General features: G+C 72.1%; 85 protein-coding genes, 3 rRNA genes, 1 pseudogene and 1 riboswitch (1 of these 90 only partly in view). Of the genes and pseudogenes, 49 read left to right on the plus strand and 40 right to left on the minus strand.

The genetic code is table 11. From position 1 onward, the window contains the following. Positions 1–282 precede the first annotated feature (282 nt). From PZB77_RS27130 to PZB77_RS27140, 3 genes are all read right to left on the minus strand, one after another. The gene (locus PZB77_RS27130) at positions 283–2685 is read right to left on the minus strand and encodes a glycoside hydrolase family 6 protein (RefSeq protein WP_275495251.1); all 2403 of its coding nucleotides are present in this window, start codon (positions 2683–2685) and stop codon (positions 283–285) included. Positions 2686–2986: 301 nt separating this feature from the next. Next, complete coding sequence (locus PZB77_RS27135; protein WP_275496238.1) at positions 2987–5743, minus strand: glycoside hydrolase family 48 protein; 2757 nt, start codon at positions 5741–5743, stop codon at positions 2987–2989. Between the two features lie 163 nt (positions 5744–5906). Then, complete coding sequence (locus PZB77_RS27140) at positions 5907–7439, minus strand: endo-1,4-beta-xylanase (RefSeq protein ID WP_275495252.1); 1533 nt, start codon at positions 7437–7439, stop codon at positions 5907–5909. Between the two features lie 1228 nt (positions 7440–8667). Between PZB77_RS27140 and PZB77_RS27145 the strand changes: the two genes are divergently transcribed. From PZB77_RS27145 to PZB77_RS27160, 4 genes are all read left to right on the plus strand, one after another. Further along, positions 8668–9498, plus strand: coding sequence for a DUF429 domain-containing protein (locus PZB77_RS27145; RefSeq protein ID WP_275495253.1), 831 nt, complete (start codon positions 8668–8670; stop codon positions 9496–9498). A 296-nt stretch (positions 9499–9794) separates the two neighbouring features. After that, positions 9795–10115, plus strand: a complete 321-nt coding sequence (locus PZB77_RS27150; RefSeq protein WP_275495255.1) for a hypothetical protein — start codon at positions 9795–9797, stop codon at positions 10113–10115. A gap of 83 nt (positions 10116–10198) precedes the next feature. Then, positions 10199–10825, plus strand: coding sequence for a hypothetical protein (locus PZB77_RS27155; RefSeq protein ID WP_275495257.1), 627 nt, complete (start codon positions 10199–10201; stop codon positions 10823–10825). Positions 10826–10992: 167 nt separating this feature from the next. Beyond that, the gene (locus PZB77_RS27160) at positions 10993–12309 is read left to right on the plus strand and encodes a damage-control phosphatase ARMT1 family protein (protein WP_275496239.1); all 1317 of its coding nucleotides are present in this window, start codon (positions 10993–10995) and stop codon (positions 12307–12309) included. Positions 12310–12695: 386 nt separating this feature from the next. Here PZB77_RS27160 and PZB77_RS27165 read toward each other — a convergent pair whose 3' ends face one another. Continuing rightward, a complete protein-coding gene (locus tag PZB77_RS27165; RefSeq protein WP_275496240.1) occupies positions 12696–14804 on the minus strand; it encodes a beta-galactosidase in 2109 nt (702 codons plus the stop codon). 756 nt (positions 14805–15560) lie between these two features. Here PZB77_RS27165 and PZB77_RS27170 point away from each other — a divergent pair. After that, the gene (locus PZB77_RS27170; RefSeq protein WP_275495258.1) at positions 15561–15983 is read left to right on the plus strand and encodes a hypothetical protein; all 423 of its coding nucleotides are present in this window, start codon (positions 15561–15563) and stop codon (positions 15981–15983) included. Positions 15984–16286: 303 nt separating this feature from the next. On the opposite strand, the gene PZB77_RS27175 is transcribed toward PZB77_RS27170, so the two are convergent. Beyond that, positions 16287–17165 (minus strand): SGNH/GDSL hydrolase family protein, encoded by an 879-nt coding sequence (locus tag PZB77_RS27175; RefSeq protein WP_275495259.1) that lies wholly within the window; start codon positions 17163–17165, stop codon positions 16287–16289. A gap of 393 nt (positions 17166–17558) precedes the next feature. On the opposite strand from PZB77_RS27175, the gene PZB77_RS27180 reads away from it, so the two are divergent. The 4 genes from PZB77_RS27180 to PZB77_RS27195 all read left to right on the plus strand — a co-directional run bounded on the left by PZB77_RS27180 (position 17559) and on the right by PZB77_RS27195 (position 22095). Continuing rightward, positions 17559–19586, plus strand: a complete 2028-nt coding sequence (locus PZB77_RS27180) for an NAD-binding lipoprotein (protein ID WP_275495260.1) — start codon at positions 17559–17561, stop codon at positions 19584–19586. 9 nt (positions 19587–19595) lie between these two features. Then, positions 19596–20291 (plus strand): TetR family transcriptional regulator, encoded by a 696-nt coding sequence (locus PZB77_RS27185; protein ID WP_275495261.1) that lies wholly within the window; start codon positions 19596–19598, stop codon positions 20289–20291. A gap of 201 nt (positions 20292–20492) precedes the next feature. After that, entirely contained in the window at positions 20493–20666 is a 174-nt protein-coding gene (locus tag PZB77_RS27190; RefSeq protein ID WP_275495262.1) for an SCO1431 family membrane protein, read from the plus strand. 256 nt (positions 20667–20922) lie between these two features. Next, on the plus strand, positions 20923–22095 hold the full coding sequence (locus tag PZB77_RS27195) for an acyl-CoA dehydrogenase family protein (protein ID WP_275495263.1): 1173 nt from the start codon (positions 20923–20925) through the stop codon (positions 22093–22095). Positions 22096–22608: 513 nt separating this feature from the next. Here PZB77_RS27195 and PZB77_RS27200 read toward each other — a convergent pair. Beyond that, the gene (locus PZB77_RS27200; RefSeq protein ID WP_275495264.1) at positions 22609–23004 is read right to left on the minus strand and encodes a hypothetical protein; all 396 of its coding nucleotides are present in this window, start codon (positions 23002–23004) and stop codon (positions 22609–22611) included. Between the two features lie 201 nt (positions 23005–23205). On the opposite strand from PZB77_RS27200, the gene PZB77_RS27205 reads away from it, so the two are divergent. The 4 genes from PZB77_RS27205 (at position 23206) to fxsA (ending at position 27587) form a co-directional block, all read left to right on the plus strand. Beyond that, positions 23206–23646 carry an Lrp/AsnC family transcriptional regulator gene (locus tag PZB77_RS27205; RefSeq protein ID WP_018490165.1) on the plus strand — a complete coding sequence of 147 codons (441 nt, stop codon included), beginning with the start codon at positions 23206–23208 and terminating at the stop codon, positions 23644–23646. Positions 23647–23726: 80 nt separating this feature from the next. Next, positions 23727–25373 carry an amidohydrolase gene (locus PZB77_RS27210; protein ID WP_275495266.1) on the plus strand — a complete coding sequence of 549 codons (1647 nt, stop codon included), beginning with the start codon at positions 23727–23729 and terminating at the stop codon, positions 25371–25373. Between the two features lie 603 nt (positions 25374–25976). Then, a complete protein-coding gene (locus tag PZB77_RS27215) occupies positions 25977–26906 on the plus strand; it encodes a polyprenol monophosphomannose synthase (protein WP_275495267.1) in 930 nt (309 codons plus the stop codon). 81 nt (positions 26907–26987) lie between these two features. After that, positions 26988–27587 carry an FxsA family membrane protein gene (fxsA, locus tag PZB77_RS27220; RefSeq protein WP_275495268.1) on the plus strand — a complete coding sequence of 200 codons (600 nt, stop codon included), beginning with the start codon at positions 26988–26990 and terminating at the stop codon, positions 27585–27587. A gap of 173 nt (positions 27588–27760) precedes the next feature. On the opposite strand, the gene PZB77_RS27225 is transcribed toward fxsA, so the two are convergent. The 4 genes from PZB77_RS27225 to PZB77_RS27240 form a co-directional block, all read right to left on the minus strand. Continuing rightward, positions 27761–28135 carry an RNA polymerase-binding protein RbpA gene (locus tag PZB77_RS27225; protein WP_007262928.1) on the minus strand — a complete coding sequence of 125 codons (375 nt, stop codon included), beginning with the start codon at positions 28133–28135 and terminating at the stop codon, positions 27761–27763. 266 nt (positions 28136–28401) lie between these two features. Further along, on the minus strand, positions 28402–29775 hold the full coding sequence (locus tag PZB77_RS27230) for an MFS transporter (RefSeq protein WP_275495271.1): 1374 nt from the start codon (positions 29773–29775) through the stop codon (positions 28402–28404). Positions 29776–29824: 49 nt separating this feature from the next. Then, entirely contained in the window at positions 29825–30589 is a 765-nt protein-coding gene (locus PZB77_RS27235; protein ID WP_275495272.1) for a glycerophosphodiester phosphodiesterase family protein, read from the minus strand. Further along, positions 30586–31254 carry a hypothetical protein gene (locus PZB77_RS27240; RefSeq protein WP_275495273.1) on the minus strand — a complete coding sequence of 223 codons (669 nt, stop codon included), beginning with the start codon at positions 31252–31254 and terminating at the stop codon, positions 30586–30588. Before PZB77_RS27240 ends, PZB77_RS27235 begins: the two co-directional genes overlap by 4 nt. Before the next feature lie 101 nt (positions 31255–31355). Here PZB77_RS27240 and PZB77_RS27245 point away from each other — a divergent pair, with 101 nt between their 5' ends. Continuing rightward, positions 31356–32855, plus strand: coding sequence for a PLP-dependent aminotransferase family protein (locus tag PZB77_RS27245; RefSeq protein WP_275495274.1), 1500 nt, complete (start codon positions 31356–31358; stop codon positions 32853–32855). Between the two features lie 96 nt (positions 32856–32951). On the opposite strand, the gene PZB77_RS27250 is transcribed toward PZB77_RS27245, so the two are convergent. Then, positions 32952–34547 carry a hypothetical protein gene (locus tag PZB77_RS27250; protein ID WP_275495275.1) on the minus strand — a complete coding sequence of 532 codons (1596 nt, stop codon included), beginning with the start codon at positions 34545–34547 and terminating at the stop codon, positions 32952–32954. Positions 34548–34588: 41 nt separating this feature from the next. Beyond that, positions 34589–34783 (minus strand): hypothetical protein, encoded by a 195-nt coding sequence (locus PZB77_RS27255; protein ID WP_275495276.1) that lies wholly within the window; start codon positions 34781–34783, stop codon positions 34589–34591. 436 nt (positions 34784–35219) lie between these two features. Between PZB77_RS27255 and PZB77_RS27260 the strand changes: the two genes are divergently transcribed. The 5 genes from PZB77_RS27260 (at position 35220) to PZB77_RS27280 (ending at position 45172) form a co-directional block, all read left to right on the plus strand. Next, positions 35220–35612, plus strand: coding sequence for an ankyrin repeat domain-containing protein (locus tag PZB77_RS27260; protein ID WP_275495277.1), 393 nt, complete (start codon positions 35220–35222; stop codon positions 35610–35612). 379 nt (positions 35613–35991) lie between these two features. Next, entirely contained in the window at positions 35992–37425 is a 1434-nt protein-coding gene (locus PZB77_RS27265; RefSeq protein WP_275495278.1) for a HEAT repeat domain-containing protein, read from the plus strand. 422 nt (positions 37426–37847) lie between these two features. Next, the gene (locus PZB77_RS27270) at positions 37848–39377 is read left to right on the plus strand and encodes a hypothetical protein (protein WP_275495279.1); all 1530 of its coding nucleotides are present in this window, start codon (positions 37848–37850) and stop codon (positions 39375–39377) included. Between the two features lie 70 nt (positions 39378–39447). Further along, a complete protein-coding gene (locus PZB77_RS27275) occupies positions 39448–40359 on the plus strand; it encodes a hypothetical protein (protein ID WP_275495280.1) in 912 nt (303 codons plus the stop codon). A 76-nt stretch (positions 40360–40435) separates the two neighbouring features. Then, positions 40436–45172 (plus strand): hypothetical protein, encoded by a 4737-nt coding sequence (locus PZB77_RS27280; RefSeq protein ID WP_275495281.1) that lies wholly within the window; start codon positions 40436–40438, stop codon positions 45170–45172. A gap of 134 nt (positions 45173–45306) precedes the next feature. On the opposite strand, the gene PZB77_RS27285 is transcribed toward PZB77_RS27280, so the two are convergent. Beyond that, on the minus strand, positions 45307–45765 hold the full coding sequence (locus tag PZB77_RS27285; RefSeq protein ID WP_275495282.1) for a hypothetical protein: 459 nt from the start codon (positions 45763–45765) through the stop codon (positions 45307–45309). 478 nt (positions 45766–46243) lie between these two features. Between PZB77_RS27285 and PZB77_RS27290 the strand changes: the two genes are divergently transcribed. Genes PZB77_RS27290 through PZB77_RS27305 form a run of 4 tightly spaced genes read left to right on the plus strand, consistent with a single transcriptional unit; the run spans position 46244 to position 50491 of the window. Further along, on the plus strand, positions 46244–49018 hold the full coding sequence (locus PZB77_RS27290) for a nitrate- and nitrite sensing domain-containing protein (protein ID WP_275495283.1): 2775 nt from the start codon (positions 46244–46246) through the stop codon (positions 49016–49018). Beyond that, positions 49015–49458, plus strand: coding sequence for a roadblock/LC7 domain-containing protein (locus tag PZB77_RS27295; RefSeq protein ID WP_275495284.1), 444 nt, complete (start codon positions 49015–49017; stop codon positions 49456–49458). The genes PZB77_RS27290 and PZB77_RS27295 overlap by 4 nt, the downstream gene beginning before the upstream one ends. A 9-nt stretch (positions 49459–49467) precedes the next feature. After that, positions 49468–49905, plus strand: a complete 438-nt coding sequence (locus PZB77_RS27300; RefSeq protein ID WP_275495285.1) for a DUF742 domain-containing protein — start codon at positions 49468–49470, stop codon at positions 49903–49905. Continuing rightward, positions 49886–50491 (plus strand): ATP/GTP-binding protein, encoded by a 606-nt coding sequence (locus PZB77_RS27305; protein ID WP_275495286.1) that lies wholly within the window; start codon positions 49886–49888, stop codon positions 50489–50491. Before PZB77_RS27300 ends, PZB77_RS27305 begins: the two co-directional genes overlap by 20 nt. A 100-nt stretch (positions 50492–50591) precedes the next feature. On the opposite strand, the gene PZB77_RS27310 is transcribed toward PZB77_RS27305, so the two are convergent. Beyond that, positions 50592–50957, minus strand: a complete 366-nt coding sequence (locus PZB77_RS27310; protein ID WP_275495287.1) for a DUF962 domain-containing protein — start codon at positions 50955–50957, stop codon at positions 50592–50594. Positions 50958–51045: 88 nt separating this feature from the next. Then, positions 51046–51861, minus strand: coding sequence for a M15 family metallopeptidase (locus PZB77_RS27315; RefSeq protein WP_275495288.1), 816 nt, complete (start codon positions 51859–51861; stop codon positions 51046–51048). A 60-nt stretch (positions 51862–51921) separates the two neighbouring features. Between PZB77_RS27315 and PZB77_RS27320 the strand changes: the two genes are divergently transcribed. Then, on the plus strand, positions 51922–52473 hold the full coding sequence (locus PZB77_RS27320) for an NUDIX domain-containing protein (protein WP_275495289.1): 552 nt from the start codon (positions 51922–51924) through the stop codon (positions 52471–52473). An 84-nt stretch (positions 52474–52557) separates the two neighbouring features. Here PZB77_RS27320 and PZB77_RS27325 read toward each other — a convergent pair whose 3' ends face one another. Continuing rightward, positions 52558–54642 (minus strand): TIM-barrel domain-containing protein, encoded by a 2085-nt coding sequence (locus tag PZB77_RS27325; protein ID WP_275495290.1) that lies wholly within the window; start codon positions 54640–54642, stop codon positions 52558–52560. 263 nt (positions 54643–54905) lie between these two features. Between PZB77_RS27325 and PZB77_RS27330 the strand changes: the two genes are divergently transcribed. Together PZB77_RS27330 and PZB77_RS27335 are read left to right on the plus strand one after the other, a co-directional pair. After that, positions 54906–56882 carry an acetoacetate--CoA ligase gene (locus tag PZB77_RS27330; RefSeq protein WP_275495291.1) on the plus strand — a complete coding sequence of 659 codons (1977 nt, stop codon included), beginning with the start codon at positions 54906–54908 and terminating at the stop codon, positions 56880–56882. Between the two features lie 74 nt (positions 56883–56956). After that, complete coding sequence (locus PZB77_RS27335; RefSeq protein WP_275495292.1) at positions 56957–57919, plus strand: hypothetical protein; 963 nt, start codon at positions 56957–56959, stop codon at positions 57917–57919. Positions 57920–58030: 111 nt separating this feature from the next. Here PZB77_RS27335 and ptsP read toward each other — a convergent pair whose 3' ends face one another. Continuing rightward, a complete protein-coding gene (ptsP, locus tag PZB77_RS27340; RefSeq protein WP_275495293.1) occupies positions 58031–59701 on the minus strand; it encodes a phosphoenolpyruvate--protein phosphotransferase in 1671 nt (556 codons plus the stop codon). A 71-nt stretch (positions 59702–59772) separates the two neighbouring features. After that, positions 59773–60222, minus strand: a complete 450-nt coding sequence (locus PZB77_RS27345; RefSeq protein ID WP_275495294.1) for a PTS glucose transporter subunit IIA — start codon at positions 60220–60222, stop codon at positions 59773–59775. Positions 60223–60928: 706 nt separating this feature from the next. Between PZB77_RS27345 and PZB77_RS27350 the strand changes: the two genes are divergently transcribed. The 13 genes from PZB77_RS27350 to PZB77_RS27410 all read left to right on the plus strand — a co-directional run bounded on the left by PZB77_RS27350 (position 60929) and on the right by PZB77_RS27410 (position 76314). Then, a 16S ribosomal RNA gene (locus tag PZB77_RS27350) occupies positions 60929–62454 on the plus strand. Positions 62455–62748: 294 nt separating this feature from the next. Continuing rightward, positions 62749–65874, plus strand: a 23S ribosomal RNA gene (locus PZB77_RS27355). 74 nt (positions 65875–65948) lie between these two features. Beyond that, positions 65949–66065: ribosomal RNA gene (gene rrf / locus PZB77_RS27360) — 5S ribosomal RNA — on the plus strand. Together the 16S, 23S and 5S rRNA genes form the textbook arrangement of a ribosomal RNA operon. A gap of 148 nt (positions 66066–66213) precedes the next feature. Continuing rightward, positions 66214–66822: a CDP-alcohol phosphatidyltransferase family protein gene (locus PZB77_RS27365; protein WP_275495295.1), complete on the plus strand. Its 609-nt coding sequence runs from the start codon at positions 66214–66216 to the stop codon at positions 66820–66822. A gap of 110 nt (positions 66823–66932) precedes the next feature. After that, positions 66933–69428 carry a mannose-1-phosphate guanyltransferase gene (locus PZB77_RS27370; RefSeq protein WP_275495296.1) on the plus strand — a complete coding sequence of 832 codons (2496 nt, stop codon included), beginning with the start codon at positions 66933–66935 and terminating at the stop codon, positions 69426–69428. 110 nt (positions 69429–69538) lie between these two features. Then, complete coding sequence (locus tag PZB77_RS27375) at positions 69539–70459, plus strand: DUF881 domain-containing protein (protein WP_275495297.1); 921 nt, start codon at positions 69539–69541, stop codon at positions 70457–70459. Further along, the gene (locus tag PZB77_RS27380) at positions 70456–70788 is read left to right on the plus strand and encodes a small basic family protein (protein ID WP_031069011.1); all 333 of its coding nucleotides are present in this window, start codon (positions 70456–70458) and stop codon (positions 70786–70788) included. The genes PZB77_RS27375 and PZB77_RS27380 overlap by 4 nt, the downstream gene beginning before the upstream one ends. Before the next feature lie 5 nt (positions 70789–70793). Beyond that, on the plus strand, positions 70794–71597 hold the full coding sequence (locus PZB77_RS27385) for a DUF881 domain-containing protein (protein WP_275495299.1): 804 nt from the start codon (positions 70794–70796) through the stop codon (positions 71595–71597). A gap of 202 nt (positions 71598–71799) precedes the next feature. Continuing rightward, positions 71800–72564: an FHA domain-containing protein gene (locus tag PZB77_RS27390; protein WP_275495300.1), complete on the plus strand. Its 765-nt coding sequence runs from the start codon at positions 71800–71802 to the stop codon at positions 72562–72564. Positions 72565–72605: 41 nt separating this feature from the next. Then, positions 72606–73346: a MerR family transcriptional regulator gene (locus tag PZB77_RS27395; RefSeq protein ID WP_275495301.1), complete on the plus strand. Its 741-nt coding sequence runs from the start codon at positions 72606–72608 to the stop codon at positions 73344–73346. 53 nt (positions 73347–73399) lie between these two features. Further along, a complete protein-coding gene (locus tag PZB77_RS27400; protein WP_266702124.1) occupies positions 73400–73873 on the plus strand; it encodes a bifunctional nuclease family protein in 474 nt (157 codons plus the stop codon). A 169-nt stretch (positions 73874–74042) separates the two neighbouring features. Further along, positions 74043–74660 (plus strand): MerR family transcriptional regulator, encoded by a 618-nt coding sequence (locus PZB77_RS27405; RefSeq protein ID WP_275495302.1) that lies wholly within the window; start codon positions 74043–74045, stop codon positions 74658–74660. Positions 74661–74775: 115 nt separating this feature from the next. Beyond that, positions 74776–76314 carry a DNA polymerase IV gene (locus PZB77_RS27410; protein WP_275495303.1) on the plus strand — a complete coding sequence of 513 codons (1539 nt, stop codon included), beginning with the start codon at positions 74776–74778 and terminating at the stop codon, positions 76312–76314. Here the strand turns inward: PZB77_RS27410 and PZB77_RS27415 are convergent. Further along, complete coding sequence (locus PZB77_RS27415) at positions 76236–76607, minus strand: PRC-barrel domain-containing protein (RefSeq protein ID WP_275495304.1); 372 nt, start codon at positions 76605–76607, stop codon at positions 76236–76238. The two genes, PZB77_RS27410 and PZB77_RS27415, sit on opposite strands and share 79 nt — an antisense overlap. 133 nt (positions 76608–76740) lie before the next feature. Further along, positions 76741–76837: riboswitch (glycine riboswitch) on the plus strand. A 190-nt stretch (positions 76838–77027) separates the two neighbouring features. Here PZB77_RS27415 and gcvP point away from each other — a divergent pair. Then, positions 77028–79913, plus strand: a complete 2886-nt coding sequence (gene gcvP / locus PZB77_RS27420) for an aminomethyl-transferring glycine dehydrogenase (RefSeq protein ID WP_275495305.1) — start codon at positions 77028–77030, stop codon at positions 79911–79913. Between the two features lie 115 nt (positions 79914–80028). Here gcvP and PZB77_RS27425 read toward each other — a convergent pair whose 3' ends face one another. Together PZB77_RS27425 and PZB77_RS27430 are read right to left on the minus strand one after the other, a co-directional pair. After that, entirely contained in the window at positions 80029–80235 is a 207-nt protein-coding gene (locus PZB77_RS27425) for a DUF5999 family protein (RefSeq protein WP_275495306.1), read from the minus strand. 438 nt (positions 80236–80673) lie between these two features. Then, a complete protein-coding gene (locus PZB77_RS27430; protein ID WP_275495307.1) occupies positions 80674–81264 on the minus strand; it encodes a hypothetical protein in 591 nt (196 codons plus the stop codon). Positions 81265–81760: 496 nt separating this feature from the next. On the opposite strand from PZB77_RS27430, the gene PZB77_RS27435 reads away from it, so the two are divergent. Continuing rightward, positions 81761–83266 (plus strand): glutamate--cysteine ligase, encoded by a 1506-nt coding sequence (locus tag PZB77_RS27435; RefSeq protein ID WP_275495308.1) that lies wholly within the window; start codon positions 81761–81763, stop codon positions 83264–83266. Between the two features lie 248 nt (positions 83267–83514). Here the strand turns inward: PZB77_RS27435 and PZB77_RS27440 are convergent, their stop codons facing one another. Then, complete coding sequence (locus tag PZB77_RS27440; protein WP_275495309.1) at positions 83515–85308, minus strand: VWA domain-containing protein; 1794 nt, start codon at positions 85306–85308, stop codon at positions 83515–83517. A 185-nt stretch (positions 85309–85493) separates the two neighbouring features. Between PZB77_RS27440 and PZB77_RS27445 the strand changes: the two genes are divergently transcribed. Further along, entirely contained in the window at positions 85494–86273 is a 780-nt protein-coding gene (locus PZB77_RS27445; protein WP_275495310.1) for a CPBP family intramembrane glutamic endopeptidase, read from the plus strand. A gap of 200 nt (positions 86274–86473) precedes the next feature. Here the strand turns inward: PZB77_RS27445 and PZB77_RS27450 are convergent, their stop codons facing one another. Both PZB77_RS27450 and PZB77_RS31300 read right to left on the minus strand, forming a co-directional pair. Further along, on the minus strand, positions 86474–87295 hold the full coding sequence (locus tag PZB77_RS27450; protein ID WP_275495311.1) for a PhzF family phenazine biosynthesis protein: 822 nt from the start codon (positions 87293–87295) through the stop codon (positions 86474–86476). Between the two features lie 25 nt (positions 87296–87320). Continuing rightward, positions 87321–87572: a hypothetical protein gene (locus PZB77_RS31300; RefSeq protein WP_343299883.1), complete on the minus strand. Its 252-nt coding sequence runs from the start codon at positions 87570–87572 to the stop codon at positions 87321–87323. 955 nt (positions 87573–88527) lie between these two features. Here PZB77_RS31300 and PZB77_RS27460 point away from each other — a divergent pair. Continuing rightward, on the plus strand, positions 88528–89181 hold the full coding sequence (locus PZB77_RS27460; RefSeq protein WP_275495312.1) for a PadR family transcriptional regulator: 654 nt from the start codon (positions 88528–88530) through the stop codon (positions 89179–89181). Between the two features lie 150 nt (positions 89182–89331). On the opposite strand, the pseudogene PZB77_RS27465 reads toward PZB77_RS27460, so the two are convergent. Continuing rightward, positions 89332–90323 (minus strand): annotated as a pseudogene (locus PZB77_RS27465) (helix-turn-helix domain-containing protein). A 52-nt stretch (positions 90324–90375) separates the two neighbouring features. Here PZB77_RS27465 and PZB77_RS27470 point away from each other — a divergent pair. Beyond that, positions 90376–90771, plus strand: a complete 396-nt coding sequence (locus tag PZB77_RS27470; protein ID WP_275495313.1) for a cupin domain-containing protein — start codon at positions 90376–90378, stop codon at positions 90769–90771. An 83-nt stretch (positions 90772–90854) separates the two neighbouring features. Then, positions 90855–91847 (plus strand): EamA family transporter, encoded by a 993-nt coding sequence (locus tag PZB77_RS27475; RefSeq protein ID WP_275495314.1) that lies wholly within the window; start codon positions 90855–90857, stop codon positions 91845–91847. Here the strand turns inward: PZB77_RS27475 and PZB77_RS27480 are convergent. The 3 genes from PZB77_RS27480 to PZB77_RS27490 all read right to left on the minus strand — a co-directional run bounded on the left by PZB77_RS27480 (position 91829) and on the right by PZB77_RS27490 (position 93783). Beyond that, on the minus strand, positions 91829–92542 hold the full coding sequence (locus PZB77_RS27480) for a pyridoxamine 5'-phosphate oxidase family protein (protein ID WP_275495315.1): 714 nt from the start codon (positions 92540–92542) through the stop codon (positions 91829–91831). The two genes, PZB77_RS27475 and PZB77_RS27480, sit on opposite strands and share 19 nt — an antisense overlap. Before the next feature lie 139 nt (positions 92543–92681). After that, on the minus strand, positions 92682–93152 hold the full coding sequence (locus PZB77_RS27485) for a pyridoxamine 5'-phosphate oxidase family protein (RefSeq protein WP_275495316.1): 471 nt from the start codon (positions 93150–93152) through the stop codon (positions 92682–92684). A 145-nt stretch (positions 93153–93297) separates the two neighbouring features. Further along, on the minus strand, positions 93298–93783 hold the full coding sequence (locus PZB77_RS27490) for a Rieske (2Fe-2S) protein (RefSeq protein ID WP_275495317.1): 486 nt from the start codon (positions 93781–93783) through the stop codon (positions 93298–93300). Between the two features lie 192 nt (positions 93784–93975). Here PZB77_RS27490 and PZB77_RS27495 point away from each other — a divergent pair, with 192 nt between their 5' ends. Beyond that, the gene (locus PZB77_RS27495) at positions 93976–95601 is read left to right on the plus strand and encodes an FAD-dependent monooxygenase (RefSeq protein ID WP_275495318.1); all 1626 of its coding nucleotides are present in this window, start codon (positions 93976–93978) and stop codon (positions 95599–95601) included. A gap of 47 nt (positions 95602–95648) precedes the next feature. On the opposite strand, the gene PZB77_RS27500 is transcribed toward PZB77_RS27495, so the two are convergent. Beyond that, the gene (locus PZB77_RS27500; protein WP_275495319.1) at positions 95649–96446 is read right to left on the minus strand and encodes a hypothetical protein; all 798 of its coding nucleotides are present in this window, start codon (positions 96444–96446) and stop codon (positions 95649–95651) included. 688 nt (positions 96447–97134) lie between these two features. Between PZB77_RS27500 and PZB77_RS27505 the strand changes: the two genes are divergently transcribed. Both PZB77_RS27505 and PZB77_RS27510 read left to right on the plus strand, forming a co-directional pair. Further along, the gene (locus PZB77_RS27505) at positions 97135–99606 is read left to right on the plus strand and encodes a glycoside hydrolase family 3 C-terminal domain-containing protein (RefSeq protein ID WP_275495320.1); all 2472 of its coding nucleotides are present in this window, start codon (positions 97135–97137) and stop codon (positions 99604–99606) included. 23 nt (positions 99607–99629) lie between these two features. Beyond that, positions 99630–100670 (plus strand): LacI family DNA-binding transcriptional regulator, encoded by a 1041-nt coding sequence (locus PZB77_RS27510; RefSeq protein WP_275495321.1) that lies wholly within the window; start codon positions 99630–99632, stop codon positions 100668–100670. Between the two features lie 197 nt (positions 100671–100867). On the opposite strand, the gene PZB77_RS27515 is transcribed toward PZB77_RS27510, so the two are convergent. Next, entirely contained in the window at positions 100868–101983 is a 1116-nt protein-coding gene (locus tag PZB77_RS27515; RefSeq protein ID WP_275495322.1) for a DUF1996 domain-containing protein, read from the minus strand. Positions 101984–102072: 89 nt separating this feature from the next. Beyond that, positions 102073–104292 carry a discoidin domain-containing protein gene (locus tag PZB77_RS27520; protein ID WP_275495323.1) on the minus strand — a complete coding sequence of 740 codons (2220 nt, stop codon included), beginning with the start codon at positions 104290–104292 and terminating at the stop codon, positions 102073–102075. Positions 104293–105109: 817 nt separating this feature from the next. On the opposite strand from PZB77_RS27520, the gene PZB77_RS27525 reads away from it, so the two are divergent. Further along, the gene (locus tag PZB77_RS27525) at positions 105110–105955 is read left to right on the plus strand and encodes a prephenate dehydratase (protein ID WP_275495324.1); all 846 of its coding nucleotides are present in this window, start codon (positions 105110–105112) and stop codon (positions 105953–105955) included. Between the two features lie 54 nt (positions 105956–106009). Here the strand turns inward: PZB77_RS27525 and PZB77_RS27530 are convergent, their stop codons facing one another. From PZB77_RS27530 to PZB77_RS27570, 9 genes are all read right to left on the minus strand, one after another. Further along, a complete protein-coding gene (locus tag PZB77_RS27530) occupies positions 106010–107962 on the minus strand; it encodes an FHA domain-containing protein (RefSeq protein ID WP_275495325.1) in 1953 nt (650 codons plus the stop codon). 290 nt (positions 107963–108252) lie between these two features. Next, complete coding sequence (thpR, locus tag PZB77_RS27535) at positions 108253–108897, minus strand: RNA 2',3'-cyclic phosphodiesterase (protein ID WP_275495326.1); 645 nt, start codon at positions 108895–108897, stop codon at positions 108253–108255. Between the two features lie 56 nt (positions 108898–108953). Then, positions 108954–109604, minus strand: coding sequence for a CoA transferase subunit B (locus PZB77_RS27540; protein ID WP_275496241.1), 651 nt, complete (start codon positions 109602–109604; stop codon positions 108954–108956). A 5-nt stretch (positions 109605–109609) separates the two neighbouring features. After that, positions 109610–110365 carry a CoA transferase subunit A gene (locus PZB77_RS27545; RefSeq protein WP_275495327.1) on the minus strand — a complete coding sequence of 252 codons (756 nt, stop codon included), beginning with the start codon at positions 110363–110365 and terminating at the stop codon, positions 109610–109612. Next, complete coding sequence (locus tag PZB77_RS27550) at positions 110362–111183, minus strand: SDR family oxidoreductase (protein WP_275495328.1); 822 nt, start codon at positions 111181–111183, stop codon at positions 110362–110364. The genes PZB77_RS27545 and PZB77_RS27550 overlap by 4 nt, the downstream gene beginning before the upstream one ends. Beyond that, positions 111180–112151, minus strand: coding sequence for a fumarylacetoacetate hydrolase family protein (locus PZB77_RS27555; RefSeq protein WP_275495329.1), 972 nt, complete (start codon positions 112149–112151; stop codon positions 111180–111182). Before PZB77_RS27555 ends, PZB77_RS27550 begins: the two co-directional genes overlap by 4 nt. A gap of 207 nt (positions 112152–112358) precedes the next feature. After that, positions 112359–113297, minus strand: a complete 939-nt coding sequence (locus PZB77_RS27560; RefSeq protein WP_275495330.1) for a VOC family protein — start codon at positions 113295–113297, stop codon at positions 112359–112361. A 21-nt stretch (positions 113298–113318) separates the two neighbouring features. After that, entirely contained in the window at positions 113319–114317 is a 999-nt protein-coding gene (locus PZB77_RS27565) for an amidohydrolase family protein (protein ID WP_275495331.1), read from the minus strand. Then, on the minus strand, positions 114314–115343 hold the 3' portion of the coding sequence (locus PZB77_RS27570) for an FAD-dependent oxidoreductase (RefSeq protein WP_275495332.1). It continues 101 nt past the right edge of the window; the window shows 1030 of its 1131 coding nt (coding positions 102–1131); its start codon lies beyond the right edge, outside the window; its stop codon occupies positions 114314–114316. Before PZB77_RS27570 ends, PZB77_RS27565 begins: the two co-directional genes overlap by 4 nt.

Raw genomic sequence — 115343 nt, forward strand, 5'->3', positions numbered from 1 at the left:
ACGGGCCCCCGGCGGGGGCCACCAGGGCAATGGTCTGCCCAGTCTCCCACTCTCCGGGCAGTGACCGCGGTCCCTCCTCGGGGAGCCGTGGACCCTCGCACCCCTGGTGACCTGCTCGCCCGCGTCGGCCCATGGCCACCCCGTCGTCACCCGTGTGGGGAACACGACACCGCCCCCTGCCGGTCGTCCGGCAGGGGGCGGTGTCACAGGGAACCTCGGTCCGGATCCGTCACCGCGTCACGGTGGCGGGGGAGCGGGGGAGCGGGGGAGTGGGTGGCGGGATCAGGGGGCGGTGCCCCAGGAGAGCGTGCCGGCCACGTAGGCGCCGACCTTCGCCGCGTCGGCGAAGGAGGTGTTGGTCGAGCGGCTGTAGTCGTCCGCCTCGCTGAAGTTGGACCAGTCGCTCTTGTTCAGACGGAGCTGGATCTCACCGGTGGAGGCACCGGCCGCCAGGGTGCCGCTGCCGAAGCCGACCTCCAGGTAGTGGCTGGCGCCGGCCGCCGAACCGCCGGCCGTGACACCGAGGTTCACGGAGCCGCAGCCGATGACCGCGTAGTCGCACGCGGTGCCGAAGGTGGAGGCACCCGCCTCGGGGGTGAACCAGTAGCGCAGCTTCACCGTGGACAGGTTCACCGCGGTGGTGCCGGTGTTGACCAGCTGGAGCGACATCCGGATCTGGTTGTCGGTGGCGGAGGAGTCCGTGTTCTTGTACTGGACCTTGAGCGACCCCGTCCCGGTGCCGCCGCCCGCGGAGGTGGTGACGGAGAGGGCGCTGGAGGCGGCCGAGACGTTACCGGCGGCGTCCTTGGCCTTGACCGTGTAGCTGTAGGCGGTCGAGGCGGTCAGGCCCGTGTCGCTGTAGGAGGTGGTGGTGGAGGAGCCGACCTTGACGCCGCCGCGGAAGATGTCGTAGCCGGTCACGGCGGTGTTGTCGGTCGACGCGGTCCAGGAGAGCGAGACGCTGCTGCTGGTCTTCGCCGTGGACGTCAGGGCCGTCGGAGCGGTCGGCGCCTGGGTGTCGGTGGTGCCGCCGCCCGCGGAGGTGGTGACGGAGAGGGCGCTGGAGGCGGCCGAGACGTTACCGGCGGCGTCCTTGGCCTTGACCGTGTAGCTGTAGGCGGTCGAGGCGGTCAGGCCCGTGTCGCTGTAGGAGGTGGTGGTGGAGGAGCCGACCTTGACGCCGCCGCGGAAGATGTCGTAGCCGGTCACGGCGGTGTTGTCGGTCGACGCGGTCCAGGAGAGCGAGACGCTGCTGCTGGTCTTCGCCGTGGACGTCAGGGCCGTCGGAGCGGTCGGCGCCTGCGTGTCGGTGGTGCCACCGCCGGTGATCGGCGGGTAGGCGTTGCGCACGAGCTCCTGGAACTGCGCGGAGAACCAGTGGCCCGCGAGCGGGGAGTTCGGCAGGGCGCCGGTCATGCTGTTGCCGTTGCGGCCGTTACCGGTGTACGTCGGGTCGCACATCCGGTCGAAGCCCTTGCCCTCGTCGTTCGCGACGGGGGCGCTGTTGCCGTCCGACTCGCCCGGGGGCTTGGCCCAGACGTACGCGTCGATGCCCGGCTCCGGGGCGGCGGTGGGACGCTCGCCGATGCCGGCGCCGCTCTGGTTGCACCAGTTGCCCGCGTGGATGCGCCGGTCGACCCGGCCGCCGTCCACATAGGCGTCCACACTGGTCAGCGGACCGGGGGCGGTGGGACGCGCGGTGCCGCCCCAGCCGTTGCGGGCCGTGTCGATCAGCATGCCGATGTTGGAGTTGAAGCCCTGGCCCACCAGCTGGGTGCGCAGCGCCTGGGCGAACGACAGCTCGTCGACGTAGTAGTTCCAGTCGACCCACTTGGACTGGCGCACCGTGGTGCCGTTCACCGAGTCGGTGACCTTGATGTTCGGCTCCTTGAGAGCCGAGTAGTTGGCCGTGTTGACGATGAAGCCCGAGACGTCGTTGACCGTGGCGCCCTCGGACGTGGCGGCCTTCTTGAACTCCGTCACGGCCGGGCCCATGTTGCTGTCCCAACCCAGCCAGCCGTGGTGCGCGGCGTCGATGTAGTTGTAGACGTTGGGAATGGCGCCCAGGGTGTGCAGCGCGTAGCCGACGCCCTTCTCGTAGTTGCCGTTCGCCTTCATCGTCGCGCAGGCGTCGGTCGAACCCGCCGTGCCGCCCGCGTTGGTGACGATGTTGGGCAGCGAGTCGGGCTCGATGATCGTGACGATGCGCAGGCTCGCGTAGGCCGGGTCGGCGAGGATGTCCGAGATCGGGTCGATGTACTCGTTCTTGTAGCGGTCGAGCTCGGTGGGACCGAGTTCACCGTTGGAGGCCAGCGCGGCGCAGTCCCGTCCCGGCAGGTCGTAGATGACGACCTGGAACAGGTTCGCGCCCTGGGCCAGCGCCGTGTCGAGGTGCCCCCGCAGGCTCCTCGCCGTGGCGGAGCCCTCGATGGCCGCGATGCGGTCCATCCAGACGAAGGCCGGCGTGTTGGCGATGGCGGCGCCGCCCGGTTCGGCCGCCGCCTTGGCGGACCAGTCCGGGTTCACGTACGCGGTCGCACCCACGTAGGGGTTGTCGACCCGTGCCGCCGCCGCGGCCGATGCGGGGGCGGGGACGGCGACGGCCAGCGCCGCGCCCATGGCCAGGGCGGAGACTGCGGCCAGTCTCCGGCGCAGCCCGTGCTTGGTGGTGCCTCTGCTACTCATTGCGGCTCCGTGTTCCTTTCGTACGCCTGCGGGTGCGCCCCGCGGACGGGTTCGGGGGTGTCGATCGGGAGCGGCCCGCCTGGTCGGGGCCGACTGCTCCCGTCGGGCCGCCGTCGGTGAGGACGGGGCCTGCGGTGGGTCGTGGTGCTGGGGGACGGTGGTGCTACCCGATGGCGGGTACCGCGGGGCGGTGGGTGACCCGCCATCGGGAGTGGGTGGGTGGCCGGCGGCTCAGTGGCCGGTCACGGTGCGGGGGCGCGGTGGCGGTGTTCCGCCGCGCGGTCGGCCCCCGGGCGGTGGATCACGGGGCGGTCCCCCAGGCGAGGGCGCCGGCGACGTAGGCGCCGACCTTGGACGAGTCCGCGTACCCGGTGTTGGTACCGCGGCTGTAGTGGTTGCTCTCGTTGAAGTTGGACCAGTCGCTCTTGTTGATCCGCAGCTGGATCTCGCCCGTCGACGCGCCGGCGGCCAGGGTGCCCGCACCGCCGGTGAAACCGACTTCCAGGTAGCGGTCGGCGCCCGTCTTCGCAGGGGAGAGGGCCACCACCGCGTGGGTGATGGTGGACGAGCCGAGCGCGGCGTAGTCGCAGTACGTGCCGAAGGTGCTCGCACCGCCGTCGGAGGAGAACCAGTACCGCAGCTTCACCGTCGACAGGTCGATCGGAGCGCTGCCCGTGTTGACCACCTGGAGGGCCAGCCTGATCTGGTTGTCGGTGGCGGAGGAGTCGGTGTTCTTGTACTGGACCTTGACCGCCCCGGTGCCGGTCGAGCCGCCCGTCTTCGTGGTGGCGGTGACCGCCGCCGACAGGGGCGAGGTGTTGCCGCGCGCGTCCCGGGCGGCGACCGTGTAGCTGTACACGGTCGCAGCGGCGAGACCCGGGTCCGTGAACGCCGTGGTGGTCGCGTTCCCCGCGAGGACCCCGTTGCGGTAGACGTCGTAGCCGGTCACGGCGACGTTGTCGGTGGCCGCGGTCCAGGAGAGCGAGACGCTGTTGGCGGTCGTCGCCGTCACGGTGAGCCCGGCCGGGATCGTCGGCGCCTGGGTGTCCCCACTGGGCACGCTGCCGCCCTCCACCAGCAGCTCCGCGTAGATCGCGAAGGCCAGGGCGAGCGCCGCCTGCGCCCAGAAGCGGTGGTAGGTGAACGTGGGCGCGGCGCCGCCGTCCAGGTAGGCCTGCACCTTCGGCCAGTCCGGGTCGTTCTTGTACCAGCTGCGGATGCTGATGAAGGTCGAACCCGGCTTGACGGGGTCGCCGTTCGGCATCTTGCCCGACCAGCCGGCGGGGATGTACACCTCGTCGTCGAACCGGTTGTAGTCGCGCCGGGTCTCCGGCACCGAGATGCCCTTGGAGGTGGCGTTCAGCGCCATCGCGTCCAGCAGCGCCTTGGCGAGTGCCGCCGCGTTCTTGTCGCCGGACTTGGCGGCGTAGTAGGTGAGGGTCTTGACGTACGCGGCGCCCACACCGACGTCGTTGGCGTAGTCCAGCACCGTGACGTGCAGACCCGCGTTGGCTCCGGGGGACGCCGCGTTCCAGGTGTCCGGCTGGCCCGACCAGTTGAGCGTGGAGGGGAAGCGGAAGCTGCCGTCGGCGCCCACCGTCGTCTCGGACGAGGCCCATGCGACCCACTTGGAGAGCACGGCCTTCGCGGACGCGTTGCCGGTCTCGTGGTAGTACGCCGCGAGGCGCTCCATGCCCCACGCCTGGAAGCCGAACCAGTTGTTGCTCGCCGGGTCGTGGTAGACCGGCTGCCAGTCGTACGCCATGCCGTAGAAGGTCGGCGTACCGGCCGGCGGCTTGCCGTAACTCCCCTCCCAGCTGTTGGTGCAGCCGCCCGCGAAGGCTCCCTCGCTCGACTGCAGCCAGGTCAGGAACTCCAGCTGCCGGGTCAGGCTCTTGGACCAGTCGCCCCTGGCCGTGGCCGACTTGGGAGTCAGCGCGGGGACGTTGGAGAGCGCCCAGGCCGCCAGCGGGTTCTGATAGCCCTGGTGGGAAGCGCTGTCGCCGATGCGCCAGGCCCATCCGCCGCCGCTGCCGGCCGCGGCACCTCCCCACGCGTAGTACCAGGACAACAGGTAGTGCTGCGAGTCACGGCCGGAGGCGGCCGGGCAGGAGACCGGGTCGGTGCAGTCGCCGACCCGCTTGAAGTACTTGTCGAACATGGCGTACCGGAGGTAGTCGCCCATCTTGGCAGCCTTCGCGAGCGAACCCGCGACCTCGCTCGCCTTGCCCTGGGCCGTGGCCCAGCGGTACGCCCAGTAGGCGGCCTGCACCGCGCGGGCGTCGGCGTCCGGCGCGTTGGTGTACTTCCACTGCTTGGCGTAGCTGGAGTCGCCGACGAAGAGATCGAGGTATCCGTTGGGGCCGCCGTACTTGAACAGGTCCGTCGTGGGCTGCGGGACCGTCTCCCACACCGACTCCTGCGCACCGCGCTGGTAGGTGTTGATGAAGGAAGCCCCGGCGCCCGGCCCGGACTCGCCACCGGTGCCCGGCTTGTTGCCGTAACCGTAGACGTTGTCCAGGTCCATCAGCCAGTGCATGCCGTAGACGTCCATCGTCCCGTAGGACGAGGCGAGTTCGGTGGCGAGAGGGTCCGCGCCGGACTTGACCGTGCCGTTCAGGGCAGAGGGGTAGCCGCTGGGCAGCGGGTGCTCCGGGGCGTAGGTCGCGGGAGCCGACGGGTTGTAGGAGTCGGCGGTCGACTGGTCCGCGTGCTGGGGGATGATGGTCTTCTCCGCCACGGCCCAGGCCGCGTTGAAGGGAGCCCAGTTCCCGGTCACCCTGCCGTACGCGGCCTCCAGCCACATCCAGAAGCTGACCGCTTCCGACGTGGTCTGGTGACCGTGGTCGGGGGCTTCGACCATCAGGGTCTCGACCGAGTGGTAGGGCAGTCCGCCCGGGCTGAAGTAACCGTTGGCCGCAGCCTTGATCTTGCCGTACTGGGTCAGGAAGGCCTGGGTGTACGGGTCGTCGGCCGCAGCCGCACCGGCAGTGGTGCCGGCCGTCTGCGAGGCGGGCTTGGCGACGGCGATGCCCTGTGCCATACCGGCGGCGAGCAGGCTGCCGCCCAGGGCACTACTGAACGTTCTCCGTGAAATCGACACAAATCCTCCGCCGGCGGGCGTCGTTGGGGGGAAGGTGGGCGCAGAAGGGGAAGGCAGGGGAGAAGGAGGTGGAGCGGGGAAGCGGGGTGAGCGAGCGGGCGGCCGGGGCGGCCGGGGGTCAGGGGGCGAGACCCCAGACCTGCTCGCCGCCCACGTAGACGGCGACCTTCGGGGCGTCCGCGTACGAGGTGCCGGTGCCGTGGCTGTAGTCGTCCGACTCGTCGAAGGCGGACCAGTCCGTCTTGTTCAGCCGCAGCTGGATCTCGCCCGTCGTGGCGCCCGGGGCGAGGCTGCCGCTGCCGAAACCCACCTCCAGGTAGTGGTCGGCGCCGGCCTTCGGGGTACCCATGGCGACCACCCGGTGCGTCACGGTGGAGCAGCCGATCGGCGACCAGTCGCACCATGTGTGGTAGGTGGAGGCGCCGTTGCCGGAGGTGAACCAGTACCGGAGCGTCACGTCCGAGAGGCTGACCGGCGTCGTGCCGGAGTTCACCAGCTGGAGTCCGGGTTTCACCTGGTTGTCGCCGACCGACCGGTCGTTGTTCCGGTACTGCGCGGTGAGCGTCCCGGGCTCGCCGTCGCCGCCGCCGTCTTCGCCGCCCAGAGCGGTGCGTACGGCGGCGTAGGCGGCCTTCGGCAGCAGGTTCTCGTCGTACAGATTGGCCGCACCCTGGCCGGGGAAGGTGCTCGGGACCCAGGAGTACTTGTCCGTGTAGTCCCAGATCGTGACGCCGACACAGCGCTCCACCGCCAGGCAGGCCTCGACCACTTGCCGGTAGTACGTGGACTGCGTGGCGGCCTTCGCCGCATCGGCGGGAAGTTGCATACGGACGTCGAGCTCCGTGACGGCCACGTCGAGTCCGAGGTCGGCGAACCGCTTCATGTTCGCCTGCATCTGGTACGGGAAGCCGTACTGCACGGCCAGGTGCGCCTGCATCCCGACCCCGTCGAGCGGCACGCCCTCGTCGAGCAGGTCGCGGACCAGGGCGTACATGGCGTCGCTCTTCGCGCCGAGTCCCTCGATGTTGTAGTCGTTGAGGTACAACTTGGCGTCCGGGTCGGCGGCGTGGGCGGCGCGCAGAGCGGTGGCGATGTAGCCGGTGCCCAAGGCGTCGTAGAAGGGACTGCTGCGGAAGGTCCCGTCCTCGTTGAACGGCTCGTTCACGACGTCCCAGGCGGTGACCGCGCCGCGGTAGTGCGAGGCCTCCTCGGTGATGTGACGGGTCATCGCCGCTTCGACCTGGGTCGCCGGCAGGGCGCTGACCCAGTTCGGCAACTGGCTGTGCCAGACGAGGGTGTGGCCGCGCACGGTCTGGTCGTGCCGCGCCGCGAAATCGGTGATCACATCGCCCTTGGCGAAGTCGAACTGGCCCTGGACGGGCTCGGTGGTGTCCCACTTCATGGAGTTGCCGGGGGTGATCTGTCCGAACTCGGACCCGAGGGTGGCCGCGTAGGCGGCATCGGCCAGCTCGGAGTTGTCCGTCGCGGAGCCGAAGTACCTGCCCTTCGCGGTGGCGAGTTCGTGGAGCGTGCCCGGCTGGGCAGCGGTCGCCGGTCCGCCCGCCAGGGCGAGGGCGAGGGTCATGGCTCCGACCAGGAGGGCCGGTAGTCCTCCGGAGCGGCTGTGTCTGCAGCGCGTCACCGAGCTCATGGCAAACGCCTTCCTCTGCCGGGCAGCATGGAGCGTGGCCGGGCGCTTCCGCGCCGTGCCACGCCCTCTTCTCCACCCGGTGGGGTGGGGAAGAGGGGGGTGAGGTGGACTGTGCAGGTACTGGGTGTGGGAGCGCTCCCAAGGTGGCGCGGTGATGCGCACCTGTCAAGACTTAAATCACAACTGGCTTTCCAGCGCGTTAACGCGACCACACGTTGAACGGGCGCTCCCACAGGTGCTGTTGGCGGGCGGCGAGGGGGGCGCCGAACGCGTCGGCGGCGGCAGAACCTGCCGGTGGGAGGCTTTTTGGCCCACGGGAAGAGCGCCTGGGGGGAGATGTGGCCGTCGCCCTGTGGCCGGCTGCGTTCGTGTGCCGGAACGAGGCGCCGCGCTGCCCCGCGCTTCCGCCCGCGCTGTCTCTCGCCTCCGCCCGCGATGGGCGGAGGCGCGACCTCCGATTGGCGGGGTGGGGGATCGGCCCCGGGGGCGGGACGAGAGCGGGTGAGTGTTCGCTGTTGCGCATCGAGAGGCGTGCACGGCCGGTCGAACGGGTGGCCGGGCGGCGGAGGTGCGCGCGACGCCGGAGTCGTACCCATCGACTCCTCCCCGAGTGCGGACATGGGGATGCGCGGTGGGTGTCCGGTCCTCCCGCGGATGGACGGCGGCCGCTTCGTGGGGGGAGGAAGGGCGAGGTGATGGGTACCGTACGGGCGGGAGGTGCTCTGGCGCTGCGGGCGGCCGGGGGTGCGGGCTGCCACGTGCATGCGTGCCGGGCGGCAACGGCCTCGGCCGCGGTCTCGACCGTGGGTTCGGCCATGGATTCGACGTCGTCCGGCGGAACGCCGACCCGCTCCGTCGCGATGGCGGAAGGTGATGTGAGAGTTTGCGGCGACAAAGCCGATGCCTGTGGAACCACGGTGCCGCTGCTGATCCCGAACGCGTCGAGTGTTCGCCGTGTGAGCGGCGGCGGACCCCGTAGGCTGTGTCACCGCGTCATGCCGTACCACGTTCCGGAGGCCTGCCGTACCACCTCCCGGATGCCTGCCGGCCCGGCCGGCGAATGGCCCGACTCGAGTGAGAGTTGAGAACGGCCGCTGCCAACACCTGTTGCCCGCAAGGGCGTTGAGGGTCGATAGCAGGCGGAGCCGGTGTATCGGACCCTGGGCCCGTGTCCGGGGTGGGACGGTGGGGGCCGTGGGAACCGATGTCCGGAGGGAGGGAGCGGTAGATGGCTGCGAGCGGCCGGACCAGGACCGTGGCGGACCCGCCCATGGTGACGGTCGGCATCGACCTGGCCGGCTACACCGGTACGACCGGGGTCTGCCGCATCACCTGGGCGGAACGGCCGGTCGTCGACATCCTCGACGCCCGGAGCGACGACGATCTGCTGGCGGCGGTCCGGACCGCGGACAAGACAGGTCTGGACTCGCCGATCGGCTGGCCGGTCGCCTTCACGTCCCTGCTCGCCGCCCATCGGGCCGGCACGGAGTTGCCGGTGCGGAGCCGGTACGCACCGCATTCGGACGGTCGTGAAGGGCTGGGGCGGTTCACCCACCGTCTGACCGACGACGTGGCATGGAAGCGCACCGGGGCGGGGAGACGGCGCCCTCTCTCGGTCGCCGCCGACAAGCTGGGCATCGTCGCCATGCGCGCGGTGGATCTGCTGGACCGCCTGGCGGAGGAGGGCCCCGCCATTCCGCGGGACGGCTCCGGCTCCGTCGTGGAGGTCTACCCGGCGTTCGCCCTGATCCAGTGGGGCCTGGCGAGCGAGGACAGCTACAAGAACTCGAAGCCCGCCGCCCTCCTCGCGCGCGCCGCCATCCTCGCCGGCCTCGTCGACGGTCTGGGCATCGACATCCGCGAGCGGGAGCGCGACCGGTGCACGCGCAGCGACCACGATCTGGACGCCCTGATCTCCGCGGTCGTCGCGCGGGCCGCGGCGTGCGGGATGACCCATCCGCCCGCCACCGCCGAGGAGCGTGAGCTGGCGGCCGTGGAGGGGTGGATGCACCTGCCCGTACGGGGCCTGCCGCTCGCCGCCGTGCGGAACGGTTTCTGATACGGCGGCGGGGGCGCCGCTGTCGGAAGCGGCCAGAGAACGCCGCGGTCGCGCGGGAGGGCGGACCGTACCGCTGGTCCGGTCGGCCCTTGTCACCCGCCGAAGCAGCGGAGGTCACCGTCACCGACGGGGAGGAGCTGCCGCACTTCCGTACGGCCGTCACGGTCTGCCCGTCATGCCGGACGTCCTCGTCGACGTGGCGCACTCCCTGTCCGCGCGATGCGGAGGCTTCACTGACCGTCCACGGGCCGCCCGCCCGGAGGAAGGCGTTTCGGGAGGCCATAGACTCGCGCGCCATGGAAGAGATGTTCGAACTGGGGACCATCAATTGCCCGTCCGGAACTCTCGTGATCATCGACGGTGGTTACCTGGGTCTGTGGAGCGGAGAACGGTCGCCGGCGGACGTCGATCCGGCCGCCTTGAGTATCGAAGACTCCGCACGGGCCGCCGACGTCACGGGCGCCCTAGACTTCGAGGTCACCGGGCCGGACGCCGCCGAAGCGGTCCGGACCTTCGACAGGCAGCCAGGCTCCATGACATCCCGTCCTCGAAAGCCGCCGCGTTCGAGGAGAATTTCGCTGATCACTGCCGATCCGCCGGCCTGGACGCGCGACTGAAGGCCCTGCCACTCCGGGAAACCCATGCCCACCGAGCCCGTCGGACAGCCGAGGAGGGCGGAGGCGGCTTTTTGATGTTCGGGGTGCCCGTCGTCGCCGTGGGCGGCGTCCCCAGAAGCCGGCACCTGCCCGTGCGGGCCACCCGGTCCGACTACGGCGACGGTGTCGGCGCTCGCTGGTCCGAGATCTCGATCCGGATGCGTGAGGGAGAGGCCGCGTCGTCGCTTTCCCTGGGTGACGTAGGAGTGGACTGGGCACGTGTGCTTTTCGGTGATGTCGACGCCCTGAGCGCGTGGCAGCACGAGGATTCGATGGACGGCCTGGCCGACGTGGCGTTCTGGGGGGCCGCGGCGGAGGAAGCCGCCACGATGTTCTCCCCACCCGAATGGCGGGAGCCCGGTGAGGAGAGCGTTCGCGGGTGGACTGCCCTGCCGGTCCCGAAGGCGGTGGAAAGAGCACGTGCGCTCTCCCGATGGAAGGACGAGACCGGACGACGCATGGCGGTGGACTTCCGACCCCACTCCCATCACTGGCAGATCATGCGCCAGGTACGGGCTTCGCACGTCGAAGCCGGATCCGTGGAACTCGGTGATGCCCGAGTGCTGTGCGCGATGACGAGCTGGGGCGACGGCTTCTTCCCAGTGACCGCCGATCTGGACGCGTCGGGGGACCTCCTTGCCGTGCGAGTGCGCTTCTCATCCGCTCCCTGAACAACCGCCCCTCAGCTTCCTGAGTCCGAGCCTCGTGTCCCTCCTCCGAGCGAACTCGCCGACTTCGCCCCCTGTCCCCTCCCGGAGCCGACGAGCCGAACCGGCGACGGCGGTTCCCCTGCGATCATGGTCACGTGACCGACCGAGACGCGAAGGGCCCGCACCCCATGGACGAGAACACCCCCCGCGCCTCGGGCGAAGCACCTTTCGACGGTACCGGCACAGGCCCTGGCCCTGGCCCCGGCTCCGGATCCATGGGTGGGCCCGACCCTGCCCCGGTCGTCCGGAGCAACGTGCCCGGCTCGTTCCCCTGGGGCGTACTGGCCGACCGCCACCCCGCCCTCATCCGGCAGGTACGGGACGCCTTCCCGTACGGCCGTCGCCAGCACGAGGCCCTCGACATCCTGCTGAGAGAGATCACCGACGACGTCGTCGGCCCGCTCACCCCCGCCGACTCGGACCACGACCAGGAGAGCTGGGCGGCCTGGGGGCGGGAGTACTTCGGGGGCTCGTGGTACGACGCCCCGTTCCTGTGGGCCGAGAACTACTTCTACCGGAGGCTCCTCGGCGCCGTCGGATACTTCGGTACCGGACCGTGGCGCGGAGTCGACCCCTTCGCGCCGTTCAAGCGGGCCGAACTGAGGGGTGAGGCGGTCGGGGAGGAGTTGCGGGCCCTGGACGCGCTCGCCGACGCTCCGGCCGGTCAGCGGGGCACCGCCCTCCTGCACGCCTCGCTCTGGGGCAACCGCGCGGACCTCGGCTTCCGCATCTCGGCGGCCGGGCCGATGGCGGGCGAAGCCGTCGCCCCAGGGCTGGTCGCCGACGACAGCGCCGCGCTGTGGCGGCTGCTGCCCGTCACGACGTCGGCCACCGTGGCCGTGGTGGCCGACAACGCCGGACGCGAGCTGATTCCCGATCTCGTCCTCATCGACCACCTCCTCACACACGGCCACGCCGAGCGGGTCCTGCTCCACGTCAAGCCCGCCCCGTACTTCGTCTCCGACGCGATGACCGCCGACGTGGTCGACTGCTTCCGCCGCCTCGTCGAGGCCCCCGGCGAAGCCGGCCGCATCGGCCGTCGCCTCTGGACGGCCATGGCCGGGGGAGCGGTGGAGGTCCGCACCCACCCGTTCTTCTGCGCCCCGTTGCCGTACGAGGAGATGCCCGATGACCTGCGGCAGGAGTTCGCGGGAGCCGCGCTCACCCTTGTGAAGGGGGACCTCAACTACCGCCGCCTGGTGGGCGACCGGCGGTGGAACGCGACGGAGCCCTTCGCCCGCCTGACCGCCTACTTCCCGGGAGCCGTCGCAGCGCTCCGGACCCTGAAGTCCGACGTCGTCGTGGGCCTGGAGCAGGAAACGCTGGACACCCTCGAAGCGTCCGGGGCCGCGTGGCGTACGAGCGGCACGCACGCGCTGATCCAGTGTGCGCACGGACACGGACCCGCGTCGTCCGGGACGAGCGCGGCGGCGCGGATGCGCTGACCCCGGACACGGCCGGTAGCGCTGGACGCCGCCCCGTCGTCGCGTGCCGCGTGCCGCGTCGACGACCGCCGGCCGACGTGCCGCGAGGCGATCCGCACGCCGGCCCTGCCGCGGCTCGTCCACGAACCCACGTGGTCCCGTGCTCCGAGTCCCGCGGCTACGGGGCCGTCCAGGCGAAGGCCACCAACGACCCGATCTCGTGGTGCGGCGGGTCACGATGGACACGAGGGCGGTGAACACGCGATCCCTGCCGCGAGGGAGAAGGCGGGTCCCACGTTCCTCCAGGCCTGCACGGACGACTGACCGGAGGCCGTCCCGGGATCCGAGCACGGCGGAGTCGAGTACGGCCCCACTCGGACCGCCGGGGGCGGCGCCGGTAGCCCCGGTCAGTCGAACTCCTCGATGTACTCCTGCGGAGGTCCGAGCTCTGGTCGATCCCGAAACTCCACCTCCTCGCCCAGCCGTTCCAGTTCGAGCACCGTGACGGTGTTGTCGCCGGACCGCAGCAGCGGGGCCGGACAGTAGAGGGTGACCTGGGGCCCGGCCTCCCGGTAGCGACCGAGCATGAAGCCGTTGACCCAGACGAACCCTCGTCGAGAACCCGGCAGGGCGAGGAAGGTGTCGGCAGGAGTGCCGACGTGGAGCCGGGCGACCGCGAACCCGGCGGTCGCGGTGCCGGGCGTGGTCGACGTGGTCACGGCGGTCGCCTCCGCCGGCGCCGCGTACGTCGTCGCGATGCCGGACCCGCTCACGGCCTCCGACCCGCTCACGGTCCCGGGCCCGCTCACGGTCCCGGGCCCGCTCACGGCCTCCGACCCGCTCACGGTCCCGGGCCCGCTCACGGTCCCGGGCCCGCTCACGGCCTCCGACCCGCTCACGGTCCCGGGCCCGCTCACGGTCCCGGGCCCGCTCACGGCCTCCGACCCGCTCACGGTCCCGGGCCCGCTCCCGTCTCCCGACCCGCTCACGGCCTCCGACGCGCTCACGATCCCGGCGTCCGCGCGTGATTCCGCCCGTTCCGCCTCTGCGGCGAGCGCCTGCGACAGCTCCGCGTCCGACCACTCCTGGAGGGCGACCGGCGCGCTCTCCCAGCCCTGCACCGTGCGCCGGTCGACGAGGACCGGGCCGAGCAGGCCCTTCTTCCCGCCCACCGCGGGCCCGTAGTTGATCCGGCCGAGGTTCTCGACCAGGACCTCCACCGTCACGACCTCGCCCGCCCCCTCCACCGGCAGTTCCCGTGAGTCGGCGTCGGCGACACCGAGGAAGGTGCCGTCGACGAAGACCAGGGCGCGGTCCCGCACATCGGTGAGGGTGAGCCGGTGCGTGCCCGCCGGGATGCGCGGGCGCGCGGTGTAGAGGACCATGCCCGCGTCGAGCGCCAGCCGCTCGAAGGTGGCGGGGCGCGGAGCGGTCACGGTGGTCAGGGGCGTCACGGCGCGCAGCCCGGCGAGGAGACCGGCCCGGCGGGTGAGCGGGACGCGGGCGGGCGGGAGCACCGGCATCCGCAGGGGCGACCGGAGGGGGCCCTCGGCGCCGAGCGCCTCGCGCATGGCGAAGAACTTGGGGGTGAGGGTGCCGTCCTCGGCGATCGGCGCGTCGGAGTCGTAGCTGGTCACCACCGGCTCCAGCCGTCCGTCCGTCTCGTTGGCGCCCGCCCAGAGACCGAAGTTGGTGCCGCCGTGCGCCATGTAGATGCTCACACTGCCCCCGTCCGCGACGATGCCGCGCAGGGTGCGCACGGCGCTCTCCACCCCGCGCACGTGGTGGCGCTCGCCCCAGTGGTCGAACCAGCCGCTCCAGAACTCGGCGACCAGGAAGGGCTCTTCGGGTCGCCGGGACGCGAGCAGCTGTCGGGCGGCCTCCGGCTTGGAGCCCAGGGTGGCGGCCATGAGGGTGCCCGGCAGACTGCCGCCGTCCAGCATGAGTTCGGTGGGACCGTCCGCCGTGAACAGCAGTTCCCGGATGCCCCGCCCGGTCAGGGCCTCGCGGCTCCAGCGCATGTAGGCATGATCGTCACCGTAACTGCCGAACTCGTTCTCCACCTGCACCGCGACGACCGGGCCGCCCTCGGACGCCTGGAGCGCCGCGACACGGGGGACGAGCTCGTCGAACCACGTGCCGACCGCCGAGGTGAACGCCGGGTCCGAACTCCGCGGGGCGAGGTCACGGCCGGTGAGCCAGGCGGGCAGCCCGCCGTTGGACCACTCCGCGCAGATGTAGGGACCGGGCCGGACGACGACGTCGAGGCCCTCCTCTCCCACCGTGCGGATGAACCCTTCGAGGTCCCGCCGGCCCGCGAAGTCCGGCGTGCGGTCCTCGCGGGGCTGGTGGAAGTTCCAGGCCACATACGTGTCCACGGTGTTGAGCCCGAGATCGGCGATCCGCCGGATGCGGTCCCGCCAGAGATCCGGATGCACCCGGAAGTAGTGCAGCGCTCCCGACAGAATGCGGTGCGGAACGCCGTTGCGGTACATGCGGCCTTCGCGCCACGACAGGGCGGCGGTGGCGCGGGCCTCCGCCGCCTCGCCCGTGGGGTCCGCGGAGGGGATGGGTGGAGAGAGCGGCTCAGTCACGGCGGGAGCGTATGTTATCGATGACATCGCCGACAAGGCCGGTGGGGTCCGGCAGCCCGTCCCGGAAGCGGCAGCGTGGTGAGCGACGTGGACAGGGTGAGGCCGAGAAGGCCGGTGCAGCCGACCACGGACGGAGGCGGCCGGTCGGCGCCCGACGACGTGTCCCCCGGTGAGCGTGGACGACATCACGCCGGCCGCCTGCTGCGCACCGCCTCCTTCCGAGGGCCGCCTGCCTGGAGTTCCACGGCTGCGGTGCGGCGGCCGTCGGGTTGCCGCTCCGGGGGGAGAGCGACGTGGAGGGGCCGCCCGTCGCCGTCCCCCTCTGGGCGCGCGGCTCCACCGCACAGCCGCGCGGCCTCCGCCGCACACCGCCGGGCGGGGCGTGCGGCGGGCGCGCCTTCGCGCTCCGCGCGCCGGCGCTACCGGTCATGCCGCTCGTGCGGCTCATGTTATCGATAGCATGACGTCATGTCGGACTCGGATCGATGAGGAGCCGCCTCGTCATCGCGCTCGCCCTCGACATCCGTCCGCGTACCCCACTCCGGTGCTCGGCTCGGATCGATGCGGGAGCCGCTCCTCCACCGATCGCCTCAGTCCGAATACGACCGCCCGGCCGGGTGCTCTCGCGGTGGTCCGGGTATCAGGCCTTGAGCGACCGGCGAGCTGGGGGGACTTCGCATGGGGACAGCGGACGAGCGGGACCTCGCGGACGGGGAAGGCTGGCTGACGAAGGCCGAAGTCCAGGAGATCTGGCCGCAGATCGGACCGAACAGCATCAGGGCCGTGGCGCGGGCCAACAGCGTACGTACGTCGGCTCCGCCCTCCCCGGACCTCACCCGCGAGCCGTCGTACCACGAGGCCGACGTGCACCGCGTGGCCGCGCGGATCGCCCGGGGGGAGGCCGAGGTCGCCCCCTGGCAGCGCGCCGACTCCGACACCGCACGTGGCGACGCCACGCCCGGCCCACCGGTTCGGCAGTCCCTCGGTTGGGGAGCCGAGAACGTGCCAGGGCTCATCCTGCTGGTCATCGTCGTGGCGCTGATCCTCTGGGGCCTGACCTCTTCCGACAACCACGGCACGGTGACGGACTTCGTGCGCTGAGTACGCGGAGAGCGCCGAGCAGTGCTCGCTCCACCGGTCTTGGTCCTCGTGTGTTCGAGTCCACCGGTTCGGTCGGGCGATCTCGTGACCGGAAGGCCACGGAAGTGGGGCTCCGGGCAGGCAGTCGCACTTCCTCCTGGTGCGGGTCGGTGCGGTGCGGGTCGGGTACGGCCCGTGGTGACCCGTACCCGGCTCGATCGCGGTCCGAGAGCGCAGGGCCGGGGACTCGAAGTCCACGAAGGCGCCCGGCCGACGGCTGGGCCACACGCCCGCTGCGACGACTCCGGCCCGGCCGGCGACGGCTCAGCCCAGAGCGCCGAGGACCGCGTCGGCCATCGCCCGCTCGCCCGCCGCGTTCGGGTGGAAGGGGGCGGCGGCGGTGGTCAGCAGCGGCTCCGTCCACCGGGTCGAGGCCGGCTTGCAGAGGTCGTGGCCGACGGACTTGGCGTACGTGTCCACGTACACGGCTCCGTGCGCGGCGGCCTGGGTGGCGATCATGGTGTTGAGGCGCTTCTGCGTGTCGCGCAGCCAGGGGGCGTCGCCCTTCGCGATCGACACGACGCCGGGGCAGTTCGACCCGTCGTCGGGGAGGATCGCCGGATACCCGGTGATCAGGATCCTGGCCTGCGGGGAGCGTTGGCGGATGCCGTCGAGGGTCGCGGCGATCTTCGGGGCGGTGGCGTCGATGGTCTCCGCCAGCCGGTCGGTCCCCGTCCAGGTGTAGCTCGTCCGGCACGGCGAACCGGACGGAGCGAAGAGACCGAGGGTGACGCAGCGGACGATGATGTCGGCGAAGCCGATGTCGTTGCCGCCGACGGTGAGCGTGACCAGGCCGGTGTCGGCGGTCAGCGCCTGGAACTGCGGCGGAGCGGAGGAGTTCTGGGAGGTCGTCATGTGCACGGTCGTGGCACCGCCGCAGGTGACGTCGGTCGTGGCGGTCGGCGCCAGCGCCGCCTTGACCAGCGTGGGGTAGTTCCGGTCGGAGCGGGTACAGGCGCTGTCGGTCTGGGTGGGGACCCCGGCGGCGGAGGCGTAGGAGTCCCCGAGGGCGACGTAGCGGCCGACGGACGGGGCCGCGGACGCGGGGGCTCCGCCCAGCGTGGCGACGGCGGTCAGCGCCGCCGTCGCGGCGGTGACACTGAGGACGTGACGGGTCGTGCGGCTCTTTCCGGCTGATCGCATGGCCGTGCCTCTCACGAGAAGGAGAAGGATCCACCGGCGGCTCCGGGTGGAGCCGGCCGGTGCGCGGCCGCGCCGGACCGGCGGTCCCGACCGCCCGTCGACGCTCCCGCGAGGCGCTGCAGGGGTCACTGGTTACTGACCGGTTGACCCAAAAGCAATATGACGACGGGGTGACGAGGCGTCAAGGCATCCGGCAGCTTTCCGGGGGCGCCGGGGCCGGGTGCGTCCCGCCGGTGACGGTCGTCGGCGGGGCACACCCGCCCGAAAGGATGAACCGGACCTCGAACACGGCGTGTTCCGCCTCCGCAGGCACCACGGTGCCTACGGGACGGGTGGGGCCGTCCCACCGTGGAACGCGCGGGCGGCGCGGGAACGGGCACGAGGGGAGAGACCGTGGAACCAGTCGAGGGGCGCCCGCCGGCATCGCTGCGGGAGCGGGCGCGCTACCGGTTCGACCGGACACTGGCGCGTTCCACCGGCACGCTGATGGGCTGGCTCGTCCTCACCTGCCTGGCCGTCGTGATCCCGGTGAGCGCGGTACTGGTGTGGACCGACCCGGGCTCACCCCGGTCGCTGGCCGACCGTCTGACGGCGGTCTGGCGGACCAGCGCGGAGACGCTCCGCCTGGGCTCGGCCACCGGCGCCCCGCTGCGCCTGGTGCTCTCGGCGATGCTCGGACTGGTGGCCCTGCTCGGCGTGTCGACCCTCGTCGGCGTCGTCACCACCGGTCTCGCCGACCGGATGACGGAGCTGAGCCGGGGGCGCTCGACCGTCCTGGAACAGGGGCACGTCGTCGTGCTCGGCTGGTCGGACCAGGTGACCACGGTGGTGAGCGAGCTGGTGGCCGCCCAGGCGCCGGGCCGGCCGCGTGCCGTCGTCCTCCTCGCCGACCGGGACAAGGCAGAGATGGAACGCACACTCGCCGCCCACCTCCCGCCGGCCGCCCGGGGGCGGATCATCTGCCGCAGCGGCCCCGCGAGCGATCCCGACGTGCTCGCCCTCGTCGGCCCGCACACCGCGAGCACCGTACTGGTGCTGCCCTCGGGGGGACCGGCGGCCGACGCGGAGGTGCTGCGGGTCCTGCTGGCGCTGCGCGCGGTGCTCGGCGACGGGCCGGACGGACCGCCGGTCCTCGCCGCGGTGCGGGACGACCGCTACCGCGCCCCGGCCCGGCTCGCCGCCGGCCCGCGCGGCACGGTGCTGGAGACCGACACCGTCAGCGCCCGGCTGATCGCGCAGTGCGTGGGCGGGCCGGGCCTCTCCCTCGTCCTCCGCGACCTCCTCGACTTCGCGGGCGACGAGTTCCACCTCGTCGACGCCACCGCCTTCCACGGCGAGACCTTCGGCACGGCCCTCCTGGGACACCCGAACTCCTGTGCGGTCGGACTGCTCACGCCGGAGGGCCGTACGCTGCTCAACCCGCCGGCCGGGACCCCGGTCGAGCCCGGCAGCCGCCTGATCGTGCTCGCCCTCGACGACGACAGCACCAGGACCGAGGAGTGCCGGCACCTCGTCGATCCCGCCGTGATCGCCACGGACGGACCCCCGCCCGACGACCCGACCCGCCTCCTGGTCCTCGGCTGGAACCGGCGCGCGCCGCTCGTCGTCGGTCAGCTGCGGGACACCGCCCGCCCCGGATCCCTCCTGGACGTGATCACCGAGACCGCCGTCCCCGAGCCGAGGGATCCGCGGAGCGGTACGCCGACCCCGCACGGGCCCGCGGACGGGACGCCCGCGGGCGCCGCCGTCCGGTTCCGGTCCGCCGCGCTGTCCCGGCCCGACGCCCTGCTCGGGCTCGACCTCACCCCGTACGACGGAGTGGTCGTCCTCGGACCGGACCCGGGCGACGGGCCGGACCACCCCGACGACTGGACGCTCGTCACCCTGCTGGCCCTGCGGCTGCTGGAGGAACGCGCCGGGCGGGAACTGCGCGTCGTCACCGAGCTCACCGACGACCGCAACCGGCCGCTGGCCCCCGTCAACCGCGGCTCCGACGTCATCGTCAGCGGGAAGCTGACCGGTCTGCTGATGGCCCAGATCACCCAGAACCGGCATCTGGCCCCGGTGTTCGACGAACTCTTCTCCGGCGACGGCGCGAACGTCCTCCTGCGCCCCGCCGGTACGTACGTCCGCCCGGGCGCCGAGGCCACCTTCGCCACCGTCGTCGCCGCCGCGCGCGACCGGGGCGACTGCGCGATCGGCTACCGCTGCCGGGACCGGACGGAGGCCGGTACGGACCACGGAGTGCGGCTCAACCCGCCCAAGGGCGAGCGGCGCGTATGGGGCGCCGGGGACCAGGTGGTCGTGGTGGGGACGCCCCGGAGAAACCCGGCCGCACCGCCCGCCCCGCCGCGCAGGGACGCCCACCGGGCCGATCCGCCGGCCGGGCCACTCGACCCTGCCGGTAAGGGGCGCCTCTAGACTTGGCGCGTGGACCGGTCGATGGGGTTGCGAGAGCGCAAGAAGCTGCGGACGCGGGAGACCATTTCCGAGGTCGCGATCGCGCTCTTCCTGGAACACGGCTTCGACCAGGTTTCCGTCGCCGACATCGCCGCGGCCGCCGAGGTCTCCAAGCCGACGCTCTTCCGGTACTTCCCCACCAAGGAGGACCTGGTCGTCCAGCGCTTCGCCGACCACCAGGACGAGAGCGCCGGGGTGGTACGGAACCGGCCGTCCGGAGTGGGGCCGGTCGACGCGCTCCACCAGCACTTCCTGGCCGGGCTCGAAGCGGGCGACCCCATCACGGGACTCAACGACCACGAGGGCGTCCTCGCCTTCCACCGCCTCCTCCACTCCACCCCCGGCCTGGTGGCGCGCTCCGCCCAGTACCTCGCCCGGGCCGAGGAGGAACTGGCCCGCGCCCTCGCCGGCACCCTCGGCGAGGGGGCCCGGGAGGTCACCTCCCGGGTCCTGGCCGGGCAACTGGTCGCCACCCTGCGCATCCTGTCCCTGACCAACTGGCAGCGCATCGTGGACGGCAGGACCACTGCCGAGGTCCGGCCCGAGGCCGTCGCCGACGCGGACCACGCCTTCGCCCTGCTGCGCCGCGGACTCGTCGCCCTCGAAGCGCCGTACGGAGCCCAGCCCGACGCGCCGTCCGGCCCGGACGGTTCACCCGGCGCCTGAGGCTCCCGCCGCCTGTGGTGTCGGGCACACCGGCGGACACCACCCCGGGCTCCGTCCCTTGCGGTGGCTGGCGTCTCCCTCGCCCGGAGGCCCCGCGCGAGGAGCCCGGTGACGGAGATCTCCTCCACCGAAGGCCCTTTCTCGGGCACGGTGGTGCGGTCGGGGGGGACGTCCGACCGCCGTACGACCGAGCGAGATGCCATGACCGCGACCGCCGCAGCCGCCCAGAAGCTCCACCTCTCCCGCCGCGCGCCCCGTGCCCGTACCGGCGGCCCCCACGACGACGACGAGGGCCCCAAGATCCTGGAACACGTCCTGGGCTGGACCCTCGTCGTGGTCCTCGCCCTCTTCGTCACCGGCGCCGGCCTGATGTGAGGTGCGCGGCGGGGCGCGGCGGCCCGACGGTCCTTCCGGGCCGGATGATCAAAGGCCTCCGCGCCCCGTGACGGGGGCGCCCCGATCGGGCATACTCGGTGCGCCACAGCCGCTGACCGGCACCTTCCGCGATCCGGAGGGGCAGGATCGGTTGGGCACGCACAGCCTGTGCCGGGCCCCGCCCGGACCACTCGGCGGCGCGGCCCTCACCCCGGGCGCGCTCGCCGTCACGCCCGACAGGGAGGAGAGCGCCGTCATGCCCGACCGAGCCCCGCAACCGGTGGAACGCCGACTGCCCACCGAGGAGTCCCGACAACTGCTCGCGCTGGTCCGTGACATCGTCGCGAACGAGATCGCGCCGAAGGCGGCCGACGAGGAGGAGGCGGGCCACTTCCCGCGCGAACTCTTCACCCTCCTGTCCGAGTCCGGCCTGCTGGGCCTGGCGTACGACTCCGACTTCGGCGGCGGCGACCAGCCGTACGAGGTCTACCTGCAGGTCCTGGAGGAGCTGGCCGCCGCCCGGCTCACCGTGGGGCTGGGCGTCAGCGTGCACACGCTCTCCTGCCACGCGCTCGCCGGCTTCGGCACCCAGGAGCAGAAGAAGGCGCACCTGCCCGGCATGCTCTCCGGGGGGCTGCTGGGCGCCTACTGCCTCTCCGAGCCCGCCTCCGGCTCCGACGCGGCCTCGCTGCACACCCGGGCGGTGCGGGACGGTGACGGCTGGGTACTCACCGGCACCAAGGCGTGGATCACCCACGGCGGCATCGCCGACTTCTGCACCGTGCTGGCCCGCACCGGGGCCGACGGTCCCCGGGGCATCACCGCCTTCCTGGTCCCCGGCGACGCCGAAGGGCTGAACGCGGCGGCCCCCGAGCGGAAGATGGGCATGAACGGCTCGCCCACCGCCCAGCTCCACTTCGACGGCGTACGGATCCCGGACGACCGACGCATCGGGGAGGAGGGACAGGGGTTCGCCATCGCGCTCTCCGCGCTCGACTCCGGCCGCCTGGGCATCGCCGCCTGCGCGATCGGCGTCGCCCAGGCCGCGCTGGACGAGGCCCTCGGATACGCCACGGACCGGCGGCAGTTCGGCCGTCCGATCGCGGACTTCCAGGGGCTGCGCTTCCTCCTCGCCGACATGGCCACCCAGATCGAGGCCGGCCGGGCCCTCTACCTGGAGGCGGCCCGGCTCCGCGACGCCGGACAGCCCTTCTCCCGGCAGGCCGCCATGGCGAAGCTGTTCTGCACGGACGCGGCCATGCGGGTCACCGTCGACGCCGTGCAGGTACTGGGCGGTTACGGCTACACGCGGGACTTCCCCGTCGAACGCCTGATGCGGGAGGCGAAGGTGCTCCAGATCGTGGAAGGCACCAACCAGATCCAGCGGATGGTCATCGCCCGCCACCTCGCCGGCCCCGAGTCGCACTGATCCGCTGCGGCAGCCGCGCCCACACCGGCGCCGCCACGATCCTGTTCCACTCCTGGTCGTGGCGGCCCGGCACGGTGCGTCCGGAGCCCTCCCAGTGGCGCAGCAGCGCGACGTAGATGGGCGGATCGGCGGGCTCCGCCGCGGGCGGGGACGAAACGGAGGGCCGCCCGGTCGCGCCGGGCGTCCCCACCGGGGAAGTGGGCGCACCGGGGCCTGCCGCCCCGGCGAAGCGGTCCTGCGCCGGGAGCGGTGGGGCCGCGGGGCGGGGGAGCGGTTGCGCGGAGGGCGGGGCGACCAGACGGCGACGACCTGAGCCCGCCGCGGTGTCCGCGTTGGTCGTGGGGGTCATACCGGACCAACGCCGCGAGGCGTTGCCGGGTCACCGTACGAGTGATTCGTGTGCGCGTTCGGTCGGGTCCGGGCCCTGCGGGGCCCGGGCTCTCACCGGTACCCGCACCTCGCCGGCGGCGCCGTCGGGTGCGTGGGTACGTACTTCCGTGGCGGTGGCGGCGCTCAGGCCGCGCGGCGCATCTGCGGTACGCGCATCGGGTGCGAGCCGGCGCCTCCGGCGTGCGAGAAGGGCTGCATGCGCCAGTCGAGTCCCTGAGGGAGCGTCAGCAGCAGCCCGGTCTCCTGCTCCTGCGCCTCGAGCGTCTCGTCGGCGGGCTCGGCTTCGGCGGCGTCGCGGCCGGTGCCCGCGCAGACGGTGAGCACGAACGGGTTCCAGGGGGTGGGGCAGAGCGCGTGCTCGGGGAGCACGTACTCGTCGGCGAGCAGCGCGATCGGCTGCTCGCAGTCCGGGCAGACGACCCGGTACATCTCGAAGGTGTCGTACGCGTCGGACACGCTGTCCTCGTCCGTATCGACGGGCTCCGGTTCGCTGTGACCGGTGAGCTTCAGGCTCTGCATGGGAAAGTCCCCCCTCAGTGGGCCGACAAGGCGCGATGGCCTCGACCACAGCAAGCACTTCCCCCCACCGCTCCGTCGTAACCGCTACGCGGGTAGCCAACAGGGAGTAAACATGTGGCCTTGGTCACATGGTGCCCGCCGGGGCCCTTCCGGAGGCCCCCGGACTGTGCCCGGAGGTACCCGGGGCAATAGGTTGACCGCATGGAGGAGCTGGACCGTCAGATCGTGGAGTTGCTCGTCAAGGACGGGCGGATGAGCTACACCGACCTGGGCAAGGCCACGGGCCTGTCCACGTCGGCCGTTCATCAGCGCGTCCGCAGGCTGGAGCAGCGCGGGGTGATCAGGGGCTACGCCGCCGTGGTCGACCCCGAGGCCGTGGGCCTGCCGCTGACCGCGTTCATCTCGGTGAAACCGTTCGACCCCAGCGCCCCGGACGACATCGCCGAGCGGCTCGCCGGCGTGCCCGAACTGGAGGCCTGCCACAGCGTCGCCGGGGACGAGAACTACATCCTCAAGGTGCGGGTGGCCACCCCGCTGGAGCTGGAGCACCTGCTCACCCGCATCCGCTCGCTGGCCGGGGTCTCCACCCGGACCACCGTGGTCCTGTCGACCCCGTACGAAGCCCGGCCCCCGCGCGTCTGAGAGGGCCGCCCGGGCCGCGCCCACGCCCTTTCGGGAGGGGCGCGGAACGCCCGTGCCGGGGCACGCGGGAGACTGGTCCCATGACCGAGAGCACCGCCCGCCAGAGCGACCCCGACCACCGCACCGTGCTGCTGCGCGGTGGGGACGTCCACAGCCCCGCCGACCCCTTCGCCACCGCGATGGTGGTCGAACGCGGGCACGTCGCCTGGGTGGGCTCCGAGGGGGCCGCGGACGCCTTCGCGAGCGGCGTCGACGAGGTCGTCGACCTCGAAGGCGCCCTGGTCACCCCCGCCTTCACCGACGCCCATGTGCACACCACCTCCACAGGTCTCGCCCTCACCGGGCTCGACCTCTCCGGCGCCCGCGACCTCGCCGAGGCACTCGAACGGGTCCGTGCCTTCGCGGACGGCCGGCCCACCGACGCGGTGCTGCTCGGCCACGGCTGGGACGCCGCACGGTGGCCCGGCCTGCGGCCCCCTTCGCGCCGGGAGCTGGACGGGGCGGCGGGCGGCAGGGCGCTCTACCTGACCCGTGTCGACGTGCATTCGGCGGTCGTCACCACCGCCCTGCTGGACCGTGTCCCCGGCGTCACCGCGATGTCCGGCTACCGCGCCGACGGCCCGCTGACCGGCGACGCCCACCACGCGGTCCGGGCGGCCGCCCACGCGTCCGTCACCACGCGGCAGCGGGCCGACGCCCAGCGCGCGGCCCTGCGCCACGCGGCCTCGCTCGGCATCGGTACCGTCCACGAGTGCGGCGGCCCCGAGATCTCCGGCGAGGACGACTTCACCTCGCTGCTCGCCCTGGCCGGCGAGGAGATGGGCCCCCGGGTCCTCGGGCTCTGGGCCGAACACGTCGAGGACGACAAGGGTGCCGCGCGCATCCGGCGACTCGGCGCCCTCGGCGCCGCGGGGGACCTCTTCGCCGACGGCTCGCTGGGCTCGCACACCGCCTGCCTCCACGAGCCGTACGCCGACGCCCCGCACACCGGCTCCGCCCACCTGGACGCCGCCCGGATCGCCACCCACGTGGCGGCCTGCACCGAGGCGGGCCTCCAGGCGGGGTTCCATGCCATCGGCGACGCCGCCCTCACCGCCGTCGTCGACGGCTTCCGCGCCGCGGCCGGGCGGGTCGGCCTGGCCCGCGTCCGCGCGGCCCGCCACCGCGTCGAACACGCGGAGATGCTCACCCCCGTGACGATCGCCGCCTTCGCCGAACTGGGGCTCACCGCTTCCGTGCAGCCCGCCTTCGACGCGGCCTGGGGCGGCGAGGACGGCATGTACGCCCAGCGACTGGGCGCCGAGCGGGCCGCGACGCTCAACCCCTACGCCGCGCTGCTGCGCGCCGGGGTGCCGCTCGCCTTCGGCTCGGACAGCCCGGTCACCCCGCTCGACCCGTGGGGCACCGTGCGGGCCGCGGCCCACCACCGCACCCCGGAGCACCGGATCTCGGTGCGCGCCGGATTCACCGCCCACACCCGGGGCGGCTGGCGCGCCGCGGGCCGCGACGACGCCGGAACCCTGGTGCCCGGTGCCCCGGCCGACTACGCGATCTGGCGTACCTCCGAACTGCTCGTCCAGGCCCCCGACGACCGGGTCGCCCGGTGGTCCACCGACCCCCGGTCCGGCACCCCTGGCCTGCCCGATCTCTCTCCGGAGGCCGACCTTCCGGTCTGCCTGCGGACCGTCGTGGGCGGGCAGAGCGTCTACGTACGACCGAACGAGTGACGAGTCGGCGTTCCATACCGCCGATCGATGGGGGGAACGGTCGGGCAAGACCCGCCGATCTCCCGCACTGACCAGGCACGATGAGGCGAATCCGCAGGTCGGGGCGGTGTTGACAGAAAGTGGTCGGGGGCCGGTAGGTTCGGCCGGGTCCACCACAGGACGTCCGACCGGTCGAACCTCCACGCAGTCGTCGAACGCCGCTGGGTCACGGGGTGGTGAACCGCACCGGTTCACCACCACTGACAGCCAGGTTCAGCGCCCGCGCCTCGGGGGCGAGGGAAGGTTTCACCGGCCGGCGGGTGCGACCCGGGTGGGGCCCGGACGTTCAGTAGACAACGGCTTTCGGTCGACCCGCAGCCAGCGGGCGCCAGGTCGGCCCGAAGGGCGCCGGGCCCCGATCCGCAGACCCGCCCCCGCGCGGACTCGGCCGGTGCGCGGGGTTCGCCGGGTGTTCACGCGAAGGCCACCTCGCCCGCCGCTGATCTGTCCGTACTTTTGAGGTTCTGTCCCGCGCTCCGGACACCGCCGCACGCCCGGGGCGCCCGGCGGGTGCCGCGCGCTCGATATGGTGTCCCTCTGCGTACGGACCTTAAGGGGCAGTTAGTGAACGACGGCGGTCAGCGGCGGTACGACCCGCTCGGCAGAGTCCTGGTGATCATCCCGACCTACAACGAGGCCGAGAACATCAAGCCGATCGTCGACCGGGTACGTGTCGCCGTCCCGGAGGCCGACATCCTGGTCGCCGACGACAACAGCCCCGACGGCACCGGCAAGATCGTCGACGAGATCGCGGCCGAGGACTCCCAGGTGCACGTGCTGCACCGCAAGGGCAAGGAAGGGCTGGGCGCCGCCTACCTGGCCGGCTTCGGCTGGGGAGCCGAGCACGGTTACGGCGTCCTCGTCGAGATGGACGCGGACGGCTCCCACCAGCCCGAGGAACTGCCCCGCCTGCTCACCGCCCTCAAGGGCGCCGACCTCGTCCTCGGCTCGCGCTGGGTGCCCGGCGGCCGGGTGGTGAACTGGCCCAGGAGCCGCGAGATCATCTCCCGGGGCGGCAGCCTCTACTCCCGGCTCGCCCTCGGCCTCGACGTCCGCGACGTGACCGGCGGCTACCGGGCGTTCCGCACCGGCACCCTCGAAGGACTCGGTCTGGAGGAGGTCGCCTCGCAGGGGTACTGCTTCCAGGTCGACCTGGCCCGCCGCGCGGTGGAGGCCGGATTTCACGTGGTGGAGGTGCCGATCACCTTCGTGGACCGCGAGATCGGCGACTCCAAGATGAGCCGCGACATCCTCGTCGAGGCCCTGTTCCGGGTCACCGGGTGGGGCATCACCGCCCGGACGAACAAGGTCACCGACAAGGTGCTGGGCCGCAGGCCCGCCCCGGTCGCCGGCCCTGCCGCCGCTTCCGGTCCCGACGCAACCGGCGCTCCGGACGACGGGCCGCACGCCCCGCTCCGGCCCGTTCCCGACGACGGGGGCGGCCACGCTCAGGCGTCCGCCGCCCAGACCCCGCCGGACGCCGACCCCTCCTGAGGCGCACCCCGCCCGGCGCCCCCGGACCGTCCGCTCGCCCCGCCCGTCCCGCTCGCCCCGCCGTACGGGCACACTGGTGACATGACGACCGGCACCCCGCCCCCGAACCGTCCCCGGCGCTCGCGCGTCCGCGGATTCCTCCCGCTCGGCTTCGCCGCCTGGCTGGTGGTGGAGGTCTGGCTGCTGATCCTGGTGGCGCGCGCGGCCGGGGGCCTCACCGTCCTGCTGCTCCTGGCGGCGGGCTTCGTCTTCGGCGCGGCGGTGGTCAAGAAGGCCGGTCGCCGCGCCTTCTCCCACCTCACCGAGACCCTCCGGCAGGCGCCCGGTCAGCCCGGCGGCACGAGCGAGCCGCCGGAGCCGCAGCCGACGGCCCGGGGCAACGGCTTCCTGATGCTGGGCGGAATCCTCCTGATGATTCCCGGCATGCTCTCCGACCTCGCCGGCCTGCTGCTCCTGGTGCCGCCCGTCCGTACGGCGCTCAGCCGGTCCACCGAGCGGTCCCTGGAACGCCGGATGCGCGCCGCCGCCGCAGGAAGCCTCGCCGGAACCTTCCAGCAGGCCCGCATGCACCACCCGGACGGGAAGGTCGTCCAGGGCGAGGTCATCCGCGAGGACGGCTCGCGGCCGCCCACGGGCGGCGACGACGGGCCGCGAGGCCCCCGGCCGCCGCTGACCCCCTGAACCTCGCGCCCCGGCAGTGCCCGCCGGACACCCGGTGGGCGCCCGGGCGCCGCCCGCCGCCACGTGCGGCGGCGCCACGCGGAAAGCCGCGGGCCGTGACACAGGGAATGTGTCACGGCCCGCGGCTGTCGTGGCCGCATGCGGTGCGGCCGTCCGTTCGGTGCTCGCGCGGATCAGGCGGACTTCCTGCTGTCCCGCGGATGCACGGCGATGTTCATGGCTCCGGAGCGCAGAACCGCCAGCCTCTCGGCCAGCACCTCCTCCAGCTCCTCGCGGGTGCGCCGCTCCATGAGCATGTCCCAGTGCGTACGCGCAGGCTTGCCCTTCTTCTCCTCGGGGCCATCCCCGTCCACCAGGAGTGCCATGGCGCCACACGCCTTGCACTCCCACTCCGGCGGAATTTCCGCCTCTACCGAGAACGGCATCTCAAATCGATGTCCGTTCTGGCATGCGTACTCCACCGCCTGGCGCGGGGCCAGATCGATGCCGCGGTCCGTCTCGTAGCTGGTAACCACGAGTCGCGTGCCGCGGAGAGCTCGCTCACTCATGAATCGTGCCTCCCGGGCTTGTCGCCCACAGGACAGGTGTCGCTGTCGTCGTCATCCGGTCAACGTCCGCTCAGCGGTAAAGATTCCCGTTGCCGGCCATGCGTCGCCCGTCGTGCCGCTGCTGTGTCAGGGTTGAATACCCACCGCTGCCCGGACTGTCACCCTTTGAACGGATTCGTCACTCAACAATCTGATGTCATCCACTCGCAGTAACGGTCTTTCCGGGCAGGCCAAAGGCGTACACTACCGGCCTTTTACTTCAACGTCTAAATCCGCTCCGGCACGGGGTTGCCCGCGGCGGCCACAGCGGCCCGCAACGGCACCCTGGCGAGCAGCACCGAGCCGACGACGAAGAACACCACCAGCGAGATGATCGCCTGCCGATAACTGCCGGTCAGCTGGTACGCCAGGCCGAAGACCAGGGGCCCCAGCCAGCTGAGTCCGCGGTCGCTCATCTCGTACGCGGAAAAATACTCGGCTTCCTTGCCGCGCGGGACCAGATGCGAGAAAAGGGAACGGGAGAGTGCCTGGCTGCCCCCGAGGACGAGACCGATCGCCGCCGCCAGGACGTAGAAGAAGGCGGGCGCGTCGGCCGGCAGGAAGTAGGCGGCCACCAGGATCAGCGTCCAGACCACGAGGGACGCCAGGATCGTGCGCTGCGCGCCGTAGGTCCGGGCGAGCCGCCCCATCCCGAGCGCGCCCGCCACCGCCAGGATCTGCACCAGCAGGACCGCGGTGATCAGCGTCGTCTGATCGAGGCCCAGCTCCTCGGAGCCGTACACGGAGGCCTGCGAGATGACGGTCTGCACCCCGTCGTTGTAGACGAGGTACGCCAGCAGGAACGCGAGCGTCAGCGGATGGCGCCGCATGTCGCGCAGGGTGGCGATCAGCTGCCGCCACCCCGAGCCGACGGCGCCCTCCCCCTCCGGTGCCACCCGGCGGTCGCGCAGCCGCCGCAGCGGCACGACGGTGAAGGCGCCCCACCACAGACCGGCGGAGGCCAGGCAGATGCGCACGGCGTCCGACTCGGAGAGGCCGAACGAGTCGTGCCCCGTGTAGACGATCAGGTCGAGCACGAGGACGAGCGCGCCCGAGGTGTAGCCGAACGCCCAGCCCCGGGAGGAGACCGCGTCCCGCTCCTCGGGCCCGGCGATCTGCGGGAGGTAGGAGTTGTAGAGCACCATCGACACCGAGATCGCCGCGTTGGCCACGATCAGCAGGAGGGCGCCGAGCAGATAGCGGTGGCCGTCCAGGAAGAACATCCCGGTCGTGGCCGCCGCCCCCGTGTACGCCGCCGCGGCCAGCAGCGGCTTCTTGCGGCCGGAACGGTCCGCCGCCGCGCCCACCAGCGGCATGAGCACCACCGCGAGGAGCACCGACACGGAGACCGCGTACGCGAAGAGCGATCCGGCCCGCACCGGCACGCCGAGCGGATGCACGAACCCCTCGGAATCGGCGGCCGCCTTCGCCACCGAGGTCAGATAGGGCCCGAGGAAGACGGTGAGCACGCTCGTGGAGTAGACCGAGCACGCGAAGTCGTAGAAGTACCAGCCCCGTTGCTCCCGTCTGCGCGCGAGGGCCCCCGCCGCGTCCGCCGGCCGTTCTGGCGGTGTCGCCTTCCCCGTGGTCTCCGTGCTCAACCCGCGCCCCCTGCCCGGTCCGTCCCGCTCGTGCCCGGCCGAAGCGGCGTCAGGACCAGGCCCCGCGCTCGCTCAGCACCGTACGCAGCGTTGCGATGTGATCGGTCATGATGCCATCCACCCCGAGGTCGAGGAGCTCGGTCATCTGTGCCGCCTCGTCGACCGTCCAGACGTGCACCTGGAGGCCGAGGGCGTGCGCCGTACGGACGAAGCGCCGGTCTACGACCCGGACACCGTTCTGGCTCACCGGTACCTGCGCGCACACCGCCCCGGCGCGCAGCGGCGCCGGGATCCCGAGCGAGCGCAGTCGCAGGGCCAGCACGCCCCGCACCCCGTACGAGGTGGCGAGGCGGGGGCCACCGAGCCGCTGGGCCCGGGCCACCCTGGCCTCCGAGAACGAGCCCACGCACACCCGGTCCCAGGCATCCGTCCGGCGGATCAGGGCGAGGAGGGGTCCGAGCGAGGACTCCGCCTTCACGTCGACGTTCCAACGGGCCTGCGGGAACTCGGTCAGCAGGTCCTCGAAGAGGGGCAGGGGCTCCCTGCCGTCCACAAGGGCACGCCGGACCTCGCTCCACGGCAGCTCCGCTATCCGCCCCCCGGCGTCGGTGACCCGGTCCAGCGTCGGATCGTGGAAGGCGACCAGCCGGCCGTCCGCCGTGGCGTGCACGTCGGTCTCGAAGTAGCGGTACCCCTGTGCCGCCGCCCGGCGGAAGGCGGCAGCGGTGTTCTCCAGCCCGTCGGCCGCGCCGCCGCGATGGGCGAACGGGATCGTCGACGGATGGTCCAGATACGGGTGGCGTCCTGAGTTCACCGCCGCAGTATGGCCGCCCCCGACGACCGTCCGGCGACGACCCCGGTCGCTCCCGGCGACGCGGGGGAGGCGAACAGGCGCAGGAAGAGCTGGGCGAGCGGCCCGATCGCCAGCGCGTACACCACGGTCCCGATGCCGAGCGATCCGCCGAGCGCGAACCCTGCCGCCACCACGGCCACCTCGATCGCCGTCCGCGCCAGGCGCACCGACCGGCCGGTCACCCGGTGCAGACCGGTCATCAGACCGTCTCGCGGCCCCGGCCCGAAGCGGGCGGTGATGTAGAGGCCGGTCGCCGCCCCGTTCAGTACGACCCCCAGCGCCATCACCGCGATCCTGGCCGGCCACCCGTGCGCCTCGGGCACCCACGCGAGGGTGGCGTCGATCGCCAGGCCCACCACGAAGACGTTGGAGACGGTGCCCAGCCCCGGGCGCTGCCGCAGCGGGATCCACAGCAGCAGCACGAGCGCCCCGATCCCGATCGACACGGTCCCGATGGCGACGCCGGTGAGCTCCGAGATCCCCTGGTGCAGCACGCCCCATGGTTCCAGCCCGAGCCCAGCGACGACGAGGAGCGCCGAACTCACGCCGTACAGCACCAGGCCGGCGTAGAGCCGCACCAGTCGGCGGACGAGAGAAGCGTGGTGCGGGACGGCGGTGGCGGACATACGAGAACCCCTGCTGTGGTGGTGGTGGACCGGCTCATGTCACTCTGGGGCGGGGGATTGGCCGTCAGCCATGGCCAATCCGAGGAAGGTGGACTGATTTCATGGCTCAGTGGACTTCGACGGTCGGGGCGGCGCAGCTCGCGCGCCAGCTCCAGGCCCCGCTCTCCCGGCCGGTGCTCCCCGGCATCCGGAAACCGCCCGCCTACCGTGCGCTCGCGGACGGGGTCCGGCTCCTGGTGCTGGAAGGGCGGGTACCCGTCGCCGCCCGCCTTCCCGCGGAGCGCGAGCTCGCCCTGGCCCTCGCCGTCAGCCGCACCACCGTCGCCGCCGCCTACGAGGCGCTGCGCACCGAGGGCTTCCTGGAGTCCCGGCGAGGTGCGGGCAGCTGGACCGCCGTCCCGGCGGGGAACCCGCTGCCGGCCAGGGGCCTGGAACCGCTGCCGCCCGAGGCGCTCGGCTCGATGATCGACCTGGGCTGTGCCTCGCTGCCGGCCCCGGAACCCTGGCTCACCCGGGCCGTCCAGGGAGCGCTGGAGGAACTGCCGCCCTACGCCCACACGCACGGCGACTACCCCGCCGGACTGCCCGCCCTGCGCCGGATGATCGCCGACCGCTACACCGAGCACGGCGTCCCCACCATGCCGGAGCAGATCATGGTGACCACCGGGGCGATGGGCGCCATCGACGCCATCTGCCACCTCTTCGCCGGGCGCGGCGAACGCATCGCCGTCGAGTCGCCGAGCTACGCCAACATCCTCCAGCTGATGCGGGAGGCGGGCGCCCGGCTGGTGCCCGTCGCCATGAGGGACGGGCTGGGCGGCTGGGACGTGAACCGCTGGCGCCAGGTCCTGCGCGACTCGGCCCCCCGTCTCGCCTACGTCGTCGCCGACTTCCACAACCCCACCGGCGCGCTCGCCGACGAACAGCAGCGGCGCGCCCTGGTGGAGGCGGCACGCTCGGCAGGCACGGTCCTGGTCGTCGACGAGACGATGCACGAGCTCGCCCTCGACGAGGACGTGGAGATGCCCCGCAGGGTCTGCGCCTTCGACCCCGCGGGCAGCACCGTGATCACCGTGGGGTCGGCCAGCAAGGCGTTCTGGGCCGGGATGCGGATCGGCTGGGTCCGGGCGGCGCCCGACACCATCCGCAGCCTGGTGTCCGCCCGCGCCTACGCGGACATGGGGACGCCCGTCCTGGAGCAGCTCGCCATCAACTGGCTGCTGCGGACGGGCGGCTGGTCCGAGGCGGTCGGGCTCCGGCGCGAGCAGGCCCGGGGCAACCGCGACGCACTGGTCGAGGCGGTGCGCCGGGAGCTGCCCGACTGGGAGTTCCAGGTGCCGCGCGGTGGTCTGACGCTCTGGGTGCGTACCGGCGGACTCTCCGGTTCGCGTCTGGCGGTGGCGGGCGAGCGGGTGGGCGTCCGGGTGCCGTCCGGGCCCCGTTTCGGCGTGGACGGGGCGTTCGAGGGATACGTCCGGCTGCCGTTCACGGTGAGCGGTCCGGTGGCGGACGAGGCGGCGGCACGGCTGGCCGCCGCAGCGGCCCTGGTCCGGGCCGGCGCCGGGGCGGGAACCGACGCGCCGAGGACCTTCGTGGCCTGAGACCGCCTTTGTGAGCCGGAGGCGGGGCCGTGCGGGCCCGCACGGCCCCGGCGGAACGAGCCGCGCGCCCCTGCCCGTCGGGGCGCGACGCGCCGGTCAGCCCTCCGCGACCGCCGGCTGCGGTGCGCGGAGCGCCTCCCGCTCGTCGAGGGACCGGTCCGCGGCCGCCTCGGGGTCAGTCCCCCCGGCGGTCCGCTCCGGCAGCAGCGCGAGCACCGCCTGCCGGTCCGCGTCCGCCGCGGACTCGTCGTACGGGTCGGGGGTGGCCGGTACCTGGAGCCGCAGCACCTCCCCGGCACCCAGCCGGGCGTAGCCGCGTCCAGCGGGCACCCCGGCGACCGGTGTGGTGTGCGGCTCGGCGCCGAGGACGGCCGCGACCTGCTCCCGGTCGGCCCCGCCGAGTACGGCTCGGGCCCGGGTGTGGGCCAGTACGGCCTCAGAGACGCCCTCCACGGTGTCGAACTGGTCGACGAGGACCACGGTGACCCCGGCTGCCCGGCCGTGCCGCAGCGGCACCTGGAGGAGCTCCTGCGGGTCCGGCCGGCCGGCCGCCGCCGCGAGGTGTCCGAGGACCGACGGGCGGTCCAGCAGGATCCAGAGCGGGCGTTCGCCCCTCTCGGCGACGGGGCGCCCCGCCTGGCGTTCCCGGTTGGCGTCGATGAGCCGCCGCTCGGTCTCGTGCGCCGCCCATTCCAGGGTCGCCAGCGCCCCGGCGAGCCCGCACTCGACGGCGAGGACACCCGCGCGCCCGCTCAGGAAGCCGTACTCGCCGCTGCCCCCGCCGTCGACGATCAGCACGTCGCCGTCGCGGAGGGCCTGCAGCGCGAGGGAGCGCAGAAGGGTCGTCGTACCGCTGCCGGGGGTTCCGACGGCGAGCAGATGGGGCTCCGGGGAGCGGGGGCCCGTCCGCCAGACGACGGGGGAGGCGTCACGGGTCGCGTCGCCGTCCCGTACCGGGACGGTGCGCCGGACCGCGCCCGGGTCGGTGAAGCCGAGGACGGTCTCGCCGGGACCGGTGACGAATCGCTGGGCGGCGATCGTGGCCGGGAGCGGGTCGAGCACGGTCATGGAGAACTGGTTGGCCTCCTCGTCCCACGCGAAGTGGTACTCGCGCCCCCGGCCGGACTTGGCGTGCACGACCTGTTCGATCCGGTCCCGCGCCACGCCCTCGCCGTCGGTGAACCAGGCCGGGTAGCTCACCCGGAGGCGGGTGAGGCGGCCGTCGCCGTCGAAGGCGTACCCGCTGAAGGAACTCTCCCAGTCGCCGCCGTGGGCGAAGAGCGGTGCGGGGTCGTCGGCCACGGAGAAGTACGGGACCAGCGCCTCGTACAGGGTGCGCAGCCGGGCGGCTCCGGCCTCGTCCGGGCCGGTCTTCGCGGGGCTCCTGCCGCGGCCCTTCCACGCGGCAGCGCCCATCACCGCGATCAGGGCCAGGACCGGCCCGTGCGGGATGAGCGCCACCACCGTCACACAGGCCGCGACGAGGAACAGCCTGGGACCGCGCCGGTCCTTGGGCGTCGCGGCCCATCTCTGCCGTCCTGCGACGGCCAGCAGCCCCAGACCACGGGTGATCGTGATCAGCGGGTGGAGGACGTCGGCGGCGCTGTCGGCGGCCGTGCGCGCGAACTCGCGGCCGCGAGTGATCGAAGCGCCGCCGCTGGTCAGAATGCGGGGGAGAGGTCGCCGGGCCACGTCTGTCTCCTGGAGGGGGTGGGGGGATCGGGTGCGCAGGCTCAGAACTTGATCCCGCCCAGCAGACCGGCGAGGCTCGCCCCGCCCGCCGTGATGCTGGGAGCGATGGCGGTGCCGGCCAGGTAGAAGCCGAACAGGGCGCAGATCAGGCCGTGGGAGGCCTTCATCCCGTCCTTCTTGAAGAAGAGGAAGGCGATGATGCCGAGCAGTACCACGCCGGAGATGGAGAGGATCATGAGCGTTTCTCCTGGTTGAGGGGGACGGTCACCATGAGTCCTTCCAGGCTCACCCGATGTATCTATACGATAAAAGGTGCATTGGAGTGAGAACCGGGCGATTTCACCCGACCGGACCAGGAAAGGTGGCCGCCCGGCCGTCCGTCGGGTGCTAGGCCGTCGCCGGCACTTCCCGCCGACACCGGGGCGGGGGATTCGGGCGGACACGGCCCGAGGCTCCCCGGTCCCGATGTGAGGAAGAACGCACCCGCGGGTGCGTCGGAGAGCGCCGGACTCCCGCCCGCCCACCCCGGCCCCTACCTCCCGGTGTCCCCGCCCCGCCCGGCGGCAGGGCGGTATCCTGTCGGTTTACCCGTACGGCCCCACGAGCCGTACCCCGGCACGCCTGCGACGACGGCCAGGGCAACGACAGCGGTCAAGGAAGGCGGCCCGTTCCATGAGCGAAACCCCCGACCCCGAGGTGGTCGAGCTGGCCACCAAGGTCTTCGACCTGGCCCGCCGCGGCGAGACGGACGCCCTCGCCGCCCACGTGGACGCGGGAGTGCCCGCCAACCTCACCAACGACCGGGGCGACTCCCTGCTGATGCTCGCCGCCTACCACGGCCACGCGTCGGCGGTCACCGCCCTCGCCGCCCGGGGCGCGGACCCCGACCGCGCCAACGACCGGGGGCAGACGCCGCTCGCCGGCGCCGTCTTCAAGGGCGAGACCCCGGTCGTCGAGGCGCTGCTCGCCGCGGGCGCCGACCCGGCCGGAGGGACGCCCTCCGCCGTGGAGACCGCGCGCATGTTCGGCAAGGCCGACCTGCTGGAACTCTTCGGTGCGCGCTGAGACGACCGCCCGCGCGGGCGGCAGGGCCCGGGAAGACCGGTCCGTCGGAAATGTGGTCGCGGTGGCGAAATGGCTGGGTCATCATGACGTCGCGGGTCCGCTCAGGACCACCGACGAGAGGCAGAGGAAGATGCTCGGCACCAGGCACAGGACGGCGGTCGGCCGATCATGTCGCTGCGCGGCATAGTGCTCCGGCACTAGGCCGTGTCAGACCCAGACACGGCCCAGGTGGTCACCTGCGGACCAGCCTCCGGGACGAGGACGCCACGGCGCCTCACGGGGTGCCGGGCCCGCGCCTTCCCCGGCCTTGACCGGCCGGAAACCACCCAGGAACTGCACAGTCCCGGTTGCGTCGACAGCTTGATGTGAGGCTTTTTCCATGTTCGATCCATTCATAGCGCCGAGCGGCACCCTGCTCGGCCTGCTGCAGAGGGGCCGCGGCGACGGCACGCTCCACGCGCTCGCCGCGCCCCGGACCGAGGCGCTCGCGGCACTCAACCACTGTGTTCTGAGCGATCCCCGCCACGACTGGCAGGTCGAGAACCGCTCCCTCTACTACGCCCGGCTCTACCTCGACCTCGACGGCGGGCTTGAGGAGATCGAGCGCCACCTCGCCGATCCCGACGACCACCTCGACACCGACGACTCCCGCACCGGCCTCGCGCTGGCCGTTCTCGGCCACCTCGCCTCGTACGGACGGACCGACGCCCTCGCGCTGCTGCGGCGGTACGCGGCCACCGGCGCCAACTGGGCCTGGGCCCTCGACGAGCTGGCCCTGCGCGACGACGACGCCGGCCTGCGCTCCCTCGCGCTGCCCGTCCTCGCCCGCTTCGCCGAAACCCCCGAGGGCGCCGCCGAGCTCGCCGCCGCCGTGCGCGACGCCTTCGAGCCGCGACCGTGGCGACTGTGGGCGGACGACCCGCGCGCGGCCGTCGGCGCCCGTATCCGGACCGCCACCGAGCGCGGCTCCTTCGACCGCTGGCAACGCCAGATGGCACCCGGCGGGCCCCGCCCCGGCTGGAGCGTCCGGGCGGTCCTGGACTGGGCCCAGCAGGCGTGGGAACGCGGCAAGGTGCTGCACGTCCCCGCAGCCCGCTGCCTCGCCGCCGTCGCCGGCGCCGAGGACCGGCCGGACATCGTGGCGGCCGCCGCCGCCGGACCCGAGGGCGCCCGCTGCGCCGCCCTGCACTACCTCGCCGAGGCCGAGGACCCCGCGGCCCTCGACCTGATCGACGCCGCGGCCGCCGACCCGTCCCGCACCGTCGCCGAAGCCGCCGTCGCCGCCTTCGAGCGGATGCCCGGCCGAGCCGCCGTCGAGCGGGCCCGGCGCTGGGCGCACCGGCCCGACGCGCTGGGCGCCTCGGCAGCGGGCACCCTCGCCCGCCGGGGCGGTCCCGCCGACGCCCCCCTCGTCCTCGGCGCGCTGCGCGAGGCCGTGCGCGCGGGCCGGTCCGACGCCCACGGGCCCGACCCCCTGCGCCTGGGACCGCTGGTGGACGGAGCGGGCCGCCTCGGCATCGCCTGCGCCGCCCCCGTCCTGCGCCACGTCTACCGGGAGACGACCTCCTCGCACCTGCGCGGCCGCGCCGCCCGCGCGCTCGCCGCCACCGACCCCTCCTTCGCCACCGGCTTCGCCGTCGAATGCCTGTGGGACTGCGAGGAGACCACCCGCGAGATCGCCGCGCTGCACGCCGAGACCGGTGACATCCGCGTCGCCGAACGCCTGCGCCGGCTCGCCGCCGACCCGGCCGAGGAGGCCGAGGTGCAGACGGCGGTGCGCAGCCGCATCGAGCCCGAGGCGACCGGCGTCTGACCCGGCCGGTACGCGCGGCGGCGCCCCGGGGACCGTGAGAACCCGGGGCCCGCGCCGGCCCGGGCGGCCCGCCGCGTGAACGGGCTCAGGATCGCCGACTTCGGCACCCCCGCTTCCGGCGGACCGCGCACCGCCCGCCCTCGACCAACTCGGGCGCGGCCACCGCGAAGCCGGACACGACCCCGGCCGCCGCCGGTGGACCGGCCCCCGGGGCGCTCACCGTGCGTGCGCGGACCGGCGCTCGGGGGCGATCGGGTGCCGGACGCGGCGCGACGACCCGCGACCGACGGGACAGCCCCCCGGGGAGGGCGACCACCGCGCGGGCCGGGAACCCTTCCGGAGCGGGCCGCGGAGTCCTGGGCGAGGCGGTCGGATCTGCGCCGTTTCGACCGTTGTCGGGGTGAGGACCTAATCTGTGCAGCGTGACTTCGCCTGCCGACACGGACAACGCCGCGCCCCAGCTCAGCGCGGGGCGGCGACCCGCCCCCGGGCCGGCCGCCGACGAAGGGCTGGCGCGGCGGCTCCGCGCGCTCGCCTGCACCGCGCCGCTGCACGATCTCGACGTGCGCAAGGCCAACCTCGCCGGTGAGTACACGGTCTACGCGATGGCCGAGGTCGCCCTCGCCGCGATCGACGCGGTCACCCTGCACATGGACTTCGACACCGGGGCCGACCACGAACAGATAGTGACCAAGCTGCTGCCCCGGGTCCACGCCCAGGCTCCCGACCGGCCCGCCGCCGAACACGAGCGGGTCGCCCGCTGGGTGCTGGACAACCTCATCAACGTCGGCAGCGTGGACCGCGGATTCCGCGCGGTCTACGGCACGTTCGGATCCGACGGCGTGTACGTGCGCAGGGACTACGACTTCAAGCTCGTCGAGGAGGTCCCCGGCCACGGCGGCACCGTCTTCCTCCGGGCCACCGACGAGGCCGTCAACGTGCTCGTCGGCGCCCTCGACACCGACGTCACCAGCGCGCAGATCGCCGCCGAGGTGAAGCTGGAGGTCCTGGTCAGCCGGGGCCGCCTCGCCGACGCCCAACTCGCCGCCGAACAGGCCCGCTACCGCACCGTGCAGTACGCCGAGACACTCCGCCGCACGCTGGAGGCGACCCGCCGCAACGTCCGTGCCGTCGACTGGCTCAACGCCGTCCCCGACATGATCGCCGAAGCCCTCGACCACGTCGCGGACCGCTACCGCCACGAGAACGCGATCCTCACCAACATCCGCAAGGCGCGCGACGAGGCCGAGGAACCCGAGAACAAGCGCCGCGCCGCCGAACTCGTCGACATCGTCAAGGACTGCATCCGCCGCCACACCCAACTGCAGTCCCGGCTCCTCGAAGCGGGCCCCCTCTTCCGCGCCGAACAGGACCGGCAGGCCTTCGCCACTCCGGCCTCGCGCACCGGACTCGACCTCTACGGCCAGCTCCTCGCCCCGCTGCTCGAACTCCCCGTCGAGCACTCCATCCGGGCCACCGACGCGTTCTTCGCCCGGGGCACCGGAGTGCGCACCCCCACCTCCGTAAGGGTCGGGGACCTCGTCGACCTGCTGCTCGCCCCGCCCGTGGAACGCGAGCACCTCGGCGCCCTGATGCCCGAACCCGACGTGATCGCCACCCCCGACGACAGCCGGTTCAGCGAGGACCAGCTCGCCGTCGCGACGGCGCTCCTCGATCTGGAGTACGACGCTCCGCGCCGGCTCTCCGGACTGCTGGCCGAGGCCCGTGCCACCGGCGATCCGGAACTGCCCTACCTCGTCGCCCTGCTGGCGGTCCACGCGGCCAGCCCTCCGGTCGGCACCGCCTACCGCCAGGGGGAGCGGCGCCTGCTCTTCGCGGTGGACGACGGCACCGAGCTGACGGACCCCGAGTTCGGCGGCGCCGACCTCGTCGTCGGCACGGCCCTGCTCGACGCCGCCGGCATGGCCGCCGACCGCAAGGAGGCGTCGTGAGCGGCGCCCGGTCCGACGCCCCCGCACCCGTATCCGTACCGAAGCAACTCCGCACCGAGGAGCCCCAGCCGTGAGCGACCAGCGCGCCGAGCACACCGACGCGTGGGACGAACCCGCCGTCATCCCCGCCGTGGAGCCCGCTCCCGCCGCCGGGCCGGTCTCCGTCACCCCGGCCGACGCCGCCGACGCCGCCCGACTGGTCTCCTTCGGTCTCCAGCCCAAGCTGGTGCCCGCCCGGGACGCGGAATACGCCGGCCTGCTGCGCCGCTACCGCGAGGAACCCGCCTTCGGACGGCTCGCGGACGCCGTCGCCACCGGCCTCGGCCTGGTCGTCCTGGAGGTCTCCACCCGCGCCGGCATGGCCGTCACCGCCGACGAGGACTCGGTGTTCGCGGTGCGGATGGGCGACTACGCCCGCCGCGCCTCCTCCGACGCCGCCGACCGGTTCCTGCACGGCCTCGCCCACCTCGCCGTCGCCGCCATGGCGTTCCCCCGGCCCGAAGACCTCGTCGACGACGCCTACATCGGACGCATCACCGTCAACGGCGTCGACGCGTTCGTCCGCCAGGCGTGCCTGCGGCTGGAGGAACGCGCGGCCGAGCAGGGCGAGAACACCGACCCCACGAGCGACGCCCCCGGTCTCGAAGCCGGCTGGCGGGTCTACGCCCGTCGCAGCGCGACCGGCGCCACCAAGGACGCCCGCCGCCTCGCCGGCTCGACCACCGGCATCATCGGAAAGGCCGTCGCCTTCCTCACCGACTCCGGTTTCCTCCAGCGCACCGGCGACGACGCGGGCGGCGCCTACCGCACCACCGCGCGCTACCAGCTCCAGGTCCGCGACCTGGCGGGCAGTGCCGCCATGGCCGAACTGCTGGAGCTCGGGGTCGTCCCGGTCACCGACGGCAGCGCCACCCTGCTGCCACCCCGGGACACCGACGACCTGGAGCTCGCGGCCGACGCCGGTCTGCCCTTCCACGGGTGACGCACCGACCACCGCGCATCCGCCCGTTCCGCCTGTTCTGCCCGTTCCGCTTCACGAACGACGAGAGTCCGCCGCCATGTACGAGTTGTCCCGGGTCCGCCTCTACTCCATCGGACCGGCCGGTGCGCGCTACGCCGACACCGTTCTCGATCTGCGCGGCGTCGGCGCGCCGGTGCCCGAACCCGCCCCGGCGCAGGCGGAGTTCTTCGAGGACGAACCGGTCGGGCCGCCGCGCCGGCCCGCGCCCGCCGGCGTCCTCTTCCTGGAGAACGGCGGTGGCAAGTCGGTCCTGCTGAAGCTGATCTTCTCGGTGATGCTCCCCGGCCACCGCAACACCCTCGGCGGCGCCAGCTCCGGAGTGCTCCGCAAGTTCCTGCTCGCCGACGACTGCGGGCACGTCGCCCTGGAGTGGCAGCACACCCTCACGGGCGAGTGCGTCGTCGTCGGGAAGGTCAGCGAGTGGCGCGGCCACCAGGTCTCCAACGACCCACGCCGGTTCGCCGAGGCGTGGTACTCCTTCCGCCCGGGACCCGGGCTCAGCCTCGACAACCTCCCCGTCGCCGAGGCCACCGCCGTCGGCCGTCCCGCCGAGGGCACCTCCGGTGCCCGGGGACGCCGCCGCACCATGAAGGGGTTCCGCGACGCCCTTACGGACGCCGGCAAGTACTACCAGCACCTCGACGTGCACTGGGAGGAGATCCACGACCGGTGGAACGAACACCTCGGTGAACTCGGCCTCGACCCCGAACTCTTCCGTTACCAGCGTGAGATGAACGCCGACGAGGGCGAGGCCGCCGGACTCTTCGCGGTCAAGAAGGACTCCGACTTCACCGACCTGCTGCTGCGGGCCGTGACCGACACCCGTGACACGGACGGCCTCGCCGACCTCGTCAGCGGCTTCGGGAACAAGCTCGGCCGCCGCGCCGAACTCACCGCCGAACGCGACTTCACCGCCGGCTCCGCCGACCTCCTCGGACGCATCGTCGAGGCGACCGCCGCCCGCGCCCGCTGCCGGGACGTCCACGCCGGTGCCGAACGCCGCACCCGCACCCTCGCCCGCCGCCTCTCCGCCCGCGCCACCGAGGAGCGCGGCCGCACCGCCGAGCTGGCCCAGCGCGTCACCGCCGCCGCCCACACCGTCACCGAGGCCGAACGCGCCCGGGGCCACCGCGCCCTCGTCGCGGCCGAACTCGCCTACCGCAACGCCTCCCTCGCGCTCGCCGCCGCGGAGAAGGCCGCCGCCGCCCAGCGCCGCGAACTGGGTGACGCCCGTACGCTGCACTCCGCCTGGCAGGCCGCCGAGGCGGTGCTGCGCCACCGGGCCGCCGCCGACCGCTCGGCGCGCGTCGCCGCCGCCATCCGCGAGGCCGAACGCGATGCCGCCCCGGCGCTCGCCGCCCGCGCCACCGCCGCCGCCGACCTGGTACGCGCCCTGCACACGGCCGCCGAGGACGGCGAGCGGGTGGCCAACGAGGAGGAGGAGCGCTCCGACACCCTCCAGGCGGAGGGAGAGCGCGCCCACCGCGATGCCACCACCGCCGCCACCGAGGCCCAGCGCGCCCGCAGCGAGGCGGGCCACCTCCGCCAGCGCCTCGCCGAGGTCGAGCAGGAGACCGCCGAGGCCGTCCGGGCCGGCTGGCTCGACGACACCGCCCCCGACGCCGACCCGGCCCGCGCCGCCCTCGCCGCGAACGACGCCGAACAGGCAGCCGTCGCCGCCTGGGACACCGCCCGCGACGCGGCCCGCGACGCCGCCGACCACGCCCGTGAGGCCGCCGCCGCCGAGAGCCGTGCCGAACTCGCCGCCGCCCGCGCCGCCGACGCCGCCCGGGCCGCCCAGGAGTCCTACGAGGACGAGCGCGCGGCCGCCGAGTCCCTCGCCTCCGAGAGCCGCCTCGCCGACCTGCTCGGCCTGCCCTCCGGCGCCGGCGTCCCCCAGCCCCGCAGCGGCACCGGCCCCGACGAACCGCACGGCGCCGCACCCCATGACGCCGCACCCCACGGCGCCGTCACCCCCGCGGACGGCGGGTCCGCCGGGACGGACACGGACCGCCGGACCGCCGTGGCCGACCGGCGCACCGCCACGGTCCGGCCCCTGACGACCGAGGACTTCGACCGCGGCGCCGACGAACTGCGCGATCTGCTCGACCAGGGCATCGCGACCGCCGAACGCCGCCTCTTCGACCTGCGTACGGCCGCCGCCGACGACTCCCGCATCCTCGGCGCCCTCGGCGACGGCGGACTGCTGCCGCCCGGCCCGGACGTCCTGGCCACCGTCGAGTACCTCGGAGAGCACGGCATCCCCGCCCTCCCCGGCTGGCGCTACCTCGCCCAGGCCGTCGACCCGGCCGACCACGCCGCCGTTCTCGCAGCCCGCCCCGAACTGGTCGACGGTGTCGTCATCACCGACCCCGGCGCCCACACCCGGGCCCGCGAGGTGCTCGGCGGCGCTGCCCTGCTGCCCCGTTCGACCGTGGCGGTCGGCACCGCGGCCGCCCTGCTCGCCCCGGTGCCCGACGCGGGCACCGGCAGCGACGACGTGTTCCTCGTCCCGCCGAACCCGGCCATGCACGACGAACTCGCGGCCGACGAGGAGCGGCAGGCGCTGCGCGCCCGGACCGCGGACCGGGACGAGGACATCCGCGTCCTCGCCACCCGGCTGGCGGGCGACCGCGCCCTCGCCGCCCGCATCGGCGCCTGGCGCGCCGACTGCCCGCCCGGCACCCTCGCCGAGCTCGCCACCGCGGCCGCCACCGCGCGTACGGCCGCCGAGACCGCCGAAGCGGCGCTCGCCGAGGCCCGTACCGTCCGCGCCGAGGCGGACGAGGCGGCGGCCGACACCGCCCGGGTCCGTGAGGAGCGCCAGGAGGCCGCCCAGCGCGCCCGCCGCGTCGCCGACGCCCTGGCCGGTCTCGCCCACCGGCTCCGCGAGCGCGCCGGCTGGCAGATCCGGCTCCGCGAACTCCTCGACGAGGGCGCCGAGTCGGAAGCCCGCGCCCAGACGTACCTGGACCGCGCCCGCGCCGCCGACGAGGACCGCCGGGCCGCCCAGCGCGCCGCCGACGACGCCCGCCGCACCGCCCGCGCCCTGCGCGCCGAGCGCGCCGAGATCGCGGGCGCGCCGGAGACCCTGCCCGAGCCCGACGAACGCACCGCCCGACAGGCGCTGCCCACCCTCCGCGAGGCCTACCGAGCGGCCTCCCAGCTGTACGAGAAGGTCGGCGTCGGCGCCGACCTCCGCGCCGAACAGGCACGGGCCGAGAGCGACGAGAGCGCCGCCCTCTCCGAACTCGACCGCCTCAGCAACAAGGTCCGCACCCGCGCCGCCCAGCTCCTCGAAGGCACCGACGGCGCCGACGGCCCCTCCCGGCAGGCGGCGGCCACCCGCGCCGAATCGCTCGTCCAGCTCCTGGAGACCCGCGCCTCCACCGCCAGCGAGCAGCTGGGCCGGCTGCGCGGCGAGGCCGAACGCCTCGCGCCCGAGGACCACGCCCCGCACCACACCGAACTGCCCGAGGAACTCGTCCCGGCCGACGCGGAGCGGGCCCAGGCCCTGCTGCGCACCGCCACCGGCGAACTCTCCGCCGCCACCGCGGCCCTGGACACCGCCCGCGCCGCCCACGCCGAGCTGCTGCGCGCCCACCGCACCGCCGAGGACTCCGCCGGCGGCTTCGACGAGACCGCCGCCCTCCTGCGCGATCTCCTGCGCGACCACGGGACGGAGGACGAGGAGGACGCACCCGAGCCCCACCCCGGCACCCTGGACGAGGCCCGGACCTCCGCAGCCGAGGCGCGCCGCTCACTGCGCGGCTGCGCGGCCGACCTCTCCGCCGCCGAGAGCGCGGTCCGGGAGGCGAGCGACATCCTCGTACGGCACGCCAACTCCACCCGCTACGAGCAGGTCCGCACCCCCGCCCGCCAGCAGATCCGCGAACTCCCGGCCTCGGCCCTGCCCGACCACGCGCAGAAGTGGGCGGACGCCTTCGCCCCCCGGCTCCGCGTCCTGACCGACGAACTCGCCCAGCTGGAACGCAACCGGGACTCCATCGTCGACCGGCTGCGCGGTCTGGTGGAGTCCTCCCTCGCCACCCTGCGCTCCGCACAGCGGCTCTCCCGCCTCCCCGAGGGACTGGGGGAGTGGTCCGGGCAGGAGTTCCTGCGCATCCGCTTCGAGGAACCCGACCAGGCGACCCTGAGCGAGCGGCTCGGAGAGGTCATCGACGAGGCGACGCACTCCGCGCTCAAGAAGAACGCCGACCTGCGCCGCGACGGCATGTCCCTGCTGCTGCGCGGGGTGGAGGCGGCGCTCCGGCCCAAGGGCATCGCCGTGGAGATCCTCAAGCCGGACGCCGTGCTCCGCGCCGAGCGCGTACCCGTGGGGCAGATGGGGGACGTGTTCTCCGGTGGCCAGCTGCTCACCGCGGCCATCGCGCTGTACTGCACCATGGCGGCGCTCCGCAGCAACGACCGGGGCCGCGACCGGCACCGGCACGCCGGCACGCTCTTCCTCGACAACCCCATCGGCCGCGCCAACGCCACCTACCTGCTGGAGCTCCAGCGCGCGGTGTCGGACGCGCTCGGCGTCCAACTCCTCTACACGACCGGCCTGTTCGACACGACGGCGCTCGCCGAGTTCCCGCTGGTGATCAGGCTCCGCAACGACGCCGACCTGCGCGCCGGGCTCAAGTACATCAGTGTGGAGGAGCACCTGCGGCCGGGACTGCCGCAGCAGGACCCCGGGGGGGAGACCGTGCACGGGGAGATCACCGCCACCCGGATGTTCAGGCGGAGCACGGAGCCGGGGCCGGCCTGACGGGCGGGCCGCTCACGCGCGCAGGCTCCACGGGACGTGCCCGTGGAGCCTTCCGGCCGGGTGACTCCCGGCCGGATCCCGTCCGCGCGCCATCCGGGCCCGGGGCACCGGTGGCGCGCGGACGGGATCCCGGTTCAGACCCGGGAGAGCCGGCCCGCCCCGCTGTGCCGGCGTATGCCCGCGGCGCCCTCGCGGAGCGCCCGGCGCTCCGCGCGCCGGGCCCGTCGGCGCTCGCGCCGCATCCGGCGCGCGGTGCTGCTCGGTACCGACACCACGCCGTGCCGTTGGTTCCACACCTGACGGGTCACCCAGACGTCCAGCACCGACCACGTCGCCCCGACCGTGCCGGCCACCGCGCCGAGCGCCATGGGGAAGGCGAGCCAGGACCCCGCCATGGTGCACAGAAAGGCCACCATCGCCTGGATGAGCGTCAGCGAGACGATGATCACGGCGCGGACCGCCGCCGTGCGGACCGGATCGGGCATCCGTCTGCGGTCCGCCTCCTCCTCCACCCACAGTTGGCGTGGCACGCGCGCCTCGCGTACGGGTGCGGCGTCCGACGACGCGGCGCCCCGGCGTTCCCGAGTGCTCAAAGGACCTTCAACTCCCCACCGCTGAACGACTTGAGGGTGACTGCCCGGCTTCCCGCGCTTCTACGCCGACCGGCCGGGCCGTCCGTGGCGGCGGCGACTGCCGTTCTGCCGCACCGGCCTCCGGCGTGACTCCTGCCCCGTACGGAAGGACGAATGCGCGGGCGCGGAGATTCCCCGAGTGGGCAACGAATCACCCGTTCAAGGGTCACGAAACACAGGGTTCCGGCCAACTGTCCGGTACCGGATTTCCCGCTGCGGAGTCCCGGCTTTCCCGTTCACGTGGACTTCCGCGCATTTCCGGTGCCGGGTTCCGCGTCGGGAAATGGGGAGCGATTCGCGTCAACTCCCCACCAGAAGGCCGAAAATCGCCCGGACGGTCCTTCGAGTTGTCAGAGTGTCGGTAGTAGGCTCGCGCCGTTTGCAGACGCGGGACCGACGGACACGCCCCCGGGGTGCGGGGGTCGAGCTGGGGGAGGCCATGCGCTTTCGCGGGAAGTCCATCCGCAGGAAGATCGCGGCACTGCTTCTCGTGCCCCTCGTCTCCCTCACCGCGCTCTGGGCGTTCGCCACCTACGTGACCGGGCGCCAGGCCAACCAGTTGATGAACGCGAGCGCCATCGTCGAGAAGGTGGGCCACCCCCTGGAGGAGGCGGTCCGCTCCCTCCAGGACGAACGCCGCCAGACACTCGTCTTCCTCGCGGACCCCCGGGCCTCCGACGCGCTGCCGCTGCTGCGCCGTCAGCACGCGGTCACCGACCGGACGGTGGCCGAGATCCGCGACGGTGCCGGCCGCGACGACATCCGCGAAGAGCTGAGCAGCGACGCCCAGGGCCGCCTCGACGCCGTACTCAGCGCGGCCGACGGTCTCCCCGCGCTCCGCCGGTCGGTGGAGAACCGGGGCATAACCCGACTGCGCGCCCTGGACTTCTACGACCGTCTCGTCGACCCCGCCTACCGCTTCCTCACCGGTCTGCGCACCATGGAACACGTCTCCCTGGACAAGCAGGTCCGCGCGCTGGTCGGGGTCTCCCGGGCCCGCGAACTCCTCTCCCGCGAAGACGCGTTGGTCGCCTCCGGCCTCCTCACCTCACGGCTCACCGACGCCGATCTGCGCCAGGTGGCCGCCCTCGTCGCCCAGCGCGAACTGCTCTACCAGGTCAACCTGGACATGCTCCCCGCCGCCGAGCGCCTGCGCGTCGAACGGTTCTGGGCCTCTCCCGACACCGAGCCCCTGCGCACCGCCGAGAACGCCCTCGTCGCGGGCGGCGAGGCCCGGGACCGCGCGGGCATCGACCCGGCACGCTGGCAGCGCGCCGCGCCCCCGGTCCTGGACCGGCTGGCCAACGACTACACCGAGATGACCAACCGCTTCCAGGACCGGGCCCAACCCGCCGGCTACCGGGTGCTCGCCCTCGCCGGAGTGGCCGGGGTCCTCGGCTTCCTGGCCCTGCTCGTCTCGGTCTTCGTCTCGGTACGGATCGGGCGCGAGCTGGTCCGCGACCTCTCCCGGCTCCGCAAGGAGGCCCACGAGGCGTCGGGGGTACGCCTGCCGGGCGTCATGCGCCGGCTCGCGGCGGGGGAGCAGATCGACGTGGAGACCGAGGCACCGCACCTGAGTTACGAACCCGACGAGATCGGGCAGGTCGGCCAGGCGCTCAACACCCTCCAGCGGGCCGCCGTCGAAGCCGCCGTCAAGCAGGCCGACATGCGGCGCGGGGTCTCCGAGGTCTTCGTCAACCTCGCCCGCCGCAACCAGGTGCTGCTGCACCGGCAACTGACCCTGCTCGACGCGATGGAGCGGCGTACCGAGAGCGACGAGGAGCTCGCCGACCTCTTCCGCCTCGACCACCTCACCACCCGCATGCGCCGGCACGCCGAGGGCCTGGTGATCCTCTCCGGCGCCGCTCCGTCCCGCCAGTGGCGCAAGCCGGTCCAGCTGATGGACGTGGTGCGAGCAGCCGTCGCGGAGGTCGAGGACTACGAGCGGATCGAGGTGCGCAGGCTCCCGCGCATCGGCGTCGGCGGACCGGCCGTCACCGACCTGACCCACCTCATCGCCGAACTGCTGGAGAATGCCACGGCGTTCTCCCCGCCCCACACCGGCGTGCAGGTGCACGGCGAACGCGTCTCCAACGGCTTCACGCTCGAGATCCACGACCGCGGACTCGGCATGACCCCCGAGATCCTGCTGGACGCGAATCTGCGGCTCGCCGAGACCCCCGATTTCGAACTCTCCGACACCGACCGGCTCGGCCTCTTCGTCGTCAGTCGGCTGGCCCAGCGCCAGAAGGTGCGCGTCTCGCTGCAGAAGTCCCCGTACGGCGGCACCACGGCGGTCGTCTTCATCCCCGCGGCGCTGCTCACCGAGGCACCGGAGACGCACGGCACCGGCTTCCGGCTCGACCGCAGGACCGAGCGCGCCCTGCCCGGGCCGCGCCGCGAGCAGCGGACCCCCGGCTCACCGTCCCCGCTCTCCCCGGCTCCGGGGGGGAACGTGCCGATCGACGGGCCGGTCGAGCTGGAGGCGCCGGTGGGGCCGCGCGAACGCGCGTCGGCCGCCCGCGACCGGGACCGGGCGCTCGACCCTGCCCTCTCCCCGGTCCTCGACGGCCTCGGCGATCTGGAGGACAGCGAGAGCGAGCGCGGCGGCCTCTTCCGCGCCCGGTCCCCGCGCCGCAGCGGTGCCCCGCGCCGGGGAGACGAACCGGAGCAGCACCAGCAGGCGGGCGACGAGCGCGAGGGCCCCGCGCCGGCCGTCCGCCCGATGCGGTTCGACGGTCCCGCGCCGCTGCCCCGCCGCACGCCGCCCTCCCTCGTCGCCGAGCACGGCCGCCGCATCGGCGCCCCCCGGCCCGGCGGGCCCACCCGCTCGGTCCCCCGGGAAGCCGACGCGGCCCCGGCCGTGCCCCCGGCCCCCTCCCTGACCCCGGCCCCCGCTCCGGCGCCCCCGCCGTCGTGGCCGGACGCCGAGCCCGTGTCGGTCCGGGCCACCCACGACACCGTCGGTGGCCTGCCCCGGCGCATCCGCCAGGCGAGCCTCGTGCCGCAGCTCCGCGAGGAGGCGGAGGACCGCACCGCGCAGGAGGCCCCCGCCACCGAACGCGACGACGTCCAGCGCGAGGCCGAACACGTACGCGACCGCATGGCCTCGCTCCAGCGCGGCTGGCAGCGAGGACGCCGGCAGAACGCAGGCGAGACGACCGACACGGGCGACTCAGACCCAGGACCACCACCGGGAGGGGACGGTCGATGACCGCACCGCACGCCGCCGCACACGACTCCGAACGCAGGGGGTCGGGCGAACTCAACTGGCTGCTCGACGAACTCGTCGACCGGGTGTCCAGCATCCGCCAGGCGCTGGTCCTGTCGCGGGACGGACTCGCCACCGGCACATCCCGGGACCTGAGCCGGGAGGACAGCGAACACCTCGCCGCCGTCGCCTCCGGTTTCCACAGCCTGGCCAAGGGGGTCGGCCGTCACTTCGACGCGGGCCAGGTGCGCCAGACGGTCGTCGAGCTCGACGAGGCGTTCCTCTTCGTCACCGCGGCCGGCGACGGAAGCTGCCTCGCCGTGCTGGCCGACGCGGACTCCGACGTGGGCCAGGTGGCGTACGAGATGACGCTCATGGTCAAGCGCGTGGGGGCCCACCTGGTCAACGCACCCCGAACCTCCGGTACGTCCTCCGGAGGGTGAGGGGATGGCATGAGCGCAGACCCGGCCGGGGACACCGTCCCCGGATCGCCGGCCGCCGCCTCCGGCGTCCGCTCCCTGCCCTGGTTCGACGCGGACGCGGGGCCGGTGGTGCGCCCGTACGCGATGACCCGGGGACGCACCGGCGGCGCCGTCCGCCTGAGACTCGATCTGATAGCGGTCGTCGTCCCCGAGCCCGCCGCCGACGACCCGGACCGCGACGCGACCCTCTCCCCGGAGCACGTGGAGATCGTCGAACTCTGCTGCGCCGTGCCCCAGTCGATCGCCGAACTGGCCGCCGGTCTGGACCTCCCCGTCGGGGTGGTGCGGGTCCTGGTGGCCGATCTCGTCGACGAGGCGCTGGTGCAGGTGACCCGACCCGTTCCGCCGGCCGAGCTGCCGGACGTGAACCTTCTGCGCGAGGTGATCAATGGCCTTCGGGCGCTCTGACCGCCGCAGGCGGACCGCCGCGCCCGTCACCCTGAAGATCCTGGTGGCGGGCGGCTTCGGCGTGGGCAAGACGACGCTGGTGGGCGCGGTCAGCGAGATCAGACCGCTGCGCACGGAGGAGCACCTCACCGAGGCCGGGCGGCCCGTCGACGACATCACCGGGGTGGAGACCAAGCGGACCACCACCGTGGCGATGGACTTCGGGCGCATCACCCTCCGCGAGGAGCTGGTGCTCTACCTCTTCGGCACCCCGGGGCAGGAACGTTTCTGGTTCCTCTGGGACGAGTTGGCGCAGGGCTCGCTGGGCGCAGTCGTCCTCGCGGACACCCGCCGCCTGGAGGAGTGCTTCTCGGCCGTCGACTACTTCGAACGCCGGTCGATCCCGTTCGCGGTGGCCGTCAACTGCTTCGAAGGGGCGGAGACCTTCCCCACCGGCATCGTGCGGGCCGCGCTCGACCTCGGGCGGGACGTCCCGGTCCTGCTCTGCGACGCCCGTGACCGGTCCTCGGTCCGCGACGTCCTGGTGGAGCTGGTCGAGCACGCGCTCGCCCGGGCCGCGCGTCCCCGGGAACCCGCCGACGCCTGAGACAGCCGCCGCCGGCGGGAAAGCGCCCCGGACACGGTGGATGTTCCTCCGCACCGGTCCCACCGCTCTGCCCGGGCGGCGGGCGCCGCGACCGGTGGGGTCATCCGGCGGCGTTCCGGCCGGTGTTCTCCGCGAGCCACTTCGCGGCGGTCTCCGCCAGCTCGGCGTCGCGCCCGGCGAGCATCGTCGCGATCATCCGCGCGTCTCCGCGCAACGACCAGGCCGGGTGGCCGAAGGTTGCCGGATTGTTCCCCTCGATCAGGAAATGGGCGGGCCACGCCGTCCCGTAACCGATGAGCGGCAGGGCGGCCGCGTACCGCTTCCGGCCGCGCGCCAGCCCGTAGACCGTGAGCGCGAGCCCGGTCAGCGTTCCGGTCAGATGGACCCACCGCGTCGCCGCCTTCGAGTGCATCGCGACGTAGTAGGGCCAGAACTCATCGTACGAATCGAACGTCTGCTGCGTCATAGGGGCAAGGTAACGGCTCCGGCCGTCGGGGGACACCGTCCGGCGGCCGGCCCCGCGAGGGCGGTGCCGGCCGCACGGGCCGCCTCCCTCAGCGGCCCGACAGTGAGCGCCGGGCGACCGGGAAGTCGAAGTAGGTGTCCGGGAAGAGTTCCGGCTTGAAGGTGTAGTGCCACCACTCCTCGGCCAGGTTGACGAAGCCGAGGCCGGTGAGGGTCCCCTTCAGTACCTGCCGGTTCTCCCGCTGGATCCCCTGGACGCGCGGGTCGTCGGTGTGCGAGAGCGTGTCGAAGCAGTCGTAACCCGTGCCCATGTCCACCGAATTGTCGGGGAACCGCTCCGCGCGGGGCCCGAAGCAGGGGGACAGCGGTTCGCCCGGCCGGTACGCCCCGGTCGGTGCGGCCGGCAGCCGCACCAGCGTCAGGTCGACCGTACTGCCCCTGCTGTGCCCGGACTTCTCCGCGATGTAACCGTCCTCGAACAGCCGTGACTTGTCCACGCGGGGGTAGAACTCGTCCTTCATGGCCTGGTCGTCGAGGTCCTTCGCCCAGCGCACGAAGTGGTCCACCGCCCGCTGCGGCCGGTAGCAGTCGTACACCTTCAACGAGTAGCCCTCCCGCCGCAGCGCGGTCTGCGCCCGGTGCAGGGCTTCGGCGGCCGGGCGCGTCAGGACGCACATCGGCTGCCGGTACCCGTCCACCGCGACACCCAGAAAGGTGTGCGGCGTGGCGTACCGGATCTCCTCGATGATCGTCGGGTCCACGGAACGCAGCGCGACGAAGCCGTCCGGCGCCTTCGGTTCGGGGCGCGCACGCGCCGCCGGCGTGGCGACGGTCGCGGCGAGCAGGGCGCAGGCGGCGACGGTGAGGGCGCGGAGCGCGGTACCGAAGGAGGTGAGGGTTGTCATGCGCACATCGCTATCAGGTTCCGGCCCGCCGGGGAAGCGCGATCGGATACAGTCCGGCCCGTGTCCGAGTCCACCCCGCCCGCCACCCCGCCCGTACGCGACTCCCACTGCGCCGCCTGCGGAGCCCCGTACGACGCCGCCGTCCTCCGCGCCGGCGCCTGGCCCCGACCCTGCGCCGCCTGCGGCACGACCGCCTACCGCAACCCGCTCCCCGTCGCCGTCGCCCTGCTCCCCGTCACCGACGCCGCGGACGGAACTCAGGGACTGGTCGTCATCACCCGCACCATCCCCCCGCACCGCGGCCGACTCGCCCTCCCCGGCGGATTCGTCGACCACGGCGAGGACTGGCGGCACGCCGTCGTCCGCGAACTCCGCGAGGAGACCGGCATCGAGGCCGGCGCCGACGAAGTGACCCTCGCCGACGCGCTCAGCTCGCCGGACGGCCATCTGCTCCTCTTCGGCCTCCTCCCGGCCCGCCCGGTCCACCTGCTCCCGCCGTCCGCGCCCACCGACGAGACGGCCGGGTACGACGTGCTGCGCACGGCCGGGGAGCTGGCCTTCCCGCTGCACACCGAAGCCGTCCGCGCCTGGTTCGCCGGCCGCTACGCCTGATCCTCCGGCCGACCGCTGCACCCGATCCGGACGCAAGACCCGGGTGCCACCGGGAGGTGACCCCCGCGATCCGCCGGACACGCCTCAGTCGCCCCGCACCCGCACCGGGTACGGCACCGACCCGTCATGGCCCTCCCGCTCCACCACCACCCGCCCGTCCTCCCACCGGGTGCGGAAACGCTCGAGCAGCGGCTTCCCCGGCGCCGTCACGGCGCTCCGCACCAGCACCCCGCCACCGCGGCGCCCCCGGCGCGGCGCCCAGACCTCCATCTCAGGCCCGCCGTCCGCCCCCCGTACCGGGATCACCGCCCCCGCGCGGGCCAGCACGGCGATCCGCGACAGCGGCGCCTCGACCGTCACCCGCCCCGGGCCTTCGTACGACCGGCCCGTCGCCGTGTCGTACCACCGCCCGCGCGGCAGGCGGACCGTCCGGCGCACGGTTCCCGGCTCCCAGACCGGCGCCACCAGCAGCCCGTCGCCCAGCAGGAACGCGTCCTCGCACTCCCGCAGCGCCCGGTCGCCGGGAGCCTCCCACCAGACCGGCCGGACGTACGGCGCACCCGTCAGCCGGGCCATGTGCGCCAGAGTCACGAAGTACGGGCCCAGACGCTCCCGCTCCGCCAGTGCCGCCAGGGCGTGGGCCCGCACCTCCTCCCCGAGCCCGCACCCCCCGCCGCCCCGGGCGCGGCCCCCGGCCCGGATCCGGAACAGCGGCAGATACGCACCCAGTTGCAGCCGCCGCAGATACAGCTCCGGCGACTCCGACTCCTCGAACGCGTCGATGTCCGGCGCCGCGTACGGCACCCCGCACAGGCCCAGCCCGATGACCGTGGCCAGCGCGGCACGCAGCCCCGGCCAGCCCTCCGCCGCCCCGTCGGACCGGGCGCCGCCGTACCTCCGCGCCCCCGCCCGGACCGGCGTGCGGAGGTGAAAGGGCCGTTCGCGCGGACCGGGAACCGAGGACACCGTCTCCGCCGGGGCGCGCCCCACCAGCGACCGCCCCGCCACCGGGCCGGGGTCCGCCCCGGCAGCCGCGTGCCCCTCCCCGGACGGTGACGGTGGCGGCGCCGACCCGGACACGAGGAGCCGCACCCCCTGAGCCCGCAACTCCGAGGCGAGCGAGACCAGTTCCACGCCATCCGGAGGCCCCGGCACCATGCCACCCAGGCCGCCCCGCTCACCGACCAGATGCAGGGCGCTCAGCGGCATCCCGCGGTCGCGGTGACCGGCGACGATCCGCCGTACCTCCCGCGCGTCCACCGGGCCCGCCACCGCGAGCTGGGGTCCCAGCGCCCACGCCGGCGGCAGCGCCGGAGCCCCCGTGAGCGCCGTCCAGCCGCGCAGCACCCGCGCCGGTGTGCCCGCCACCGCCCAGCACCGCAACGGACCACCATCCATCCGGACCTCGCTCCCGCCCGGCCGGTCGTGCCCCGAACCCGCACCCTCCTCGCCCTCACGGACGGTCATCCGTCCCGATCCGGTGCAGTCGTAGAACACCAGGTGCGTCCCCGCGTCCGAGACGACGAACTGCACCGGCATCGGCGCACCCCCCGCCCCGTCCCGCCGACCGGGTGTGCCCTCGCCCTCCCGATCCGCCTCACCCAGCGGGTACGTACCGTCGCGCGGCCGCGGCCCCGACACCGGGCCGCCCACCCCGAAGAACCGTGCGTCCGCGGGCAGCCGGGACCGCTGCACCCACCGAGCGGGACCTCCCCCGGCCGCCTCCCACCAGCGCGGCGGCTCCTCCCGACGCAACGGGACACCGCCCGGCGTCCGCAACTCCACCGCCCCCTCCCGCGACACCGACACCGTCAGACGCTCCGACACCACCTGCCAGCCGCCGTCCGTACCGGGTTCCAGCTGCGCCCTAGGATCGGGCGCCGGCTCCGTCCCCGGCAGCCCGTACGACGGAAGCCCTCCGGCCCCGTCCCAGGCCCAGAACACCGCCCCGCCGACCGCCACCCGGATGCGCAGCGCCGAACGGGCGAACCGCACCACCCCGCCCCCCGGCCCGGGCTCCGCCCCCACGACCTGCCCGGGCACCCTGGCCAGTTCCGGATGCCGCAGCGCCGGCGCCCAGGAGTCCCCGCGCCACGACCGCCAGGCCGCCCGCACCCCACCGACCGAACCCATCGACTTCACCGAGCGCACCAGGTCATGACCGTCCATGGCGCTCACCTTGCCACCAGCCGAACCCGGCGGGCGTTCCGTTCAACTCCCGTTCACCCGGAGCCCGGCGGGAGTACACACCAGGTCCGGTCCGGCCGCCCCCACGGCTCGCGGCGCCGCCCGCCGCGCGCCACGGTCCGGACCCGGCCGACCGGCTCTGGTGCTGGGGACGCTCCCATGGCATCGTCCCCCGTGCGGTGATCGCGTCCCCGCCCGTACGCGCGGACACCCACCCCGCGCACCCGTCAGCCAGGAGCAGCCCGATGACCTCAGCAGCCGACGAAGCCCCCCTCTGGCAGCCCGGCCCCGAACGGGTCGCCGCCGCGGCCGTCACCCGGTTCCAGAGCTGGGCGGCCGAACACCACGGTGCCCCCGCCGAGGGGGGATACGCGGCACTCCACCGCTGGTCCGTCGAGCACCTCGACACCTTCTGGGGCGCCGTGGCCGCATGGTTCGACATCCGCTTCTCCACCCCGTACGAGACGGTCCTCGCGAACCGTGCCATGCCCGGCGCGGAGTGGTTCCCCGGCGCCACCCTCAACTACGCCGAACACGCGCTGCGCACCGCCGAGGACCCCCTCCGCGCCGACGCCCCCGCCCTCTTCCACGTCGACGAGACGCAGGCCCAGGCCGTCATGAGCTGGTCCGAACTCCGGCGTCAGGTCGGCTCCCTCGCCGCGGAGCTGCGCGCCCTCGGCGTCAACCCGGGTGACCGGGTCAGCGGCTACCTCCCGAACATCCCGCAGGCCGTCGTCGCGTTCCTCGCCACCGCCACCGTCGGTGGCGTCTGGACCTCCTGCGCCCCGGACTTCGGCGCCCGCAGCGTCCTCGACCGCTTCCAGCAGGTGGAACCCGTCGTCCTGTTCACCGTCGACGGCTACCGCTACGGGGGCAAGGAGCACGACCGGACCGCCACCGTCACCGAGCTCCGCCGCGAACTGCCCACCCTGCGCGCCGTCGTCCACGTCCCGCTGCTCGGCACCCCCGCCCCGGACGGCGCCCTCGCCTGGTCCGACCTCACCGGGGGCGACAGGGAACCCGTCTTCGAGCAGGTCCCCTTCGCCCACCCGCTCTGGGTCCTCTACTCCTCCGGCACCACCGGCCTCCCCAAGGCGATCGTGCAGTCCCAGGGGGGCATCCTGCTGGAGCACTACAAGCAGCTCGGACTCCACTGCGACCTCGGCCCCGAGGACCGCTTCTTCTGGTACACCTCCACCGGCTGGATGATGTGGAACTTCCTCGTCTCCGGCCTGCTCACCGGCACCACCGTCGTGCTCTACGACGGAAGCCCCGGCCATCCCGACACCAGCGCCCAGTGGCGGGTCGCCGAACAGACCGGCACCACCTTCTTCGGCACCTCGGCCGCCTACGTGATGGCCTGCCGCAAGGCCGGCGTCCACCCCGGCCGCGACCTGGACCTCAGCCGCGTGCAGTGCGTGGCCACCACCGGCTCGCCGCTTCCCCCCGACGGGTTCCGCTGGCTCCACGGAGAGATCACCGAAGACCTGTGGATCGCCTCCGTCAGCGGAGGCACCGACGTCTGCAGCTGCTTCGCCGGTGCGGTCGCCACCCTCCCCGTCCACATCGGCGAACTCCAGGCCGCCTGCCTGGGCACCGACCTCCAGTCCTGGGACGCCCAGGGTGAGCCGCACCTCGGGGAGGTCGGCGAACTCGTCGTCGCCGCCCCCATGCCCTCCATGCCGCTGCGCTTCTGGAACGACCCGGACGGCAGCCGCTACCACGACAGCTACTTCGACATGTACCCCGGCGTCTGGCGCCACGGCGACTGGATCACCCTCACCGAACGCGGCTCCGTGATCATCCACGGCCGCTCCGACTCCACCCTCAACCGCCAGGGCGTACGGATGGGCTCCGCCGACATCTACGAGGCCGTGGAGCGGCTGCCCCAGATCCGCGAGTCCCTCGTGGTGGGCATCGAACAACCCGACGGCGGCTACTGGATGCCCCTCTTCGTCCACCTCGCCGACGGCGCCGCCCTCGACGACGACCTGCGCACCGCGATCGCCCGGACGCTCCGCGAGAACCTCTCGCCCCGACACGTACCCGACGAGATCATCGAGGTCCCCGGCATCCCGCACACCCTCACCGGCAAGCGCATCGAGGTCCCGGTCAAGCGCCTTCTCCAGGGAACCCCCCTGGAGAAGGCGGTCAGCGCGGGCTCCGTCGACGACGTCGGGCTCCTCCGCTTCTACGCCGACCTGGCCCGCACCCGCCCCTGACACGACCGCGTTGTCACACCCCCTGGTTACGCTGAGTGAGCACAGTTCGACCGTACCCAGGGGGAGCACCGCTCATGAACCGCACCGCACGCACCGACCGTGACGACCGCCCGGCCGATCCGCCCCGCCGACCCGGGCGCACCGGCGCCCCGCCGAACCGGCGGCCCCGGTCCGCCCGCCGCGCCCTGCGCCGCGAAGTACCCCGCACGGTCGGTGTCCTGGTCGACCCGCAGGACTTCGCGGCCATGTGCACCTACCGCACCTTCCCGTTCGACGACCACACCGCCTACCTCCGCGAGATCGAGGGCCTGCTGAGGGAATTCGACGCCCGGGGCCTCCGCACCAGCCTCGCCCTCTTCGACCCGGCGGAGTTCGGGGAGTTCTGCGCGGAGCGGAAGCTGGACCCGGACAGCGCGGAGGCCCGCACCCACTTCACCGCCGAGATCGCGGCCGCGGGCGCCACGGTCCCCTACACCGGGCAGCCGCTGGAGCGGCTCCTCCCCCTCCTCGTCTCCCGCGTCGTACGCCGCGCCACCTGGGAGTACGCCACCGTGCTCCTGGCGGATCTCGGCGCGTGCGCGGAGTGCGGCCAGGACATCGGCGGGAGCGCCTTCGACCGGGCCTCGCACCTGCTGCTCCGGCTCCTGGAGGCCGCCGGCCCCGGCACCCACCACATCGTCTGCTCCATCCGCTCCACCGACGACCGGCTCCTCGCCGTCCTGCACACCCGGCAGGACGGTGGTCCCCCGCCCGTCCTCTCTCCCGCCGAAGGCACGGAGCTCGCGACCGTGCTCGCCGTCGGGATCGCGCTGGAGGCCCCCGGCGGAATCGTCCTGCGCACCAGCAGCCCCGACACACCGGACCGGGTCCACGGCTGGCGGCTCGACCGGGGCAGCCTCCTCCCGCTGACGGCGGGGGAGGTCTTCGCCGCCTACTGCACCGACGCCGGGACCGGTGAGCCGGTCGGCCCCGAACCGGGCGTCGACTACCGCGCGGGATTCGACATCGGGGCAGAGGCGCCCCGGCCCCACCACTGACCAACCCCCTGTCCCCTGTCCCCTGCGCAGGGGACAGGGGACAGGCGACAAGGAGCGAGGGCTCCCCGCCACTGCGGCGGGAAGCCCTCGCTACCAGGTCCTCGATCGCTCCTACGCGCCCTCCAGCACCGCCCGCGCCGCGCTCCGCGCGTCCTCGGCGGAGTCCGCGGCGCGGGCCGCCGCCGCGGCCCGTTCGCACTGCGCCAGCGTGTACCGCGCGAGCGTCGCCCGTACGTGGGGGAGCGAGGCCGCACCCATCGAGAGGGAGGTGACCCCCAGCCCGGTCAGCACACAGGCGAGCAGCGGATCGGCCGCGGCCTCTCCGCATACGCCGCAGGTCTTGCCCTCGGCCCGCGCGCCGTCCGCCGACATGGCCACCAGATCCAGCAGCGCCGGCTGCCACGGGTCCTGCAGCCGGGACACCGCACCCACCTGCCGGTCGGCCGCGAAGGTGTACTGCGCCAGGTCGTTGGTGCCCAGCGAGAGGAACTCCACCTCCTGCAGCACCGATCGGGCCCGCAACGCGGCGGACGGGATCTCCACCATCGCCCCGATCTTCGCCCGCAGCCCCGCCTCGCGGCAGGCGTCGGCGAAGTTCTTCGCGTCCGTCCGGTCGGCGACCATCGGTGCCATCACCTCCAACTGGACCGACAGCCCCTGGGCGGCCCTGGCCAGCGAGGTCAGCTGACCGCGCAGGACCTCGGGGTGGTCCAGCAGACTCCGCAGCCCCCGCACCCCGAGCGCCGGGTTCGGCTCGTCGGCGGGGGTGAGGAAGGCCAGCGGCTTGTCCGCCCCGGCGTCCAGCACCCGGACGACGACCCGTCCCTGCGGAAACGCCTCCAGCACAGTGCGGTACGCCGCCACCTGCTTCTCCTCGGAGGGAGCCCGCGCGCTGTCGTCCAGGAAGAGGAACTCCGTACGGAAGAGCCCGATGCCCTCCGCGCCCGCCCGCATCGCCGCCGGCAGGTCACCGGGACCGCCGATGTTGGCCAGCAGCGGCATCGGGTGCCCGTCCGCCGTGGCACCCGGTCCGGTCGAGGCGGCGAGCGCCGCCTCGCGCGCGGCGGCGGACTCCTCCATCGCGGCGCGCTTCTCCGCGCTGGGATCGACGAACACCTCACCGGTCCCGCCGTCGACCGCCACCACCACGCCCTCGGCCAGCTCACCGGCCCCGGGCAGCGCGACGACGGCGGGCACCCCGAGCGCCCGCGCGAGGATCGCGCTGTGGCTGGTCGGGCCGCCCTCCTCGGTGACGAAACCGAGGACCAGGGCCGGATCGAGGAGCGCGGTGTCCGCCGGCGCGAGATCCCGCGCGATGAGCACGTACGGCCTGTCACTGTCCGGCACACCCGGCATCGGAACTCCGAGCAGCCGGGCCACGATCCGGTTCCGTACGTCGTCGAGGTCGGCGACGCGTCCCGCGAGGTACTCCCCGGCGTTCGCGAGGAGCGCGCGGTACGCGGCGAAGGCGTCGTAGAGACCGCGCTCGGCGGTGCTCCCCTCCGCGATGCGGCGCTCCACGTCGGTCATCAGCTCGGGGTCCCGCGCCATCATGGCCTGGGCTTCCAGCACCCCTTGCGCCTCGCCGCCGGCAAGGTTCCCGCGTGCGACCAGGTCGGCCGCGACGGCTTCCACGGCCTGGCGGGCACGCCCCTGCTCCCGGTCCGTCTCCTCCGGCGGAATCTGCCGGACCGGCGGTTCCAGAACCGCCGTGCCCATGTGCCGTACTTCGCCGATGGCCACCCCGTGACTCACACCGACGCCTCGCAGCGTTGTCTCCATGTCACCCGTCTCCGGTTGTGCGGTGGGGGAACCCCCGCGGTCGATCTCCGAGTGGCCCGCCGTGCAACGGGTCACCTCCAGTCGAAGAGGGCGCCTCCCGCTTCCACCGGCGCCGACTCCTGGACGTCCGAGAGCGCCTCGGCCGTCGCCTCCAGAGCCACGACGGGACAGATGGGCGACTTCCCCTTCGCCTCGACGTCGGCCGGGTTCCACCGCACGATGGCCTGCCCGCGCTCGACGGAGTCCCCCTTGTTGATGAGGAGCTCGAACCCCTCGCCGTTGAGCTGGACGGTGTCGATCCCCAGGTGCGTCAGTACACCGTGTCCCTCGCCGTCGACCACCACGAACGCGTGCGGATGCAGGGAGACCACCACGCCGGCGACCGGCGAGAGGGCCTCGCCCGGCACCCGGTCGGGATCGATGGCCGTACCGGGCCCCACCATCGCGCCGGAGAAGACCGGGTCGGGGACCGCCGCCAGGCCGATGGCCTGGCCACTGAGGGGGGACGTCACATGGGTCATGGGTGCCTCCGGAAGGTGGAACTGGGGCATGCCTGCTCGATGGCCACCCCCGCGTGTGGGCGTGGGGAGACGCACTTCTCAGCAGCGTAAGTCATGTTAAGTACCGATTCAGTCCAAGATGTCGCGTTCAGCCGAGGTTCGGCGGACCGGAGGGCCCCGGGGCGATTTGCCTCGTCTCCTGGCGAGCCTGTACTGTCGTAGATCTGCCTGGCCCCACCGCGACGTCACGTCCCGGGGCCGGCGGCGACTCTCTCCAGCGAGACCCTGCCCGGATCGGGCTTCCGCATGTCTGCGGGGGCCGGGTCGGAGGAAAAGGAATTGACTGATAGAGTCGGACTCGCCGGAAAGGGAAACGCGAAAGCGAAGAACTGGAAAGCGAGAATGTTCCTCCCGCTTCGACCGGGAAACAGACACGAAAGCGTCTGATAGAGTCGGAAACGCAAGAACGAAGGGAAGCGCCCGGAGGGCCCCGGTGAAACGGGACCGAAGGAAGCGTCCGTTCCTTGAGAACTCAACAGCGTGCCAAAAGTCAACGCCAGATATGTTGATACCCCGGCCTGCTTCGGCAGGTTGGTGGTTCCTTTGAAAAGTCCTGCCGGCACTTAACGGTCCGGTGGGCAACAACAGCGAGGACGCTGTGAACGACCGGTCATATTCCGACCTGGTCGTTCCGCTCTCGTGTTGTGGTCCCGATTACGGGAAAACATTCACGGAGAGTTTGATCCTGGCTCAGGACGAACGCTGGCGGCGTGCTTAACACATGCAAGTCGAACGATGAAGCCTTTCGGGGTGGATTAGTGGCGAACGGGTGAGTAACACGTGGGCAATCTGCCCTTCACTCTGGGACAAGCCCTGGAAACGGGGTCTAATACCGGATAACACTCTGTCCCGCATGGGACGGGGTTAAAAGCTCCGGCGGTGAAGGATGAGCCCGCGGCCTATCAGCTTGTTGGTGGGGTAATGGCCTACCAAGGCGACGACGGGTAGCCGGCCTGAGAGGGCGACCGGCCACACTGGGACTGAGACACGGCCCAGACTCCTACGGGAGGCAGCAGTGGGGAATATTGCACAATGGGCGAAAGCCTGATGCAGCGACGCCGCGTGAGGGATGACGGCCTTCGGGTTGTAAACCTCTTTCAGCAGGGAAGAAGCGAAAGTGACGGTACCTGCAGAAGAAGCGCCGGCTAACTACGTGCCAGCAGCCGCGGTAATACGTAGGGCGCAAGCGTTGTCCGGAATTATTGGGCGTAAAGAGCTCGTAGGCGGCTTGTCACGTCGGATGTGAAAGCCCGGGGCTTAACCCCGGGTCTGCATTCGATACGGGCTAGCTAGAGTGTGGTAGGGGAGATCGGAATTCCTGGTGTAGCGGTGAAATGCGCAGATATCAGGAGGAACACCGGTGGCGAAGGCGGATCTCTGGGCCATTACTGACGCTGAGGAGCGAAAGCGTGGGGAGCGAACAGGATTAGATACCCTGGTAGTCCACGCCGTAAACGTTGGGAACTAGGTGTTGGCGACATTCCACGTCGTCGGTGCCGCAGCTAACGCATTAAGTTCCCCGCCTGGGGAGTACGGCCGCAAGGCTAAAACTCAAAGGAATTGACGGGGGCCCGCACAAGCAGCGGAGCATGTGGCTTAATTCGACGCAACGCGAAGAACCTTACCAAGGCTTGACATATACCGGAAAGCATCAGAGATGGTGCCCCCCTTGTGGTCGGTATACAGGTGGTGCATGGCTGTCGTCAGCTCGTGTCGTGAGATGTTGGGTTAAGTCCCGCAACGAGCGCAACCCTTGTTCTGTGTTGCCAGCATGCCCTTCGGGGTGATGGGGACTCACAGGAGACTGCCGGGGTCAACTCGGAGGAAGGTGGGGACGACGTCAAGTCATCATGCCCCTTATGTCTTGGGCTGCACACGTGCTACAATGGCCGGTACAATGAGCTGCGATGCCGCGAGGCGGAGCGAATCTCAAAAAGCCGGTCTCAGTTCGGATTGGGGTCTGCAACTCGACCCCATGAAGTCGGAGTTGCTAGTAATCGCAGATCAGCATTGCTGCGGTGAATACGTTCCCGGGCCTTGTACACACCGCCCGTCACGTCACGAAAGTCGGTAACACCCGAAGCCGGTGGCCCAACCCCTTGTGGGAGGGAGCTGTCGAAGGTGGGACTGGCGATTGGGACGAAGTCGTAACAAGGTAGCCGTACCGGAAGGTGCGGCTGGATCACCTCCTTTCTAAGGAGCATCTAGACCCTGCGAGGGGTCCAGAGCCACTACGCCGGCAAATGTTCGGCGGTGGTTAGCTCATGGGTGGAACGTTGACTATTCGGCACGGTTGGTTGGTTGTTGCGAGTACTGCTTCGGCGTGGAAAGTAATGATGGATCGATTGTGTCGGGCACGTTGTTGGGTATCTGAGGGTACGGCCGTAAGGCTGCCTTCAGTCCGGTCCCAGTGAACTCGGCCTTCGGGTCGGGGTGATGGGTGGCTGGTTGTTGTTTGAGAACTGCACAGTGGACGCGAGCATCTGTGGCCAAGTTTTTAAGGGCGCACGGTGGATGCCTTGGCACCAGGAACCGATGAAGGACGTGGGAGGCCACGATAGTCCCCGGGGAGCTGTCAACCTAGCTTTGATCCGGGGGTTTCCGAATGGGGAAACCCGGCAGTCGTCATGGGCTGTCACCCACTGCTGAACACATAGGCAGTGTGGAGGGAACGAGGGGAAGTGAAACATCTCAGTACCCTCAGGAAGAGAAAACAACCGTGATTCCGGGAGTAGTGGCGAGCGAAACTGGAACAGGCCAAACCGTATGTGTGTGATACCCGGCAGGGGTTGCGCATGCGGGGTTGTGGGATCTCTCTTTCATAGTCTGCCGACTGTGAGACGAGTCAGAAACCGTTGATGTAGGCGAAGGACATGCGAAAGGTCCGGCGTAGAGGGTAAGACCCCCGTAGCTGAAACATCAACGGCTCGTTTGAGAGACACCCAAGTAGCACGGGGCCCGAGAAATCCCGTGTGAATCTGGCGGGACCACCCGCTAAGCCTAAATATTCCCTGGTGACCGATAGCGGATAGTACCGTGAGGGAATGGTGAAAAGTACCGCGGGAGCGGAGTGAAATAGTACCTGAAACCGTGTGCCTACAAGCCGTGGGAGCGTCGCTGTATGTGCTTGCACATGCAGTCGTGACTGCGTGCCTTTTGAAGAATGAGCCTGCGAGTTAGCGGTGTGTAGCGAGGTTAACCCGTGTGGGGAAGCCGTAGCGAAAGCGAGTCCGAACAGGGCGATTGAGTTGCACGCTCTAGACCCGAAGCGGAGTGATCTAGCCATGGGCAGGTTGAAGCGGAGGTAAGACTTCGTGGAGGACCGAACCCACCAGGGTTGAAAACCTGGGGGATGACCTGTGGTTAGGGGTGAAAGGCCAATCAAACTCCGTGATAGCTGGTTCTCCCCGAAATGCATTTAGGTGCAGCGTCGTGTGTTTCTTGCCGGAGGTAGAGCACTGGATAGGCGATGGGCCCCAACGGGTTACTGACCTTAGCCAAACTCCGAATGCCGGTAAGTGAGAGCGCGGCAGTGAGACTGTGGGGGATAAGCTCCATGGTCGAGAGGGAAACAGCCCAGAGCATCGACTAAGGCCCCTAAGCGTACGCTAAGTGGGAAAGGATGTGGAGTCGCAGAGACAACCAGGAGGTTGGCTTAGAAGCAGCCACCCTTGAAAGAGTGCGTAATAGCTCACTGGTCAAGTGATTCCGCGCCGACAATGTAGCGGGGCTCAAGCGTACCGCCGAAGTCGTGTCATTCCAGCACATACCCCCAACGGGGGCTGGGATGGGTAGGGGAGCGTCGTGTGCCGGGTGAAGCAGCCGCGGAAGCGAGTTGTGGACGGTTCACGAGTGAGAATGCAGGCATGAGTAGCGATACACACGTGAGAAACGTGTGCGCCGATTGACTAAGGGTTCCTGGGTCAAGCTGATCTGCCCAGGGTAAGTCGGGACCTAAGGCGAGGCCGACAGGCGTAGTCGATGGACAACCGGTTGATATTCCGGTACCCGCTTTGAAACGCCCAGTACTGAATCAGGCGATGCTAAGTCCGTGAAGCCGGCCCGATCTCTTCGGAGTTGAGGGTAGTGGTGGAGCCGATGAACCAGACTTGTAGTAGGTAAGCGATGGGGTGACGCAGGAAGGTAGTCCAGCCCGGGCGGTGGTTGTCCCGGGGTAAGGGTGTAGGCCGTGTGGTAGGCAAATCCGTCACACATTAAGGCTGAGACCTGATGCCGAGCCGATTGTGGCGAAGTGGATGATCCTATGCTGTCGAGAAAAGCCTCTAGCGAGTTTCATGGCGGCCCGTACCCTAAACCGACTCAGGTGGTCAGGTAGAGAATACCGAGGCGTTCGGGTGAACTATGGTTAAGGAACTCGGCAAAATGCCCCCGTAACTTCGGGAGAAGGGGGGCCATCACTGGTGATTGGATTTACTCCATGAGCTGGGGGTGGCCGCAGAGACCAGCGAGAAGCGACTGTTTACTAAAAACACAGGTCCGTGCGAAGCCGTAAGGCGATGTATACGGACTGACGCCTGCCCGGTGCTGGAACGTTAAGGGGACCGGTTAGCTGACTTTCGGGTCGGCGAAGCTGAGAACTTAAGCGCCAGTAAACGGCGGTGGTAACTATAACCATCCTAAGGTAGCGAAATTCCTTGTCGGGTAAGTTCCGACCTGCACGAATGGCGTAACGACTTCTCGACTGTCTCAACCATAGGCCCGGTGAAATTGCACTACGAGTAAAGATGCTCGTTTCGCGCAGCAGGACGGAAAGACCCCGGGACCTTTACTACAGTTTGATATTGGTGTTCGGTTCGGCTTGTGTAGGATAGGTGGGAGACTTTGAAGCGGCCACGCCAGTGGTTGTGGAGTCGCCGTTGAAATACCACTCTGGTCGTGCTGGATGTCTAACCTCGGTCCGTGATCCGGATCAGGGACAGTGTCTGATGGGTAGTTTAACTGGGGCGGTTGCCTCCTAAAGAGTAACGGAGGCGCCCAAAGGTTCCCTCAGCCTGGTTGGTAATCAGGTGTTGAGTGTAAGTGCACAAGGGAGCTTGACTGTGAGACCGACGGGTCGAGCAGGGACGAAAGTCGGGACTAGTGATCCGGCAGTGGCTTGTGGAAGCGCTGTCGCTCAACGGATAAAAGGTACCCCGGGGATAACAGGCTGATCTTCCCCAAGAGTCCATATCGACGGGATGGTTTGGCACCTCGATGTCGGCTCGTCGCATCCTGGGGCTGGAGTCGGTCCCAAGGGTTGGGCTGTTCGCCCATTAAAGCGGTACGCGAGCTGGGTTTAGAACGTCGTGAGACAGTTCGGTCCCTATCCGCTGTGCGCGTAGGAATATTGAGAAGGGCTGTCCCTAGTACGAGAGGACCGGGACGGACGAACCTCTGGTGTGCCAGTTGTCCTGCCAAGGGCATGGCTGGTTGGCTACGTTCGGAAAGGATAACCGCTGAAAGCATCTAAGCGGGAAGCCTGCTTCGAGATGAGTATTCCCACCCCCTTTGAGGGGTTAAGGCTCCCAGTAGACGACTGGGTTGATAGGCCAGATGTGGAAGCCCGGTAACGGGTGGAGCTGACTGGTACTAATAGGCCGAGGGCTTGTCCTCAGTTGCTCGCGTCCACTGTGTTGTTCTGAAATAACAATCCGCTGTGTTTTTCCGGTTGGTTGATTTCATAGTGTTTCGGTGGTCATTGCGTTAGGGAAACGCCCGGTTACATTCCGAACCCGGAAGCTAAGCCTTTCAGCGCCGATGGTACTGCAGGGGGGACCCTGTGGGAGAGTAGGACGCCGCCGAACAATTTTTCCGGGAGACCCCCGTGCCTTGTGGCACGGGGGTCTTCTGCGTTCCAGGGTGTTTCCCCGACCCCTGCCGCACTCGTACACGGTGGCTGACGGTAGGGTCAGGGGGCATCATCGGCACATTCTTCACACAGGAGGCCCCCGGGTGGAGGTCCAGGAGACTCGGGTTCAGACGGACCGGGTCCTCACCATCCCCAACATCCTCAGCATGGCTCGCCTCGTGGGGGTACCGCTTTTCCTGTGGCTGATCCTCCGCCCGGAGTTCGGCGGCCCGAAGAGCGACGGCTGGGCGTTTCTGGTGCTCGCGTTGAGCGGAATCAGCGACTACCTCGACGGGAAGCTCGCCCGCCGGTGGAATCAGATCAGCAGCCTGGGGCGGCTCCTGGACCCGGCCGCCGACCGGCTCTATATCCTCTCCACCCTCGTCGGGCTCACCTGGCGGGAGATCCTGCCGCTCTGGCTCACCCTGGCGCTCGTGGCCCGGGAGTTGATGCTCCTGGTGATGGTCGGCGTCCTGCGCCGGCACGGCTATCCGCCGCCCCAGGTCAACTTCCTCGGGAAAGCTGCAACGTTCAACCTGATGTACGCCTTCCCCTTGTTGCTGCTCAGCGACGGAAGTGGTTGGCTTGAAACGTTGGCCACAGTTTTCGGATGGGCGTTCGCCGGATGGGGTACAACTCTGTATTGGTGGGCAGGACTCCTCTATGTGGTTCAAGTCCGCCGGATCATCAAGGCGGACGCAGCAACCGATTGAGCTCGTTGAAGCGGTGCCGTGCAGTGTGGCCGGACCGCGGCAGTTGTCATTCGATGCCGCCCGACGGGCTTAGTCGGCTTAACCGTCGTCTCTAGGAGGACGTTTCCGACATGAAGGCCGTTGTGATGGCTGGCGGCGAGGGCACACGCCTTCGCCCGATGACCTCGAGCATGCCCAAGCCGCTTCTTCCTGTGGCCAACCGGCCGATCATGGAGCACGTGCTCCGACTGCTGAAACGGCACGGGCTCAACGAGACCGTGGTGACCGTCCAGTTCCTGGCCTCACTCGTCAAGAACTACTTCGGGGACGGGGAAGAGCTCGGAATGGAGCTCACCTACGCCAATGAGGAGAAGCCACTCGGCACCGCGGGCAGTGTGAAGAACGCCGAGGAAGCGCTGAAGGACGACACCTTCCTCGTCATTTCCGGTGACGCGCTGACCGACTTCGACCTCACCGACCTGATCGCCTTCCACAAGGAGAAGGGCGGACTCGTCACCGTCTGCTTGACCCGCGTTCCCAATCCCCTGGAATTCGGGATCACGATCGTGGACGAGGAGGGTCAGGTCGAGCGCTTCCTGGAGAAGCCCACCTGGGGCCAGGTCTTCTCGGACACCGTCAACACGGGCATCTACGTCATGGAGCCCGAGGTCTTCGACTACGTCCAGGCCGACACCTCCGTGGACTGGTCCGGTGACGTCTTCCCCCAGCTCATGAAGGAGGGCAAGCCGATCTACGGCTATGTCGCCGAGGGCTACTGGGAGGACGTGGGCACCCACGAGAGCTACGTGAAGGCCCAGGCGGACGTCCTGGAGCGCAAGGTCGACGTCGAACTCGACGGCTTCGAGATCGCCCCTGGCGTGTGGGTGGCGGAAGGCGCCGAGGTGCACCCCGACGCGATCCTGCGGGGCCCGCTCTACATCGGTGACTACGCCAAGATCGAGGCGGACGCCGAAATCCGCGAGCACACCGTCGTCGGATCGAACGTCGTCGTCAAATCGGGCGCCTTCCTGCACCGGGCCGTGGTCCACGACAACGTGTTCATCGGCTCCCACAGCAACCTGCGCGGCTGCGTGATCGGCAAGAACACCGATGTCATGCGCGCCGCCCGGATCGAGGACGGCGCCGTCATCGGCGACGAATGCCTCGTCGGGGAAGAATCGATCATCCAGGGGAACGTACGGGTCTACCCCTTCAAGACCATCGAGGCCGGTGCCTTCGTCAACACCTCGGTGATCTGGGAGTCGCGCGGACAGGCCCATCTCTTCGGAGCCCGCGGCGTCTCCGGAATCCTGAACGTCGAGATCACCCCGGAGCTCGCGGTCCGTCTCGCCGGCGCCTATGCGACGACCCTGAAGAAGGGGTCGACCGTGACGACCGCGCGCGACCACTCGCGCGGTGCGCGGGCACTGAAGCGCGCCGTCATCTCCGCGCTCCAGGCCAGCGCGATCGACGTCCGTGACCTGGAGAACGTCCCGCTCCCGGTGGCCCGTCAGCAGACGGCCCGGGGAAGCGCCGGCGGCATCATGATCAGGACGTCTCCGGGTGTCCCCGACTCCGTCGACATCATGTTCTTCGACGAGCGGGGCGCCGACCTCTCGCAGGCACAGCAGCGGAAGCTGGACCGGGTCTACGCCCGCCAGGAGTACCGCAGGGCCTTCCCCGGCGAGATCGGGGACCTGCACTTCCCGTCGAGCGTCTTCGACTCGTACACGGGCTCGCTGCTGCGCAACGTCGACACGACCGGTATCGCCGAGTCGGGTCTCAAGGTCGTCGTGGACGCCTCCAACGGGAGCGCGGGCCTCGTCCTGCCCAGCCTGCTCGGACGGCTCGGCGTGGACTCGCTCACCATCAACCCGGGACTCGACGAGTCGCGGCCGACCGAGTCCGCCGAGACCCGGAGGGCCGGACTGGTCCGGCTCGGCGAGATCGTCTCCTCGGCGCGCGCCGCGTTCGGCGTGCGCTTCGACCCGGTCGGTGAGCGGCTCTCGCTCGTCGACGAGCGCGGCAGGATCATCGAGGACGACCGTGCGCTGCTGGTCATGCTCGATCTGGTCGCCGCCGAGCGGCGCAGCGGACGGGTGGCGCTGCCGGTGACGACCACGCGCGTCGCCGAACAGGTGGCCGCGTACCACGGCACCCAGGTGGAGTGGACGACGACCTCGCCCGACGACCTGACACGGGTCGGCCGTGAGGAGAACACGATCTTCGGCGGCGACGGACGCGGCGGATTCATCATCCCCGAGTTCAGCAGCGTCTTCGACGGATCGGCCGCCTTCGTCCGGCTGATCGGACTGATCGCCCGTACCCAGCTCACCCTCAGCCAGATCGACGACCGCATCCCGCGCGCCCATGTGCTCCGTCGCGACCTGGCGACGCCCTGGGCCGTCAAGGGGCTCGTGATGCGCCGGGTCGTCGAGGCCGCCGGCGACCGGGACGTGGACACCACCGACGGCGTCCGCGTCGTCGAGGCGGACGGCCGCTGGGTGATGGTCCTGCCGGACCCGGCCGAGGCCGTCACCCACCTGTGGGCCGAGGGACCCGACGACGCCTCCGCGCAGCTGCTCCTGGACGAGTGGGCCGCGGTCGTCGACAGCGCCGGGGACTGATCTCCTTCCCACCCCGGTCCGGGGAGCCTGCCGTACACCGGCCGGCTCCCCGGACGCATGTGGTCAGGCCCATTCGGCGGTAGCCGGGGTGACGTGCGACGATGTGCGGCATGCCGCAGCTGCCCCCCGAACGGAGCACCTCCTCTCCGTCCGCTCGCCCCGACGCCTCCATGTCGCTGCTGACCCATGTGATGGACCACAGCCTGGACGAGGGGTACGCCGAGGCGGCGGCCCGTCGTGAGAGCGACGGGACCGCGGGGCTGCCCCGGAGACTGCGGGCGAAGCTGGGTCTGGCCGGCGGCCTCGTACTGATCGCCCTCGTCGTCACCCTCGGCGCCGCACAGGCCCGGGTCTCCGCGCCGGTCGTCGCCAAGGAACGCCAGGAACTCATCGACCGCATCGACGGTGAGACCGACGCGGCCGATTCCCTCGAGAACGAGGTGGAGGAGCTCCGGGCGGACGTCGGGGAGCGGCAGCGGGCGGCCCTGCTGCCGCACGGCGGGGACCAGGGGGAGCTGGTCGCCCTGCTCTCCGGGGCCACTCCCGTCGAGGGACCCGGGGTGAAGCTCGTCGTGGACGACGCCGACGAGACGGATCAGGGGACCGACGGGCCGCGCGGCACCAGCGGCTTCGCCGACACCGGCCGGGTACGGGACCGGGACATGCAACGTGTCGTGAACGGTCTCTGGGAGTCCGGCGCGGAAGCCGTCGCCGTCAACGGACAGCGACTGACGGCGCTTTCGGCGATCCGCGCCGCCGGTGACGCCATACTGGTCGACAACAGGCCGCTCGTTCCGCCCTACACGGTGCTCGCCGTGGGCGACGGGAAGAAGCTGGCCGCGAGGTTCCGGGCCAGTGCGGACGGCCAGTACCTCCAGGCCCTGCACGACGGCTTCGACATCAGGACGAGCCTGTCCGCCCAGGAGGAGGTACGCCTCCCGGTCGCGCCGAGCCTGATCGTACGCACAGCAGAACCGAAGGCCGCAGACACCGGCAGTGGTGCGGCAGACACTGGGAAGGACACATCGTGATCGCCGTACTGGGCCTCGTCGTGGGAGTCGTGGTCGGACTGTTCGTCCGGCCCGAGGTACCGGCGGTGGTCGAGCCCTACCTCCCGATCGCCGTGGTGGCCGCGCTCGACGCGGTCTTCGGCGGGCTGCGCGCGATGCTCGACGGGATCTTCGTGGACAAGGTCTTCGTCGTGTCGTTCCTCTCCAACGTCGTGGTGGCCGCGCTCATCGTGTTCCTCGGGGACAAACTCGGCGTGGGCGCGCAGTTGTCGACCGGTGTGGTCGTCGTGCTGGGCATCCGGATCTTCTCCAACGCCGCGGCCATCCGCCGGCACGTCTTCCGGGCCTGACGCCGATGATCCACGAAGAGATGCCTCCCGAGGCGACCACCGGCGGCCCGGGCCGGGACAGCGCTGCCTCCCCCTCTCCCGAGCCAGGACGGCTGAGCGGACGTCAGCGGCTGCGCGCCGGGCTCTGGCCGCCCCGGGTGACCCGCGCTCAACTCGTCGTCGCGCTGCTGCTGTTCGGACTGGGACTGGGTCTGGCGATCCAGGTCCGGTCGAACAACGACGACAGCGCACTGCGCGGCGCCCGCCAGGAGGACCTGGTCCGCATCCTCGACGAGGTCGACGACCGGACCCAGCGGCTGGAGGACGAGAAGCAGCGTCTCGGCGCCCAGCTGACGGAGCTGGAGAACAGTTCCGACCAGGCCGAGGAGGCGCGCAAGCAGACGCTGGAGAAGGAGCGGCAGCTGGGTATCCTCGCGGGTACCGTCGCGGCCCACGGGCCGGGGATCACGCTCACCATCGAGGACCCGACCGCGTCGGTCGCCCCCGACATGCTCCTGGACGCCGTCCAGGAGCTCCGCGCGGCCGGCGCCGAGGCCATCCAGGTCAACGGGGTGCGGGTGGTCGCCAGTACGTACTTCTCCGGGGAGGCCGGAGCCGTGAAGGTCGACGGACACGCGGTCGGGGCGCCGTACGCGTTCAAGGTGATCGGCAGGCCCCAGGATCTGGAGCCGGCGCTCAACATCCCGGGCGGGGTGGTCCAGACGCTGGAGAAGGAGCAGGCGACGGCGGTGGTGGAACGGGTCGACGACATTGTGGTGGACGCCTTGCGACCTGCGAAGCAGCCTGACTACGCTCGGTCGTCGTCGTAGTGGTCCACCGGCGGGGCAAGGTGCCGGGCAACTCCGAGCGGCTGTGCGGAGTTACGGGGGGTCGCCGCACCGTATCCACGGTGCGTGGTGGAAACTGTCGGGTGGATACGGACGTTGTGAGAGTGTCCGGGTCGGCAGGTGTGTTCATTCAGGGTTCGTCCTGCCCCACGGGCGGGTCTATGTCGGTCAAGGGGAATCGCCCGTGAAGTTTTTTGCGAAGTTGTTCGGAAAGAGCGCCCGCGAGGACAGCAACAGTGCTGCCCGCCATCGCGCGTCGCGGCACGGCCAGGACGAGGACCAGGGCGCCGAGCGTCCCCTCTTCCGTGACGAGGTGTCCACCCCCGGCGGCGGCTCCGGAGCGCAGTCGGGCGCTCCCGGCATAGGCTTCCCGGACTCCGGGCCGAGCACCGGGTTCCACCCCGCCCCGGCGGGTGCCGGGGTGGCCCTCTGCACGCGGTGCGGTCACCGCAATCCGGCGACGAGCCGGTTCTGCTCCAACTGCGGCGCGCCCCTCAAGGGAGGCATCCCCGAGCGCGCCTCGGAGACCACGTCGACGATCTCCATCTCCGGTCTGGAGGCGTACGACGCGGAGGTCACCGGCCAGACCATGCTGCCGTCGCTCTCTCCCGAGGCGCAGGCGGCCGTGGACGCCCTGCCGGCGGGCAGCGCGCTCCTGGTGGTCCGTCGCGGCCCCAACTCCGGCAGCCGCTTCCTGCTGGACAGCGATCTGACGACGGCCGGACGCCACCCGCAGAGCGACATCTTCCTGGACGACGTGACCGTGTCGCGGCGTCATGTGGAGTTCCGCCGGGGCGCGGACGGTAGCTTCACCGTGGGAGACGTCGGCAGCCTGAACGGCACCTACGTCAACCGTGAGCGCATCGACTCCGTCGCGCTGACCAATGGTGACGAGGTCCAGATCGGCAAGTACCGGCTGGTCTTCTACGCGAGCCAGCGGAGCGTGTGACCCTGCCCCGGACCGTGTCCGGGGGAAACCCGGGAAGGCCCATGCTGCGAACATCCCAGGGCGGTGCCGGAAACGGCACCGCCGCGGACCGGCGTGCGATGAGCATCGGAGCGGTGCTCGCGCAGCTGCGCGAAGAATTCCCCGAAGTCACGATCTCGAAGATCCGCTTCCTGGAAGCCGAAGGGCTCGTCGAGCCCGAACGGACGCCTTCCGGATACCGGAAGTTCGGTTCCGAGGACGTGGAGAAACTCGCGCAGGTCCTCCGCATGCAGCGGGACCACTACCTCCCCCTGAAGGTCATCCGGGAGTACCTCGACGCCCTGGCCCGGGGAGAGCAGGCCGCCCTGCCCTCCCCGGGGGGCCAGAGGGACCTGGCGGACCACTGCTGGGACGGGGCGGCCGGGGCTCCCACCGCGGCCCGTATCGGGCGTGCGGAGCTCCTGGCCGTCACCGGGGCGTCCGAGGAGCAGCTCTCCGCATGGGAGTCCTACGGGCTCGTCGTGCCCGAGCCCGGGGGCGGGTACGACGCCGAAGCGGTGAACGTCGCCAAGCTCGTCCACGACCTGGGCCGGTTCGGTCTGGAGCCGCGCCATCTGCGCGCCGTGCGGGCCGCTGCCGAGCGGGAGGCCGGACTGGTCGAGCAGGTGGTGGCGCCCCTGCGCCGGCACCGGAATCCGCAGACCAGAGCGCGTGCCGAGGCCACCGCGCAGGAGCTCGCCGAGCTGTCCGTACGGCTGCACGCGGCACTCGTGCAGACCGCCCTGCGCATGCGTTCGCACTGACCTCGGCGGAGCCCGACTACCCAAACATGGCGAGCACGACCTAGGGTTGCTGTGTGAACGAGCTCGACGTTGTCGGTGTCCGGGTGGAAATGCCCTCCAATCAACCGATCGTTCTCCTGCGTGAAGTGGGAGGCGACCGGTACCTCCCCATCTGGATCGGTCCCGGCGAGGCCACGGCCATCGCCTTCGCCCAGCAGGGGATGGCCCCTGCCAGGCCGCTGACCCATGACCTCTTCAAGGATGTCCTCGACGCGGTCGGCCAAGAGCTGACCGAAGTCAGGATCACGGACATCCGGGACGGGATCTTCTACGCGGAGCTGGTCTTCGCCAGCGGTGTCGAGGTCAGTGCCCGGCCGTCCGACGCCATAGCGCTGGCGCTGCGCACCGGGACGCCGATCTACGGCAGCGACGGGGTGCTCGACGACGCGGGGATCGCCATCCCGGACGAGCAGGAGGACGAGGTCGAGAAGTTCCGCGAGTTCCTCGACCAGATCTCGCCCGAGGACTTCGGCACCAACAGCCAGTGACCCCGGTGGACCGGTCGGCGGGCGCGCATTCGAGAAGCCCTTCCCGGTCCGACGTCACGGGAAACCACCCTCAGGGTGATTATCACTCGGCGTGCCGAGTGTGGCGATCGTTGACGCACCCCCGGTGACTGCCTACCTTCGAGGGGGCAGGTCAAGGACGGAGGTCGGCGTGAGAAGCAGCGGCGACGGTGCGGCGGCGGGCGGGCCGTATCCGCATCACGGCAGTGGGGCCGACCACACCATCAGGCAACCGGTTCACCCGGTCGCCCCGGTGTCGGACGGGGTCCCAGGGGCGAACGACATCGGATACCGGGGGCCGACGGCCTGTGCGGCGGCGGGCATCACCTACCGGCAGCTCGACTACTGGGCCCGCACGGGACTGGTCGAACCGAGCGTCCGGCCGGCGTACGGCTCGGGCACCCAGCGTCTCTACAGTTTCCGGGACGTGGTGCTGCTCAAGATCGTGAAGCGCTTTCTGGACACGGGCGTCGCGCTGCAGAACATCCGCACCACGGTGCAGCACCTGCGGGCCCGGGGGTTCCAGGACCTCGAGCGCATGACGCTGATGAGCGACGGGGCGACGGTCTACGAGTGCTCCTCGCCGGACGAGGTCGTGAACCTCCTCCAGGGCGGCCAGGGCATCTTCGGCATCGCCGTCGGGGTGGTGTGGCGCGACGTGGACACGGCCCTGTCGCAGCTGCACGGGGAGCGGGTGGACACGGGCGAGACCCTGGTCGGTCACAACCCCACCGACGAGCTGGCCCGGCGCCGCAACCGCGCCGTCTGAACCCGGGCGGCGACGGCCCGCCTCTCCACCGGAAAGCCGCGAAGTACCGCCCCGGACCCCGCGACCGGGGTGCCGGGCGGTGGCGTTGTCAGTGGCGTAGGGCACCATCGGCGGTGTGAGATCCGCGCCCACCATCCTCCACCTCGACATGGACGCGTTCTACGCGTCCGCCGAGCAGGCCGCCAAGCCCAGCCTGCGCGGCAAGCCGGTCGTGGTGGGCGGTGTCGGTCCGCGCGGCGTCGTGGCGACCGCCTCGTACGAGGCCCGGCGCTTCGGCGTGCACTCGGCGATGCCGACGGCCCAGGCGCGCAGACTCGCTCCGAACGCCGCCTATCTGATGCCGCGCTTCTCCCTGTACCGCGCCGTCAGCGAGCAGGTGATGGAGCTCCTGAGAGGGCTGTCCCCCTTGGTGGAACCGCTCAGTCTGGACGAGGCCTTCGTGGACCTGGAAGCCGGGGGGACCGCCGACGACTCCGCGTCGGCCCGGGCCACGGGTGAGCGGCTGCGGGAGGCGATCTCGACCGTCACGGGGCTGCGCGGGTCCGTGGGGCTCGCCGGCTCCAAGATGCTGGCGAAGATCGCCTCCGAGGAGGCGAAGCCGGACGGACTGGTGCTCATCGAGCCGGGCACCGAGCGGGAGCTGCTGGCACCCATGTCCGTACGCACCCTGCCCGGGGTGGGGCCGGCGACGGGGGACCACCTCCGCAGGGCCGGGATGAGCACGGTGAGCGATCTCGTCGAGGCGGGGGAGGACGAGCTGGTACGGCTGGTGGGCAGAGCCCACGGTGCCTCGCTGTACCGGATGGCGCTCGGCCGGGACGACCGGCCCGTGGTCGCCGAACGCGACGCCAAGTCCGTCTCCGTCGAGGACACCTTCGAGGTGGACCTCCACGACCGGGACCGGGTGCGGGCCGAGGTCGAGCGGCTGGCCAACCGGTGCGTCGAACGGCTGCGGAAGGCCGGACGGTCCGGACGCACCGTGGTGCTGAAGGTACGCAGGTACGACTTCTCCACCCTGACCCGCTCCGAGACGCTCCGCGGGCCCACGGACGACCCCGGGGTCGTCCGTGTGGCCGCCGCACGCCTCCTGGAGGGGGTGGACACCACCGGTGGCGTCCGGCTGCTGGGGGTCGGCGTCACGGGCCTGGCCGACTACACGCAGGAGGACCTCTTCGCACAGGCCGCCGAGGCCGAGGCCGAACGGGCGGCCCTGCCGGTGTCCGGGACGCTCCCCGGCACGGAGGCCGCCCCTGTGGCGGAAGCCGCCGGGTCGGCCGGGACCGGTCCCCGGGAGCCGCTGGAGGAGCCCGTGGAGGGTGCGGACCGCCCCGCCGCCCCGTCCCCGGACGCGCGTGCCGACGAGGCCGCCGAGCGGGCCGCGCGACGCTGGCCCGCGGGGCACGACGTCCGGCACGGGACGTACGGACACGGCTGGGTGCAGGGCAGCGGCGTCGGCCGGGTCACCGTGCGGTTCGAGCGCCCGGGGGACCCGCCCGGCCGGGTGCGCACGTTCCGGGTGGACGACCCCGACCTGCACCCGGCCGATCCGCTGCCGCTGGTGGCCGGGCCGGTGGACTACTCCTCCTGGCCGGCCAGCCTGCCGAAGTCCCTGTCCGGGCCCGGATCGGTCACGGAGGAGGAGTCGAGTCCGTAATGCCGGTACAGCTGGAGTTCCTGCTCGGGAGAGAGATGCCGGCCGACGCCGAAGTCGGGCGCGTCGCGGATCAGCGCGCGGTCGAAGGGGACGCGCAGGGTGTCGCCGGTGAACTCGCTCGGTTCCAGCGGGACGAAGGCGTCCCTGCTGAAGAGCCCGGTGCGGACGGCGGCCCACTCGGGGACCCCGGTGGCGTCGTCGAGGTAGACCTCGTCCACCGTGCCGATCTTGACGCCCTCGCGGTCGAATGCCTTGCGGCCGATCAGGCTGCGCGGATCGATGTCGGTCTGCACGGTGCCTCCCGCTGGTCACGGCAACTGGGGATGGACACAATCACTCCACAGCCACTACAGAAGTGCAGATTCCGGATATCGGCCACTCGAAGAAGCGGCGGAGAACCCCGCTGGTAAGCTGGCACATGGCTGCCGACCCCGTGCGGGAGAGCCTCCGGTGCGGAATCCGGAGGCGCCGAAGGAGCAAATCCTCCCCGGAATCTCTCAGGCCCCCGTACCGCACGGACGAGGTCACTCTGGAAAGCAGGGCGGTCCCACCCGGCACGTGCCCGGTGCGGCCCACCCTCACCGACGGTGAAAGCCGGTGCTCCGCGAGGCGTACCGGTGAAGCTCTCAGGTCGAGATGACAGAGGGGGAGGCCGTTCGGGCAGCCGCGCCGCGGTGCCCCTCGCAGGTCGTGCAGACCAGGAGGCCTCCACCATGACCCCCCGCCGCACCCCGCTTTCCCAGCTGGAACAGGGCATTCCCTTCGAACAGCGCCACATCGGGCCGGACGGCGAGGCCCGGGCGAAGATGCTCGCGCAGGTCGGCTACGGCTCGCTCGACGAGCTCACCGCTGCGGCGGTGCCCGACGTGATCAAGAGCGCCGAGGCGCTCGACCTTCCGGCGGCGCGCACCGAGGCGGAGGTACTGGCCGAGTTGCGGACGCTCGCGGACCGCAACCAGGTCGTCGCCCCGATGATCGGGCTCGGCTACTACGGCACCTTCACGCCCCCGGTCATCCTGCGCAACGTGCTGGAGAACCCCGCCTGGTACACGGCGTACACGCCCTACCAGCCGGAAATCTCGCAGGGCCGGCTGGAAGCCCTGCTGAACTTCCAGACCATGGTCGCCGAGCTTACCGGGCTGCCCACCTCCGGCGCCTCACTGCTCGACGAGGGCACCGCCGCGGCCGAGGCCATGGCGCTGGCGCGGCGGGTCGGCAAGGTCAAGGACGGCGTCTTCCTCGTGGACGCCGACACCCTCCCGCAGACCGTCGCGGTGATCGAGACCCGCGCCGAGCCGACCGGCGTGGAGGTGGTCGTCGCCGACCTCACCGACGGGATCCCGGCCGGGATCGCCGAGCGCGGTGTCTTCGGCGTCCTGCTCCAGTACCCGGGCGCCTCCGGGGCCGTACGCGACCTCGCCCCGGTGATCGAGCGCGCCCACGAGCTCGGCGCGGTCGTCACCGTCGCCGCCGACCTGCTGGCCCTCACCCTGCTCACCTCCCCGGGCGACCTCGGCGCCGACATCGCGGTCGGCACCACCCAGCGCTTCGGCGTTCCCATGGGCTTCGGCGGGCCGCACGCCGGCTTCATGGCCGTACGGGAGAAGTTCGCCCGCTCGCTCCCCGGCCGCCTGGTCGGCGTCTCGGTGGACGCGGACGGCGACAAGGCGTACCGACTGGCCCTCCAGACCCGCGAGCAGCACATCCGCCGCGAGAAGGCCACCAGCAACATCTGCACCGCCCAGGTCCTGCTCGCCGTGATGGCCGGGATGTACGCCGTCTACCACGGCGCCGACGGCCTGCGGACGATCGCCCGGCGCACCCACCGCTACGCGGTGATCCTCGCCGAGGGGCTGCGGGCCGCCGGAGGAGACGTGGTGCACGACTCCTTCTTCGACACGCTGACCGTGCGCGTCCCCGGCAGGGCCGCCGCGGTCGTCGCCGACGCCCGCGAGCGCGGGGTCAACCTCCGCCTCGTCGACGCCGACCGGGTCTCCGTCGCGTGCGACGAGACGACCACCCGCGCCCAGCTGGCGTCCGTCTGGGCCGCCTTCGGCGCGCAGGGCGACGTAGACGTGCTCGACGGCACGGCCGCCGACACGCTCCCCGAGCCGCTGCTGCGCACCGACGACTTCCTCACCCACCCGGTCTTCCACCAGCACCGCTCGGAGACGGCGATGCTGCGGTACCTGCGCCGGCTCGCCGACCGCGACTACGCACTCGACCGCGGCATGATCCCGCTCGGCTCCTGCACCATGAAGCTGAACGCGACCACCGAGATGGAGCCGATCACCTGGCCCGAGTTCGGCTCGCTGCACCCCTTCGCGCCCGCCGAGCAGGCCCAGGGCTACCTCACCCTCATCCGTGAGCTGGAGGAGCGCCTCGCCGAGGTCACCGGCTACGACGCGGTGTCGATCCAGCCCAACGCCGGTTCGCAGGGCGAGTTCGCCGGTCTGCTGGCCGTACGCGCGTACCACCGTGCCAACGGCGACGAGCAGCGCACCGTCTGCCTCATCCCGTCCTCCGCGCACGGCACCAACGCGGCGAGCGCCGTGATGGCCGGAATGAAGGTCGTCGTGGTGAAGACCGCCGACGACGGCGAGGTCGACATCGACGACCTGCGCGCCAAGATCGAGAAGCACCGCGACGAGCTCGCCGTGCTCATGATCACCTACCCCTCCACGCACGGTGTCTTCGAGGAGCACGTCGCCGACATCTGCGGCGAGGTGCACGACGCCGGCGGCCAGGTGTACGTCGACGGAGCCAACCTCAACGCGCTGGTCGGCCTTGCCCGGCCCGGCAAGTTCGGCGGCGACGTCTCGCACCTGAACCTGCACAAGACCTTCTGCATCCCGCACGGCGGTGGCGGCCCCGGCGTCGGCCCGGTCGGCGTGCGCGCGCACCTCGCGCCGTACCTGCCCAACCACCCGCTCCAGCCCGCCGCCGGTCCGGAGACGGGCGTCGGCCCGATCTCCGCCGCCCCCTGGGGCTCGGCCAGCATCCTGCCGATCTCCTGGGCGTACGTCCGGCTGATGGGCGGGGAGGGCCTGAAGCGCGCCACCCAGGTCGCCGTGCTCGCCGCGAACTACATCGCCAAGCGGCTGGAGCCGCACTTCCCGATCCTGTACACCGGCCCGGCGGGCCTGGTCGCGCACGAGTGCATCGTCGACCTGCGGTCGATCTCGAAGGAGACGGGCGTCAGCATCGACGACGTCGCCAAGCGGCTGATCGACTACGGCTTCCACTCGCCGACCATGTCCTTCCCGGTCGCCGGCACACTGATGATCGAGCCGACCGAGAGCGAGGACCTCGCCGAGATCGACCGGTTCTGCGACGCGATGATCGCGATCCGCGGCGAGATCGAGAAGGTCGCGTCGGGGGAGTGGAGCGCGGACGACAACCCGCTGGCCAACGCCCCGCACACCGCCAACGCGCTGGGCGGGGAGTGGAACCACTCCTACAGCCGCGCCGTGGCCGTCTTCCCGGCCGGCGTCTCGGCCGCCGACAAGTACTGGCCGCCGGTGCGCCGTATCGACGGCGCCTTCGGTGACCGCAACCTGGTCTGCTCCTGCCCGCCGCTGGACGCCTACGACCACTGACGGGCGCACGGGGGCCGGCGTGTCCGGTCGACCGCGACACGTGGACACCCGGACATGCGTCGGGGCCGGTTCGGAGAGATCTCTCCGGGCCGGCCCCTGCTTCGTACCGCCGCGCTCAGGCGGCCTTCACCACACGGCCGGCGACCAGGGGGCGGTGCGGGGCGATGATCTGTCCGTCCGGGAGCAGTTCGCCGGTGTCCTCGAAGAGCAGGACGCCGTTGCAGAGGAGGCTCCAGCCCTGCTCGGGGTGGTGCGCCACGAGCCGGGCGGCCTCCCGGGCGGCTGAGTCGGCGGTGGGGCAGGGGGGCTGATGCTGGCACATGGAAGGTTCTTTCGCTGTGTCGAGTGGTGGACGCGGGGTGCGGGCGCGTACGGAACGACGCTTTCACAAGGGCCGGTCGGTCTCAGTGTTGCGCCACACGCCCCGTTCCGCAGGGATTTCGCCTCAGCTGGTTTCCCGCTCCACCCGCCCGGACGGTCCGCCGGGCCGCACCCGCCTTTTCGGGTGGTCCGGGATAGTCCCAAAGGGCCATGAGGACTCGTCGTCAGGGTGTGCGCCGGGCGCGCGGGCGTGCGAAAACGCGCGCCCGGCGCGGGCCGGCCGTGCGTGAGGCCGCGCCCCCGGTCGAGCCGGTCGGCGACCGGCGCACGACCGCGGCTGGACCGGGGCGTGTCCCGCGGGCGCCGCGGAGGCGGTCCGTCCACCGGTGGAACCGCGACCCGCCGGACGCCCCGGGCGGTCCGGCGGGTGCGTGCGGGGTCAGGCCGAACCGACGAGGGGCCCCGTACGGGGGGCCATGCGCAGGGAGAGGACGGGGAGCAGGTCCGCCGCACGGTAGGGACGGTGGGCGGCGATTCCCGTCGGAGCGGGCGCGAGGGGGACGAGTATGTCGTTGGGCGCGACCGTGCCGGAGGTGGGGTCGGCGCCGGTGTCACCGTGCAGCCAGAGCGTGAGCATGTAGAGGTCGGGTACGGAGAGGAGCCGCGGCTGGTGGAGCGTGGCCGTCGACTCGGCCTGCCGCAGGGCGCGTTCGGTCGACGCGAGGTAAGGGCCCTCGAAGAAGTGCGAGAAGGTCCAGCCGTCCGCGGTGAGGACGGTCTCGGCCGCGGCGACGATCCCCGACTCGGCGCGGATCAGGAACCGCCAGCCGGCGAGCCTGGTCGCCGGTGCGGGTCTGTCGGTGGTCGCCCGGTCGAGAACGTGGACGGGCAGGGGCAGTTCGGGGGTCAGAGGTCCCTGGACGGAGCGCAGAGCGGGCGTACGTGCTTCGCGGACCGCGCTGGGAGAACCGAGTGCCGCGAGAACGCAGCGCAGTGCGGGCGCGGGGGCCGGAGGAACATGCAGCGGCATGGTGGGTCGCCTCTCGCTTCGGAGACACGGTGATGCGTGGCTGGGTGCAGACGGCGCTGTCGGCGGGCGTGACGTCAGAAGGAGGCCGGTCGACGACTGGACACGTCGACTATCGGCCTCGACAACCGAAGTTTATATGACAAGTGTTCGCCCGGTGTTTCCACTAGCTGTCGGTCGTATGACGCGCAAGGGCGTTTCGCGTCTTTGAGACGCGCATTTTCTGGTGATTCGCGACGCACTCCCGGGCCTTCGCCTGCGAGCATTCACATTTCGCGGTCGGCTCAAAAGGATCGGTGTTTCCTTCACCGTTCGGAGGGAAGACGACCCAGAATGAGCCGGATGCCTCATGCCAACGGAATGTGCCCGACGGACTCGCGGACCCAGCCTATCCGCTGCCGAACGCTTCCGCAGGCGTTATGGATCACTTCTGCGGGGCATTATCGATCGAGATGCGGGCGGCCCGGTCGCGGGCCGCCACTGAGGGAAGGACTCCACGATGGGGGAGAAGGTCGAGGCGCACGCCTTTGACCTGTCCGACCGCCCGGCGTACCGGCGCAAGCTGGCACGGTGTCTGGTCGGACTGGAGAGGCTGCTGGAGGAGCGGAGGTTCGACCGCCCCCGAAATTTCATGGGGCTGGAGATCGAGCTGAATCTCGCGGCCCCGGACGGTACGCCGCGGATGATGAATGCCGAGGTGCTCCAGCGGATCGCCAGCCGTGATTTCCAGACGGAACTCGGGATGTTCAACCTCGAGGTGAATATCGTCCCGCACCGGTTGAGCGGCCGGGTATTCGATCAGCTGGCGGAGGAGCTGCGTACGGGGCTCGCCTACGCCCACCGGAAGGCCGCCGAGGTCGACGCGGGCATTGTCATGATCGGAATTCTCCCCACCCTCGGACCGGACGACCTGGTCTTCGGCAACCTGTCGGACGTGGACCGCTACACCCTACTCAACGACGAGATGGTCGCCGAGCGGGGAGAGGATTTCGCGATCGACATCGAGGGCGTCGAGCATCTCGTGTGCGCGTCCTCGTCGATCGCCCCCGAATCGGCGTGCACCTCCGTGCAGTTGCACCTCCAGGTGACCCCCACCCGGTTCCCCGACGTGTGGAACGCGGCGCAGGCGGTCGCCGGGGTGCAGATCGCACTCGGCGCGAACGCGCCGTTCCTGTTCGGCAAGGAGCTGATGCGGGAGTCCAGGCCCCCGCTGTTCCAGCAGGCCACGGACGTACGCCCGCCCGAGCTGCGGAATCAGGGGGTGCGCCCCCGGACCTGGTTCGGCGAGCGGTGGATCGACTCCGCGCACGAGCTCTTCGAGGAGAACCTCCGCTACTTCCCCCCCTTGCTGCCGATCCTCGACGACGAGGACCCGCTGCGGGTGCTCGACGAGGGAGGCGTCCCCACGCTGGCCGAACTCGTCCTGCACAACGGGACGATCTACCGGTGGAACCGGCCCGTCTACGGGGTCGCGGACGGGGCCCCGCACCTGCGGGTGGAGAACCGGGTGCTGCCCGCCGGGCCCACCGTCGCCGACGTCCTCGCCAACGCCGCCTTCTACTACGGGCTGGTGCGCGCGCTCGCCGACGAACCCCGTCCGGTGTGGAGCCGGCTCCCGTTCGAGGCCGCGGAGGAGAACTTCGACAACGCCTGCCGCTACGGCATCGAGGCCGAGCTGCTCTGGCCGCGTCCGGGGCGGTCCGGCGGGATCGCGAAGGTGCCCGCGATCAAACTCGTACGCGACGAGCTGCTCCCCCTGGCCTCCGCAGGCCTCGACGCCTGGAACATCGAGCCCGCCGACCGCGACCGCTACCTCGGCATCATCGAGGAGCGGTGCCGCCGGCGGACCAACGGCGCCTCCTGGCAGGTGGACACCTACCACCGTGCGCAGGAGGCGGGCCTCGGACGGGAAGCGGCCCTCGCCGCCACCACCCGCAGGTACGGCGAGCTGGCGCAGAGCGGGGAACCGGTGCACACCTGGCCGGTCGGCTTCCCGAAGCCGTGAGCGGTGCGCCCCGGCGGCGGGTACCGTCCCGCGCGCCCGTGTCCCCGCCCGCGCGATCCCGGCGCTTCCGCGGCGCCCTCGGAGAAGCAGAACCCTGGGCGGAGCGGAACCCTGGGTGGAGCGGTGGCGCCTTTGGTCCGCGGCCGCCACGGTCCGGTCCGGAGCGCACCGTCGCCCTACGGGGCGGTGACGCCGCGCACGCCAGCGCGGGGAAGCCCGTGGCGGACCCTCGTCGCGGGTGACGGGGGCTACTCGGGGGTGCTCGTCTGACTGGCGGTCATGATGGCCTGCAGGATGACCGTCTGGATCTCCGCGGGGTCGCTCACCTCGTAACCGCCCCCGCCGGTCACCTTCGCGATCTCCGCGACCTCCTCCCGGTCGGCGTCCGGCCCCACCGCGATGGCGAGGATCGGCACCGGGCGCTCCGGATCGACGAGCCCCTTGAGCTGCTGGACCAGGCCGGTGCGCGAGATGCCGTGGTCGTCCTGGTTGGAGCCGTCCGTGAGGATCACCAGCGCGTTGAACTTGCCCGGCACATAGCTCGTCACCGCCGCCCGGTACGCCGCGAGAGTGGTGTCGTAGAGGCCGGTGGCGCCGTCCGGAACGGGCTGCAACTCGTCGAAGGCCGCTGCGAGTTCCTCCCGGTGGGTGGAGCCGCTCGCGGTGCGGTCGCCGAGTCGGCCGGTGGGGGTCAGCTCGCGGTAGTCCTTGGTGCCGTCGAGCGTGGTGGCGAACTCCCAGAGACCGATCTCGTCGTCGTCGGTGAACTGGCTCAGCGCCTGGAGCAGCGACTGCTTCGTCACGTCCATCCGCGATTCGCCACTGCCCGGTACCGGGGTCGCCATCGAACCCGACGCGTCGACCACCGTGGAGAGCCGGGCGCTCTGCACCGTGATGGTCCACATGCCGAGCACCTCCTGGAGCTCGGTGGCGGTCGGGGCGGCGGCGGGCGCGTCGGTGTACGGCTGCGGGGCCTTTCCACCGGCTGCCCGGACGATCCCGGGCACCGCGGCGCCGTCCGGCGGCCGGAAGCCGTGGTCCGGCAGGGAGGTGTCCGCCCCGCCCGAACCGCTGTCCCTGAGCAGCGTCATCAGACGCAGCGCGGTCCGGCTCTGTTCGACGGTCATCGACGTCTCGTCCACCAGGGTGTACGGGTAGTTGAGTTGCGGGGCACCGTCCTTCGGGTAGAAGAGGTCCACCTTGCCGCTCCCGGTGGCCTTTGCGTTGTGCGCGAAGGCTGCCTGTTCGGAGAGCATCAGTGCCTGGTTCCGCTCGGCGTCACCCTGCTCGGCGCCGGCATCGTCGTGCGCCAGTGTCCCAGCCGCCTGCGGGTCGCTCTCGGACATGCGCTCCGAGAGGATCTTCGCGGTCCGCGCGGCGCGGGTGTCGCCGTCCCCGCCCTGGCCCGCCGACGACGCCCCGATGGCCGCGAGCGCCAGCAGCCCGGTGGCACTGCGGGCCGGGTCGGCGGCGCCGAGCCGGACGGCACCGCCCGATTCCAGTGCGGCGGCGACCAGTTCGGCCCAGCTGAGCTGCTTCTGCGGCCACCCCATGGCCTTCGCCGCGGACGGCACGACGGCGAAGGCCACCGGTGACGTGGCCACCGAGTCGCCGGGGGTGAGCGGGATGCCGTCCCCGCTGCCCTTCGCGCGGTCCAGCCAGAGGTCCGAGTCCGGCAGCCAGACCTGGTACGGGGTCTTCCCGCCGGCCGCCACGGTGTTGGCGACCTTGTACGAGTCGGCCGCCACCACCTCGACATCCATGCACCGCCCGTCCGTACGCACCTCGTCCGCGCGCGCCCGGTCCGCCACGGCACGTACGGCGGGGGCGATGTCGGGGGAGGCCGCGACGGTGAGCCGGACCGCGTCGCTCCCGCAGGGTTCCGAGAACGAGAGGAGGCCGGTCCGTGCGACCGCCGCCGTGCCGGCCGTCACCACGACGACGAGTGCGGTGGCGAGGACCACCGTACGGCGGCGGTTCGGCGCGGAGGCCTCCCCGGGTCTGCCCGCCGGTGAGCGGTCGGGCAAGCTGTGACGTCCCATGTCGGTGGTGCCCCTCCTTGAGAATGAAACAAGGAAAAGGGGGACCCCACCATCGGCGATGGTGCTCGTCCCCCGGCCTGTCGCGCATGATCTTCGTACTTGTTTTCGAGACCCTAGCGGTGCGACGGGCGGCATGAGACGCGATTGCAGAACAAAAGGCGGGTGTACTGGTGAAGGAGGGGCGCGTGGCTGATTCTTGTCCTCAAGAGTCGCTTTCCCGGAGGACTTTGCGGTCCGAGGCGCTGTTGGTTCTCGCACTGTCGTTGGGCGCGAGCGGGGTGTCGGCGCTCATCAGTTTTGTCGGATCACTGACGAAACCGGGCGGTTTGAAGGACCAGGCGGCGACGCTCAACGGCTCGTACGCTCCGGGCCGTCCCTGGCTGGATCTGGCATGGCAAACGTTCGGGATCGCAACGGCCCTGGTGCCCGTGGCGCTCGTGGCGCACCTGCTGACACGCGAGGGCGCGAGCCTGCGGGCGATCGGATTCGACCGGACCGAGCCCGCTTCCGATCTGCGCCGCGGAGTCGCGGTGGCCGCGTGCATCGGCAGCGCCGGACTCGCCTTCTACCTCCTCGCGCGGGCCACCGGATTCAACCTCACGGTGGTGCCGGAATCGCTGCCCGAGGTGTGGTGGAAGTTCCCGGTCCTGATCCTCTCCGCCCTCCAGAACGCCGTGCTGGAGGAGGTCGTCGTGGTGGGCTACCTGCTGCGCAGGCTGGACCAGTTGGGCTGGACGCCCCGCGCCGCGCTGCTCGCCGGCGCGGTGCTGCGCGGTTCCTACCACCTCTACCAGGGGATCGGCGGCTTCCTCGGCAACATGGTGATGGGCGTCGTCTTCGTCCTGCTCTACCGGCGCTGGGGCCGGGTCGGCCCGCTGGTGGCGGCGCACGCGCTGCTCGACATCGGAGCATTCGTCGGATACGCGCTGCTCGCCGGGAAAGTGGGCTGGCTGCCCACGCCGTGAGGCGTCGTACCGTCGGGGCGTGGTCGCGCGAGCAACGCGAGCGACAACAGGAGGGGCGGGGGAGAACCTGGTGAAGGGCGGGGCGACGGGTGGGGTGGACTGCCGGCCGGACGATGTATCGGTCCGGTCGGGTCCTGCTCTCGCCGCTCCCCGCCCCCGGTCGGCCGTACCCGGGGGCCGCGGGGGCCGCTCACGTCGGCTCAGAGCCCGGCGAGCAGTTCGCCGTCGATGACGGTGACGGCGTTCCCGGTGAGAAGGGTCCGGTCGCCGCGCAACTCGGTGTGGACCAGGCCGGTGCGGGCGGAGCCCTGGAGGCCGGTCAGCGCGTCGCGGCCGAACCGGGCCGACCAGAACGGGGCGAGCGCGGTGTGCGCGCTACCGGTCACCGGATCCTCGTCGATGCCGACCCGGGGGAAGAAGCCGCGGGAGACGAAGTCGTACCCGAGGGTGGGGTCCTCGGCGGCGGCGGTGACGATCACCCCGCGCCGCGAACAGCGTGTGAGCGCCTCGAAGTCGGGCGTCAGCCCGCGTACCGTCGCCTCGTCATCGAGTTCGACCAGCAGATCCCCGATGTGCTCGCCGGTGTCGAGGACGGCGAGTGGTTCGGCTCCGAGGGCCTCGGCCAGTCCCGCCGGCGCCGGCTCGGGAACGAGCCGTGAGGTCGGGAAGTCCATCGTGTAGGCGGAGCCGGGGCGGGCGGCGGTGGTGAGCACCCCGGACCGGGTGGCGAAGCGCACGCTGCCCTCGGCCGCGCCCGTCGTGTGCAGCACATGGGCGGTGGCGAGCGTGGCGTGCCCGCACAGGTCGACCTCTGTCGTCGGGGTGAACCAGCGCAGCGCCCAGTCCGCCTCCCCGCCCGGCGCCAGCGGGTGGGTGAACGCCGTCTCCGACAGATTGACCTCGGCGGCCACCTGCTGGAGCAGGCCCGCCGACGGGAAGGCGTCGGAGTCCAGCAGGACGACCCCGGCGGGGTTGCCCGAGAAGGGGCGGTCGGTGAACGCGTCGACGATACGGATCCTCATGGAGCGACCGTAGCGAGGCGGATGCTCACCGGCCGAGCCGGCGTGGCCCTTCGGCCCGCGGCGAGGCTGCGGGGCCGTTTTCTTTGGCTTGCGCGGTGGCTACGGGGCCGCTTCCTTGGGCCTGCGCGGCGGCTGCGGCGTCCAGCAGGAGCCAGCCGTCCATGACCACGGGCGCCGGGTCTTCCGGCCGCCACCCGCGGGCTCGCGCCACGTCGAGCAGCGCCCGGACCGCACCCGGTTCGTGGAGGTTCAGCGCACTGCCCCGTGTGTGTCCCACGTCTCCGGATCCCAGCGGCGCACCTTGGGGGACGAATCTGCCCGGACCGCTCGCGAAGACGATGCGCAACGGCCCGCCGGTCCCGGGCGGCTGCGCGAGCAGGGTGAGGGTCTGACGGCAGTCGACGGACCGGCCGGCCTCGTCCTTCCGGTGGCCGTGGCGCAGCCACCGGAGGAACACCCGCCCGTCGGCGACCAGGCGGCGGGAGCTCTTCGCTATACGGGGGACGGGTCGGAGCGTACGCGTCGGCTCGGCGAGCCGTCCCGCCGTCGCCTCGTGGTGCCCCGGCGGATCGCTGGTCCTGGCGCCGTGGCGGACTGCGTGCCGCCCGCGCCGCGTACCGCCGCGTACCGCCGTGCTGGTCCGCCCGTCGGCCTCTGGCGCATGCGACTCCCGAGCCGTCCATGTGGTCGCGGACCCGTGTGATCAGCCCTTCGTGGACGTGGAGCATCAGAAGACCGGGGACGGTCAGGGTGGTGCGAGTGCGGCCCGGAGTGCGCCGACGCCCCCGTGCGTGGTCCTGCCCGCACGGCCGGAACACCCGGAACACCCGGAACACCCGGAACGCCTGGAACGCCCGGGGGCCGGTCTCCGCCGGCGTCGGATCGCTGCCCCTCGCCGGCAGACGGTCCCGCTTCGGCGGCGACCCGAAGCCGGCGGTCGGCCCAGCAGCGGCGTGAGAGGTCCCGTGCACCGCCTGGCCGGGTGAGGGTACGCACCGCCACCCGCGCGACGGTGACGGGTGCGGCTCCGTCCGGGGTCCATCCCGGTCGGTACGGCTGTCCAGCAGCGCCCGCGCCTCCCTACGCCCTGAGAACCTTCGCCGCCTCGCGACGCGGTCGAGTGAGGGGGAGGAGCCCGGCGCGGCGGGAATCCTTGCTCAACGATAGTTTCCGATATATCGTTGAGCCATCGGTACGAACGTATCGGTCGACTGAGAAGAAAGGAGCGCGTCATGCGTTCCCACGGATTCGACAACGAGCGCGGCCGAGGCGGCCGCGGACAGGGCGGTCCCGGACACCCGGGTCGCGGAGACTTCGACGGGCGGCGGTCCGCCTTCGGGCCCTTCGGCCCGCAGTTCGGCGGCGGACCCTTCGGCGGAGGCCCCTTCGGTGGGGGAGCCTTCGGAGGCGGTGGCCGAGGACGCGGTGGTGGCGGCGGGAGGGGAAGGGCGCGGCGCGGTGACGTGCGTGCCTCGATCCTGGCGCTGCTCAAGGACCGTCCGATGCACGGCTACGAAATGATCCAGGAGATCGGCGAGCGCAGTGGCGGAGCCTGGCGGCCCAGCCCCGGTTCGGTCTACCCGACACTCCAACTGCTGGAGGACGAGGGCCTCATCGTCAGTGCGAGCGAGGGCGGCAAGAAGCTGTTCACGCTCACCGAGGCCGGGAGCGCGGAGGCGGAATCCGGACCCGACGCTCCGTGGGAGGACGCCGGACGCGGCGTCGACTGGGAGAGTGTGAACGAGATCCGCCAGGCCGGCTTCAGCCTGATGGAGGCGTTCGGCCAGGTCTGGAAGACCGGATCCGCCGATCAGCGTCAGAAGGCGCTCGCCGTCATCAACGACGCCAAGAAGAAGCTCTACCTCATCCTGGCCGACGAGAACTGAGGCCGTGCGTACGAAGTGGTGGGGGACGAGGGCCCTCGCGGCCGGGTGGTCGCGGGGCCCCTTCTCCGTCATATGGCGCTTGGGTGTCCCGGATGCCGCCGACACGGACCGGTCCGGTCCGCTCCCGGCGGCGTCGGGCCCGGTGAGCACTCATCCCGCCTCCGGTCCGAACCTGTGCCGGTACGCCGAGGGGTTGAGGCCGGTGGAGCGGCGCATCAGCGCTCGCAGATTGGCGGAGGTGCCGAGGCCCGAGAGGCGTGCCACCACGTCGAAGCGTGACTCCCCCCGCTCGATCAGCCGGCAGGCCAGAGTGATCCGCTCTGCCGTGAGCCACGCCAGCGGAGTGGTGCCCAACTGCGCCCGGAAGCGCCGGTGCAGGGTCGCCGGACTGACCGCCGCTCGTGCCGCGAGCGCCGGGACGGTGAGAGCCGAGCCCAGCCGCTCCTGCGCCCAGGCCAGGACGTGTGCCAGCGACTCGTCCGGCAGGTCCGGCACCGGTCGCTCGACGAACTGCCGTTGCCCACCGTCGCGGTGGGCGGCGAAGACCAGCCGTCGGCTCACGGCGTTGGCGATCTCCGCGCCGTGGTCGCGGCGGACGAGGTGCAGCCCCAGGTCGAGCGCGGCGGCGCTCCCCGCGGCGGTCAGGATGTCGCCGTCGTCCACGAACAGCACGTCGGATTCGAGCCGTACGGCCGGGAAGCGGGTCCGGAAGGAGTCCGCCCACTGCCAGTGCGCGGTGGCCCGGCGTCCGTCGAGCACCCTGCTTCCGCCAAGGTGAACGCCCCGCTGCAGAAACCGACCAGGCGCGCCCCGCGCGCGTGCGCCCGCCGGACGGCGTCGAGCACGGCCGGGCGGCGAGGCACGTCGACGTCCGGCCGGTTGGGGACGATCAGGGTGTCCGCGGAGTCGGCCGCTTCGAGACCGGCGACTCCCGTGAGGGTGAAGAACCCGTCCCGCATCCGCGTACGGCGCTCGGGCGAGCAGAGCCCGAAATCGTAGAGTTCGCGACCGATCTCGGGTCTGCGCAGACCGAAGACCTCGGTCGCGCAGCCGAGTTCGAAGGGGTTGGAGTTCTCGTCGACGATGACGACCACGCGGTGCGGGCCGGCGCCGTGGGGAGCGTGCGAGGATTTTTGCGGCATGTGCGATTCCTAGCACTCACACCGATCCTCCGGCGGAGGGGAGGGTGGGCCCATGAGCAGCGAACCCCTGTCCCTCGGTACGGCACTGGCCTCCTTCGACGCACTGTGGAGCCCTCGCGTCGTCACGCGCGTCAACGACTACGACGTACGCGTGGCGAAGGTCCACGGCGAACACGTCTGGCACGCCCACGACGACACCGACGAGTTCTTCCTGGTGCTCGACGGCGAACTGCGCATCGCGCTCCGGGAAGCCGCGGGGGAGCGCACGGTCGTGCTCGCCCGGGGTGCGGTCTTCACCGTCCCCCGGGGGACGGAGCACAAGCCGTCCGCCCCGTCGGGCGCCGCGATCCTCCTCTTCGAACCCACCGGGACGTCGTCGGTCGGCGACCGCCACGACGGGATCCCGGATCACGTGGACGCGACGACGGGCCATGCCCTCGGCACCTGAGGCCCGCGAGAGACCCCCGCACGGGCGGGGAGGAGCGCGCCGACAGGGGTGACCCTGTCGGTCGCGCCTGACATGATGTGCCGATGCAGGCGTCCGCGGGGAGAAGAGCCGGTCTGGGACTCGCCCTGGCCTCGGCGTTCGCGTTCGGCGGGTCCGGAGTGGCGGCCAAACCGCTCATCGAGGCGGGGCTCGATCCGCTCCACGTCGTGTGGCTCCGCGTGGCGGGCGCGGCGCTCGTCATGTCCCCCGCCGCGTGGCGCCACCGGCGCCTGCTGGGCCAACGGCCCGCACTGCTCGCCGGGTTCGGACTGTTCGCCGTCGCGGGTGTCCAGGCGTGCTACTTCGCCGCGATCGCGCGCATCCCGGTGGGCGTGGCCCTGCTCGTCGAGTACCTCGCGCCCGCCCTCGTACTCGGCTGGGTCCGGTTCGTACGGCGCCGTCCCGTCACCCGCGCCGCCGTCCTCGGTGTGCTCCTCGCGGCGGCCGGGCTCGCCTGCGTCGTCGAAGTGTGGGCGGGCCTCCGTTTCGACCTGCTCGGACTGGCGCTCGCCCTCGGGGCGGCCTGCTGCCAGGTGGGCTACTTCGTCCTCTCGGATCCGGGCGCGCCGAAGGGCGGGGGCGAACGTCGCGAACCGCCCCACCCCGTGGGCGTCATCGCGTACGGGTTGCTGGCCGGCACGCTGCTCCTCACCCTGGTCGCCCGCCCGTGGGGCATGGACTGGTCCGTGCTCGGCGGCGCCACCCGGATGAACGGTCACGAGGTCCCGGCCTGGCTGCTGCTGACCTGGGTGGTGCTGGTGGCGACCGTGCTCGCCTACCTGACCGGGGTGGTGTCCGTACGGCTCCTCTCCCCACAGGTGGCCGGAGTCGTCGCGTGCCTGGAAGCGGTGGTGGCCACCGTCCTCGCCTGGGTGCTGCTCGGCGAACACCTCTCCGGTCCGCAACTGGCCGGGGGCCTCGTGGTCCTGGCCGGGGCCTGGATCGCCCAGTCCGCCGCCCCGAAAGAAGCCCTCTCGGGACCGGTCGTGTCCGGGCATGCCGACGCGGTTCCCCCGCGTCAGAGGGCCGCGAGGTAGTCCGGGAGGGCCACCGCCGGGTCGAGGTCGTCGGAGGGGATCGGGGCGCCGTACGTCGGGGAGACCGGTACGACACCGGCCCAGTACGGCAGGGCGATGTCCTCGGGGTCGTCGTTGGGCCCCCCGGTACGCAGCTTCGCGGAGACCTCGTCCAGGTCCAGCCGGATCACCGCGGTGGCGGCGAGCTCCTTGTCGTCGGCGGGCCGTGAGTCCCGGGACCGCCCCGCGACGACCTGGTCCACGATCGCGTCGAGTGCCATTCGCCGCTCGTCCGGGTCCGTCACGGTGTACGCGACGCCGTGCGCCACCACCGAGCGGTAGTTGACGGAGTGGTGGAAGGCGGAACGGGCCAGGACCAGACCGTCGAGGTGGGTGACGGTCAGGCAGACCGCCAGGCCCGGATCCGTGCCGCCCGCCATCCGCAGCGGGCGGGAACCGGTCGAGCCGTGGATGTACAGCCGCCTGCCCACCCGGGCGTACAGCGTCGGCAGCACCACCGGGGCGCCGTCGCGGACGAAGCCGAGGTGACAGAGGTAACCGCTGTCGAGGATCGGGTGCACGACCCCGGGGTCGTAGGAGGCGCGCTGCTTGGCCCGGGTGGGAGTGGTGCGCCCGGTCGCCGCGTAGGGCGCGGCGTCCTCGTTCCCGGCGGTCCGCGTCAGGGGAGAGCCGACGGCTGCGGCAGGTTCCGACATTGCCTTCTCCATTGCACTAGTGCATAACTGAGTTTGCGCTAGGAGAGTACAGGACCGAGGGTGGACGCGTCGCCGGGGTTTTCACGCGCGGGGGCGGGGCCGGCGCGGGCCCCCGCGTCGCCGGTCGACGGCAGGGCCGTCAGCCCGCGTCGGACAGCTTGCGGAAGTCCCAGGAGACGACGGTGTCCGGGGTGAGCCGGAGCCAGGCGTGCCGGCCGTCGTGCGGCAGGGTGTCGATCCCGAAGTACTTCGCCGGGAACAGGCTCTCCGCGGTGGCGAGTTCCTCGCACGGTTCACCCGTGCGCGGCGCCTCGCCCACCGGGACGGCCTCGCCCCGCAGCTCGACGCCGCGCAGTTCGCCGTACTCGTCGCCGTCGTCGACGATCACCGCTACCCGTGGGTCCCGCAACAGGTGGGACCACCGCAGGCTGCGGGTCAAGGAGTAGAGCCAGATCGACGTACCGTCCCAGACGAACCACAGGGCCCCGACGTGGGGCCGGCCGTCCGCGCCGACGGAGGCGACCCGGCAGGTGCGCCGCTCGGTCAGATAGGCGTCGCGCTCCTCGTCGGTCATCATGATCCGGCGGCCTCGTCGTTGAGCGGCGGCCATGGGGTGCCTTCCCGTCGTCCGAATGGATCCCAGGATCATCGGGCCCCCCGGCGGCTCCGCGCAATGCCCGGGAGCGCGCCCGGTGGCGGGAGCGCGCCCCCGCTGCCGGGGAGCGCCCGCACCACCGGGGAACGCCCGCGACGCCTCAGGCCAGCGTGATCGATCCGTCCGTCACCGTGATCCGCTTCGCGGGCAGGGCGACGGTGGCCGGGCCGCCCGTCGGCTCACCCGTCGCGGGATCGAAGGTCGACCGGTGACACGGGCAGGTGATGGCGCCGTCGATCACCCCGCTCACCGCGCAGCCCTGGTGGGTGCAGGTGGCGGAGAAGGCCTTGAACCGGCCGGCGGTCGGCTGGGTCACCACGACGCCCTGGTCCGCGAAGACCCTGCCGCCGCCCTCCGGCACGTCACTGGTCCTGCCGAGGACCGTACCGGCCTTCCCGCCGGTGCCCGAGTCGCCGGAGTCCCCGCACGCGGTGAGGGCCGCCACCGCCCCTGCCGCGCCCACCGCCACCACGACGGCACGTCTGCCGGGCCCGGGCCGCGCACCGCTGCTCCGCGGTGCGCGATCCCCCGGGGCGAGACCCTGCGGCGCGAACTCCTGAGACCCGGATTCCTGCGTGGTGGTCATACGGGGTGTCCCTTCGTCGTACCGCGAGGCTGGACCACGGGAACGTACCGGCGCGGGCGGGTGTTCCTGAACCGCCGTTCCTCACAGCCGGCGCCGCGCCCGGCCCCACGGCCCCGCGCACGGGTCGCCCGGGGTGGGCGGTGGGGTGACGATGGAGAGAATCCCGGGGGCGCTGTGGGACGGGAGTAAACCGTGGGGCGCACCGATGTACTGATCGTGGGCGCGGGCCCGGTCGGGCTGACCGCCGCTCTGGAACTTCGGCGCCGCGGCGTCACCTGCCGGGTGATCGACAAGCTGCGAGCCCCGGTTCCGCACGCCAGGGCGGTGGGAATCCAGCCCAGGACCCTCGAATTGTGGGACCGGGCGGGAGTCGCCGACGACGCGCTGGCCGCCGCCGTGCCGATGCGCGGCCAACTGGTGTACATCGACGGCGTGGAACGGTCCCGCGTCGGGCTGACGTTGCCGCCGGACGTGCCGTACGGCTTCGCCGCGCTGCCGCAGTACGAGACCGAGCGGATCCTCACCGAGCACCTGGAGCGGTACGGCACCACGGTCGAGCGCGGCACCGAACTGGTCTCCTTCGTGCAGGACGGCGGAGGTGTGTGGAGCAGCGTGGTCACGGAGACGGGCCGCACACGTGACCTCCGCTCCCGTTACCTCGTCGGATGCGACGGCGCGCACAGCGCGGTACGCAAAGGGCTCGGGCTCACTTTCGAAGGCGGCGCGTTCGCCGAGGAGTACATGCTGGCGGACGTGGAGACCGACTGGAGTCTCCCACCGGGGTACGCCGTCCGCGCGACGCGTCCCGGCGGCGACGGCCGACCCGACGACCTTCTCGTCGGGATCCCCCTGCCGGGCCGTTCGCGCTACCGGATGTCGATGCTGGTACCGCCGGAGCTGTCCTCGTCGGGCGGGCCGCCGGACCCGGTCGCGCACGGCACTCGGGAAGGGCTCCGCCCCGAACTGGCGCACATCCAGGCGGTCGTGGACCGGCTCGCCCCGGAGCCGGCCACGGTGTCCGGGATGCGCTGGTCGTCCGTCTTCCGCATCAGCCACCGGATCGTGGACCGGTACGGGACGGGCCGGGTGTTCGTCGCCGGCGACGCCGCGCACATCCACCCGCCCACCGGCGCCCAGGGCATGAACACCGGCATCCAGGACGCGGTCAACCTCGCCTGGAAACTGGCCCTGGCGACGGCGGGCCTCACCACCCCCTCCCTGCTGGAGAGTTACGACGCCGAGCGCAGGCCGGTGGGGGAGGAGGTCGTCGGCCGCACCGTACGGCACGCCACCGGAGGCGGCGTACCGTCCGGTCCCGACGACCTCGGGACCGTCATGCTGCGCGAGGCCCAACTCCTCGTCGGCTACCGGGACGGGCCGCTCACCGGGGCGCTCTCGGGAGGACCCGGAGCGCCCGACTCCGGCGACCGCGCCCCGGACTGCGGAGGGCTCGTCGGCCCTCTCACGAGGTACGGGGTGCGGCTCTTCGACCTGCTGCGGCGCGGACCTGACCACACGCTGGTGCTGTACGGCCCGGACACCGCGGCCCTGGACCGGTTCGGCGGAGCGGTCGCCGAGCTCGCCCGGCGTACACACGGCCGGGTGCCCGTCGTCGCGTTGCTCGGGATCGGCGAGCCGGTGGAGGGGAACAGCAGGGTCCCCCTGTGGAGCGACAGCCGGGCGGAGTTCCGGCGGATCTACCGCACCGAAGCCCCCACCGCCTTCCTCGTCCGCCCCGACGGGTACCTCGCCACGCGGTTCGGGCCGGACAACGTGACGGAGCTGTCCGCATACCTCACCCGGGTCCTGCGCACCTGAGCCGCGGAGCGCGGCCCGTCGCGGTGGGGCGACCGGGCACGCGGGTGTCAGGAGAGCTTGGCGAGCTGCGCCGACACGAGCGTGGCGGGCGGCCCGGACACCTCGTCCGTCGCCGGCCTCTTGCCGAGGTAGGCCCCCGCGTCCATGGTGGTGAAGGAGACCAGGGTGCTGCCCTGGCGTGCGACGACCAGGGAGAAGGGGGTCTCCTTGTCCGCGTCGCCGACGGAAGTGGTCCAGCCGGCGGCGGCCTGACCGCCGTTCGCGCCGGCCGGCAGGATCCGGAAGACTTCCTGGGTCCGGCCCTCCACCCTCGCGGTGAAGCCTGCGCTGCAGGCGGTGGCCGCCGCGCGGACACCCGCCAGCGCCGCAGTCGCCTCCTCCTCCTCGTAGGAGGAGAGGGTGACCAGACTCGTCGTCATCTCGACGGACTTCTCCACCTCCTCCGTGACCTCGTCCTCGGAGGTGACCGAGCCGGTGTCCACCCCGGCCGTGTCCGACTTGGTGACGGTGAGGCCGGTCGCGCCGACGCTGCCCTTCTGCGGGGCGGCGAAGAGAGCCAGGGCGAAGGGGAGGCACACGGCCCGGTCCACTGTGACGGGCCCGGTGATGCCCTCGTCGGCCTTCCCGACGACGTAGCCGGGGACGTCGCCCTGGACGAGTGCTGCCCTGCGCAGTTCGGCGGTGCTCAGGGCCGCGGTGGTGGTCGTCTCGGCTTCGACGGTTGCCTCCGGGCTCCCGGCTCGTGCGGACGGAGTCTCCGACGAGCTTCCGCAAGCGGGGGTCAGGACCACCAGGGTGGCCACCGGTACGGCGAGGACGGATCGGCGGAGGACGGCAGCGCGCATGGGGTGTTTCTCCTCTGGGGGTCGCAACGCCCGGTGTGTGACCTGAGGTTCACGTGTGTGCACCACGGATGTTGCCCGTGCGCACCCTATGTGCGCACGCGCCCCTGGTCATGGGCGTGTCCGCCGCAGCCGGTGATCGTGATTCCGTCGTGATCGACTCGTCGGCGCGTACCGGCTCGTACCGGCGCGCACCGGCCCGCACGCCGGGAAACCGGAGTTCCGGGGCCTCGGCGCACCCGTGGTCCCACGGTCTCCCGCGGCCGCTCCCGGGTGCGCCGGCCCCGGTCGGCGCCCGACCGCGTCCCCCTGCGTGCCGCGCGGATGCGCGTGCGGCGGTTCGGGTGGTGGGCGCGAAGGATGCGGGGCGGGTGCGGCGGCAGCCACACCGTGGTCGCCGGGGCGGCGTCCCGGGGGCGGCGCCGTCGTCCGCGACCAAGGGGTGGGAGACCTGCCGGCCGCCCGGAGGCTCCCGCAGCGCGGGCGCCTAAGGCCCCGCGCCGGTCGGTGGCCGGTCGGCACCGGGTCGGGTGCCGGCCGCTCGCGCCGTCCTGGGCCGCCGAGCGGCTGCCGGCACGGTCCGGGCACCCTTCCGGCTCCACCCTTGCGTTGACACGCGCGGGCCTTTTGGCGATGCTCTCGGAGAGCGCTCTCCCCGTTCCTGCGGGGAACGCCTCACGAGGGGGACGCGGTGACGCAGGAAGAAATCGCCCGGCTGCTGGACAAGCTGGACACGCGCCAGAAGGTACGGCTGCTCACGGGCGCGACCACGTGGCGCACCGCCGACGAACCCGCCCTGGGGCTCCGCGGGATGGTGATGTCCGACGGACCCGCCGGGGTGCGCGGGGAGAGCTGGGAGGAGCGGAACACCTCGGCACTGCTGCCGTCCGCCTCCGCCCTCGGCGCGATGTGGGACGAAGGGCTGACCGAGCGACTGGGCGGCCTGCTCGCCGCCGAGGCGCGCGGGAAGGGCGTGGACGTCGTGCTCGCGCCCACCCTCAACCTCCACCGGTCACCGCTGGGCGGCCGCCACTTCGAGTGCTACTCCGAGGACCCCGAGCTGACCGCCCGTACCGGCGTCGCTCTGATCCGGGGCATCCAGGCGCAGGGCGTCGCCGCCTGCGCCAAGCACTACGTCGCCAACGACTCCGAGACGGAGCGCCTCACCGTCTCCGTCGGCCTCGACGAGCGCACCCTGCGCGAGGTCTACCTCGTCCCCTTCGAAGCGGCCGTGCGGGCCGCCCGGGTACGGGCGGTGATGTGCGGCTACAACGCGGTCAACGGCACCACCCTGGCAGAGAACCCCCTCCTCGGGCATCCGCTCAAGGAGGAATGGGGATTCGACGGCCTCCTCGTCTCCGACTGGGGCGCGGTGCGCTCCACCGTGCCCGCCGGCCGCGCCGCCCTCGACCTGGCGATGCCCGGCCCCGAGAGCCCCTGGGCGGACGGCCTCGTCCGGGCGGTCGAGGACGGCCGCGTCCCCGTCGCCGCGATCGACGACAAGGTGGGCCGCCTGCTGCGGCTCGCCGACCGGGTCGGCGCGCTCCACCGCGCCCCCGCCCCGGCACCCGCGGCCCCGGACGAGTCGCGCGCGCTGCTGCGGCGCGCGGTCGCCGCCGGCTGCGTGCTGCTCGGCAACCGGGGCGTCCTGCCGCTGGACCCGGCCTCGCTCACCTCCCTCGCGGTGATCGGCGCGCAGGCCGCGGACCCCCGCGTGCAGGGCGGCGGCAGCGCCGGCGTCCACCCCCGTCACGTCTCCACACCGCTCGACGCCCTCCGCGACGCCCTCGGCGGAACCGCCCGCATCGTGCACGCCCCCGGCCCCGCCCTGGGCGCGCCCCCCTTCCTCGGCGGCCCCGACTGCCTCGATCCGCGCGACGGCCGGCCCGGCACCCTGCTGCGGGTGCTCGGCCCGGACGGCGCCGAACTGTACGCGGGGCACCGGGAATCCGGCCGGCAGATCGAGCCTCCCCTGCCGTCCGGCGCCCGCACCGTGGAGATCAGCGCCCGGCTGACCCCCGCCGCGGGCGGCACCTGGACCTTCGGTGTCGGGGGATTCGGCCGGATGAGCCTGACCGTCGACGGCACTGCGCTGGTCGACGGGGTGTTCCCGCGCGAGACCGACGACCCGGCGGTGGTGCACGTCAACCCGCCGAGCCGGTACGGCGAGGCCGCCCTGACGGCCGGGCGGTCCGTGCTGGTCGTGGCCCGCCGCGAACTCGCCGAGGACACCGGACGCGCCACCCTCGTGACGGCCGCCCCGCCGCGGCCCGACCGCGCGACCGCGCTGGCGGACGCGGTGGAGGCCGCCCGCACGGCGGACGCGGCCGTCGTCTTCGTGGGCACCACTCAGGACAGCGAGTCGGAGGGCCACGACCGGACCACCCTCGCGCTCCCCGGTGACCAGGACGACCTCGTCCGCGCGGTGGTCGCCGTCCAGCCCCGTACCGTCGTCGTCGTCAACTCCGGCGGGCCGGTCGAGATGCCCTGGCGGGAGGCCGCCCCGGCCGTGCTGCTTGCCTGGTTCCCCGGGCAGGAGGCCGGAACCGGCGTGGCCGACGTGCTGTTCGGCGCCGCGGAACCGGGCGGCCGGCTGCCGACCACCTGGCCCGCCGCCCTCGCCGACGCACCGGTCACCTCGGTGCGGCCGGTGGACGGCGTGCTGCGGTACACCGAGGGCCCGCACATCGGCCACCGGGCCTGGCTGCGCGAACACCGCACGCCCGCCTACTGGTTCGGCCACGGACTCGGCTACACGACCTGGGAGTACGAGGAGGTGGCGGTCTCCTCCCCGGGCGACGGGGCCGGTGACACGGCCTTCACCGTCTCCGTACGCCTGCGCAACACCGGCGCCCGGCCGGGCCGGGAGGTCCCACAGGTCTACCTCGCGCGGCCCGGCTCGGCGGTGGAGCGCCCCGTACGGTGGCTGGCCGGGTACACCGCCGTCACCGCCGGACCGGGAGAGGTCGTCACCGCAGCCGTACACGTGCCCCACCGGGCCCTGCACCACTGGTCCCCGCGGGAGCGGGGGTGGCTGACCGAGTCCGGGGCGTACGAGGTGCACGCCGGGCCATCGGCCGGACAACTGCCCCTGGCCGCCTCGGTGGAGGTCCGCGGCACGACGGACGGCCGCTTCTGCGGAGAGCGCTTCCCGGAGCGCTGACCGTCCGCCGGTAGGGTACCGGCATGAGCAGACGCGCCCCCAGGCTCGAAGACGTCGCGCGGGAGGCGGGCGTCTCCCGCGCCACCGTGTCCCGCGTGGTCAACGGCATCCGCAACGTGGACCCGGCCATCCAGGACGCGGTACGGGACGCCATCGCGCGGACCGGTTACGCCCCCAACGGCGCCGCCCGCGCCCTGGTGACCCGGCGGGCCCGGACCCTCGCCCTCGTGGTCTCCGGCGCGGGGGACGACTCCGAGGACGGCCAGAACCTCTTCGCCTCGCAGGCGCTGGCCGACCCCTTCTTCGGGCGGGTGGTCAGCGGGGTCGTCGGCTTCCTGCGGCCGCGTTCGATGTACCCGGTGCTGATGTTCGCGGAGACGGACGCCGCCCGGCGCGAGGTGGTGGAGTACCTCCGGCAGGGCAGGGCCGACGGGGCGCTGATCTTCTCCACGCACGCCGAGGACCCGCTGCCCGCCCTGCTGGCCGCCGAACGGCTGCCCTGCGTGCTCTTCGCGCGCCCCGGCGTTCCGGCGCGGGTGACCTATGTGGACGTGGCCCACCGGGACGGCGCCCGACTGGCCGCCGAACACCTGCTGGCCCGGGGGTGCGAACGCGTCGCCACCATCACCGGACCGCTGGACCTGCCGGCCGCCCAGGACCGGCTGGCGGGCTTCCGGGAGACGATGGAACGCCACGGTCACCCCTACGTACCCGTCGCGGAGGGCGGCTTCACCGCCGACAGCGGGGCCGCCGCACTCCGTCGCCTGCTGCGCGAACACCCCTCGATCGACGGGGTGTTCGCGGCCAACGACGTGATGGCGCGGGGCGTGTGCGACGCACTGAGGGAGCTGGGCCGCCGGGTCCCCGAGGACGTCGCGGTCGTCGGGTTCGACGACTCCAGCGCCGCGACCGCCACCGAACCGCCGCTCACCACGGTCCGCCAGCCGATGGAGGAGATGGCGGCCCGCATGGCGTGTCTGCTCCAGGAGGAGATCGAGGGGACCCGCACCGAGCCCACCGCCGTCATCTTCGAACCCGAACTCGTGGTGCGCGCCTCCGCGTAGTTCCGCCCCCGCAGGGGCGCGCACGACCTGGTCGGGCGCCGGGTGTCCGGTGCCCGACCAGGCCGTGCGCCGGAGGAGCGCGCCCGCCCCGTCACGTCCCGGAGCGCGCGGCCCGCCTCGACCCGGTCCGTCCCGTGACGGGGCGGAAACGGGACGGACCGGGGGTTACGGGGTGGAGACGGCCGGAGCCTGCTCCCCTACGGCAGGCGGTAGTCCGCGTTCAGCGCGGCGCCGGCCTCCGGGTGGTTCTGGTCCCAGCCGCGGGCGTCGCACTGCAGACCACCGACGATGCAGTGGTCGACGAGCGCCTTGAGCGTCGGCTCGTTCCACGCGTTGAAGAAGTCGTAGTGGAAGGAGTACCCGCGTCCGCTCGCCAGCCTGACCTGCGACATGTCGCCGCTGACGGGGAACGCCATCTTGAACTCGACCATCGGCAGGGCCACCGGATGGTCGGCCGGGCAGACGTTGTCGTTGGTGCCCGGCTTCACGACCGGATACGCCATGTGGGCCTGGTGGTTCGGCGTGTCCAGGTGCAGACCGTCCCAGCAACTGGGAGCCTGCATGCGGAGGTTGAGCTGACTACCGACCGGGCAGGTGGCCGGGAAGTCGATGTTGCCGAAGCTCTCCCCGCACTCCCAGCCCTCCACCCAGCCCTTGAGTGCCCGGAACTGCGCGGCGCTCTGCGTCGGACTGCCCACCACGTAGCGCAGCCCCTTGGGGAAGGGACGGACGCTGGTGTAGTCGGTCACCCCGGCCTTGTAGTAGATGACCTGCTGCCCGATCGGGAGGACCTTCGTGTCGCCCTTGAAGAGGGACGGCATCCAGTAGGCCGAGGAGTCGCCGGGCACCTTGCAGGTGGTGTTGCCGCCGTACAGCGAGGCGGTGACACTCCGGGCGTTGGTCGTCGTGTTGCCCATGAAGGTGTGGTCGTGGGACGCGCCGGCCTGGCCGGGGAAGACGATCGGGTCGTCCGGCGCGGTGTGGGTGACGGAACAGTTGGCCTGGAACTCGTGGAAGTAGCGCGGCGCCGGCGTGCCCCACGACGGGTTCACACCGGTGACGGGCGGGACGGCGGGGATGTAGCCGTCACCGTCCACGTCGTCGGCCGAAGCGGCCGAGGCCGCCGCGGCGACGTGCCCCATGTGGGGCGAGCCCGCCGTCGCCGCGCCCGCCACCGCGTCGGTGGACGCCGCGCCGGGCGAGACCGCCGTGAGGGTCGAGCCGACACCGAGGAGGGTGGCGGCCAGGGCCGTGCCGACCAGGATCGCCGAAAGCCTTCTCGCGGCGCCCTGCTTGTTCTTCGTGCCTTTCATGGAGTTCCTCTCCGCTGGAGGGGGTGGGATGCCGCCGGTGCCGGTCCGGCACCGGCGGCACGGAAGAGGGGGAGTGCGCCGCCCGTCCGTCAGGCGTAGACACCGATCTCGTGCAGGGAGTAACCCCAGCCGGTGCCCCGGGCCTTGAGGACGAGGCGGACGTGGCGGGCGGTCTGCCCGAGGGTGACGGTGTCGATGTCGCCGTTGCCCGTGGTGGTCGTGTACACCGTGCGCCAGGTGGCGTTGTCGTCGGACAGCTGCACCTCGTACGAGGAGGCGAAGGCCGGGTCCCACTGGAGCTGGAGCGTCCGCAGGGCGGTGCGGCTGCCCAGATCCACCTGGATGGACTGCGGGTCGCTCCAGTCGCTGGCCCACCGGGTGACCGGGTTGCCGTCGACCGCGTTGGCCGGGGTGCAGGGGCAGTCGCCGTACGCGGCCTGGGAGGACGAGGCGGTGGCCGGCTTGTTCAGCGCCACGTTGGTGCCGTCCACGGGCGGCGCCACCACCCGCACCGACTTCGTCTCGAAGCCGGCGTTGCCGTGCCCGTCCTCCGCCCGGATGTAGACCTTCCAGACGCCCAGCTTCTCGGGTGCCGTCACGGCGAAGGTGCCGTTCCCGGTGGACCGCCACGCGGCCTCCACCAGCGCCTTGTCGCCGGTGGCGTAGTTCCCGCTGAGGAAGACCTTGTACGTCACCGGGTCGTTGTCCGGGTCGCGGACGTCGGCGCGGACGGTGAACTCCTTCCCGGCCGGGGCGGCGGAGGCCGGCGAGACGGTCATGTTGCTGATCACGGGCGGGGTGTTGTCCCCGGCCGTCGAACCGGCGTACGCCCGCTTCACCGCGTAGTACGAGAGCCGCTTGAACCCGCCCGGCACCAGGTTGAACCAGATCCCGCCGAAGTCGTGCTCGGTGCCGTAGTGGAACATCGTGGCGCCGAGCGCCACGCCCCGGTGGGCGGTGATGCAGTTCCACGCGTCGGTGTACCCGGCGGCGGTCTGCACGTCGGTCTTCTGGTCGGGGACGCCGTTCGCGTCGTTCGCGACCTCCCACTCACCGGCCGGACCCGTCTCGGTGATGATGTAGGGCTTGGTGTATCCGCCCGCCACCCAGTCGCGCTGCACGTTGCAGACGTCGCCGTAGGAGTTCATCGAGTAGAGGTCCAGGTCGGGCGCGTTGCGCTTGTAGTACGGCCAGGCGCCGGTCCACGCGTCGGTGGAGGTCACCGGGTGGTCGGGGTCGATCGAGTGGATCTTCTTGGCCACGTCGTTGACGAAGGTGGTGTACGCGTTGCGCTGCGCCTCCAGCTCCGTCCCGCTGTAGCAGTTCTGGAGCCCGAGCACCGACTCGTTGCCGACGTTCCACATCAGGGTCGCCGGGTGGGTCTTGTAGGCGTCGACCCACTTGGCGAACTCCGCCAGCGAGTTGTTCTTGTACGTGGTGTCGGTGACGTAGTTGACGCAGCCGCCGCTGCCGGGGCCGCCACCGGGCTGCAGCCAGAAGCCGTTGATGATCCGGATGCCGTTGGCCGCCGCCGAGTCGAGCAGCGGTTTGGTCGAACCGTCGGTGCCCCAGGTGCGGATGGTGTTGACGCCCATGGACTTCACGTCGGGCAGGTACTTCGGGGCGTCGGCGACGGAGGGGCCCCACGTGAGGCCCTTCACGGTGTACGGCTGGCCGCCCGCCTGCAACTGCCAGTTGCCCTGCGAGCCGGTCACCTTCACCGCGCCCCCGGAGGCCGGCGGCGTGGTGGTGCCGGTGCTGCCGTAGACCTGGAACTCCCAGAGGGAGTAGCCGTATCCGCCCGCCCGGGCGGTGCCCAGCATCCGGACGTACCGGCCGGAACCGGAGAGCGTGAGGTCATCCGTGCCGCCGTCGCCCTGGGTGACGGTACGCAGGGTCCGCCAGTCCGTGCCGTTGTCGGACGCCTGGATCTCGTACGACTTTCCGTAGGCGGACTCCCAGGTCAGGACGGCGCGGCTGAGGTTCGCCGACGCGCCGAGGTCGACCTGGATCCACTGCGGATCGCTCCACCGGCTCGCCCACCGGGTGCCGGTGAGGTTGCCGTCGACGGCGGCCGCGGCGGAGTAGCCGTCACCCTCGGCCGAGGAGGCGGTGGCGGGCCGGCCCTGCGAGAGCAGGGTGTCGGCCGCCGTGGCGCCCGGCGCCGCGAGCAGGGTGAGCGAGGACGCCACGAGGGCGCCGAGGGCGGTGAGGGAGACGAGCCGCCGTCCGGCCCGTGGGCGGCCGGAAACAGCGGGGAGTGGTCTGAACACGTGGGCTCCTGGCGGGTGCTGAGAGGAGACCGGCATCCCGTTGCCGGTCTTGGAGAGCGCTCTCCCGAGAGTGTCGCGGGGGCGTGTTCCTGTCAATGAGGTGGGCGCGAACTCTCTGGGGCGCCGCCTCCGCGGGCGCCTTCGACACCCCGCCGGCACGGGGCGCCGTGGCGTCGCGGGCGTACGGGTCGCTTCGCGAGGTTTCACCGGTCCGGCGTTCCGGGGGAGAGGGTCGGTCGACCGAAGTGTGGCTGGAACTCGATCCACACCGTTGGCCCGGAGTCGCGCCGATGGAAGGGTGGTCGAACTGGGAAGAGGCAGATGGGGCGGGTGTGCGGCAGCGGCTCCGGAGTCTGCGGAGAATGGCCGGTTCAACGCTTGCTTTCCCTCGGTGTGTCGAGTAAAGCGGTCAGGACTCGCCGCTGGTGCGGAGGTGGGGTGACCGAGGGGCCGCGGCGCCGGAACGGAGGCGGCTGACCCTCGGGCCGTTGCCCCATACACGTGGTGGTGCGGGGCGAGGAAGAGGCGGCCGGGCCGGGACGGCGAGCCGCCCCGGCCGCCGGCGAACGGACGAAGGACCCGCCCGATCCCGCGGGTGGGGGCCGTGCTCGGGCCGCACGTCCGGTGGCCGGAACCCGCCCGGCCTCGTCGGCGGTCGCCTCCACCCGGTGGCGCTCCCGGTCGGGGAGCCGGACGGGGGCGCCGGGAGACCGGGGGGCTTGCCGTCGGGAGTGGGCGCCCCGCACCCGGTGTGCCCGGACCGGGCCCGAGCGCCGATACTGCGTAGAGGCGGGAACGCGGAGGGAGCTCCGCCGCCCGCGACACGAGGCTCCATGGTGGAAGGCAAAACAAGGTGACGATCGTCGCATATCAGGGGGAACCGGGCTCCAACTCGGCGACCGCCGCCCACGCGCTCTACCCCGGGTGCGGCGAGATTCCCTGCACGGGCTTCGAGCAGGCGCTGGACGCCGTGACGCTCGGTACCGCGGACGTCGCGGTGATCCCGGTCGACAACTCCGCGGCAGGGCGCGTCGCCGACGTGCACCACCTGCTGCCGGATTCGGGCCTCTTCATCATCGCGGAGCACTTCCTCGCGATCCGATTCGACCTGATGGGCGTCCCGGGCGCCTCACTCGATCAGGTGGAATGCGTGCGCAGCCACGTCCACGCCCTGGGCCAGTGCCGGAAGTTGCTGCGCGAGGGCGGCTGGCGCACCCTCGTCAGCGACGACACCGCCGGATCGGCCCGCGAGGTGGCGGAGCTGGGCGATCCCCGCCACGCCGCGCTCGCCCCGCCCGCCGCGGCGAAGCTGTACGGGCTGGACGTGCTCCGGCCGGAGGTCGAGGACGACCCGGAGAACACCACGCGCTTCGTGGTGCTCTCCCGCGACTCGACCCCCCGGCCCGGCACCGACGGCGCCACGATGACGAGCCTGTTCTTCTGCGTGCGCAACATCCCCAGCGCGCTCTTCAAGGCCCTCGGCGGATTCGCCACCAGCGGGGTCAACCTCACCAAGATCGAGAGCTACCAGATGGGCGCGGGGCTCAGTCCCAGCCGCTTCTACGTGGAGATCGAGGGGCACCCCGACGAGCCGCGCGTCGCCCTCGCCCTCAACGAGCTGAGCTTCTTCTCCTCCGAGGTACGCGTGCTCGGCGTCTACCCGGCCGACCCGCACCGGCTGCGGGAACACACCGGCTGACCCGGACCGGGCGGGCGGCCGCCGGCCGGCCGCCCCGTCCGGGCAGCGGGCCCGTCACACGACGCCCGCCGAGGGGAGACTTCTGGGGTCGGCGGGACCGGCCGTCCGCGGACCGGCGGGCCGCGGCACGTAGACCGGCGAGTCCGACTGGTAGAAGAGGTCGATGTCGGCCTCCTCCCCGCCGACGATCAGGGTGTCCCAGGCCCCGCTCTCCTGCAGGGTGCGAAGGGTCCCCGGGGCGAGCGGCGCGAGGTGCGCGCGGAGCTGCTCCATGGTCGGCATACCCGGCAGCCTCGGCGCGAGACGGTCGCGGATCGCCGCCATGCGGTCCAGCAGTTCGTCGAGGTCCGGGCGTCCCGTGCCTGACCCGGCAGCCGGCCCGGCCTCCTTCGGCCCGGCTTCCGTGCTCCGGGCGATGATGTCCTTGATGGCCCGGGTGACGCCCCGCTCGTCGGTGGTCACCATCGCGTTCCAGGCGCGGCTCTTGTGCCGGTACTGCAGCATCGACATCGCCGCCTCGTGGCGGATGAAGTCGGCGTCGCGCAGCGGCTTGCCCCGCCAGGACCGGCTGAGCGACCGGGCGAGGGAGGTGGCCGAGGCGAGACCGCTGTTGAGCCCGCGGCCGGGCCAGAAGTGGATGGCGTTGGCCGCGTCCCCCAGCAGGAAGCCGTACGTCCCCGGGGTCGTCGCCGTCGGACGGCTGAGCTGGGCGGTGAACCGGGGGCGCTGCACCATGTCCAGCCGGAACGACGTGATCGCGGACAGATCGTCCTCGGCCACACCGAACAGGTTCAGGCCCTGCCGGATCTCCTTCCACAGGGGCGATCCGCGCAGCAGGGCGGGCAGGAAGAGGGTTCCGTGCGTCGAGCAGCGGAACTCGTTGTCCTCCTCGCGGTTCATCAGGCAGGGGCGGGCCGCGATGCACGGCTCGAACACCTGGCGGACCGGATCGATGCCGATCACACCCTTGGCCTCCTCGCGGGTGAGCCGCATGTTCAGGAAGCCCTCACCGCGCAGCGAGTTGAGCAGGAAGCGGTTCTGCGACACGGTCAGCAGCACGCTCATCGGGTCCGACAGGCGCGACTTGACCCGCAGCCCCAGCACGACGTCCTGGAGGTGCTCGCCGTCGAGGGAGTAGATGGACGGGTCGGCCGAGCCGAACCGGTCGGCGAAGTGGTCGCGGGTGCGGGAGCGTCCGCCCTCCCCGATCACCAGGACGTGTTCCTGGGCGAGCCGTCCCTGCCGCTCGACCGGGTCGAAGCGGTGCGGTATCAGCTGGATCGCGGGCCTCGTGTTGGCGAGCGCCAGGAGCCGGTCCTCGATGTAGGCGATCCGGATGTTGCGGGGCGGCCGGCCGTCGACGGAGTCCGGCCCCACCGGCCACATCTCCGAGTACGAGGCGGCGTCGTCGAAGAGCGCCGAACGCACCTCCTCCGAGAGCGCCAGGTACTGCCGGCTCTGGACAGTGACCACCTGCTGACGCCGGACGTTGCCCTGCGACTCGTCCTTCCAGACGACGTCGGCGCCCTCGCGTACCCACCGTCCGTCGTACACGGTGATCGCCACCCGGCCGCTCAGCATCTCGTCCAGCGCCAGCGCGAAAGCGAGTCCCACCGGCCCGCCGCCGGTGACCGTGACCCGCAGGACCCCGGGGTTCGCGGCGGCGTTCAGCCGGGGAAGATGCAGCTGGGAGAGGTCGATGACCGTCTCCATGACGTCCTGCGCCTCGTAGAGGAAGGTCTCGTCCCCGATCCGGACGCAGTCGTGCGGCCGCAGTACGTGCCGGGTGACGCGCTCGTCGTTGACGTACGTGCCGTTCCTGCTGTCCCGGTCGTACAGGACGTACTCGGCGTCCTCCCTGACGATCTCGGCGTGCAGGCGGGACGCGCTGGGGCTCACGATCACGACCCCGTTGTCGCCCTTGCGCCCGAAGGTCACAGGAGCGGTTCCCAGAACCACGCTCTGCCCGGTGAAGGGGCCCGAACGCCCCACGATGACTGATGGCATGGCCACTCCTTGTGAACGACGCCCAGCTCCAACGGGCCGCCCCGAGCCGCCGATCCGGCCCTGGGCGTCCCGTACCCCCCGCGCTGACGGTGCCGGCCGTCCGACGCGTCGTCACACCGTGCACGACGATCCCACCAGTCCGTCCTGTCCCGTGACGGACCATCAATCGCTTGTGTGACAAGACGTGTTGACCGGCCGCCGTCGCGCTCTCGAAGTCTACGGGACACCCCCCGCGCGGCGCTTCGAAGTGCGCGAGGTGAGCGGTGCGGGAGAGGGGCCGGCGCGGGCGTTCAGTCCGCCCGGTCCGCACCGTCCGGTGGAGTGTCACCGGTCTCCTGGGCGGCGGGCGCCCCCGCGCCGCCGCCCAGGGGCCACGCCTCGATGTCGCGGTAGTGGATCGGACCGCTGCTGCGGCCCACGTTGCTGCCGACCAGGTGCAGTCGTGCGGCGGGCCACCGGACGCCCGTGAAGCCGCTGAGCCCCGCCGCGATCTCCCCGGCCGAGGAGAGATCGCCCCGGCGGGCGCGGGCCAGGGTCAGATGGGGCCGGAAAGGCCGCTCCGCGAAGGCGACGCCCTGGTCCCGGACGGCGGTACGCACGTCGGCGGCGAGTGCGCGCAGCGCGTCGAGGTCGCCGTCGACACCGCTCCACAGCACCCGGTCGTCGAAGGTTCCGCTGCCCCTCAGGGCCAGCCCGGGCGGTCGGTGGGCCGCCGCGAGGCCGGCGAGGAGCGGGCGCAGCGGCGGGACCGCCCCCACCGGGAGCTCGCCGAGGAACGCCAGGGTGACGTGCCAGTCCTCGACGCGGTTCCAGCGCATCCGCGGATGCGTGAGGTAGGAAGGGCCCAGCTCCCGGGCCAGTTCCTCCTTCGCGTGGTCGGGCGGGGCGAGGGCGATGAACACGCGAACGGTCGCGGGTCGGGTCTCTTCGTTCACACCCGACTTCGTACCGCACCCGGCCGCCCGCGTGGCGACCGGGTGGCGGTCCGGGATCAGCAGGCCGCCGCGACGCCGTCCAGGCGCAGGGGTGCGCCGGTGCGCCCGGTGATCTCCTCGACGGACACGCCCGGGGCGGTCTCGACGAGGGCGAGGCCGTCGGCGGTGACGTCGAGGACGCCGAGGTCGGTGATGACCCGGTGCACGCAGCGTTGGCCGGTCAGCGGCAGGGTGCACGCGTCGAGGATCTTCGGTGTGCCGTCCTTGGCGGTGTGCTCCATCAGGACGATGACCCGGCGGGCACCGTGGACGAGGTCCATGGCGCCGCCCATGCCCTTCACCATCTTGCCGGGGATCATCCAGTTCGCGAGGTCCCCGTGGGAGGAGACCTGCATGGCACCGAGGACGGCGGTGTCCACGTGGCCGCCGCGGATCATGCCGAAGGAGAGCGCGGAGTCGAAGAAGCTCGCCCCGGGCAGGACGGTGACCGTCTCCTTCCCGGCGTTGATCAGATCCGGGTCGACCTCCCCCTCGGTCGGGTAGGGGCCGGTACCGAGGATGCCGTTCTCGGAGTGGAGCACCACGTGCACCCCGGAGGGGAGATGGCTGGGAATCAGGGTGGGCAGCCCGATGCCCAGATTGACGTAGGAGCCGTCGTCGAGTTCGGCGGCCGCGCGGGCGGCCATCTGGTCGCGGGTCCAGCCCAGGGTGCTCATGCGCGTACGGTCCTCTTCTCGATCTGCTTGTCGGCTGCCTCGGCCGGGGTCAGCTCCACCACGCGCTGTACGTAGATGCCCGGCAGGTGCACCTGGTCGGGCTGGAGTTCGCCGGGTTCCACGAGCTCTTCGACCTCGGCGACGGTGATGCGGCCGGCCATCGCGGCGAGCGGGTTGAAGTTCGCGGCCGCGCGGCGGAACACCAGGTTCCCGTGGCGGTCCCCGCGCCAGGCGCGGACCAGGGCGAAGTCGGTGGTGATGCCGTGCTCCAGCACGTACGAGTCTCCCTGGAACTGCCGGGTCTCCTTGGGCGGGGAGGCGAGGGCCACCGTGCCGTCGGGGGCGTACCGCCACGGCAGGCCGCCCTCGGCCACCTGGGTGCCGACCCCGGCGGGGGTGTAGAAGGCGGGAATGCCCGCGCCGCCCGCGCGCAGCCGCTCCGCGAGGGTGCCCTGCGGGGTCAGCTCGACCTCCAGTTCGCCGGAGAGGTACTGGCGGGCGAACTCCTTGTTCTCGCCGACGTAGGAGCCGGTGACGCGCTGGATACGGCCGGCGGCCAGCAGGACGCCGAGACCGCGGCCGTCCACCCCGCAGTTGTTGGACACCACCCGGAGCCCGGTCGCGCCCTGCGCGTGCAGGGCGTCGACGAGGACGGCGGGAATACCGGAGAGGCCGAAACCGCCGACGGCGAGCGAGGCGCCGTCCGGTATGTCGGCGACCGCATCGGCCGCGTCGGCGTGCACCTTGTTCACAACGGGTTCCTTTCGGGTGGCGGCACCGGGCCGGACAGGAGGCCCGCCCCGGCTCCGGTGGTGACGGCGCCGCTCACCGGCCGCAACGCGTCGGAGACGGACTTGACACCGCCGTGCGCCGTCAGGCCGCCGTCCACGGCGATCTCGGCCCCGCTGATGAACGAGGACTCCCGCGAGAGCAGGAAGACGACCAGCGGGGTGATCTCCTCGACGGTTCCGGTGCGGCCGAGCGGCGTCTCGCGGATGTTGGCCTCCCGGAAGGCGGGAGCGGCCGAGGCGGTCATCTCCGTCTCGATGTAGCCCGGATGGATCGTGTTGACGCGGATGCCGCTCGGCCCCAGTTCGAGGGCCGCCGTCTTCGACAGGCCGCGCAGCGCCCACTTGCTGGTCGTGTAGGCGACCGGGTAGTGGCCGGTGAGGGCGGCCGAGGAGCCGACGTTCACGATGGAGGAGCCGGCGGGCATGAGCGGCGCGAGGTGCTGGATGCCGAGCAGCGGACCGGTGACGTTCACGGCGTGGACCCGGGCCATGTCCTCGGGGCGCACGTCGCCGATCCTGGCGCGCCACGTGATACCCGCGTTGTTCACCAGGCCGTGGACCTGGCCGTACGTCTCGCGGAGTTCGGCGGCCAGTTCGGCCCAGTCCCTCTCCTCGCTGACGTCGAGGCGGCGGCAGCCGTCCGCGGATCCGACGTCGGTGGCGACGACGTGCGCGCCCTCCCGGGCGATCGCCGCGACCTCGGCGGCTCCCTGGCCCCGGGCGGCACCCGTCACGACGACGACCTTGCCCAGGAGCCGTTGCCCGGGGACCTCGTTCACGGCCGCTCCCGGTCATGACGCCGGCCGGCCGGCAGCGGCACGGGTTCCACACCGGGCACGACGGTGCTGGTCAGGGTGCCGATGGCTTCGACCGTGAGACGCACGGTGTCGCCCGGCCCCAGAGGTGGCGGCGTCTGCTCGCCGCGCAGCCCCCAGAGCTCGGCGAGGCAGCCGCCGTTGCCGCAGGTGCCGGAGCCGAGGACGTCGCCGGGTACGACACGGGTGCCCCGTGAGGCGTAGGCCGTCATCTCCTCGAACGTCCAGCTCATGTGGGAGAGCAGGTCCCTGCCGATCACCTCGCCGTTGACCTCCGCCGTCAGCGCGAGGCGCAGCAGCCCTTCGGCGTCCCGGTACGGTTCCAGCTCGTCGGCGGTGACCAGGTAGGGACCGAGCGTCGTGGCGGTGTCCTTGCCCTTGCAGGGGCCGAGGCCGACCTTCATCTCCGCGGACTGCAGGTCCCGCGCGGACCAGTCGTTGAAGACGGTGTAGCCGACGATGTGGTCCCGCGCCTGCTCGGGGGTGAGGTCGCGCCCCTCCCGGCCGATGACGGCACCCACCTCCAGCTCGAAGTCGAGGGCGGCCGAGCCGGGGGGCATCGGCACTCCGTCGTGCGGGCCGTAGACGGCGTGCGGGTTGGTGAAGTAGAAGGTCGGCGCCGCGTACCACTGCTCGGGAACGCCCGCGACACCGTCGACGGCGCGGCGTACCCCCTCGACGTGCTCTTCGAAGGTCACGAAGTCCCGTACGGAGGCGGGTTCCAGAGGAGGGAGCAGCCGCACCTGGGAGACGTGCGGACCGGGCGGCACGTCGAGCGCAGCCGCCCCGGCGGCGAGCAGCCCCGGCAGCCCTCCGGTCTCCTTGAGGAGAGCGGTGAGGGAGGTGACACCGGGGAGGGGGAAGAGCGTCCCGTCCTCCTCCACGACGGCCACCCGGTGGCGGTGCTGGTGCTCGTAGGCGGCGAAACGCATGTGCGGCTCCTGGGGGAGGCGAGGGGGTGCGGGGGAGTGGGGCGGGGACGGGCGTCGGGTCGCGGCGCCGGGCGTCCGCCGGCCGGGGCGGCGACGAGGGCCCGCACCCCGCGGGGCACGGGGTGTCCGGCGGATCGAGGGGGAGGTGGCGCCCGCCGTCGAGCGCGGGCGCCACCTCCCCCTCGCCGTGGGCCGCCGGACGACCGGTCAGACCGGCGGGGCGACGAAGACGCCGCGGTCGGGATCGTTGAACGACTCCTTGGCGACGATCTCGTTCATCGCGTTGGCCGTGCCCCACTGGTCGGTGACTTCGGGCTGCGAGAAGTCGTAGACGTGGGGGTGCCAGGTGTCCTCGTCGAGGTTCTCCAGCTCGGTGGTGTACTCGACGGTGTTGCCGTGGGGGTCGAGGAAGTACGTGAAGGTGTTGTCGCCCGCCATGTGCCGGCCGGGACCCCAGACCTTCTTGAAACCGGCCCGCATGACGCGGCCGGATCCGCGCATGTACTCGTCGATGCCGCGCATCTCGAAGGAGACGTGGTGCAGGGCGGTGTGCGGGCCCTGGGCGATGGCCATGGAGTGGTGCTGGTTGCTGATCCGCATGAAGTGCATGACCTCGCCCATGTGCGGGGAGCTGAGGGTGTCGGAGAGCGCGAAGCCGAGGTGGCGCTCGTACCACTCGCGGGTGCGGTTGAGGTCGGGGGAGTTGAGGACGACGTGGGAGAGCTTGACCGGGATGGCCTCCTTCTCCTCGATCTTCCGGTGCCGGCGCACCTCGACGTCGGCGGAGACCTCGAGGGTGCGGCCGTCCACGTCGAAGAAGCGGAAGCCGTAGCCGCCACCGGGCGTGTCCAGGTTCCCGGGCCGGGACACCAGCTGCACGCCGCCCGCGAGCAGGCGCTCGGCGAGCGTGTCGACGGCGGCCGCGTCGGCCGCGCCGTAGGAGACGAGGTCGAGGCGCTTCTCCTCGGCCTTGCGCAGCCGCACGACGTAGTTCTCGGGGGAGCCCTCGGCCGCCAGGAAGGAGATCCCCGAGTCCTCGGAGACCTTGGTGAGGCCCCAGACCCCGCCGTAGAAGTCGAGCTGCTTCTCGTAGTCCGGCACCGCCAGGTCCACGTGGCGCAGGTGGGTGAGCAGACGTCCGTTCATGGTGCTTCCTCCTCGTTGAGGTCAGGCATGGCGCAGCAGGGCAGCGGCGTTTCCCCCGCGTACGGAGTCGAAGTCGGCCTCGGAGAGACCGGCGGCGCGCAGGGCGGCGACCGGATCGTCGGTGCCCATGTCGAAGGGGAAGTCCGAGCCGAGCAGCACCCGGTCGGCGCCGGCGACGCGAATCAGCTCCCGCAGGACGTCCGGGTCGTGTACGAGCGAGTCGAAGTGGATCCGCTTCAGGTAGCTGCTCGGCGGACGGGCGCATCCGGCACCCGCGTCGGAGCGCGCCGACCAGGCGTGGTCGGAGCGGCCGATGTGGGTGGGCAGGTAGCCGCCGCCGTGGGCGGCGACCAGCTTCAGCGCGGGATGACGGTCGAGCACCCCGGAGAAGATGAGGTGCGAGAGCGCCACGGCGTTCTCGGTGGGCTGACCGACCGTGTTGGACAGGTACCACTGGTCCAGGCGCTCGTCGAGCGTGCACCCGAAGGGGTGCAGGAAGAGGATCGCACCCGTCTCCTCCGCCCGGGACCAGAACGGCTCGTACGCCGGGTCGGACAGCTCCCGCCCCGGGGCGTGGCTGGACAGCTCCACCCCCGCCAATCCCTGCTCCAGCGCGTGGTCGAGAGCGGGCACCATGAGGCCCGGGTGCTGGAGGGGTACGAGGCCGAGGCCCCGCAGCCGGTCCGGAGCAGCCGCGCAGTGCGCGGCGGTGGCCTCACCGGCCAGCCGGTACACCTTCTCCGCCGTCTCCTCGTCGGCCCAGTAGTGGTACTGCGACGGGGAAGGGCTGACGAGTTGGACGTCCACCCCCTGCGCGTCCATCGCCGCGAGGCGTACGGAGACGTCGGTCAGCTTCGGTATGCGGGCACCGACCATGGGGCCGCTGACGGCGAGCGCCGCGGGACCGTTGCGGCGGGCGTCCAGCTCCCTGGCCTCCGCGAGTCCCGGGAGCCCCGCCACCAGAGCCTCGACCTCGGGCAGCAGGACGTGGGCGTGCACGTCGACGGTCGGGGAGGTCACGGGAGCTCCCGGAGCATCGTCATGGTGCGGCCCATCAGGCCGGGGACGTCGGCGTCCCGCACCCCGTCGAGCTGCCACTGCCCGATCTGCACGGACGCCTCCACGACGGGCCGGACCCGGGCGATGCGGCGCTCGTAGTACGCCTGGAACAGCGCGTCGTCCCAGCTCTCGGCCCCGGTCAGCATCCGCGCGAGCACGAGGGCGTCCTCCAGGGACAGGGCGGCGCCCTGCGCGAGGGTGGGCGGGCAGCAGTGGGCGGCGTCGCCGACGAGGACGACGCGTCCGCGGTGCCAGGAGCCCTCGACCAGCAGCCGGTCGAACCAGGTGTAGTTCACCTGTCCCGAGTCGGTGATCGTCCGGGTGATCTCCGGCCAGAAGCCCCCGTAGGCGGAGGTCAGGCGGCGCATCTCGTCGGCGTACGAGTCCACCGGGATGGAGGCCCGGTCGCGGTTGGCCTCGACCACGTACGCGTAGAGGGTCGTCTCGCTGGTGGGGCAGTAGCCGGCGATGTGGGCCGGCCCCCCGTAGGCGAGGTCGGTGCGGGTCAGGCCGGCCGGACGCGGGGCGGCGACGCGCCAGATGGCCATGCCGGTCGGTTCGGGCTTCGCGGTGATACCGATGGCGGCGCGGGTGGTGGAGCCGAGTCCGTCGGCGGCGATCACCAGGTCGTAGCGGCCCTCGGTGCCGTCGGAGAAGCGCACGGTGACGCCGTCGTCGTCCTGAACCAGGCCGGTGGTCCGGACGCCCAGGCGCACCCGGGCCCCGCTCCCGCGGACGGCGTCGATGAGGATCCGCTGCAACTGGGGGCGCTGCATGCCGACGGTGGCCGGCAGGTCGTCGCCTCCGCTGCGGATGTCGTCCTGCGCGTGCAGGACGGTACCGTCGGGGGCGGTGATGCCGACCGAGCCGAAGCCGTAACCGGACGCCTCCACCCGCTCCCAGACGCCGAGTTCGCGCAGCACGCGCAGGGCGTTGCCCTGGAGGGTGATGCCGGAACCCGCCGTCGCGTTCCAGTCCTCCTTCGCC

Origin of the sequence: Streptomyces sp. AM 2-1-1, from assembly GCF_029167645.1 — a bacterium.
Lineage (GTDB): Bacteria > Actinomycetota > Actinomycetes > Streptomycetales > Streptomycetaceae > Streptomyces.

Coding starts and splice junctions, on each gene's coding strand:
- PZB77_RS27310 (WP_275495287.1), bottom strand. CDS start 50,957: ATGACGCAGCAGACGTTCGATTCGTACGATGAGTTCTGGCCCTACTAC.
- PZB77_RS27530 (WP_275495325.1), bottom strand. CDS start 107,962: ATGCCATCAGTCATCGTGGGGCGTTCGGGCCCCTTCACCGGGCAGAGC.
- PZB77_RS27440 (WP_275495309.1), bottom strand. CDS start 85,308: ATGGGACGTCACAGCTTGCCCGACCGCTCACCGGCGGGCAGACCCGGG.
- PZB77_RS27175 (WP_275495259.1), bottom strand. CDS start 17,165: ATGCGATCAGCCGGAAAGAGCCGCACGACCCGTCACGTCCTCAGTGTC.
- PZB77_RS27460 (WP_275495312.1), top strand. CDS start 88,528: ATGCGTTCCCACGGATTCGACAACGAGCGCGGCCGAGGCGGCCGCGGA.
- PZB77_RS27370 (WP_275495296.1), top strand. CDS start 66,933: ATGAAGGCCGTTGTGATGGCTGGCGGCGAGGGCACACGCCTTCGCCCG.
- PZB77_RS27260 (WP_275495277.1), top strand. CDS start 35,220: ATGAGCGAAACCCCCGACCCCGAGGTGGTCGAGCTGGCCACCAAGGTC.
- PZB77_RS27225 (WP_007262928.1), bottom strand. CDS start 28,135: ATGAGTGAGCGAGCTCTCCGCGGCACGCGACTCGTGGTTACCAGCTAC.
- PZB77_RS27290 (WP_275495283.1), top strand. CDS start 46,244: ATGCGCTTTCGCGGGAAGTCCATCCGCAGGAAGATCGCGGCACTGCTT.
- PZB77_RS27490 (WP_275495317.1), bottom strand. CDS start 93,783: ATGACCACCACGCAGGAATCCGGGTCTCAGGAGTTCGCGCCGCAGGGT.
- PZB77_RS27480 (WP_275495315.1), bottom strand. CDS start 92,542: ATGTCGGAACCTGCCGCAGCCGTCGGCTCTCCCCTGACGCGGACCGCC.
- PZB77_RS27500 (WP_275495319.1), bottom strand. CDS start 96,446: ATGCGCGCTGCCGTCCTCCGCCGATCCGTCCTCGCCGTACCGGTGGCC.
- PZB77_RS27265 (WP_275495278.1), top strand. CDS start 35,992: ATGTTCGATCCATTCATAGCGCCGAGCGGCACCCTGCTCGGCCTGCTG.
- fxsA (WP_275495268.1), top strand. CDS start 26,988: ATGACGACCGGCACCCCGCCCCCGAACCGTCCCCGGCGCTCGCGCGTC.
- PZB77_RS27205 (WP_018490165.1), top strand. CDS start 23,206: ATGGAGGAGCTGGACCGTCAGATCGTGGAGTTGCTCGTCAAGGACGGG.
- PZB77_RS27245 (WP_275495274.1), top strand. CDS start 31,356: ATGGCTCAGTGGACTTCGACGGTCGGGGCGGCGCAGCTCGCGCGCCAG.
- PZB77_RS27140 (WP_275495252.1), bottom strand. CDS start 7,439: ATGAGCTCGGTGACGCGCTGCAGACACAGCCGCTCCGGAGGACTACCG.
- PZB77_RS27170 (WP_275495258.1), top strand. CDS start 15,561: ATGGGGACAGCGGACGAGCGGGACCTCGCGGACGGGGAAGGCTGGCTG.
- PZB77_RS27305 (WP_275495286.1), top strand. CDS start 49,886: ATGGCCTTCGGGCGCTCTGACCGCCGCAGGCGGACCGCCGCGCCCGTC.
- PZB77_RS27430 (WP_275495307.1), bottom strand. CDS start 81,264: ATGCCGCTGCATGTTCCTCCGGCCCCCGCGCCCGCACTGCGCTGCGTT.
- PZB77_RS27520 (WP_275495323.1), bottom strand. CDS start 104,292: ATGCCGGTCTCCTCTCAGCACCCGCCAGGAGCCCACGTGTTCAGACCA.
- PZB77_RS27295 (WP_275495284.1), top strand. CDS start 49,015: ATGACCGCACCGCACGCCGCCGCACACGACTCCGAACGCAGGGGGTCG.
- PZB77_RS27470 (WP_275495313.1), top strand. CDS start 90,376: ATGAGCAGCGAACCCCTGTCCCTCGGTACGGCACTGGCCTCCTTCGAC.
- PZB77_RS27515 (WP_275495322.1), bottom strand. CDS start 101,983: ATGAAAGGCACGAAGAACAAGCAGGGCGCCGCGAGAAGGCTTTCGGCG.
- PZB77_RS27300 (WP_275495285.1), top strand. CDS start 49,468: ATGAGCGCAGACCCGGCCGGGGACACCGTCCCCGGATCGCCGGCCGCC.
- PZB77_RS27555 (WP_275495329.1), bottom strand. CDS start 112,151: ATGCGTTTCGCCGCCTACGAGCACCAGCACCGCCACCGGGTGGCCGTC.
- PZB77_RS27560 (WP_275495330.1), bottom strand. CDS start 113,297: ATGAACGGACGTCTGCTCACCCACCTGCGCCACGTGGACCTGGCGGTG.
- PZB77_RS27150 (WP_275495255.1), top strand. CDS start 9,795: ATGGAAGAGATGTTCGAACTGGGGACCATCAATTGCCCGTCCGGAACT.
- PZB77_RS27375 (WP_275495297.1), top strand. CDS start 69,539: ATGCCGCAGCTGCCCCCCGAACGGAGCACCTCCTCTCCGTCCGCTCGC.
- PZB77_RS27195 (WP_275495263.1), top strand. CDS start 20,923: ATGCCCGACCGAGCCCCGCAACCGGTGGAACGCCGACTGCCCACCGAG.
- PZB77_RS27255 (WP_275495276.1), bottom strand. CDS start 34,783: ATGATCCTCTCCATCTCCGGCGTGGTACTGCTCGGCATCATCGCCTTC.
- PZB77_RS27325 (WP_275495290.1), bottom strand. CDS start 54,642: ATGGACGGTCATGACCTGGTGCGCTCGGTGAAGTCGATGGGTTCGGTC.
- PZB77_RS27395 (WP_275495301.1), top strand. CDS start 72,606: ATGCTGCGAACATCCCAGGGCGGTGCCGGAAACGGCACCGCCGCGGAC.
- PZB77_RS27425 (WP_275495306.1), bottom strand. CDS start 80,235: ATGTGCCAGCATCAGCCCCCCTGCCCCACCGCCGACTCAGCCGCCCGG.
- ptsP (WP_275495293.1), bottom strand. CDS start 59,701: ATGGAGACAACGCTGCGAGGCGTCGGTGTGAGTCACGGGGTGGCCATC.
- PZB77_RS27145 (WP_275495253.1), top strand. CDS start 8,668: ATGGCTGCGAGCGGCCGGACCAGGACCGTGGCGGACCCGCCCATGGTG.
- PZB77_RS27485 (WP_275495316.1), bottom strand. CDS start 93,152: ATGGCCGCCGCTCAACGACGAGGCCGCCGGATCATGATGACCGACGAG.
- PZB77_RS27335 (WP_275495292.1), top strand. CDS start 56,957: ATGAACCGCACCGCACGCACCGACCGTGACGACCGCCCGGCCGATCCG.
- PZB77_RS27130 (WP_275495251.1), bottom strand. CDS start 2,685: ATGAGTAGCAGAGGCACCACCAAGCACGGGCTGCGCCGGAGACTGGCC.
- PZB77_RS27210 (WP_275495266.1), top strand. CDS start 23,727: ATGACCGAGAGCACCGCCCGCCAGAGCGACCCCGACCACCGCACCGTG.
- PZB77_RS27345 (WP_275495294.1), bottom strand. CDS start 60,222: ATGACCCATGTGACGTCCCCCCTCAGTGGCCAGGCCATCGGCCTGGCG.
- PZB77_RS27435 (WP_275495308.1), top strand. CDS start 81,761: ATGGGGGAGAAGGTCGAGGCGCACGCCTTTGACCTGTCCGACCGCCCG.
- gcvP (WP_275495305.1), top strand. CDS start 77,028: ATGACCCCCCGCCGCACCCCGCTTTCCCAGCTGGAACAGGGCATTCCC.
- PZB77_RS27240 (WP_275495273.1), bottom strand. CDS start 31,254: ATGTCCGCCACCGCCGTCCCGCACCACGCTTCTCTCGTCCGCCGACTG.
- PZB77_RS27315 (WP_275495288.1), bottom strand. CDS start 51,861: ATGACAACCCTCACCTCCTTCGGTACCGCGCTCCGCGCCCTCACCGTC.
- PZB77_RS27190 (WP_275495262.1), top strand. CDS start 20,493: ATGACCGCGACCGCCGCAGCCGCCCAGAAGCTCCACCTCTCCCGCCGC.
- PZB77_RS27450 (WP_275495311.1), bottom strand. CDS start 87,295: ATGAGGATCCGTATCGTCGACGCGTTCACCGACCGCCCCTTCTCGGGC.
- PZB77_RS27475 (WP_275495314.1), top strand. CDS start 90,855: ATGCAGGCGTCCGCGGGGAGAAGAGCCGGTCTGGGACTCGCCCTGGCC.
- PZB77_RS27200 (WP_275495264.1), bottom strand. CDS start 23,004: ATGCAGAGCCTGAAGCTCACCGGTCACAGCGAACCGGAGCCCGTCGAT.
- PZB77_RS27330 (WP_275495291.1), top strand. CDS start 54,906: ATGACCTCAGCAGCCGACGAAGCCCCCCTCTGGCAGCCCGGCCCCGAA.
- PZB77_RS27385 (WP_275495299.1), top strand. CDS start 70,794: ATGATCCACGAAGAGATGCCTCCCGAGGCGACCACCGGCGGCCCGGGC.
- PZB77_RS27510 (WP_275495321.1), top strand. CDS start 99,630: ATGAGCAGACGCGCCCCCAGGCTCGAAGACGTCGCGCGGGAGGCGGGC.
- PZB77_RS27280 (WP_275495281.1), top strand. CDS start 40,436: ATGTACGAGTTGTCCCGGGTCCGCCTCTACTCCATCGGACCGGCCGGT.
- PZB77_RS27160 (WP_275496239.1), top strand. CDS start 10,993: ATGGACGAGAACACCCCCCGCGCCTCGGGCGAAGCACCTTTCGACGGT.